Annotated in this window: 83 protein-coding genes and 4 tRNA genes (2 of these 87 running past the window's edge); 65 read left to right on the top strand and 22 right to left on the bottom strand. The window is 57.5% G+C overall.

Annotation, left to right across the window (positions count from 1 at the left end):
- The 5 genes from M0G74_RS02215 to M0G74_RS02195 all read left to right on the top strand — a co-directional run.
- Nucleotides 1-419: the 3' portion of a biopolymer transporter ExbD gene (locus M0G74_RS02215; RefSeq protein ID WP_248215294.1), read on the top strand. It extends 193 nt beyond the left edge of the window; only the last 419 of its 612 coding nucleotides appear in the window; the start codon falls outside the window, past its left edge; it ends in the stop codon at nt 417-419.
- Nucleotides 416-991 (top strand): biopolymer transporter ExbD, encoded by a 576-nt coding sequence (locus M0G74_RS02210; RefSeq protein WP_248213792.1) that lies wholly within the window; start codon nt 416-418, stop codon nt 989-991. Before M0G74_RS02215 ends, M0G74_RS02210 begins: the two co-directional genes overlap by 4 nt.
- A 9-nt stretch (nt 992-1000) precedes the next feature.
- Nucleotides 1001-2377 (top strand): AgmX/PglI C-terminal domain-containing protein, encoded by a 1377-nt coding sequence (locus M0G74_RS02205; protein WP_248213789.1) that lies wholly within the window; start codon nt 1001-1003, stop codon nt 2375-2377.
- A gap of 266 nt (nt 2378-2643) precedes the next feature.
- A complete protein-coding gene (locus tag M0G74_RS02200; protein WP_248213779.1) occupies nt 2644-16641 on the top strand; it encodes an isopeptide-forming domain-containing fimbrial protein in 13998 nt (4665 codons plus the stop codon).
- On the top strand, nt 16641-21869 hold the full coding sequence (locus M0G74_RS02195; protein WP_248213777.1) for an OmpA family protein: 5229 nt from the start codon (nt 16641-16643) through the stop codon (nt 21867-21869). Before M0G74_RS02200 ends, M0G74_RS02195 begins: the two co-directional genes overlap by 1 nt.
- Before the next feature lie 202 nt (nt 21870-22071).
- On the opposite strand, the gene M0G74_RS02190 is transcribed toward M0G74_RS02195, so the two are convergent.
- The 3 genes from M0G74_RS02190 to M0G74_RS02180 form a co-directional block, all read right to left on the bottom strand.
- On the bottom strand, nt 22072-23097 hold the full coding sequence (locus M0G74_RS02190) for a zinc-binding alcohol dehydrogenase family protein (RefSeq protein WP_248213775.1): 1026 nt from the start codon (nt 23095-23097) through the stop codon (nt 22072-22074).
- A 217-nt stretch (nt 23098-23314) separates the two neighbouring features.
- On the bottom strand, nt 23315-24514 hold the full coding sequence (locus M0G74_RS02185; RefSeq protein ID WP_248213773.1) for a PepSY-associated TM helix domain-containing protein: 1200 nt from the start codon (nt 24512-24514) through the stop codon (nt 23315-23317).
- 12 nt (nt 24515-24526) lie between these two features.
- On the bottom strand, nt 24527-26659 hold the full coding sequence (locus M0G74_RS02180) for a TonB-dependent receptor (RefSeq protein WP_248213771.1): 2133 nt from the start codon (nt 26657-26659) through the stop codon (nt 24527-24529).
- 485 nt (nt 26660-27144) lie between these two features.
- Between M0G74_RS02180 and M0G74_RS02175 the strand changes: the two genes are divergently transcribed.
- The 10 genes from M0G74_RS02175 to M0G74_RS02130 all read left to right on the top strand — a co-directional run bounded on the left by M0G74_RS02175 (nt 27145) and on the right by M0G74_RS02130 (nt 37792).
- A tRNA-Met gene (locus M0G74_RS02175) sits at nt 27145-27221 on the top strand.
- A gap of 58 nt (nt 27222-27279) precedes the next feature.
- Nucleotides 27280-27356 (top strand) — tRNA-Met (locus tag M0G74_RS02170).
- A 230-nt stretch (nt 27357-27586) separates the two neighbouring features.
- Entirely contained in the window at nt 27587-28060 is a 474-nt protein-coding gene (rimP, locus tag M0G74_RS02165) for a ribosome maturation factor RimP (RefSeq protein WP_160152668.1), read from the top strand.
- Nucleotides 28061-28232: 172 nt separating this feature from the next.
- Complete coding sequence (nusA, locus tag M0G74_RS02160; RefSeq protein WP_248213769.1) at nt 28233-29729, top strand: transcription termination factor NusA; 1497 nt, start codon at nt 28233-28235, stop codon at nt 29727-29729.
- Between the two features lie 145 nt (nt 29730-29874).
- Nucleotides 29875-32694: a translation initiation factor IF-2 gene (gene infB / locus M0G74_RS02155; protein WP_248213767.1), complete on the top strand. Its 2820-nt coding sequence runs from the start codon at nt 29875-29877 to the stop codon at nt 32692-32694.
- 87 nt (nt 32695-32781) lie between these two features.
- On the top strand, nt 32782-33189 hold the full coding sequence (gene rbfA, locus M0G74_RS02150) for a 30S ribosome-binding factor RbfA (protein ID WP_160152671.1): 408 nt from the start codon (nt 32782-32784) through the stop codon (nt 33187-33189).
- Nucleotides 33189-34139, top strand: a complete 951-nt coding sequence (gene truB / locus M0G74_RS02145; RefSeq protein ID WP_248213764.1) for a tRNA pseudouridine(55) synthase TruB — start codon at nt 33189-33191, stop codon at nt 34137-34139. The genes rbfA and truB overlap by 1 nt, the downstream gene beginning before the upstream one ends.
- A gap of 112 nt (nt 34140-34251) precedes the next feature.
- Complete coding sequence (gene rpsO / locus M0G74_RS02140; protein WP_160152673.1) at nt 34252-34521, top strand: 30S ribosomal protein S15; 270 nt, start codon at nt 34252-34254, stop codon at nt 34519-34521.
- Between the two features lie 212 nt (nt 34522-34733).
- On the top strand, nt 34734-36851 hold the full coding sequence (gene pnp, locus M0G74_RS02135; RefSeq protein WP_248213763.1) for a polyribonucleotide nucleotidyltransferase: 2118 nt from the start codon (nt 34734-34736) through the stop codon (nt 36849-36851).
- Nucleotides 36852-36967: 116 nt separating this feature from the next.
- Entirely contained in the window at nt 36968-37792 is an 825-nt protein-coding gene (locus M0G74_RS02130) for a sulfite exporter TauE/SafE family protein (RefSeq protein ID WP_248213757.1), read from the top strand.
- Nucleotides 37793-37863: 71 nt separating this feature from the next.
- Here M0G74_RS02130 and M0G74_RS02125 read toward each other — a convergent pair whose 3' ends face one another.
- Nucleotides 37864-39393 carry a peptide MFS transporter gene (locus M0G74_RS02125; RefSeq protein WP_160152676.1) on the bottom strand — a complete coding sequence of 510 codons (1530 nt, stop codon included), beginning with the start codon at nt 39391-39393 and terminating at the stop codon, nt 37864-37866.
- Between the two features lie 176 nt (nt 39394-39569).
- On the opposite strand from M0G74_RS02125, the gene M0G74_RS02120 reads away from it, so the two are divergent.
- On the top strand, nt 39570-40766 hold the full coding sequence (locus tag M0G74_RS02120; RefSeq protein ID WP_248213755.1) for a tetratricopeptide repeat protein: 1197 nt from the start codon (nt 39570-39572) through the stop codon (nt 40764-40766).
- A gap of 82 nt (nt 40767-40848) precedes the next feature.
- On the opposite strand, the gene M0G74_RS02115 is transcribed toward M0G74_RS02120, so the two are convergent.
- Entirely contained in the window at nt 40849-43548 is a 2700-nt protein-coding gene (locus tag M0G74_RS02115; RefSeq protein ID WP_248213753.1) for a TonB-dependent receptor, read from the bottom strand.
- Between the two features lie 288 nt (nt 43549-43836).
- On the opposite strand from M0G74_RS02115, the gene M0G74_RS02110 reads away from it, so the two are divergent.
- Nucleotides 43837-43989: a hypothetical protein gene (locus tag M0G74_RS02110; RefSeq protein WP_248213751.1), complete on the top strand. Its 153-nt coding sequence runs from the start codon at nt 43837-43839 to the stop codon at nt 43987-43989.
- Here M0G74_RS02110 and M0G74_RS02105 read toward each other — a convergent pair.
- The 7 genes from M0G74_RS02105 to M0G74_RS02075 form a co-directional block, all read right to left on the bottom strand.
- Nucleotides 43986-44570 carry a MarC family protein gene (locus M0G74_RS02105; RefSeq protein WP_160152680.1) on the bottom strand — a complete coding sequence of 195 codons (585 nt, stop codon included), beginning with the start codon at nt 44568-44570 and terminating at the stop codon, nt 43986-43988. The two genes, M0G74_RS02110 and M0G74_RS02105, sit on opposite strands and share 4 nt — an antisense overlap.
- 50 nt (nt 44571-44620) lie before the next feature.
- Nucleotides 44621-45550, bottom strand: coding sequence for a class I SAM-dependent methyltransferase (locus M0G74_RS02100; protein ID WP_248213749.1), 930 nt, complete (start codon nt 45548-45550; stop codon nt 44621-44623).
- 76 nt (nt 45551-45626) lie between these two features.
- A complete protein-coding gene (locus M0G74_RS02095; RefSeq protein WP_248213748.1) occupies nt 45627-48221 on the bottom strand; it encodes a TonB-dependent receptor in 2595 nt (864 codons plus the stop codon).
- 291 nt (nt 48222-48512) lie between these two features.
- A complete protein-coding gene (locus tag M0G74_RS02090; RefSeq protein ID WP_248213747.1) occupies nt 48513-51290 on the bottom strand; it encodes a TonB-dependent receptor in 2778 nt (925 codons plus the stop codon).
- Nucleotides 51291-51622: 332 nt separating this feature from the next.
- Nucleotides 51623-54430 (bottom strand): TonB-dependent receptor, encoded by a 2808-nt coding sequence (locus tag M0G74_RS02085; RefSeq protein ID WP_248213746.1) that lies wholly within the window; start codon nt 54428-54430, stop codon nt 51623-51625.
- Nucleotides 54431-54648: 218 nt separating this feature from the next.
- A complete protein-coding gene (locus M0G74_RS18325) occupies nt 54649-55731 on the bottom strand; it encodes a FecR family protein (protein ID WP_248213745.1) in 1083 nt (360 codons plus the stop codon).
- A 421-nt stretch (nt 55732-56152) separates the two neighbouring features.
- Complete coding sequence (locus M0G74_RS02075) at nt 56153-56683, bottom strand: RNA polymerase sigma factor (protein WP_248213742.1); 531 nt, start codon at nt 56681-56683, stop codon at nt 56153-56155.
- A gap of 394 nt (nt 56684-57077) precedes the next feature.
- Here M0G74_RS02075 and dnaX point away from each other — a divergent pair, with 394 nt between their 5' ends.
- The 10 genes from dnaX (at nt 57078) to M0G74_RS02025 (ending at nt 66419) form a co-directional block, all read left to right on the top strand.
- A complete protein-coding gene (dnaX, locus tag M0G74_RS02070; RefSeq protein ID WP_248213740.1) occupies nt 57078-59387 on the top strand; it encodes a DNA polymerase III subunit gamma/tau in 2310 nt (769 codons plus the stop codon).
- 80 nt (nt 59388-59467) lie between these two features.
- Nucleotides 59468-59815, top strand: a complete 348-nt coding sequence (locus tag M0G74_RS02065; RefSeq protein ID WP_248215291.1) for a YbaB/EbfC family nucleoid-associated protein — start codon at nt 59468-59470, stop codon at nt 59813-59815.
- Between the two features lie 107 nt (nt 59816-59922).
- Nucleotides 59923-60525, top strand: coding sequence for a recombination mediator RecR (gene recR / locus M0G74_RS02060; protein WP_248213738.1), 603 nt, complete (start codon nt 59923-59925; stop codon nt 60523-60525).
- 44 nt (nt 60526-60569) lie between these two features.
- Nucleotides 60570-61721 (top strand): ribonuclease D, encoded by a 1152-nt coding sequence (gene rnd, locus M0G74_RS02055; protein ID WP_248213736.1) that lies wholly within the window; start codon nt 60570-60572, stop codon nt 61719-61721.
- On the top strand, nt 61721-62035 hold the full coding sequence (locus M0G74_RS02050) for a YcgL domain-containing protein (protein WP_236250591.1): 315 nt from the start codon (nt 61721-61723) through the stop codon (nt 62033-62035). Before rnd ends, M0G74_RS02050 begins: the two co-directional genes overlap by 1 nt.
- 45 nt (nt 62036-62080) lie before the next feature.
- On the top strand, nt 62081-62533 hold the full coding sequence (locus M0G74_RS02045) for a YcgN family cysteine cluster protein (RefSeq protein ID WP_348983677.1): 453 nt from the start codon (nt 62081-62083) through the stop codon (nt 62531-62533).
- 126 nt (nt 62534-62659) lie between these two features.
- Nucleotides 62660-63025: a hypothetical protein gene (locus M0G74_RS02040; protein ID WP_248213735.1), complete on the top strand. Its 366-nt coding sequence runs from the start codon at nt 62660-62662 to the stop codon at nt 63023-63025.
- Between the two features lie 317 nt (nt 63026-63342).
- Nucleotides 63343-64023, top strand: a complete 681-nt coding sequence (locus M0G74_RS02035; RefSeq protein ID WP_160152690.1) for a YEATS-associated helix-containing protein — start codon at nt 63343-63345, stop codon at nt 64021-64023.
- A gap of 195 nt (nt 64024-64218) precedes the next feature.
- Nucleotides 64219-65064, top strand: a complete 846-nt coding sequence (locus tag M0G74_RS02030) for a MoxR family ATPase (RefSeq protein ID WP_160152691.1) — start codon at nt 64219-64221, stop codon at nt 65062-65064.
- A gap of 173 nt (nt 65065-65237) precedes the next feature.
- Nucleotides 65238-66419, top strand: a complete 1182-nt coding sequence (locus M0G74_RS02025) for a VWA domain-containing protein (protein WP_248213734.1) — start codon at nt 65238-65240, stop codon at nt 66417-66419.
- A gap of 132 nt (nt 66420-66551) precedes the next feature.
- Here M0G74_RS02025 and M0G74_RS02020 read toward each other — a convergent pair whose 3' ends face one another.
- Together M0G74_RS02020 and M0G74_RS02015 are read right to left on the bottom strand one after the other, a co-directional pair.
- Nucleotides 66552-68282, bottom strand: coding sequence for a proline--tRNA ligase (locus M0G74_RS02020; protein WP_248213732.1), 1731 nt, complete (start codon nt 68280-68282; stop codon nt 66552-66554).
- A gap of 122 nt (nt 68283-68404) precedes the next feature.
- Complete coding sequence (locus tag M0G74_RS02015; RefSeq protein WP_160152694.1) at nt 68405-68830, bottom strand: HU family DNA-binding protein; 426 nt, start codon at nt 68828-68830, stop codon at nt 68405-68407.
- 274 nt (nt 68831-69104) lie between these two features.
- Here M0G74_RS02015 and M0G74_RS02010 point away from each other — a divergent pair, with 274 nt between their 5' ends.
- The 18 genes from M0G74_RS02010 (at nt 69105) to nadA (ending at nt 83070) form a co-directional block, all read left to right on the top strand.
- Entirely contained in the window at nt 69105-69362 is a 258-nt protein-coding gene (locus M0G74_RS02010; protein WP_248213730.1) for a zinc ribbon domain-containing protein, read from the top strand.
- Between the two features lie 49 nt (nt 69363-69411).
- Nucleotides 69412-71190 carry an aspartate--tRNA ligase gene (gene aspS / locus M0G74_RS02005; RefSeq protein ID WP_248213729.1) on the top strand — a complete coding sequence of 593 codons (1779 nt, stop codon included), beginning with the start codon at nt 69412-69414 and terminating at the stop codon, nt 71188-71190.
- A gap of 100 nt (nt 71191-71290) precedes the next feature.
- Complete coding sequence (locus M0G74_RS02000; RefSeq protein WP_248213727.1) at nt 71291-72034, top strand: YebC/PmpR family DNA-binding transcriptional regulator; 744 nt, start codon at nt 71291-71293, stop codon at nt 72032-72034.
- A 169-nt stretch (nt 72035-72203) separates the two neighbouring features.
- Entirely contained in the window at nt 72204-72734 is a 531-nt protein-coding gene (gene ruvC, locus M0G74_RS01995) for a crossover junction endodeoxyribonuclease RuvC (RefSeq protein WP_160152698.1), read from the top strand.
- Nucleotides 72735-72787: 53 nt separating this feature from the next.
- A complete protein-coding gene (gene ruvA, locus M0G74_RS01990; protein ID WP_160152699.1) occupies nt 72788-73399 on the top strand; it encodes a Holliday junction branch migration protein RuvA in 612 nt (203 codons plus the stop codon).
- An 18-nt stretch (nt 73400-73417) separates the two neighbouring features.
- A complete protein-coding gene (gene ruvB, locus M0G74_RS01985) occupies nt 73418-74437 on the top strand; it encodes a Holliday junction branch migration DNA helicase RuvB (RefSeq protein WP_248213726.1) in 1020 nt (339 codons plus the stop codon).
- A 207-nt stretch (nt 74438-74644) separates the two neighbouring features.
- Nucleotides 74645-75052, top strand: coding sequence for a tol-pal system-associated acyl-CoA thioesterase (gene ybgC / locus M0G74_RS01980; protein ID WP_160152701.1), 408 nt, complete (start codon nt 74645-74647; stop codon nt 75050-75052).
- Between the two features lies 1 nt (nt 75053).
- Nucleotides 75054-75743 (top strand): protein TolQ, encoded by a 690-nt coding sequence (tolQ, locus tag M0G74_RS01975; RefSeq protein ID WP_248213719.1) that lies wholly within the window; start codon nt 75054-75056, stop codon nt 75741-75743.
- A 35-nt stretch (nt 75744-75778) separates the two neighbouring features.
- Nucleotides 75779-76210 carry a protein TolR gene (gene tolR, locus M0G74_RS01970; RefSeq protein WP_160152703.1) on the top strand — a complete coding sequence of 144 codons (432 nt, stop codon included), beginning with the start codon at nt 75779-75781 and terminating at the stop codon, nt 76208-76210.
- A 19-nt stretch (nt 76211-76229) separates the two neighbouring features.
- Nucleotides 76230-77006 carry a cell envelope integrity protein TolA gene (tolA, locus tag M0G74_RS01965; protein WP_160152704.1) on the top strand — a complete coding sequence of 259 codons (777 nt, stop codon included), beginning with the start codon at nt 76230-76232 and terminating at the stop codon, nt 77004-77006.
- Entirely contained in the window at nt 77006-78301 is a 1296-nt protein-coding gene (tolB, locus tag M0G74_RS01960) for a Tol-Pal system beta propeller repeat protein TolB (protein WP_248215287.1), read from the top strand. The genes tolA and tolB overlap by 1 nt, the downstream gene beginning before the upstream one ends.
- Before the next feature lie 138 nt (nt 78302-78439).
- Nucleotides 78440-78919: an OmpA family protein gene (locus M0G74_RS01955; protein ID WP_160152706.1), complete on the top strand. Its 480-nt coding sequence runs from the start codon at nt 78440-78442 to the stop codon at nt 78917-78919.
- Between the two features lie 57 nt (nt 78920-78976).
- Nucleotides 78977-79774 (top strand): YbgF trimerization domain-containing protein, encoded by a 798-nt coding sequence (locus tag M0G74_RS01950; protein ID WP_248213718.1) that lies wholly within the window; start codon nt 78977-78979, stop codon nt 79772-79774.
- A 160-nt stretch (nt 79775-79934) separates the two neighbouring features.
- Complete coding sequence (queE, locus tag M0G74_RS01945; protein ID WP_248213717.1) at nt 79935-80636, top strand: 7-carboxy-7-deazaguanine synthase QueE; 702 nt, start codon at nt 79935-79937, stop codon at nt 80634-80636.
- Between the two features lie 36 nt (nt 80637-80672).
- Nucleotides 80673-81347, top strand: a complete 675-nt coding sequence (queC, locus tag M0G74_RS01940; RefSeq protein WP_160152708.1) for a 7-cyano-7-deazaguanine synthase QueC — start codon at nt 80673-80675, stop codon at nt 81345-81347.
- A 143-nt stretch (nt 81348-81490) separates the two neighbouring features.
- A tRNA-Lys gene (locus M0G74_RS01935) sits at nt 81491-81566 on the top strand.
- Between the two features lie 127 nt (nt 81567-81693).
- Nucleotides 81694-81769 (top strand) — tRNA-Lys (locus tag M0G74_RS01930).
- Nucleotides 81770-81981: 212 nt separating this feature from the next.
- Nucleotides 81982-83070: a quinolinate synthase NadA gene (gene nadA / locus M0G74_RS01925; protein WP_248213716.1), complete on the top strand. Its 1089-nt coding sequence runs from the start codon at nt 81982-81984 to the stop codon at nt 83068-83070.
- A gap of 231 nt (nt 83071-83301) precedes the next feature.
- Here the strand turns inward: nadA and M0G74_RS01920 are convergent, their stop codons facing one another.
- Nucleotides 83302-84828 (bottom strand): M48 family metalloprotease, encoded by a 1527-nt coding sequence (locus M0G74_RS01920; RefSeq protein WP_248213714.1) that lies wholly within the window; start codon nt 84826-84828, stop codon nt 83302-83304.
- A 167-nt stretch (nt 84829-84995) separates the two neighbouring features.
- Here M0G74_RS01920 and M0G74_RS01915 point away from each other — a divergent pair, with 167 nt between their 5' ends.
- The 11 genes from M0G74_RS01915 to M0G74_RS01865 all read left to right on the top strand — a co-directional run bounded on the left by M0G74_RS01915 (nt 84996) and on the right by M0G74_RS01865 (nt 97680).
- On the top strand, nt 84996-85277 hold the full coding sequence (locus M0G74_RS01915) for a sulfurtransferase TusA family protein (protein WP_248213712.1): 282 nt from the start codon (nt 84996-84998) through the stop codon (nt 85275-85277).
- A gap of 73 nt (nt 85278-85350) precedes the next feature.
- Nucleotides 85351-86463 carry an AI-2E family transporter gene (locus tag M0G74_RS01910; protein ID WP_160152711.1) on the top strand — a complete coding sequence of 371 codons (1113 nt, stop codon included), beginning with the start codon at nt 85351-85353 and terminating at the stop codon, nt 86461-86463.
- 130 nt (nt 86464-86593) lie between these two features.
- Nucleotides 86594-87697: a phosphoribosylaminoimidazolesuccinocarboxamide synthase gene (locus M0G74_RS01905; RefSeq protein WP_248213710.1), complete on the top strand. Its 1104-nt coding sequence runs from the start codon at nt 86594-86596 to the stop codon at nt 87695-87697.
- 228 nt (nt 87698-87925) lie between these two features.
- Nucleotides 87926-90328 (top strand): marine proteobacterial sortase target protein, encoded by a 2403-nt coding sequence (locus M0G74_RS01900; protein WP_248213708.1) that lies wholly within the window; start codon nt 87926-87928, stop codon nt 90326-90328.
- Complete coding sequence (locus M0G74_RS01895; RefSeq protein WP_248213705.1) at nt 90325-90978, top strand: class GN sortase; 654 nt, start codon at nt 90325-90327, stop codon at nt 90976-90978. The genes M0G74_RS01900 and M0G74_RS01895 overlap by 4 nt, the downstream gene beginning before the upstream one ends.
- Before the next feature lie 641 nt (nt 90979-91619).
- Complete coding sequence (gene aceE / locus M0G74_RS01890; protein ID WP_248213703.1) at nt 91620-94289, top strand: pyruvate dehydrogenase (acetyl-transferring), homodimeric type; 2670 nt, start codon at nt 91620-91622, stop codon at nt 94287-94289.
- Between the two features lie 24 nt (nt 94290-94313).
- Nucleotides 94314-95948: a dihydrolipoyllysine-residue acetyltransferase gene (gene aceF / locus M0G74_RS01885; RefSeq protein ID WP_248213701.1), complete on the top strand. Its 1635-nt coding sequence runs from the start codon at nt 94314-94316 to the stop codon at nt 95946-95948.
- Nucleotides 95949-96226: 278 nt separating this feature from the next.
- A complete protein-coding gene (locus tag M0G74_RS01880) occupies nt 96227-96496 on the top strand; it encodes a hypothetical protein (protein ID WP_160152717.1) in 270 nt (89 codons plus the stop codon).
- A 47-nt stretch (nt 96497-96543) separates the two neighbouring features.
- On the top strand, nt 96544-96801 hold the full coding sequence (locus M0G74_RS01875) for a hypothetical protein (RefSeq protein ID WP_160152718.1): 258 nt from the start codon (nt 96544-96546) through the stop codon (nt 96799-96801).
- A 111-nt stretch (nt 96802-96912) separates the two neighbouring features.
- Nucleotides 96913-97299, top strand: a complete 387-nt coding sequence (locus M0G74_RS01870) for a hypothetical protein (protein ID WP_248213699.1) — start codon at nt 96913-96915, stop codon at nt 97297-97299.
- Between the two features lie 36 nt (nt 97300-97335).
- A complete protein-coding gene (locus tag M0G74_RS01865) occupies nt 97336-97680 on the top strand; it encodes a hypothetical protein (RefSeq protein ID WP_248213692.1) in 345 nt (114 codons plus the stop codon).
- Nucleotides 97681-97704: 24 nt separating this feature from the next.
- On the opposite strand, the gene M0G74_RS01860 is transcribed toward M0G74_RS01865, so the two are convergent.
- The 6 genes from M0G74_RS01860 to M0G74_RS01835 all read right to left on the bottom strand — a co-directional run bounded on the left by M0G74_RS01860 (nt 97705) and on the right by M0G74_RS01835 (nt 105108).
- A complete protein-coding gene (locus M0G74_RS01860) occupies nt 97705-99036 on the bottom strand; it encodes an ATP-binding protein (protein WP_248213691.1) in 1332 nt (443 codons plus the stop codon).
- Nucleotides 99036-100382 carry a sigma-54 dependent transcriptional regulator gene (locus M0G74_RS01855; protein WP_248213689.1) on the bottom strand — a complete coding sequence of 449 codons (1347 nt, stop codon included), beginning with the start codon at nt 100380-100382 and terminating at the stop codon, nt 99036-99038. Before M0G74_RS01855 ends, M0G74_RS01860 begins: the two co-directional genes overlap by 1 nt.
- A 73-nt stretch (nt 100383-100455) precedes the next feature.
- Nucleotides 100456-101667, bottom strand: a complete 1212-nt coding sequence (locus M0G74_RS01850) for an FtsX-like permease family protein (RefSeq protein WP_160152723.1) — start codon at nt 101665-101667, stop codon at nt 100456-100458.
- Nucleotides 101668-101694: 27 nt separating this feature from the next.
- The gene (locus M0G74_RS01845) at nt 101695-103008 is read right to left on the bottom strand and encodes an ABC transporter permease (protein WP_248213687.1); all 1314 of its coding nucleotides are present in this window, start codon (nt 103006-103008) and stop codon (nt 101695-101697) included.
- An 11-nt stretch (nt 103009-103019) separates the two neighbouring features.
- Nucleotides 103020-103721, bottom strand: a complete 702-nt coding sequence (locus M0G74_RS01840) for an ABC transporter ATP-binding protein (RefSeq protein WP_160152725.1) — start codon at nt 103719-103721, stop codon at nt 103020-103022.
- Nucleotides 103722-103827: 106 nt separating this feature from the next.
- A complete protein-coding gene (locus M0G74_RS01835; protein ID WP_248213685.1) occupies nt 103828-105108 on the bottom strand; it encodes an efflux RND transporter periplasmic adaptor subunit in 1281 nt (426 codons plus the stop codon).
- A 563-nt stretch (nt 105109-105671) separates the two neighbouring features.
- On the opposite strand from M0G74_RS01835, the gene M0G74_RS01830 reads away from it, so the two are divergent.
- Complete coding sequence (locus M0G74_RS01830) at nt 105672-107162, top strand: SulP family inorganic anion transporter (RefSeq protein ID WP_248215285.1); 1491 nt, start codon at nt 105672-105674, stop codon at nt 107160-107162.
- A 235-nt stretch (nt 107163-107397) separates the two neighbouring features.
- Nucleotides 107398-108255: a universal stress protein gene (locus M0G74_RS01825; RefSeq protein ID WP_160152728.1), complete on the top strand. Its 858-nt coding sequence runs from the start codon at nt 107398-107400 to the stop codon at nt 108253-108255.
- A gap of 83 nt (nt 108256-108338) precedes the next feature.
- On the opposite strand, the gene M0G74_RS01820 is transcribed toward M0G74_RS01825, so the two are convergent.
- Nucleotides 108339-108752 (bottom strand): hotdog domain-containing protein, encoded by a 414-nt coding sequence (locus tag M0G74_RS01820; protein ID WP_248213684.1) that lies wholly within the window; start codon nt 108750-108752, stop codon nt 108339-108341.
- A 401-nt stretch (nt 108753-109153) separates the two neighbouring features.
- Here M0G74_RS01820 and fabV point away from each other — a divergent pair, with 401 nt between their 5' ends.
- The 7 genes from fabV to bamC form a co-directional block, all read left to right on the top strand.
- Nucleotides 109154-110332 (top strand): enoyl-ACP reductase FabV, encoded by a 1179-nt coding sequence (fabV, locus tag M0G74_RS01815; protein ID WP_248213683.1) that lies wholly within the window; start codon nt 109154-109156, stop codon nt 110330-110332.
- 176 nt (nt 110333-110508) lie between these two features.
- A complete protein-coding gene (locus M0G74_RS01810) occupies nt 110509-111108 on the top strand; it encodes a hypothetical protein (RefSeq protein ID WP_248213681.1) in 600 nt (199 codons plus the stop codon).
- A 142-nt stretch (nt 111109-111250) separates the two neighbouring features.
- Complete coding sequence (locus M0G74_RS01805) at nt 111251-112294, top strand: NADP(H)-dependent aldo-keto reductase (protein ID WP_248213679.1); 1044 nt, start codon at nt 111251-111253, stop codon at nt 112292-112294.
- Nucleotides 112295-112465: 171 nt separating this feature from the next.
- Nucleotides 112466-112714: a DUF2789 domain-containing protein gene (locus tag M0G74_RS01800; protein WP_248213678.1), complete on the top strand. Its 249-nt coding sequence runs from the start codon at nt 112466-112468 to the stop codon at nt 112712-112714.
- A 262-nt stretch (nt 112715-112976) separates the two neighbouring features.
- Nucleotides 112977-113933 (top strand): LpxL/LpxP family Kdo(2)-lipid IV(A) lauroyl/palmitoleoyl acyltransferase, encoded by a 957-nt coding sequence (gene lpxL / locus M0G74_RS01795; protein WP_248213676.1) that lies wholly within the window; start codon nt 112977-112979, stop codon nt 113931-113933.
- Nucleotides 113934-114070: 137 nt separating this feature from the next.
- Nucleotides 114071-114946 carry a 4-hydroxy-tetrahydrodipicolinate synthase gene (gene dapA / locus M0G74_RS01790; RefSeq protein WP_160152734.1) on the top strand — a complete coding sequence of 292 codons (876 nt, stop codon included), beginning with the start codon at nt 114071-114073 and terminating at the stop codon, nt 114944-114946.
- A gap of 109 nt (nt 114947-115055) precedes the next feature.
- On the top strand, nt 115056-115343 hold the 5' portion of the coding sequence (gene bamC, locus M0G74_RS01785; RefSeq protein ID WP_248213674.1) for an outer membrane protein assembly factor BamC. The gene runs 891 nt beyond the window's last position; only the first 288 of its 1179 coding nucleotides appear in the window; its start codon is at nt 115056-115058; the stop codon falls past the right edge of the window.

Genomic DNA, 115343 nt, shown 5'->3' with positions numbered 1-115343 from the left:
TTGTTCGCAAAACTGCGCTGGAAATCAGCGATGGTGAGAAAGTCATCGCCCGTTTTCCCAATCTGAATCTGCAAGACGGCGCGGAATCGGGTGTTGAAGGGGCCGCGGAAGGCGAAGCCTCGGGTCAGGCGCCGGTCGATGAAAACGGTCTTCCGGTGATTGCGCCCACGGCCGAAGTGTACGACCTGGCGCAACTGCGGGAGCAGCTGTTGCGTATCAAGGAAACCTACCCGGATAAAACCGATTCCACACTGTTGATGGAGCCGGATGTGGCCTACGAGCATTTGGTGGGCGTTATGGATGCGGTGCGCAGTGCCCAGGTCATGCCGAAACTGGAAGAAGGTGCGCAGCCGGATCCCGATGCAACACCGGAAACCCTGGAACTCTTTCCCGATATTTCCCTGGGAGATGCGCCATGAAACGTGAAAGTAGACGCATGAAGCGCATGGCGCGCAGCCGCAAGCGCAAGACGCCGGGAATGAACCTGACCTCGCTGATGGATGTATTCACCATTCTGGTGTTCTTCCTGCTGACCAACAGTTCTAGCAATGAAGCGATTGAAGCGCCCAAAGTGATTACCCTGCCGGATTCGGTCGTGGAGTCCAAGCCGCGGGAGACCGTCACCCTCATGGTCACCCACGAAGAGGTGCTGATTGAAGCCAAGCCGGTAATGAAAACCGAAGACCTGTTCCTGAGTGAGGAACTGGTGATCGAGGCCATTCAACGGGCCATGATCGAAGAGGTTGGCAAGGCGGTAACCATGGCCGAGACCGAACTGGAAGAGGCCAAGCTGGCGCTTGCTGAGCGGGCTGCAGCCGGTGAAGACGTTTCTGCGGCACTCGAGGAGTTATTGGCTGAGCCGCCGGAAGTGAACATTCTGGCCGACCGCACCGTGCCCTTCAATGTGCTGAAAAAAGTCATGTCCAGCTGCACCAACGCCGGATACACGCGAATTTCCCTGGCGGTAATTCAAAAAGCATCTCAGAGTTAGTGAGCTTTTGTGAGTAATTTTGATCATCAAAAACAGGCACTGACGGCGAAGCAGGCATCTGTTCGTCAACAGCTGGCTGCGCTTGAAGCGGAGCGCATGCAGGTTGATGACAAGCTGGCTGCGCTGGAGCAGGATCAGGCAAAGCACCAGTTGCTGGACGAGATTTCTGACCGTCTCGGTAAGCTGGAAGACGCCGGTGCTGGCGATCTTTTCTGGGCGGAGCATTACAAACAGGATGCTTCCAAGGCACTGATTCACCGCCTGCAGAAAACCGTCAGTATCTATCACGCGAACCTGGATCTGTTACATGAGCGCCAGCGCAAGGTGCTGGACCAGATCGAAGATCGCCGCGATGACCTCTTCGATATCGATGCCGAGTTCCGCGAGATACGCCAACAGGAAGAAGACGTTCACTACGAGTACGAAGTTACCCGTGAGCTGGAGCAGTCTGCGTTCCGTTCGGCAATCATGCCCTGGAACAATAATGGCGAGGACGAACGTCGCTTCCGCCGCAGTTTGCTGGCGTGTTTGCTGATGGCCTGCTTCCTCGGGTTTGGTGTGCACCTGTGGCAACTGCCGGAGCCGGATGAAGACGAAGTGGTCGAAGTGCCCGAGCGTCTCGCCAAGCTGGTACTGGAGAAGAAAAAACCCAAGCCGAAGCCTGAGCCTGTGGTGAAGAAACCAGAGGAGAAAAAGAAAGAGCCTGAGAAGCCCAAGCAGCAGGTGGCCAAGGAAGAGCCCAAGCCCTCCAACCAGGAGAAAAAGCAGGTGCGCAAGAAGGTCGAGCGTGCGGGTGTGCTGGCATTCAAGGACAACTTCCAGGATCTTATCCAGGACGACCTCGACAAGCGCCTCGGCAAGCAGACTCAGCTGAGTACTGCGGGCAAGCAGGAAAGTCGTAGTCAGCGCTCACTGATCACCGCAGCCGCGAAATCCGGTTCGGACGGTATCAATACCGCCGCACTTAGCCGGAACGCCGGTGGTGTCGGTACCGCGCTGGATGGTGTCAGCTTCTCCCGGGTGTCCAGTGGTATTGGAACCGAAGGTGACTTCGCCGGCGAAGAGCGGCCGCTCAGCGAAGGCATGGGTCCGTCCCGTACCGATGAAGAGATCCAGATCGTGTTTGACCGTTATAAGGCGGCGCTCTACCGGATCTACAACCGCGAACTGCGCAACAATCCGGCACTGCAGGGCAAAATGGTACTGCGAATTACCATCCTGCCAGACGGTGCAGTATCCGTGGCGCAGGTGGAGAGCAGCGATATGGATTCGCCCGCGCTTAACAGCAAGATCGTGGCTCGGGTGAAGCGGTTCAACTTCGGCGAAAAAGCCGGGGTGCCAACCATTACCATCCTGTATCCGATCGACTTCTTGCCTGCGGCTTGATAGTTAGTACGTTTGTTCGCCAGACCGCCCGGAAAATTTTCCGGGCGGTCTTCCATCTCCCATGTTGTTCTTAAGAAATTACCTGAGATTTGCTTGAGAACTGTTTGGCAAACGTAGAAAAAGTTCCTTCCCGCGCACCGCAACTTTGAATTGCTTCACGGTGCCGACTACCCCCTTCCAATAAAGTTCCGCGACCGGGCTCTCCTCCGGTGCTGCCGCCTGTGCGGTGGTTGGCAACAATAAATTTTGACTGGCAGCGGAACGCGATGAAGTCTGAAGTAACTGGGCAAAAATCATTCAGAAATGCACTGGCAGCACTGATGTATTCGGTGCGGCTGTGGCTGTCAGTTGCGCTACTGGCTTCAGTTTCCGGGCAGGTGTTGGCGGCACCGACGGGTTATTGTGTTGCCAATCCCGATGCTCCGGCGCAACTGGTGGATGTGCGCACCGGTGCGAACGTCACCTACTGTGATCTCTGTGGCTATGGCTACATAGAAGTGCAAATCACCAACCCTTACCGCAGTGGCGACGATGATTTCGCCTATATCACGTCCAGTCTTCAGCAGGTTCAGGAACAACAGCGTTCGGGGATACGGTATCGCCGTCGCTCTGGTAATTACTACACCTACACCAGTAACGGCGATTACGGCTCCTTTAATCCGGACATGAACTTCAGCAGCAGCACCGATGAGGACGCCGGGCTGGTAGTGCGAATTCCTAATTCTTCTGGCCTTCGTCTGTATCAGGATCTGGATATAACCGCCGGTGGGACCACCATCGACAGCAATAATGCCAGCCAGGTTCAGCAAGCCCTTAATGCTGGCAACTGGGAAATCCGCATCGGTGGCCTTCCTAACTTGGCCGACGGTAACAACACCACCATGACGGTGCGTATTCCTGTACATCGCCCGCTGGTTTCAAATACGGATGGTCCCGAGCAGCTGAACGCTTTCGATAATGTTAATGTCACTGCTCAAATCAACTACGTTACTGCCGATGGTTGTACCTCTGGTGGCCCGGAAAAGCAGGCGCCTACCGATAGCGGTACTTGCGACACAACTTGGAGTGCGTGGACGGATTACGAGAATCCGCGCCCGCCATACCCACCGTACCCCGGCACGGCATTGGATTGCACCCCAAGTACTCCGACAGATGTCGATGATTTCAATCCGAGCTATGCCGAAACGAGCGCACTGGTTGTCAACAAACCGGTGCTTGAGATCGACAAGCAGGGCTGGAATTACGATGCCGGGCAGCGCGAGGGTACCCGCAGCGATACCGTTTACGGCCATAACGACGACGATATCGTCTGGCGTTTGAACCTCGCCAATAACGGTACCGCGCCGTTGCAGGATCTGCGTATTGATGACGTGCTATCCCGCGCGGATGTGATGAACGCGAATTATGTCTGCCCCACTGCGGCAGAGGCTGACACGGTTGCTGCCAACAATGGCGTTTTGCCGAGCACGGTGGATTGTGTCGCTACCGATGCACTGACTGGCTCGGTTCTCGCGGACTGGGATGTGCTGCCGCCGTTTGGCGATGGCATTGATATTCCTTCACCCTATGCAGCGACAGTGGAGGCGGAAACCTCCGGTTCGTCTAGCCGCACCATCGACATTGCTGAGGGTGGGGAAATCAATCTCTACCTGGTCGGTAAGCTGCAGCGCAATGCTTCCTGTAGCAGCGGTACTCCGCTGATTAACAGCCTGGAGGACGTACAGTTTGGCTGTGCGGTCCAGACGCCACCCGGCGGTATAATTCCGGGACTGGATGATACCGGCGAGTTGCGCACCTGGTATGGCCAGGGTTCCGTTGCTGGTGGTGCTACGGCGTTAGAAGTCGAGCGCACCCTCACCGGTATCGATGGCAGCGCGACTGTGGGTATGCGCGGCCTGATGACCATCACGCTCTCCAACCAGAGCGGCGGTACTGTCTGGTTCGATAACAGTATGGGTTATCACCTCCGCGATCAGCTGCCGGACGGCTATGTTCTGGACCCGAGTTTCGCGCCGCAGTTATTGCGTCCCGCGGGCAACAACGGATACACGGACGGTTCTATCTATGGTGATTATGCCGGTCAGGTCGATCAGCTTCAGTGGGTAAACCCGGAAGATGGCGTGGACTCAGTGGATACCACCAATTACACCAGCTACCTGGGTAACACCGCGCCGGAATTCAAGCTGTCCAGCTCCACGCAGTACACGGAAAATAACCCGGATGCGGCCTACAACAATGGTAAAACCTATCGCGACCTGATGCGCCACGGCGATGTGGTGGTAATCCGGTTTGCCATTATCCACAAGGATCCGACGCATTTTGACCGCGCCGCCGATCTGGATGTGGTTCCTGAGCAATCAGGCATTGACCTGTTCCAACGCCCGGAGCCCACCGACCCCGTCGCCTTGTCTACGAGCCTGCAGAACAACCTGAAGGTGGAGTTCAAGACGCTGTGTAATACCCAGGGTCCTCAGCAGTACGACCTGGCCGACAATGGTGTCAGTACCAGCCCGACCGATAACACCGGTGGTTCAGACATTATTTTTGACCCCGAAGACATCGATGTCGAAATTCTCGACCAGTCTTTCATTGTCACCAACGATCCCGACCAGACCACGCCACTGCGCGTAAAAGCAACCAACAATGGTGGTGTGGATGCCCGCGATGCCAGCATCTTCATCAGCTTTGGCCCGACGCTGGAAGTCATGGATGTAGACGAGCAGGACGGTAACTGGCAGTGCGATATCGCATCGGTGAGCGGCTCTCCGGTGCCGCAGCCTTCACCGTATAAGGCCTGGGTGGTGAACCCACCGGGCGATCCTGATCTGCTCCATTTGCCCCTGACGACTACCGGTACCGTCTACCGCTGTTACCCCAATCATGGCAATCCGCTGAACAGGGTGCTGGCGACTGGCGTAGGGAGTGCCGTTGAATTTCACTTCGAGGTTCGGAAGTCCACCGATCTGGCGCGCATTCTAGAAGACGATGTCACCTTCCGCGCAGATGCGATTGGTGAAATCTGGACGGTGGCCAGCCTTGACCTGGCCGCACCCACAGTAAACATGAGCAACACTGGAGGTACTACCAACAACCGTACTATCCAGAGCTATACGACTACCAATACGCCCACGGCGATCAACAATCATCAGCCGCTTTGGTTCCCGCAGCCAGGTAATGCCAGCCAAAACAACGCGCGTAGTGACGGTGAGGTAGACCGCGGCAACCTCTACTCCCTGGATGCGAACTGGTCCCGTGGTATCGGCTTCAACCTGTTGAAGGATCAGGTTGCGTGGAGTGTCACCGGGGGCGATCTCTCGGCGTTAGAAGGTTCAATACCGACGCTCGGCGAATGTAATGAAAGCAGTCCCGCAACACTGAATGCGGCTTTGCCCAGTAGCGCAATGTCGGATGGCTACCCCAACTTCGCGCGTAAACAGCGCGAACTGGTGCAGATCGGTGAGGAATGTACCAATCGCATTCAGACCGGCGGCTGGTTCGGTTTCAAGTCGCGGGGCTTCTCTTTTATCGGCGTGCGCGATATTCAGGTGCAGGACGAGGTCGAAGACGGCCTGGTTTATATTTCCAATACCGAGCCTCAAGTCGGCGTGCAGATCGCCGGCGCGACCTCAACACCGAATCAACCGTCTAAAAGCACTCTGGACGAGGGGCTGTTTGGTTGGCTCTTTACCGGTAACCAGGCGGGCAGTGACGGAAGCAACAACTACATTACCACCATCGATCAGTGGTTCCATGTCAATGCCACCACCCGGATTCAGAACAAAGCGCTCAATGCGCGCAGTGCACCGAATGTTCAGGCCGCCGATCGAAACAATGTATTGAACTCAAGCTTTGAGGCGGCTTACCACAATGAAAATACCGGTGAAGATGAGTACTTCGACTTTGGTAACAGCATTGTGGGCTACCCGTGGGAGCGTATTCGCCGTGTCGATGTGGTAGTGACCGAACCGGAAATTTCCCTGGCGAAAAATTACTGTGAAGCGGGCAACTTCAGCTCCGCTAGCGGAGACTGCTCCGGTGGCTGGCAGCAAAACCTGACGGGTGCGGACACCTCACGGGATTACATCGTGCGTCTGCGACTGGTGAATGCCAATGAAACCTCCGGCGAGCCTAACGCGCCGGCCTATGACCTTGTGGTTACCGACACAGTACCTGACCTGCTGGTGGTGGTTGATCCCGGCAGTGATGGCATCGACAACGATGGTGATGGCGCAGTCGATGAAGACAACGAACACCTGAGCCTGGTTGAAAACACGCCCAACGATGGTATGGATGCCACACTGGTATTTTCCCATTCGCACAGCGATACCGGTGCGCCGGTGGGTAGTTCAGCCAATAACGGCCTGCGCCGCCTGAATGGTGGCACCGGCAGCTCCGAAGATGGCCGCAGTGTAAATCTCTACTACAAGGTCAACCCGGATGAACGTATTGCGCCCAACCAGATGCTGCAAAGCGCTTACTCCATCGCGTATGACACTCTGGAAGGCGGTGATGCCAGTGATCGCAACGAGTTTGGCAACCAGACTGTCGAGCTGCGCGGGAATGGCGATATCGGCGGTGCCCGCGCCTATGATGCCGGCCCGGCGGATGCCTCCATTACCTTCATTACACCAGCGGTAGAACCGAAAGAAATTACCGCGCTGTCTGATACCACACTGGGTGAAATGGTCGGTGGATATCAGGCGGTAAAAATTGGTGAGGAAATCGAGTACACCCTTACCGGGCAGCTACCCTACCAGCAGCTGCGTGGACTGATTGTGAGCGATACGCTTCCGGCTGGTCTCAGCTGTGTCGATGCGCCATCGATCGACCTGAGCGCTCCCCCTTATGCGGCCGCTGGTTTCCGTCGCCCCGATCTGAGCCAGGTGCCAGTCATTACGCCCGTGTGCAGTGGCACCCAGGTGTCGTGGGATTTCGGTGATGTCACTCTGACCACACCGGGGTCAGAATCTCTCTTCAGTTTCCCGGTGCGTTTTATCGCGCGTGTGGATAACACGCCGGCCAACAACAATGGTGAAGGCAGCAGTGGCACGGTATTGGAAAACGGTACCGGTGACTCTACTTTCCTGCGCTACGCCGACGCGATGGGGAACGAGTCCAAACTCAGTTTCGGCAATGTATCGGTACGGGTCATCGAGCCCGAGCTGGCACTGGAGAAGAGCTGGACCGACCCACAGGATGCCGGCGACGATATTACCGTTACGCTTACCGCAACCAACAACGGATCTGCTCCGGCCTACAATCTGCGCATATTCGAAGACCTCGTCGATAGCGAGATGACGTTTATTGCCGGTAGTGTCAACGGAACTGATCCCCCCGCGGTGGATACCGATGCCTTCGGTGAGAACCAACCCGTATTTGTGTGGGCGCCGGAAAACCCGTTACTGCCCGGCGAAGCCCGCGAGTTCACCTTCCAGGTGCGTGTAGACGATAGTGCTCAGCCGCAGCAGCAGTTGCAGAATACGGCGCACGCCGCCTGGACTTCGCTGCCGACCCGCAGCACTGCATTGAATCCCATCGATCAGAACGACGGCTCTGCACGCACTGGCCAGATTGGTGTCAACGGTGCGGTCGACGGCATGCGTATTGGCGAATTGCCACTGGAAACTGGTGCTGACGCCGTCAACGATTACGAAATCAGCAGTAATCAGGTGACTGCGGATCTGGAGCGCGTGCTTCTGAACAAGCAGGATCTGTCTCCGGGTGTGCTACCGGAAATCGGTGCCCATAAACAATTCCAGATCACCATCGATCTGCCGGAGGGCACCACTCAGGAACTGCAACTTCGCGACTTGCTGGATAGCGGCAGCACCAGCTACGTATTGACTCGCGATGGCAATTATCAGGTGAGTTACACCTTTACCGGGATTGCCAGTATCAATGGCAATACTGCACTGGGCGAAGGTGCATTTCGTTCGCCTGCACCAGTTGATGGTGCCAGTGGCGAAATTCTGTGGGATATCGGTACCGTGCTCACCGAGACGGAAAGTGATTTACCGACCTCCGGTGCGATCAACCCGCAAATCGTGATCACCTACTATGCGCGGATCAATAACGATACCAATACCGGTACCGCCAGTGGCGAAGGAAACAGCCTGCAAAATGGCGCCGAGCTCCGTTACCAGCATGGCAGTACTCTTGCCACGGTGACCGAGACTGCCGATACCCCGGCAATCACGGTGACGGAATCAGAACTCAGTGCGGATAAAAGCGTAACCCAGATTACGCCGGGGCAGCTGACCCGTGGCTCGGTGCTGGAATACGTGGTGACACTCACCAATAACGGTAACGCCACCGCTTATGATCTGAATCTGGTGGATAGCCTGCCGGAAGAATTTCAGTGGGATGACAGTGTTGCGCCCACCGTTACTATTGGTGGCAGCCCGGTGGCCGGGTTTATCACGACGCCCGATACGACCATCGCAAATACTCTGGTTTGGGGGCGTGGCAATAGCGACGGCTCTCTCGATTTACCGGCAGGCCAACAGCTGCTGTTAACCTACCGGGTTACCGTGGCAGCCAATGGTGGCCCCTTTACCAATGAGGTCACTGCCGACTGGACTTCACTCCAGGATGACGTTGCAGCAAACAGTAATTACGAGCGTACCGGCGCAGATTGTCCGGCGGCGCCAAATGACTACTGTATTACCGCGACTGAGACAACGGATGCAGCGGCGGAAGACAATACCGCCCTGGTCAAAGCCTTCGAGTCCGATAGCTGGGTTCTGGATGGCAGTGATGCGACGGACGCGGAGCTTCGTGTTGGCGATACTGTGGATTATCGCCTGACCGTGACGCTCAACGAGAGCGTCACCGCAAATGTCACCATTGCCGATACCTTGCCAGTGGGTCTGGAGTTCGTTGACTTAGTGAGCGTCAATGGGCAAACCAGTGCACCTTTTGAAAACACCGGAGGCTTCACTCACGAACCGGTCACAACAAGTGTGGCCGGTGATGCCAATGCGGGGCAGGTGCTGACGCTGGCATTGGGTGATGTGGATGCCGTGGATGGAGATGATAGTAATAACGAATTCACCATCCTGTACCGCGCCCGAGTGGTGACCGACGTCCTGGCGCACCAGGACGTGCTTGGTCCATTGAATAACCAGGCGGAACTGAGCTTTGACGCTTTCGATGGCTCCACCGTAGCGCTGCCGCCGGTAACTTCTGCGATTGCGGTACATCAACCGCTACTGAGCTCGCTGGTGAAAACCGACACCCTGAGCGGACGCGCCGGTAGCGGTACTCAAGCCGATCCATACCTGGTGGTATTGGCGGCGGATACCATGCAGTTCCGTTTGCAATCCTGTAACCAGGGCGATGCGCCTGCCTACAATGTCCAGCTTAGCGATACCCTGGCTCCGCAATTAAACGAAGCGGCGTTGTCTGACGCCAGTGTGTTTACCGTCGCCATCGACGGTACCGCGACCAGCGAGTTTACCTACAGCGGGCAACCTGCAGCCGGTGGAAGCTTTACGCTGACGCTTAACGACGACGCGCCACTGTTACCCGATCAGTGCCTGACCGTGGATTACAGCATCGGCTTCAACGCGGATATCGGCACCAGTGAGCTTTTCCGCAATAGTGCCAGCGTTAGTTCCTACTGGTCTCTGCCGGGCACAAATGGCCAGCAGTATTCCGACGATACTGTTGCGTCTGTCTGGATGCAGAACCCCAGCAATGCGATGCCGCCGGAGAAGGTGCTTACCAGTGCAGCCTCCGCCACCATTGGCGAGGAAGTGCGTTACAGCATCACCATTCCCGAAGACAATATTGCCCGCACCGAGGTAATCCTTACCGATACCCTCGCGCCGCAATTCACTTTTGTCAGTGCCGCACTGAGCATCAATGGCGGCACTGCCAGTGACTTGCTTAATAGCGGTAGTGGTAGTGCCCTGAGTTTCGAACTGGGAACCCTGCAGGCTGGTGAAACCGCGCAGATAGAACTCTTATTGCGTGTGGCCAACAGCGCCGACAGTAATGCGGGCGACAGCGTGATCAATCAGGCTAGCTACAGCACCGGTGGTGTTACCTACACCAGCGCAGCGACCGATCCGCTGACGATTGTCGAACCGCAAATTGCTTTGGAAAAAGAGGTAATTGCTGCTCCTGCCGCTATTAACGCCGGCACGGTGCTCGATTACCGCCTGAGCATTACCGAAGCCGGAAGTGCCGATTCAGCGGCTGCCTATGAACTGGTCATTACCGACGTACTGGATGCGGGACTGGAATACGTTTCCGGCTCCGCGAGCATCGGCGACCCGGTTATCAGCGGCGACGCTGCCAGCGGTTTCACACTGGAGTGGAACCTCACCAGCGTCGCAGTCGGTGAGAGTCTGGCAGTGGATTATCAGGCCGTAGTGCAGGACGACGCCCGTCCCGGCCAGGTGCTGAACAATGTTGCGGAAGTGCGCTGGACGAGCTTGTCAGGTGACTCGGATTGGGAACGCGACGGCAGTGAAACACCGGCCTATAACGACTACCTTTCCAGCGCGACTGCGTCGGTCACCGTGTCTGACAATACCAGTCTGGCAAAAGCTCTTGTGTACGATACGTTTGATGGTACCGGCAGTATTCGGGTTGGTGATCGTGCCCGTTTTGCGGTTACCGCGACGATGCAAAAAGGTACCTACCCCAGTGTTGTCATCACCGACACCTTGCCAGTTGGTATGGTGTTTGAAGAAGTGGTCAGCGCCGACTTCTTCGGTAGTGATGAGACCTCGACCGTCGCAAGTGCAGTGAGTATGAATGGCGCGGAGTTGGTATTCACTCTCGGTGATGTGACCAATCCGGCGAGCGCAGCCGGCGATACCTTGCAGATCGTCTACGAGGTGCGCGTACAAAACGGCAGTGTGCTGGCGCAATTGCCGAGCCGTCAGTCTCTGGAAAATACCGTCGAGCTGGAGTACGCGCTGCCTTCCGGTCCGGCCAATGCCATCAATGCACGGGCTGGTGTCGACGCTATTCAACCGTTGCTTGCGATCAGTCGCCTGGATGTTTCCACCGCGATTGGCAACGACAGCGAGATTACCGTGGGCGAGCAGGCCACCTTTACGCTGGACATCACCAATGACGGCGAAGCGCCGGCGTACGACCTGCAAATCCAGGATGTCATTCCCGAGGGGATGCGCAACGGCGGTGGCGTGACCACGCAAAGTATCGAGCTCCTCGGGAGCGGCAGCCTGCCGGTGCGTATGCCGAGCTACGATGCTGCCACCGGCATCGCGCTCTGGGATCTCGATGACAGCGACGTCTACACCATTCCCGCCGGCGGAACGCTGCGCCTGGTGTACACCGTTATCGCGGACGACACCCTGGGTGCAGGCCTTTCACTGGGCAACGGCGTAACCCTGCCGGTTTACTATTCCTTCGACAACAATGTTGTTCCGGCCAATGGTGTGGCGGAAGAGCGTCAGGACTATCGCCTCGCAGAGGCGGCGAGTGCGGCTCTCACCAGCCCGCTTCCTGCTGCGCTGGACAAAAACATCACCCAGCCCGAAGCGGCCGTTGGCGAACAGTTTAGCTACCGGATCACCGTACCGGCGACGCCGGCGGATACCGCACTCTACGATGTTCGCATCTTCGATGATCTGTCAGCGTCTGCCGCGGATCTGCGATTTATTGCGGTGAATAAAATCAGTGGCGCGGATGGCTGGACGCCGGAAAACATCGGCGATGAAACGCAGATTGAAATTGTCGATTCAGTCGATGGAATTGATATTCCTGCTGGCGAGCAGATTGAAATCGAGCTGGTGGTGGAAGTCCTCGATACGGATGTCAACGTCGCAGGACTGACGTTCACCAATACCGCCAGTTACCGGTTCAGCACCTTTGACGGCGACCTCGAGCTGCTTGCGGACACTTCTCAGGAGATGACGCTGGTTGAACCCGAGCTCACGCTGGAAAAAGCGGGTCCGGAGACACTGCATGCCGGTATCGCGGGCGACTTCACTCTCAATATCAATAATGTGGGTGACAGTGCGGCCTGGGATATTTCGATTATCGATATCCTGCCGGATGTGGATCAGGGTGGAATGTGTGGGCGGCAACCGGAAGTGGTGTCGATACAGATCTTCGACACTGATACCGATACCCTGGTGAGTGCGCTGAGTGAAGAGTCGGACTATCAGTCCAGCTTCGCGGACTGTACTTTTACCCTGACAACCACCGGTGTGGCAGTTGAGCCGGGCCAGCGCCTGCTGGTCGAATACCAGGCTTGGCTGGATGAGGATACTGCGGGCGATCAGACCCTGGTAAATCTGGCGGCGGCTCAATGGTTCAGCCAGGGAGAGGATCGCGAGAATCGCCGGGCCTACGGGGCTGCGCCGACCGACGGTACACCGGAAGTCCTCGACCACGAAGATGCGCATGCACTGGTCACGCAAAGTGCCACCCTGCAAATGCTGAAAGAAGTGGTCAACGTCACTAGCGGACAGGAGCCGGGCAAAGAAGCGAACCCCGGCGATACACTGCGCTACACACTGACGGTGAAGAATGTGAGCGAAATTCCCCTGGCGGAATTCTCCATTGAGGACGAGCTGGGCGTGCTGAACACCCAGCAAGTTTTCGCTCCGGGTACATTGAGCATCATCGAACTGCCGGAGACTGCGGTCGACAACAGTGATGCTGTTGCTGGCGCTACCGGCAGTGGCTGGGTTCGTATCGGCGGACTCACTCTGGCGCCCCAAGGTGAAAGTGACGAAGAGCGTAGCGATAGCGTTACCGTGGTCTTCGAAGTGCAATTGGCTTCGGTCATCGACAGCGGCACGTCGGTGCTGAACCAGTCGAACGTTATCGCCTATGGCCAGACTCTGGCGGTCAGTGACGATCCGAATATCAATGGCACAAGTGATCCGGAGTCGCCTGGCGATGAAGACCCGACCCAGATCATCATCGAGTCAGCACCGGTACTGAAGGTAGAAAAAACCTCCGAAGATCTCACCGGCGAACCCGACAGCCTGATGCCCGGCGATACCCTGCGCTACACCATTCGCGTGGAAAACATCGGCAACGAAAACATGCTTGAGGCCAGCCTGCGCGACCAGGTGCCAGCCAATACCGTGTACGTTGCCGGTTCCACTACCCTGAACGGTACTGCGCTGGACGACATCGACGGCAGCACGCCGCTGGCACAGACACTGGTTATCCAGTCTCCCGGTGCGGAAGACGGTCAGCTGCTGGCGGACCCGGAAGCGGGTGGCACTCTCGCGGCATTGATTACGTTTGACGTCACCATCAATGACGTCAACGACGGCACCGTGATTTCCAACCAGGGCTTTGCCAATGGTGTAGGTGCAGGTGCTGGTGCAGGTGGTGAAAATACCCCGATTGATGAAAAGCCGTCCGACGATCCCACAACCGAAGTTGTCGACGACCCCACCATCAATATCGTGGGTAATGTGCCGCTGTTGCGGGTGCAGAAAACCGTCGAGCTGGCTGTGGATAACATGACCGCCGGTATCATCGATCCGGAAGATGTTCTGCGCTACACCATTACTGTACGCAACATGGGCGGTAAGGATGCGACCGAAGCGCGCCTGGTCGACCTGGTGCCGGAGCACACCACTTATGTAGCCGGCAGCACGACCCTGAACGGTATTGCGGTTGCGGATAATGGGGGTGAGTCACCGCTGGTTGCGGGCATTGCGATCAGCAGCGACGACCTGACTCCGCCGATGCCGACTGCGGACGAGGGGATAATTACCACCGCGCAGGCCGCGACCATCGTGTTCGACGTGATGGTGAATGTGGACACTGAGCGCGGCACCATCATCAGCAACCAGGGCAATGTGTACAGCCTGGAACTGCCGCTGACCCTTTCCGATGCCGATGGCAATAGCAGCAACGGCGCGCAGCCCACCGAAGTGGTGGTCGGTGATGCGCAGCAGCTGTCGATCACCAAGGAAGTGGCAGTAGTCGGTGGCGGTGCCGCCGAGTCTGGCGAGGTGCTGGAATACCTGGTGCGGGTCACCAATATCAGTGCCGTGCCCGCAAGCCTGGTCAGCATTTACGACGATCTGCTGGTGGCGGGTGAAGGTGTACTCACTTACGTGGAAGATTCCGCGCGCTTGAATGGTCAGCCCGACGGCGTCATGGTGGACGGCTCTCTAATCACCGTCGACTACAGCACCAACTACGGCGACCTCGAGCCGAGTGAATCCATCACGCTGCGCTTCCAGGCAAAACTGGGTGAAAACCTGGCCATCGGTTACTCCGTGGTCAACACCGCCCAGGTGAAATGGAATGACCCGGCGGTGTACAACGAGGCCACGGTGTCCATTGATATCGGTGGTACCCCGGGCATTGCCAATTTGAGCGGTTACCTCTGGCACGATGTGAACTTTGATGAAGTGACGGACAGTGAAGAGCGCCTGCTCACCAACTGGACGGTTAATCTTTACTTCAACAATGGACTGCTGGAAACCGTACAGAGCGACGACAACGGCTACTTTGTTTTCGACGGTCTGGTGCCGAATATGGAAGGTGCGGCTGCGGGCGGCGCGACTTACGAGTTGCGCTACCTGGCCCCGAATGCGGTGGAATCGACGGCATCTCTGGGTAACACCAGCTCCGATTACACCAACGGTCCACAGCAGATCCGCGATATCTATATCGGTTCCGGTGCCAACCCGCAGAACCTGAATCTGCCGATCACGCCGAATGGGGTGGTTTACGATTCGGTACTGCGTCAGCCGGTCTCTGGTGCTCGGGTGCGGATGCTCCGTGCCTCCAGCGGCCAGCCACTGCCGGACACCTGTTTCGAGGATCCCAAGCAACAGAACCAGGTCACCATGCCGGGCGGTTACTACAAGTTCGATGTGAACTTCAGCAATGCCTCCTGCACGGTAAATGCGGATTACCTGATCGAAATCGATGTGCCCAATGAAGACTATGTCTCCGGCCCATCGCAGATCATTCCGCCGCAGACCGGGATTGAAACCGGTAGCTTTGATGTGGCCGCCTGCCTCGGCAGCGCCGCAGACTTGATTCCCGGCACCCCGGATCACTGCGAAGTCCAGCTCTCTGACTTGCCGCCGCCCATCGACATGGAAGCGCGCAGCAGCGAGACGGATTACTACCTGCGGATAAATCTGGACGACAGCAACCAGCCGGGCAGCAGCCAGCTGTTCAACAACCACATTGCCCTGGATCCGCAACTGGAAGGCGCGCTCGCGCTGACCAAAACCGCGGCCATGTTGAATGTGACTCGCAGCCAGCTGGTGCCTTACACCATTACCTTCACCAACAGCCTGCCGGTACCGCTTACCGACCTGCAGCTGGTGGATTACTTCCCCGCAGGCTTCAAGTATGTGGCGGGCTCTGCCAGCCTGGATGGCATGTCGGTTGAGCCGGAAGTGAATGGCCTACAGCTGCAGTGGCCGCACTTGCGTGCCGAAAGCGAGCAGACCCACAGCATGAAGCTATTGCTGGTCGTGGGTTCTGGTGTGGGCGAAGGCAAATACGTCAACCGTGCGCGCATGTTCAATGAGCTTTCCGGACAGCAGACGTCCGGTGAAGCCACGGCCACGGTGCGCGTGGTGCCCGATCCCACCTTCGACTGTACCGATGTGGTGGGCAAGGTTTACGACGATAAGAACCTGAATGGTTATCAGGACAGTGGCGAGGGCGGTGTGCCCGGTGCCCGGGTGGTGACAGCCAACGGTTTGAAAGCGACCACCGATGCACACGGGCGCTTCCACATTACCTGTGCGGCGGTACCCAACCCGGATCGCGGTTCCAACTTTGTACTGAAACTGGATGACCGCAGCCTGCCCAGTGGCTATCGCCTGACCACGGAAAACCCGCGGGTACAGCGCGCTACTCGAGGCAAAATGCTGGAGTTCAATTTCGGCACCAGCCTGCACCGTGTCGTGCGTCTGGATCTGGCAGAGGCGGTGTTCGAGCCGGGTTCCACTGAATTGCGTCCGCAGTGGCACTCGCGCACGGAATTGCTGCTGGAAAAACTGCAGGATGCACCGTCTCTGCTGCGCCTCTCTTACCTGGCGGAAAACGAAGATCCGGCATTGGTAGACGCACGACTGGCAGCCATCAAGGCGCAGATTGCCGGGGACTGGGCCGCACTCGACTGCTGCTACCCGCTCAATATCGAAACCGAAATATTCTGGCGCCGCGGTGCGCCGCCCAGCCGTGGCGGTTTACTGGATGGCCTTAAACGCAGCGTCGATCGCGCACTGGGTACCGATACCGGTACCCAAAACCGCGACGATCAGGGAGGATTCAATTGATGTCCCGTCCTTCTAAAGAACGAATTTTAAAAATAAAAGCGGCGATGCAGCCGGCGCTCGCCTTTGCTTCCGTCCTGTCTGTTGCGATTTCAGTGGCCAGTTTTCCCGCGCTTGCCCAGGAGGGAACGCCTGAGCAGGAAACTGCTGTAGCGGATGGCGCTGTAGTAGATGATGCTGTCGCCGAGCGCAGCTGGTGGCAATTAATCCCTGGCCTGTCCCTGGGTAGTGAATCAGCGGCGGACTACAGCAACAAGCCGCTGGGCCACAATACGGAAACCACGTTGATTCCCGCCGCTGGCCAGCTGTGGGTGCAGGATGCGGAAGCCTTTATCGATCCAGAGCAGCCGGTGCTGGAAACCGATGCTCTGCCGCCGCTGGAATATCGCGAGGTGGACGATGAAATCGATCCTGAATTGATTGCACAGTTAAAAGAGAAACTCGCAGCACTGGAGAATGCCCACGAGCTGCAGCTGATTTTTACCGGACACACCGATAGTGACCCGCTAACCGAAGACGAGCTTTCGGATTATCCGGACAAGGTAGCCTTCACCCAAGCCCGCGCACGTCAGGTGGCGGAGTATTTCCAGACCGCACTGGAACTGCCGGAAGAAGCAGTATTGTTTGAAGGCCGTGGCGCCAGCGAACCCCTGACGGAAAACATCACCGCCAAGGGGCGGGAGATGAACCGTCGGGTGGATGTAAAGCTGCGCTATTTTGAATTGGACCAGGAAGCGCGTGATGCCCAGCGCCGCGCGCAGGCGCTGCAGCTCAATCGGGTAAAAGTCTGTCGTCAGGAAACGGTGTGTAAACTGCGTTACACCGCCGGCTCCGACCAGCGCGCACGACTGAAAAATCTGGTCTCTCCGCTGCGCCTGCAGCCGGGCCAGGTGGATTTACCAGCGGCCTTTGTGCGCCGTATCAGCGAGGTGCGTGCCACCCTGCTGGAAAAACCCAACCTCACGATTCATTTTGTCGGCCATACCGATGGCAAGCCGCTGCCGGAAGGTCCGGCGGAACTCTATGACGACCAGATGGCGCTGTCCCGTGCAGAAGCGCGTCGTGTCGCCCTGGCGGTCGCCGATCAGTTGAATCTGCCGGGCTATATGGTGACCAGCAGCGGTAAAGGCGCAACCCAGCCGATCGCGGCCAACGACACCGCCAAGGGACGCTCCCTGAACCGCCGTGTAGAGGTGGAGTTCTGGTACGACGACCTGTTGGAAACCGCCTCCGACGGTTTACAGGCGTGCCCTGAGTCGGCGGCAGCGGAAACCATCACCATCGCCCACGAATCCCCCACCGGGGATATCGCTCCGATCTTTATCAACAGCGGTGATCCGCAGATTTCTGCCGCCCAGCTGGCACAGATGCAGCGGATGATGGATGAAGTGGCGGGCAAACAGCGCGTGCGCCTGAGCTTTATCGGCTACAGCGATAACCAGCGTATGGAGCGTCGCGAAGCCATGGTGTATGGCGACGATGTTGGCTTGTCCTCTGCCCGTGCACAAAAGACCATGCAAGCAGTCCAGGCGCATCTGGGCCTAAGCGACGATCAGGTCGAGTTCGAAGGCCGCGGCTTTGTGGAGTCCCAAGACGTGGTGCAGACTGGCTTTATCCACATGGACGGTGCCCGTGTGGAAGTACAGGTCCTCTACGATGAGCTGGCGGTTCTTGCGGAAAAAGACCGTCTGGAAATCGAGCGCATCCAACAGGAAGCCAAGGCAAACAACCCCTATGCCCTGAACCTGATGCGTATTACCGTTGACGGTGCGCCCGAGTACGACCCCTACAAGAACTCTGCCGATCTACAGCGCTGTACCGACGTGGCGCTGGAGCAGGCAAATATCCAGTTCCGCTTTGACAACCAGGCGATGCAACCGCGTCTGAACGTCAGCGCGTTTCCGAGCACTATCCGCTACGCCGACGATCCTGAAACCGAGATTGCCGACAGCCGGGTCCAGTTCAAACGCTACACCAACTATCCGTCGTTCATTACCCGCGCGGAAGTGCGCATCTTTGAAGAGCAGCAGTCACTGCGTGACGCGCCGCTGGCGGTAGTGACCCTGGATCAGAATGGCGAAGGCAGCTGGAAAGCAGACTTTGACAGCTTCCAGGCGCCGCTGAAAAAACTGCAGTACGTACTGCGGGTTTACGACTGGAAGCAGCGCTTTGACGAAACCCGGCCGCAGACTCTGTGGCTTGTGGATAACTTCGAACCACAACTGCAACAGGCGACTACCGAGAAGGAGTTACTGGTCGGTTATGGTGAAAACCGCCTTGCGGAACAGAATATTCCGGTCAGTGGCAATGCGGTGCTGGTCAATGGTGACCAGATTCCAGCGGGACACAGCGTCTGGCTCGCTGGGCGCGAAGTACCGGTGAGTAACAACGGCGGATTTGTCGCCGAGGAAATTTTTGCCAAAGGGCTGCACACGGTGGAAGTGGCGGTTCTGGATAGTGAAGGCAACGGCGAGCTGTTCCTGCGAGACCTGGAGTTCAATCGCGACGACTGGTTTACCGTGGGTATGGCCGACGTCACCATTGCCCGGGACAAGACCAATGGCCCGGCGGCACTGGTCACCGGCGATGAAACCCACTATGACAATTCCGCGAGTTACGATGGCCGCCTGGCGTTCTATACCAGCGGTGGTTTTGGCGATGGCTGGCAGCTGTCTGCCAGTGCGGATACCGAAGAGGGGCCGGTCGACGAACTGTTTTCCAACTTCATGGAGAAAACGCCGGACGCGCTCTTCCGTCGCTTGGACAGCGACCTTTACTACCCGACCTTTGGTGACGACTCCACGGTTGTGGAAGATGCCCCCACTTCCGGCAAGTTTTATATCAAGCTGGAAAACTACGACGACTACGGCCTCTGGGGTAACTTCAACGCCTCTTATACCGACAATGAACTGGCGCATATCGACCGCGCGCTTTACGGGGCCAACTTCCATTTTGAAACCGACGATGTAACCGACTTTGGCGAAAAGCGCTTTCAGGTGGATGCGTTCAGCGCGGAGCCGGGCACCATCGCCGGGCGCGACGAATACCGCGGTACCGGTGGCTCCCTTTACTACCTGCGCCACCAGGACATCCTGACCGGCTCCGAACGGCTGCGGATCGAGGTGCGGGACAAAAACTCCGGGCTGGTATTGGGCGTGAAAAACCTGACGCCGGTGATCGATTACGACCTGGATTACATTCAGGGACGGGTACTGTTGAATCGCCCCTTGTCAGCCATCGCCAACGATAACCTGATCATCCAGGATGGCTCATACAACGGTAACCCCCAGTACCTGGTGGCCCGCTACGAATACACCCCGGGCTTTGACGACCTGGATACCCTGGCGGTGGGCGGTCGCGCGCACTACTGGGCTGGTGATCACGTCAAAATCGGGCTGAGTGCCAGCCAGCAGGATGAAGAGGACAATGAATCCTCCCTCAACGGTGTCGACCTGACACTACGTAAAACCGCCGGTACCTGGATGAAAATCGAAGTGGCCGAGAGCCAGGGCAACACCCTGGACACCCTGTCTTCTTTCGATGGCGGTTACAGCTTCAATCAGGGTGGATTTGACCAGAGCAGTTTCGATCCGGCGATGCCTTATGACCCGGATGCCAAGGCCGGCGCTAACAAGTTTGAAGCGGCGCTGCAAATGGGTGACTTCTTTGAAGGCGTCCGCGGTTCCATGTCCCTGTATGCACAGCAGCGGGATGCGGGCTTTTCCGCACCCGGCCAACTGGCCAACCAGGAGACCGAGCAGCATGGCGCGGCCATCCAGGTGCCCATCGGTGATCGGTTTGACGTGGGCGTGAAAGTGGACACCAAGGAGCAGGCTCAGGGGTTGCAGACTTCCTCGACCGATATGGAGCTGGGCTATCGACTCAGCGACAGCTGGCGACTGGCTGCGGCTGCGCGTACCGATTCCCGCGAGGACTATTCACCGGTGGTTCCTGTTACCCAAAAGCAGGGTGACCGCACCGATGTGGCGGTGGAAGCGAGTTACGACTCCGGCGCGGACTGGCGGGCCTTCGGCTTCGTGCAGCGCACGGCAGAATTGTCCGGGTCCCGCGAAGAAAACAACCGCGTTGGATTTGGTGGTGCTTACCGTGTCAGTGAACGCCTGACTCTGGACAGCGAACTCTCCGGTGGTGATACCGGGACTGCCGCGCGCCTGGGAACCGATTTCCTGGTCACCGACCGCACCAACCTCTATCTGAATTACACCCTGGACAACGAGCGTACTGACACCGGAGTGCGCGCGCGCAAAGGTAACCTGAACAGCGGTTTCCGCAGCCGTTACAGCGACAGTGTGAGTATTTACGGTGAGGAGCGTTACACCCACGGTGACGTCTCCACCGGCCTGACGCACGCACTCGGCGTGGATCTGGCACCGAGCGATGTCTGGAATTACGGAACGTCGCTTGAAGCGGGCACTTTGGAAGACCCTCGAACCGGTGCGGAAACCGAACGCCGTGCTGTGGGTGCGAGCATGGGCTTCAATGACGGTAGCCTGCGTTTATCCAGTGCGGTGGAATACCGTGTGGACAATATGCAGACCTTGTCCGATCCGGAGACGGTGCTGGAAAACGAGCGCCAGACCTGGCTGATGAAAAATACCCTGAGCTTCCAGATCAACCCCGACTGGCGTCTTGTCGGTAAATTGAATTACTCCGACAGCCAGAGTTCACAGGGTGAGTTTTATGATGGCAAGTTCACCGAGGGCGTTATGGGCTACGCCTACCGCCCGGTCTACAACGATCGCTGGAACACGCTGCTGAAGTACACCTACTTCTACAATGTGCCTACCACCGACCAGGTACTGGTAACCAACACCGCTACCGAGTTTGTACAGAAGAGCCACATCTTCTCGGTTGACACCAACTACGACATCAGCCGTCGCTGGACGCTCGGCGCCAAGTACGCCTATCGCCTGGGGCAGTTGAGTATGGAGCGGGAAGATCCGGAGTTCTTCGACAGTAGTGCAAGCCTGTACGTCGTGCGCGCCGACTGGCACTTCGTCAACAAATGGGACCTGCTGATCGAAGGCCGACTGCTCGACCTGCCGGATGCGGGCGACCGTAAAAGCGGTGCTTTGCTGGCGCTGTATCGCCAGATGGGGCGTCACTTCAAGGCGGGTATCGGCTACAACTTTACCGATTTCTCCGATGACCTCACCGACCTGGATTACGACAGCCAGGGTGTCTTCATCAATATGATTGGCAAATTCTAGGTATCACTGAAAACCCCACGAAGTACAGGGGTTCCATGCGAAGGCAAGGTGCTGGGGACGGGTTTTTGAAAGCGTGAGCGACAGGGACGTCGCTCACGCAGCGTACAGGGATGTATTAAAGGGGGGCGCCTAGCTCGGTTTCAAAAACCCGTCCCCAGTACCTTGCCGCCTCCGTGCCAGCTTCGAAGCGAATGCTGAGGGCCTATTCCCAGCCAGCCAGCACAATCTTGCCAATGGTCTTTCCGGTTTCGAGCTGGCGGTGGGCCAGGCGCAGGTTGGTGGCGTCGATGGGTTCGATGGTTTCGCCGACGGTGGTGACCAGCTCTTCGTTATCGATCAATTTCGCGATCCGGTTCAGGATTGCCCCCTGCTCACTCATATCCTCGGTCTGGAACATGGCGCGAGTGAACATGAATTCCCACACAAAAGTCGCGCTCTTGGCTTTCAGCAGCTCAACCGGCAAAGGCGCACTGTTCTCGACGATAGTGCAGATTTTCCCTTGGGGTTTGATGGCGTTGGCCATGGCCGGGAAGTGCTGGTCGGTATTGTTCAGGCACAGGATGTAATCCACTTCTGGGATACCGATATCCTTCAGTTCCTCATCCACCGGGTTGCGGTGGTTCACCACGTGCGACGCCCCCATCTGTTTCACCCAGATACTCGATTTTGTACGCGACGCGGTGGCAATCACCTTGAGCTTTGCGAGGGTGCGCGCCAATTGAATGGCGATAGAGCCAACGCCTCCGGCACCGCCGATGATCAAAATTGATTTGCCCGCATCGCTACCCGCCGGGGAGATGCCCAGGCGATCGAACAGCGCCTCCCAGGCGGTAAGACTGGTGAGGGGGAGGGCGGCTGCGGCGGCGTAGTCCTGGGTGCGCGGCAACTTTCCCACGATCCGTTCATCGATGAGCTGGAATTCGCTATTGCAACCGGGGCGGGTGATATCGCCGGCGTAGAACACCTGATCCCCTGGCTTGAACCCGGTGACCTCCGTTCCTACAGAAATCACCTCGCCCGCGGCATCCCAACCGAGGATCTTGGGGGTGGCTTCTGTGATCGCGTCCGCCTTGGGAGCGCGGACTTTAGTGTCTACGGGATTCACCGCGATGGCTTTTACCGCAACCAGCAAATCCCGCGGGCCGGGTTCAGGGAGGTCGATATTCAGATCTACGAGGGATTCTTCGTGGTCGATGGGCAGGTATTGGTGCAGGCCGACAGCTTTCACTTGGGTTTCCTTTCCGGTGCTGTGTATTTGCAATTGGCGCTCGGGGCGCGTATTTCCCGAGGGGCCAGTTTCCCTGAATTCAATTTTCGCGCCAGATTGCGCGGTGGCGGCAGCATACAACTTGGGCGCGGTGTCTCGGAATCGTTAGGAACTGCTCAGATTGTAGAGAAGGGAGGAGGGAGGGGGTGTGATCACGATCCGACGTTGTCGGTGAAAATCAGCTCTCGGCGGGAATTTTGGCGGCAGATACAACGACCTGGGCTTTTTCCTGTGCATTACCGGAAACTTTACGGCTGGCAGCGCGTTTCAACCTGCGCTTTTGCCACCAGAGGTAGAAACCTGTGCCAAACAGCATTGCCGGCGCGAATCCCGCCAGCAGCACCAGCCAGCGGCCTACAAGGCCGAGGGCATCGCCGTTATGCAGCGGAAACTGCCAGCGCAGGATTTTATTGCCCAGGGGAATCTCGGTGACATTCTGGGTCATCAGCAGCTCGCCGCTGTACTGATCGACACGGGCAATACTGGCACCGTAGTTGCTCCAGGCCTCGTCGGCGGCGCGGAAGGTGAGCCCGTAGCTGTCGCTGTTGTCCCGGGGCAGATAAATGCGTTTGAGTTCGCCATCGGGAAAAGCCGACGCGGCAATGGCGACGGCTTCATCCGGGCTGATCGGCGTTCCCGCGTCGGTACGCGATGGAGGGAGTGCCGGACGGGGGCCAACCTCGAACAGGCTGCCCACCACGGTTTCCACCTGGGAGGGAAACACCAGGGCCACACCGGAAAAACTGATCATCAGCAGCAGAGGCAGAAAGTAAATGCCGAACACCTTGTGCACATCGAAATAAAACCGGAAGCGGTTGCCGCTGCGGGAGATGGTGAATGCGCGTGCCCAGCGTTTGTTTCCGTTCTGTGTTCTCCGGCTTTTTTTCGGCCACCAGAGCACGATTCCGCTGATGCAGAACACCATCAGCAACAGTCCCATAAAGCCCACCACCGTTTTGCCGTTTTTACCGGCAAGCAGGGTGTAGTGGAGGCGGTAAAGCCAGGTCATGGTGTATTCGCGGGTGCCCCAACCGCGTACTGCCAGTACCTCGCCGTCGGTGGGGGAGACACTAACTTCGACGGGACCGGGCGCGCCTTCCGGTTTTGGAAATCGCACCACATGCGGGCTGCCGGCCTGGCGCTGGGTCATCAGGCGCGTGGGCGCGGGGTTGCCGGGAACCGCTGCCTGGGCGGAGGCAAGAATATCGGCGTAGCTGGCGGGTCGCTCACTGGGTTTGAAAGTGACGGTCTGCGGTGCCAGCTGTTCATCCAGCGCGTGATCGAACACCAGCAGGCTGCCGGTGAGTCCGATCACGGAAAGCAGCAGGCCCAGGGTCAGGCCGGCGTACTTGTGCAGGATAAAAAACGCTTTACGCATAATGGTGCTTGATCAGAACACCTTGGAGTAAGACAGGTTCACACTGCGTCCAAGACCTTTGAAGTTGCGGATGTCGTTGCCCGCGGTCTGGGAGTAGTAAGTGAAGTAGTCTTCATTGGTCAGGTTCTGTAAACCCAGTGCGAATTCACCGCCCAGTGCCTGCAGTTGCGCGCTGGCATCAATAATGGTGTAGCCGTCAAATTCTTTGGTGACTTCACCCGCGGCATTTTCGAAGTCCCGGTCCAGCAGCCAGTTGGCCTGCAGACGGGTGCTGAAGGTGTCACTCCAGCTGCGTGCCCAGCTCAGGTTGAAACGGTTGGGGGCGATATTGCGGCCGTCCAGGTCGGTGTCCACTTTGCCATCACCGTTGGAGTCATAGCGGCCTTTGGTGTAGGCATAGCGGGCTTCGAGGGTGTCGGTGTCGCTGGCGAACCACTGGCCGCGCAGCTCCAAACCATCGATGTCGGTTTTTTCCCGGCTTACGCTGTAGATGCCATCGCTGCCCAGTGCCAGACGCTGGCCGAAGTCCGAGTCAGAAGAATAGTAAGCCGCCTGCAGGCCGAATTGCCCGCTGGTGAAGTCCAGGCCCAGCTCCTGGTTCTCGGTCAGGATCGGCTGCATATCGAGGAAGCTTTCCACATCCTGGTCCGGCTGATTGATACCGCGCAGTACCCGGCCCACATCCGGCATGGAGAAGCCTTCGGAGTAATTGGCATAAATCCGCAGGCCATCGGTGATCACATAGGTTGCACCGATGTTGCCCAGGGTCTCGCTGAACTCCGGATTGCCGCCCTTGACGAACTGACCGCCGTTATAGGAATACAGGGTGGTGAAGTCGTCGACCTGCAGCTCGGAGATCTCGTGGCGCACACCGGCGGTGATGGTCATCTTCTCGATACCGCTGAACTCGGCCTGCGCGTAAGGCGCGATGTTCTTGTATTGGGTCGGCGGAACCCAGGCGCGACCGGTCAGGATCAGCTGCTGCCAGGTTTCGTCCTGCAGCAGGTCCACACCGTAGGCCAGGCTCACCGGCGCGCCGGCAATATCGTCCTTGATCAGGGTCAGTTTCAGACCGCGCTTTTCCGAGTTGTTCTGGGACTGGTCGAAGACCACTTCACCATACGCCGGGTCCTGGAATGTGCCGCTGGGAGTGCCGCCGTAAGTGCCGGCGAAATCCTGTGAGAACACCTGCGCGCGCAGTTTCTGGCCGAGGAAGTCTTCCTTGCTGTACTGCAGGTTGATCGTGGTGACTTCGTTGGAGGGAGATTTACCCGGTACGTCGGCCTCGATGGCTGTGGTCGGGATACCTTCGCTGATATCGCCATTCACGCTCAGCCAGTTATTGTTGCCTTCTACCAGGAAGTGGTTGACGGTCAACTGCACTCGCTGGTCATCCCAGCTGTAGCCGGTCTTGATGAACGCGTTGATGGTATCGCTGTCCATGGTGTCGCCCTGGGTATTGTCGAAGCCGACAATATCGCCGTTGGCGTCATAGCTGATACCGGTGTTGCGGTAGCTGACACTGGCCAGTACATCGACCGCGTCTACCTTGCCAGACAGGCTGTAGCTGCCGTTGTAACCCAGGGTGTCGCTCAGCTCGCTGGGCTGGAGCGAGGACTCCACGCGGAAGCTTTGCTGGAATTCATCACTGCTGGGGGTGCGGGTAATCAGGTTGATGATGCCGCCGGAGGCTCCCATGCCGTGGATGGCGTTGGCGCCGTGGATCACCTCCACGCGCTCCAGCATCAGCGGGTCAATAGTGTGACCGTCGCGTCCACCGTCTCGCAGGGGGTTGGACTGGGGCACACCGTCAATCAGGTACAGCGGCTTGCGGCCGCGCAGGCTCTCACCGGAACTGGTCATCTTCTGGCGGCTGGGCGAGAAGCTTGGGATCAGGTTGCCGAGGATGGTGGACAGGTCGCTGGTCGCGGCCATCTGCTGGTTCAGTTCTTCCTTGCCGATCAGGGTCACGGTATTCGGAATGGCACTCAGGGGCTTCTCGGTACGGCTGGCAGTAACGACGACTTCTTCATGGATACGCTGGCTATCGCTTTTGGCTTCCTGGGCGACGGCACCCGGGATGGCGTAGGCGGTGCTGCAGGCGGCAATCGCCAGAGCCAGGGAAGTCTTTTTCAGCTTGAACATGGGGGAAGCTCCTTGAATCGTCTTCGTCGTTTTTCTGCATTTACTGCTGGCAGAGAAGCCCGTTTGCCGGGCCTCTGGCGGCTTTAAATTCACACCGCAATTTGGGTGGCGATACTAAATAAAATGAGAATTAATATCAATTTCAATCGATGACCGAAAAGCAGGTGACTTCTTTTATATATCTGCGTGTACGGGTGTCTGAGCCGGGAGATTGGTGAACGGAGCTGCTGCACTCTTCAAATGGCGCAAATGGGCACCGCGAAGCGGCGTTGTTTCTTCTTATAATGTGGGATCTGAAGCAAAGGTGGGCTTTGCTGAGGGGGTTTAAGGGTTCCCGCCCCGGAAATAGCCGGTGTGAAAATTAATGCCACAAGCGGCTTGACTCGCCCGGGGCTCGCCCCTAGAATGCGCAGCCTCTGAGCGGTTGGGGCAACCCACCGCAAGAAATCGAAAGTCTTACCAGGTTCGGTTTCTAGGGTTGTTGGTGCGGGGTGGAGCAGCCTGGTAGCTCGTCGGGCTCATAACCCGAAGGTCGTAGGTTCAAATCCTGCCCCCGCTACCAAATTTCCACTTATACTTTGATGAAGTGAAAGTGGTTGTTAAAACCCCTTGGATGTTGTTGCGGGGTGGAGCAGCCTGGTAGCTCGTCGGGCTCATAACCCGAAGGTCGTAGGTTCAAATCCTGCCCCCGCTACCAAATTTTGCAAAAGTACTTCAGGGTGCTTTTGCGCAGTAAAAGCCCCTGTTAGGGGCTTTTTCGTATCTGCGGCAAACCGGTCTCCGGGGTTGCCATCCGAATGGGCCGGGAGTCGGCGCCGCGGTTTCTCATTCGGACCGTGGGCTAGCTCCGCTGCCCATTTTTTGTTTTTGTACTCTGCGTCGGCAGATCGCAATACAGCTGACACGCCCTCGAGGCAAAGTGGTGATATGGCAAGCAAGCGCGAACTTTTAGAAGAGCTTCTGGCTCCAGTGGTCGAATCACTGGATTGCGAACTGTGGGGGATTGATTACCAGACCCACGGTCGCAACGCCCTGCTGCGTATTTACATCGACGCAGAGCGCGGAATCGCCGTGGAAGACTGCGAGAAGGTCAGTCGCCAGGTCAGCGCAGTGCTGGATGTGGAAGATCCCATCACCAGTAAGTACACCCTGGAGGTGTCCTCCCCGGGGATGGATCGACCACTGTACAAGCTTGAGCAATACCAGCGCTTTATTGGCGCCCAGGTGGAACTCCGTTTGCGCATGCCGCTGGACGGCCAGCGCAAGTGGCGTGGCCTACTGGCTGGCGTTGAAGGCGATGAAGTTGTTTTGCGTATCGACAGCGAAAATGAGTATCTGCTGCCGATCGACAGTATTGAAAAGGCGAACATCATTCCGCAGTTTGAAAGCGGAAAAAAATAAGCGGTTCGCACTGGAATCAGCTTGGATATTGCGAGTTTGATTCCGGTAAATGTTTTAGATGTTTCTTTTGTTAAATAGTTAAGGGCAATGCAGACGTAATGAGTGATGCAGCCAGATAGGGCTTCACTTGAGCATTGGATTACAGCACGTAGCGTTTTGAAGAGGCAGCTGCATGAACAAAGAAATCTTGCTGGTAGCCGAAGCGGTTTCCAACGAGAAAGGCGTTGACCGGGATATTATTTTCCAGGCAATTGAGGCGGCCCTCGCAACGGCCACCAAGAAGCGCTACGACGAAGACTCCACCATTCAGGTGATCATTGATCGCCGTACCGGTGACTATGAAACTTTCCGCAGCTGGGAAGTGGTCGACGACGAGACGCTCGCCGAGCTGGGCACCCAGTTCACTCTGGAAGAAGCCCACGAAAAAGACACTGAGCTGAAAGCCGGTGATGTTTATCGCGAGCAGGTGGAAAACGTCGAGTTTGGTCGCATCGCTGCGCAGACTGCCAAGCAGGTGATCGTGCAGAAGGTGCGTGAAGCCGAGCGCGCCAAGATTGTCGACGAGTATCGCGATCGCGTTGGCGAACTGGTGAGCGGTACCGTCAAGAAAGTAACCCGCGACTTTATCGCTGTCGATCTGGGCAACAACGCCGAAGCGCGTCTGCCCCGCGACCAGCTGGTTGGTCGCGAAATTTTCCGCCTCGGTGACCGTGTGCGCGCCATCCTGCTGGAAATCCAGCCGGAAGCTCGCGGCCCGCAGCTGATGTTGAGCCGCTCCTGCCCGGAGATGCTGATCGAGCTGTTCCGTATTGAAGTGCCGGAAATCGCCGAGCAGGTGATTGAAATCCGCGGCGCTGCCCGCGATCCGGGCCTGCGCGCCAAGATTGCCGTAAACACCAACGATGGCCGTATCGATCCGGTGGGTGCTTGTGTGGGTATGCGTGGTGCTCGGGTTCAGGCGGTTTCCAACGAGCTGTCCGGTGAGCGTGTGGATATCGTGCTGTGGGACGACAATCCCGCCCAGTTCGTCATCAATGCCATGGCGCCAGCAGAAATCGAGTCCATCGTGGTGGACGAAGATGCCGGTTCTATGGATGTCGCGGTTGCGGAAGAGAATCTGGCCATGGCCATCGGCCGCAGCGGCCAGAACGTACGCCTGGCATCCGAGCTGACTGAATGGCAGATCAATGTGATGAGCATTGAAGACTGGCAGAACAAACAGGAAGCGGAATCCGGCAGCATCATGGAAACCTTCATGGAGCGTCTGGACATCGACGAAGACGTCGCCGGTGTGCTGGTCGATGAAGGCTTCACCACCCTCGAAGAAGTGGCCTATGTGCCCATCGAAGAGATGCTGGCCATCGACGGTTTCGATGAAGATATCGCCGAAGAACTGCGTGCGCGCGCCAAGGATGCACTGCTGACCCAGGCGCTGGCCTCGGAAGAGCAGCTGGATGCCTCTGAGCCGCAGGAAGATCTGCTGAATATGGAAGGTATGGATCGCCAGTTGGCGTTCCAGCTCGCCAGCCGTGGCGTTGCCTCCATGGAAGATCTGGCCGAGCAGGCCGTGGATGACCTGCTGGATATTGAAGGCATGGACGAGGAGCGCGCCGCTGCGCTGATCATGAAAGCTCGCGAACCCTGGTTCGCCGACGACAGTGATCAATAAGCTTAATGCCCCGTGCCGGGTGCAAGCCCGGCCCCGCGCGCTGCTGCAAAGCGCGCGCCCCGAATTGCCTGCCAAGCAGGCCAAGGGTGGAGCAGTACAATGAACTGATACTGCTCCGCTACTAAGAGACTTTTTAGGAGAGAGAATGGCCGAAGTAACAGTTAGCGAACTCGCCAAATCGGTTGGTGCCACCGAGGAGCGTCTGCTCAAGCAGATGCGGGAAGCGGGTTTGCCCCACACTTCAGCGGATGCGTCCGTATCTGCGGAAGAAAAGCAGGTCCTGCTCAACTTCCTGAAAAGTAGTCACGGGGAGCAGAGTGCTGCACCGAAGAAAATTACCCTCAAGCGCAAAACCACCACCACGCTGAAGACCGGCTCTGGCACCGGCCGCAAGACCGTGAATGTGGAAGTGCGTAAGAAGCGCACCTACGTTAAACGCGCCGACGAAGCTGAGCAGGCAGAGCCAGAACTGGATACCTCCGCACTGCAGAAGGCTGAGGAAGAGCTGGCCGCGGCAGAGCAGGCCGCGGCAGAGCGCGCCCGTCTAGAGAAAGAAGCGGCAGAAGCCGAAGCAAAAGCCAAGGCGGAAGAAGAAGCCAAGGCCAAGCAGGAGGCCGAAGCCAAAGCGAAGGCCGAGGCGGAAGCCAAAGCGGTCGAGCAAGCGGAAGCCAAGGCCGAAGCCGCTACTGAAAAAGCGGAAGAAAAGCCCGCACCGAAAGCTGCCCCTGAAGCCAAGCCCAAGCCCGCGCCAGCGCCGGTTCGCTCCACTTACGTGGACGATATCGAAGCCATGCGTATTGCTGCCATGGAGCGCCGCAAGAAAGAAGACGAGCGCGAAGCTGCCGAGCTGGAAGAGAAGAAGGCCCGCGTAGAAGCCGAACGCAATCGCCTTGAGCAGGAGCAGAAGGAGCGCGCTGAAAAAGCCAAGCAACAGAAGCCTGCCGCGTCTGCGGATGGCGATGCTGCCAAGCCCGCCCTGCGTCGTAAACATGAAGCGGTCACCGAAGACCGCGATGACGACGAACCTCGCAAGCGTCGCAGCCGCCGCGGCAAGTCTGGCCCGAAAAAGTCCAGCAAGACCTCTCTGTATGATGCGGCGCTGGAAGTTTTCGAGAGCGACGAAGATGAGAAACGCAGCACGCGCTCTCTGTCGCGCCCGACGCTGAAAGTCAAGAATACGCACGGCTTTAAACGGCCGACAGGAAAGCAAGTGTACGAAGTGCAACTGGGCGAAACCATCACCGTGGGTGATCTCGCCAAGCAGTTAAATATCAAGGCCGGTGAGCTGATCAAGCGCCTGATGAAGATGGGTGAAATGGTCACCATCAACCAGAGCCTGGATCGCGATACCGCAACCCTGCTGGTTGAAGAGCTGGGCCACACCGTGGTACTGCGCTCTGAAAACGAAATGGAAGAAAAGCTGGTTGCCCAGTCCCAGAGCGTGGAAGGTGAAGAAACCTCCCGTGCGCCGGTTGTGACCGTAATGGGTCACGTTGACCACGGTAAAACCTCGCTGCTGGATTACATTCGTAAAACCAAGGTGGCTTCCGGTGAGGCCGGTGGTATTACCCAGCATATCGGTGCCTACCGGGTGAAAACCAGCCAGGGCGAAATTGCCTTCCTGGATACCCCGGGACACGCCGCGTTTACCGCCATGCGTGCGCGCGGTGCCCAGGCTACCGACGTGGTTATTCTGGTCGTAGCTGCGGATGACGGCGTTATGCCGCAGACCGAAGAGGCCATTGCCCACTCCAAGGCCGCGGGTGTGCCGTTGGTTGTCGCCATCAACAAGTGCGACAAAGAAGCAGCGGATCCGGATCGTGTTAAGAACGAACTGGCAGCCAAAGACGTTATCCCGGAAGACTGGGGTGGCGACACTCAGTTCATCGAGGTGTCTGCGCACACTGGCCAGGGCATCGACGAGCTGCTGGAAGCGGTTTCCCTGCAGTCTGAAATGCTCGAACTGAAAGCGAAGATCGGCGTACCGGCCAGCGGTGTTGTGATCGAAGCGCGCCTGGAAAAAGGTCGCGGTGTTGTTGCTACTCTGTTGGTACAAAACGGCGAGCTGAAGCGTGGCGACATCGTGCTGGCGGGCCAGAGCTACGGTCGCGTACGCGCCATGACCAACGAGCTGGGTAAATCCGTAAAAGATGCAGGTCCGTCCACCCCGGTGGAACTGCTGGGCCTCGACTCTACCCCGAATGCGGGTGATGAGTTCCTGGTGGTCGCTGACGAGCGTAAAGCCCGTGAAGTGGCCGAGCAGCGCGCGACTAAAGAGCGCACCGAGCGTATGCAGCGCCAGCAGGCGGCCAAGCTGGAAAACATGTTTGCGAACATGGAAGCCGGCGAGAAGAAAGTACTGCCGATTGTGGTCAAGGCCGACGTGCGCGGTTCTCTCGAGGCGATCCTGTCTGCACTGGCGGATATCGGCAACGAAGAAGTTTCCGTCAATGTGGTTTCCAGCGGTGTCGGCGGTATTGCCGAAAACGACATCAACCTGGCCCTGACCTCCGGTGCCATCGTTATCGGCTTCAACACCCGTGCGGATGTTGCTGCACGCAAGCTGGCGGAAACCGAGAGCGTCGAGATCCGTTACTACAGCGTGATCTACAACCTGCTGGACGAAGTGAAGCAGGCCCTGTCTGGCATGCTGGATCCGGAAGTGCGCGAAGAAATCGTCGGTATCGCCGAAGTGCGCGACGTATTCCGTTCGCCCAAGTTCGGCGCTGTCGCCGGCTGTATGGTTACCGAGGGTACCGTGTACCGCAACAAGCCCATCCGTGTACTGCGTGACAACGTGGTGATTTACCAGGGCGAACTGGAATCCCTGCGTCGCTTCAAAGACGACGTACAGGACGTTCGTAACGGCATGGAGTGTGGTATCGGGGTGAAAGACTACAATGACGTCAAGCCTGGCGATCAGATCGAAGTCTTTGACATCGTTAAGGTAGCCCGCGAACTCTAATGTTCTCTTTCGCCTGAGGGCAGGTTTCTACGGAGCTTTCGTAGGAGCCTGCGCTCAGGCGAATTTGCCATTCTGAATAGGTAAAAAATGGCCAAAGAATTCCACCGCGCCGACCGCGTCGCCGATGCCATGCGCCGCGAGCTGGCCCGCCTGATTCAACACGAAGTGCGTGACCCCCGGGTTGGCATGGTCAATGTCAACGACGTTGAAGTCAGTCGCGACCTCACCACAGCCAAGGTGTTTGTTACCCTGGTTGGCGAAGACGATCGAAGCAAAATTGATATCTCCATGGAAGCGCTGAACAAGGCCGCCGGCTTCCTGCGCAGCCAGCTCGCCAAAGAGATTCAGATCCGTACCATTCCTCGTTTGCAGTTCCGCTACGATGAAACCTCTGTACGCGGCCAGCACCTCTCGGCGCTGATCGACAAGGCGGTCAAGTCTGACCAGCAGAAGTCTGACGACGACACAGACGATAGCAGCGAACAGAACGACTGATGGGCCGCAGACCAAAATGGGGACGGCAGATCGACGGCGTCTTGTTGCTGAACAAGCCTGCTGGAATTTCTGCCAACGATGCCCTGCAAAGAGCCAAACGCCTGTTCTTCGCCAACCGCGCGGGGCACACCGGCGCCCTGGACCCGCTGGCAACAGGTGTGTTGCCGGTGTGTTTTGGTGAGGCAACCAAGTTTTCCCAGTATCTGCTGGATGCGGACAAGCGCTACCGCAGCACCTTTTGCTTTGGCATGACCACTGAGACTGGCGATGCTGATGGAGATGTCGTTGCCACCAGCGATGCGTCCGGTCTCACCGAGCAGCAGGTGCGGGACGCCATGGGTGCTTTCCGCGGCACCATTAGCCAGGTCCCGTCCATGTACTCGGCCCTCAAGCACAACGGGCAGCCGTTGTACAAGCTGGCGCGCCAGGGTATCGAGGTGGAGCGGGCAGCCCGCGAGGTGGAAATCTATTCCTACGAGCTGGTGGACTTCACCCCGGGCTCCGATTCCCCGGATAAGCTGCCGCGTGCGGTAGTGGAAGTGCACTGCTCCAAGGGCACCTATGTGCGCAGTCTGGCGGAAGATCTGGGCAAGGCGCTGGGCGTCGGTGCTTTCGTGGAGAAGCTGCACCGTATTGCTGCCGGCCCCTACCATGAAGACGACTCGGTCACCCTGGATGAATTGACCGCGGAGCGGGGGGAGGATCGCGCAGAAGTGCTGGATCACCACCTGCTGCCGGCGGATTCTCCCGCCTCAGGACTGCCCAAAATGATCCTTGCGGACGACACGGGTTACTATCTGCGACAGGGGCAGCCGGTGATGGATCTACAGGTCTATCGCTTGGGCGATGAAGGTGATATGGTGCGCCTCTTCCTGGAAAGTGGTGAATTTCTAGGCGTTGGTGAGATTACTGATGACGGACGGGTCGCACCCCGTCGGTTGGTAAAATAACCTGTAGGAACCTGCTCGCAGGGGATTCCAGGTAATGCAATGACTAGCTAGTCTGTAAACATGCACGGGCCAGCCGAATCTTTAAAGCATGTTACGAACGAGGTAATTCGTTATGGCACTGTCTGCAATCGAAAAAGCAGCCATCCTGAAAGAGCACGGCCAAGCTGAAGGCGACACCGGTTCTCCGGAAGTCCAGGTAGCCCTGCTGACTGCCAACATCAACAAGCTTCAGGGTCACTTTGCTTCTCACAAGCAAGACCACCACTCCCGTCGTGGTCTGATCCGCATGGTAAACCAGCGTCGTAAGCTGCTGGACTACCTGAAGCGCAAGGATCTGAACCGTTACGCTCAGCTGATCGCCAAGCTCGGCCTGCGTCGCTAAGACCCTGGGAATGCCCGCCTTATGGCGGGCATTCTTCTTTTTAGAATTCGAATTTTCCGGGGCAGCTATATTTGCCACGGGAATGCCGGGCCAATCAATAAAGTGCGTCCGGTGCATTCGTCTGCCTCTTATTTGTTTTGTTGAAGGCAGGCGGACAACTGTAGGGGCTGTTGGAATGGGCCAGCAGCCGTAAGGAAACAGGAAAGAGTCTAGTGAATCCAGTAACCAAAACATTCCAGTACGGAAATCAGAAGGTCACCATCGAGACCGGCCGTATCGCACGTCAGGCAACCGGCGCAGCGCTGGTCACCATGGGTGAGACCGTTGTGCTGTGTACCGTAGTCGGCGCCAAAGAAGCCAAGCCAGATCAGGGCTTCTTCCCGCTGTCTGTGCACTATCAAGAGAAGGCCTATGCGGCCGGCAAGATTCCCGGTGGCTTCTTCAAGCGTGAAGGCCGCCCGTCAGAGAAAGAAACCCTGACTTCCCGCCTGATCGACCGCCCGATTCGCCCGCTATTCCCGAATGGCTTCATGAATGAAGTACAGGTGATGATCACCGTACTGTCCGCGGAAAAAGACGTGGATCCGGATATCGCCGGCATGATCGGTACCTCTGCGGCACTGTCCGTATCCGGTATCCCCTTCGGTGGCCCGATTGGCGCGGCGCGCGTGGGTTACACCGAAAAAGATGGCTACCTGCTGAACCCGGGCTACGCAGCCCTGAAAGAGTCCGAGCTGGACATGGTTGTAGCGGGCACCAAGGACGCGGTCCTGATGGTGGAATCCGAAGCTGCAGAGCTGCCGGAAGACATCATGCTGGGCGCGGTACTGTTTGCCCACCAGGAAATGCAGGCGGTTGTTAAAGTCTGTGAAGAGCTGAAAGCAGAAGCGGGCAAGCCCACCTGGGACTGGCAGCCGGAAGCGGTGAACGAAGAGCTGAAATCCGCTCTGGAAGCCCAGTTCGGCGAGAAAGTGGCCGAAGCTTACAAAATCACCGACAAGCAGCAGCGCACCACCCGCCTGGCGGAGCTGCGCAACGAAGCCGCTGAAGCCCTGGCCACCGAAGAAGTGGATGCCGGCGTGGTAAAAAGCTACTTCGGCAAGCTCGAGAAGAAAACCGTACGCGGTTCCGTGGTTCGCGGCGAGCCGCGCATCGACGGCCGCGACACCAAGACCGTGCGCCCGATCAACGTGGAAGTTGGCGTACTGCCGAAAGGCCACGGCTCCGCACTGTTCACCCGTGGTGAAACCCAGGCGCTGGTCGTTGCCACTCTGGGCGCTACCCGCGATGCGCAGATCATCGACGCCCTCGAAGGCGAGCGCAAAGACTACTTCATGCTGCACTACAACTTCCCTCCCTACTCTGTAGGTGAAGCGGGTCGTGTAGGCGCTACTGGTCGTCGTGAAATCGGCCACGGCCGTCTGGCGCGTCGCGGTATCGCAGCGGTACTGCCGAACCCGGAATCTTTCCCCTACACCCTGCGTGTGGTTTCCGAGATCACCGAATCCAACGGTTCCAGCTCCATGGCGTCCGTATGTGGTTCCAGCCTGGCACTGATGGATGCGGGTGTACCGCTGAAAGCACCGGTTGCCGGTATTGCCATGGGCCTGGTGAAGGAAGACGACGGCTTCGCGGTTCTGACCGATATCCTGGGTGATGAAGACCACCTGGGCGATATGGACTTCAAAGTAGCCGGTACCGCTTCTGGTGTAACCGCGCTGCAGATGGACATCAAGATCGAAGGTATCACCGAAGAGATCATGGAGACTGCCCTGGAGCAGGCTCTGCACGCGCGTCTGCACATCCTGGCAGAAATGAACAAGGTGATCGGTGAATCCCGTACCGTGGTGAATGAGAATGCACCGCGCTACGCGACCCTGAAGATCCATCCGGACAAGATCCGCGACGTGATAGGTAAAGGTGGTGCTACCATCCGCTCCATCACCGAAGAAACCGGTGCTTCCATCGACATCGAAGACGACGGCAGCATCAAGGTGTTTGGTGAAGACGGTGAGAGCCTGGAAGCGGCAGTTACCCGTATCGAGGAAATCACTGCGGAAGCCGAGATCGGCGCTATCTACGAAGGTAAGGTTGTACGTATCGTCGACTTCGGCGCATTCGTAAACTTCCTGCCGGGTAAAGACGGCCTGGTACACATCTCCCAGATCGCGGAAGAGCGTGTCAATGCGGTATCCGATTACCTGAGCGAAGGCCAGATGGTCAAAGTGAAGGTGCTGGACGTAGACCAGCGCGGCCGCATCAAGCTGTCCATCAAGGAAGCCAATGCGGACGCAGCGGCAGAAGCTGATGAGGCGACCGGCGAGGAGTAATCCCTCCGGGAATGACCTGCTTGCAGGGCATTGAGAAAACGGTGGCTATAGGCCACCGTTTTTTTTGCCTGTAAATTGGCGCTTCTAAAAGAACTAACCCAGAAAACGGAAAAATAATGGAAGTACTACTGATTTATCTGCTGGTGGGAATCGGTGCGGGCACCATCGCCGGTCTCTTTGGTGTTGGCGGCGGGCTGATCATAGTGCCGGCGCTGGTACTGGTGTTCACCGCCCAGGGTATAGCCCCGGAAATTCTCACCCATATGGCGGTCGGTACCTCCCTGGCCACGATTATTGTCACCTCCATCAGTTCGGTCAGGGCCCATCACGGCAAACGTGCGGTGGACTGGAATATTGTGGCTACCATGGCGCCGGGAATTCTGCTGGGCTCCTGGCTCGGCGGTATGACCGCGGACTGGCTCTCCGGCCCCTGGCTGCAATTACTGATCGGTGTGTTTGCGGTGGGCATCGGGATCAAGATGTGGCTGGATGGGTTGCGCAAGGCGCAGTTGCCGACCGATGGCAGCCGCCTGCCAGGAAAGGTAGGTCTATCAGCTGTCGGTGCCTTTATTGGCTGGGCGTCGGCAATCTTCGGCATAGGTGGGGGCTCACTAACCGTCCCCTTCCTGTCCCGCTGCCATGTGATCATGCAGCGCGCGGTGGCAACCTCTGCCGCTTGTGGACTGCCGATTGCGATTGCCGGGGCCTTGAGTTTTGCGGTACAGGGTTGGCACAACAGTCTGCTGCCGGAGTGGAGTAGCGGTTATATCTACTGGCCGGCGTTTTTCGGCATAGTCCTGACCAGTACGGTATTTGCCCGTCTGGGAGCGCACATCGCCCACAAGCTGTCGCCCCAGTTACTGAAGAACTGTTTTGCCGGCCTCTTGTTTGTCATCGGGGCCCGTTTTATCTGGCTCAACTATGGCGTTGTTTTCGGTTGAATCTTGCCGGAATTAAAAAGGCCGCTGTGGTTGTCCACAGCGGCCTTTTTTTATGGTTCGGAAGTTGAAGATCAGGCGGTAACCGCTTTTCCTTCTTTGGCTTCCTCTTCGCCGGATTCCTGCATGCCTTCCCAGCCTTTGGATTTCAGGCCGATCAGCGCGAGGATGATACCGATACCGATGCTGAACAGTGCGATCTGCAGGTACAGGTTCGGCAGCTCCTGGATATTCTCGGGGTCGAAGTTACCCGCCAGCAGGCCAGAGATAATGTTGCCGATGGAGTAAGTAAGTACAAACACACCCATCATCTGGCCGGCAAAGCGGCGCGGGGATAGCTTGCTCACCGCACTCAGGGCAACCGGGCTCAGGCACAGCTCACCAACCGTGTGCAGGAAGTAAGTGGTGATCAGCCAGTAAGGCGCTACCTTGAGGCCCTGCGCGGCGTACTGAGCCGCAAAGAACATCACGATAAAGCCGGACGCCATGATGATCAGGCCAATCGCGCATTTCACGCTGTAGGACGGGGTGATCATGCGCTTGCCCAGGTTGATCCACAGGGCAGCAAAGAACGGCGACAGCAGGATGATGAACAGCGCATTGGCACTCTGGAACCAGGACGCCGGCATTTCAAATGCGCCGACAAGGCGGTCGGTGTAGTCGCGGCCGAACAGGTTCAGGGAGGAGCCCGCCTGTTCGAAACCGGACCAGAAACAGGCCGAGGCCAGACACACCAGAAACAGTGCCCACATACGCTTCTTCTCGGCAGTGGTGAGGTTGCCGGCGAAGTAGATGAAGCCGTAATAGGCAAAGAATGTCAGGGAGAATACGACCGCAACATACTGGGCAATGACCACCGGGTTGATGGTGATCTGGCCAGTCAGAGCCAGGGCGGCGATCACCGCGGCAACGGTGATAGCGGCACCAATCAGCTGCCATGCGCGCTTGGCGCCGCGCTCAGACAGGGGGTTTTCTGGTTTGAGGCTGGCATCGCCCAGATTGGCAATGGTCAGGCGGTACTGGATCAGGCCGATCGCCATACCCACCGCTGCGGCGCCAAAGCCCCAGTGCCAGCCAATGCTTTCACCAAAGAAGCCGCAGACAAAGTAACCAATGAAGGATCCCAGGTTGATACCCATGTAGTAGATGGCATAACCACTGTCTCGGCGCACATCTTCGGGCGCGTAGAGGTGGCCAACCAGGGCACTGATGTTGGGTTTCAGCAGGCCGGTACCGGAAGCAACCAGCATCAGGCCGACAAAGAAAGTGCTGTCATTGGGAATGGCCAGGACGATATGGCCGAGCATGATGATGATGCCGCCGTACCAGACTGTCTTCTGGCCGCCGAGGAGGCGGTCAGCAATCCAGCCACCGGGGAGACCGAGGAAATAGACGGCACCGGTGTAGAGACCGTAAATCGCAGCGGCGGCTGCTACGGTAAAGCCGAGGCCTTCTTCCTGGAGACTGGCGGTCATGAACAGGACCAGCAGGGCCCGCATGCCGTAGTAACTCATGCGCTCCCACATTTCGGTAAAGAAGAGGGTAGAGAGCCCCTTGGGGTGGCCGAAAAAGCCGGCACTATTCTGATGCGTATTTGACGACATATCAGCGTTTCCAGTTGTTATAGCTTTAATAGTTAAATCGACTTGAGTGTAACAGTGGTCTCACAAACAGGCGAATGGTTACAGGTGAAACAGGAAATGAACCTGCAAAAAGGATTCCTTCGCGACAGGAATCGTGGAAAATCAGGGATTCAGAACACGAAATGGGGAAAATAACGATGAAAACCCCGGAAAAGCTTGAACCGGTAGCAGTAAATTGGTCATCCACAGGGTTGGCGGGATTAAAACGGACCCTGCTGGGATTGTTGCTGGCCGGTCTATTGGGTTGTGCCAGTGCGCCACCACAACCCGAGACCCAGATAGATTTCAGCTGGTTATTGAGCGGAGCGGCATTATTTGATGCGCCCATCGATACCGCCGCGCTACCGGAAGATGACATCCTCGGCCTTGCACCGGCCATGCGCCAGTATCTCGCCGATGTCGCACCGCAAGCCAGTCCGCAACAGCGTCTGGCAGCCCTGTTGCGAGGCTTTGAGCATCGCGAGTTCACCGTCGAGTACCAGCCCGATAAGACACTGACCGCCACCGAAACCTATCGTCAGCAACAGGGCAACTGTATGGCCTTTACCGTGATGATGGTGGCCATGGCGCGGGAGCTGGGCGCTGAGGCCTACTTCAACCAGGTGGAGGTACCGCCGGTGTGGGGGCATGAAGAATCCCAGACGTTTGTGGTCTACCGCCATATCAATATGGTTTCGGAAAGCCCCCGCGGTCGCCGGGTAGTGGACTTTAATTTGGCCGCTTACGACCCGGTCTATGACCAGCGCAAGCTGTCGGATACCGAGGCCTTTGCCCAGTACTACAGCAATCGCGGCCTGGAGTGGATGCAGCAGGGCGATATGCCGCAGGCCTTTCGATACCTGCGCAAGGCCCTGGCCCTGAGACCTGGTGATAGTGACTTGTGGGCCAATCTGGGGGCTTTTTACAGCCGCAATGAGCGGTTCGCCGCGGCGGAGCAGAGTTATTTACAGGCGCTACAACTGGAGAGTAGCCACACCATTGCCATGAGTAATCTGGAGCGCCTGTATCGAAAACAGCATAAAACCGCGCAAGCGGACTATTACGCGGAGCGGGCGCGCTACCATCGCGAGCGCAACCCTTATTACCTCTATTACCAGGCGCGCAATGCGTATGAACACGGAAATTTCAAGGACGCCAAACGGCAGTTAAAGCGCGCTATCTGGCAGTACGAGGGCGACCACCGTTTTTATTTCTTGTTGGGGCTCACCAGTTACCGCTTGGGAGAATTTGACGATTCCAAAACCTATTTTACGGAAGCGTTTTCGTTAGCGGATAGTCCCGGTACCAAACAGGCTTACAGCCGTAAATTGAATTACCTGAAAAGCCATCCATAAAACGTAAGCAACAAAAAAAGGGGATGCCACTGGCATCCCCTTTTTCGTGTTGACTGAAAATCAGCAACGCAAAGTCGATCACTTAGAACTGGTAAGAAGCACCAGCCCAGAAGTAACGGCCCTGGAAGTCGTAGAAGCTGTTCCAGTCGCTGCCAGAGGTAGTGTGCGGATCCTTGTCGGAAACGTTATCAATACCAGCGGACAGACGGGTAGACTCGTTTACGTCCCAACCTGCTTTCAGGTTCAGGTAAGTCATGGACTTAACTGGCAGGTAGGGGCTGTAACCGTCGTCGAAGTACTGCATGTCAGCACCCAGGTCCCAGTCGTCGCCGTACCAGGTTGCGCTGGCCAGGCCGCGCCACTTCACGTACAGACCACTGGTGGTACCAACGTACTCCAGGTTATTGGTTTCAGTACCGGACTGCTCGTTGTACTCGTTGTACTCCAGCAGGCGGGAAGCCTGGGCACGCAGGCCCAGACGGCCAGCGTCGAAGTGCAGGTTGTGTACGATATCGATATCAACACCACGGGTGTCGATCTGACCGATGTTCATCTTCGCACCTTCCAGCGCAACGATCTGATCGCCGGCACCGCGGGTAACGAACTGACATGCGCTTGCTTCACCCTTACGGAAGCAGTCATCCAGCATACGCTGCAGGTCCGGGGAGGTGATCGCGTCTTCGATGCTGATGTCGTAGTAGTCCAAGGTAATGGACAGGTCGTCTACGAAGCTCGGGGTCCATACTACGCCAGCGGTGAAGGTTTTCGCTTCTTCCGGAGTCAGCTCTTCGTTACCACCGATGTTGGTTGGAACCTGGTTACCGGCTTGGGTAAAGCCTGCACCAACCATGCCACAGTTTGCGCCCTGGCCGTCTTCGTTGGCAGCGCTGGTGTCACACGGGTCGATCAGGTACTCGTAGCTCTGTGCAGAACCGCTGTACAGCTCGTAGATGCCCGGTGCGCGGAAAGAGGTGGAGTAGCTGGTACGGAAACGCAGGTCTTCAACCGGTGCGTAAACGATGCCGACTTTACCAGTGCTCTCACCACCGAAGGTACTGAAGTCAGAGTAACGAACCGCAACGTCAGCAGTCAGTTCTTCTGCGAAGCGTGCACCCTGCAGGATCGGCAGGTTGAATTCCGCAAATACTTCGGTTACGTCGTACTCACCGCCGGTAGCGTCTTGCTGGTTACCGAAGGTTTCGCCACTCTGGGTTTCCGGAGACGGGTTGAATTCACCGGATTCTTCACGGTATTCAACACCAGCAGCAAAGCCCAGTGCGCCACCCTGGAACTGAATCGCTTCGATGTCGCCAGACAGAGATGCGCCAACGTTCAGCAGCTCGTAAGAGTTGTCTTCGTAATCGTCGTAGCGGAAGTAGTCCATGATTTCCGGGCTCATGCCACCGGCGAAATCGTAGTCCAGACCTGCCGCGCCGCTGAAGATCTCTTCCAACTTGGTTTTGTTGTATGAGTTCAGGATGACGTTTTCGCCTTCGTTTTTGCCGTAGCTTACGAAGGTGTCCCAGCTCCAGCCATTGGAGAAGTCACCATTCAGACCGGTCGCAACACGGTAGGTGTCAGTGGTCTGTTCGTAGTCACGAGTACCGCCAGATACCGGGCGAATACGGAAGTCAGAGAAACCGTCAACCCAGTCGGTGCCATGAGTGGCTTCCGGTGCGGTCGGCTTCAGGCCTTCCGGGCTGCCCTGGGATTCCCACTCAGACAGTGCGGCGTTGTAAGCGGCCAGTTCGATCTGGTAAGCGTTGTCGGCTTTTACCCAGGCGTCCTGCAGCTGAGACTTAACTGCTTCAGGCAGGTGAGTTTCAGGGTTCAGGGTGAAACCGTTACCAGCGTACAGCGGTTGTGCTGCCAGTTGCTGGTTGCTGGTTTTGGTGGTGTAGCTGGCTTCACCCCACAGCTCTACGCTGTCGGTGATGGAGTATTTACCGGATGCGGTCGCAGAGGTGCGTTCCATAGCGCCAGACAGCCACATGTGCTGGCCGATGTCGTAACCGGCGTAGCTGCCGAGGGTTACACCGTCGTCGCCAATGCTGAAGTTGCCGTAGTTGGTAAAGATATTACCGTTCGGGCCCATGGAGCTGGTCAGGCCGGCCCAGTTGCGGTCGTCGTAAGTAATTTCGTCGCGCTGCGCGTGGGTAATGTTGGCAACAAAGCTGCCGCGCTCGCCTTCGTTGCCGAAGGTGATGGACAGATCGCCATTCTCGCCGCCGCCTGCATCGGTGCCACCGGCACGTGCATTGATGCGAACGCCGTCGAAGGAATCCTTCATGACCACGTTGATTACGCCAGCAACGGCGTCGGAGCCGTATACCGCAGAAGCACCGTCGGTCAGTACTTCAATACGGTCGATCATGTCTACCGGGATATTGTTCATATCGACCGCAGAGCTTACGCCGGACGCAGAAGATACGAAGCGACGGCCGTTTACCAGTACCAGAGTACGAGCAGAGCCGAGGTTGCGCAGGTCAACAAAGGACAGGCCCATGCCGCCGTTGTTGTCATTCGAGTTGATACCGGTGGTACCCATGGACGGCAACTGGTTCAGCAGCTCGTCGATGGTGCCAACGCCGGAGCGCTGGATAGCCTGGGAATCAACAATAGTGATAGGGCCAGTAGTAGAGAGAGGATCACGTGCAATACGGGAACCGGTAACGATCACTTCTTCAACAGTCGGGCCAGGCACGGCTTCCTGAGCGGAAACACCGGCGGTAGCCAGGGTGCTGAATGCTGCGATAGCGATACTCAACTTGGTCTTGATCATAAATGCATCCTTTATGTATTTAGAGGCACTTTTATTGGGTGTTGTATTTTTAGTGCGGCGTGACTTTAAAGGATCAATTGGAAATGTGGAACTAACCTGACATTCATATATCTCAGATAAAAAATACTTTTTGTTCTGTTTTTAATCGGTGTGGTTGTTTGGTGAGCGTTAAGAAGTGTTGTTTTAGCGGTAAATTTAAAATTTTATTAAATTGTTGTTTGGTTTAATTAAAAATTAGGATGCACGTAACTAAAGTGAAAACTTTTGAAACTGTGCAAAAAATGAGAAATGATTGATTTGGGTTATTTTTTGATCGATTTTGCCAGGAAGGCGAAGGGATTAGAGTTTCGTATCGGGGAGGGGGGGATTGGCTTATTGGATACTCTGGAGGCCAAAGGGCCTCCAGATGAAAATAATGTTGAATATTTCAACAAGCCTTAATTCAGGCTTTGCTTCATTCCGTCCAGAAAGAGCTGTACTGCCAACATAACCAGCACCATACCCATCAGTCGCTCAACGGCAATCAGGCCGCGGTTGCCCAGAAGCCGTGCCAGCGGTGAAGACGACAGCAGGATCACCGCGGATACGCCCCAGGCTCCCAGTAGTGCGAGTGTCCAGTTCCACAATTGTTCCCCTTCGCTGTTGGTCATCAGCATCAGGATCGCCATGGTGGAAGGCCCGGCGACCAGCGGCACTGCCAGTGGAACAAAGAAGGGTTCGCCCTCAAGCCTCTCCCCCATAATCCCGCCTTCGATCGGGAATACCATGCGGATTGCGATCAGGAACAGAATGATGGCTCCGGCAATCCGTATTGCTTCCTGGGAAAGCCCCAGCCAGGCCAGCACAAAACGACCGGCATAGAGGAATACCAGCAATACAATCAGCGCAAAGATCAGCTCCCGCATGATCACGTAGAGCTGGCGCTTTGGCGGGACATTTTTGAGTGCTGCCAGAAACACCGGGATATTGCCCAGTGGGTCCATGACGAATAGCAGGGTGAGAAAGGCGGTTAGGGTGTCCATAGTAGCTACTCTAGATAGAATTTTCCGGCGCGAACTTACGCGGGATACCTCTATTTCGTCAATGAAATATAGACGCCAATCAGATTACCGTCTTGCGAGAAGTCTTCTGCTGTGCATGATTCGAATCCAATTTTTTTTGCCAGCTGCAGAATGTAGGTGACATCACTTTCGTCGAGGGCAGCATTCAGCATGTCTTTTTGTCTTGCTTGAGCAGCTATAAAGCTTCTTTCTCTGGCTTTGATCGACTCTTTTACTATTTCAGGAGGTGTTGTTTTCAGTTGTCGTAGCTGCTGGCTTAGGTCCGAAACGATTATCTGGGAAAGCTCTTGGTCGGGGTGTCGGGATCTTAGCTCATTGATCGAGTCATTCAACGCTCTGGCTGCTGTAGATTTTTTCTCCCCCTCCATCTGGAACTGTTGGGCGAATAATGCTGCGTGGTCGAAAACCTTCTGTTCTTCCAGGGCAGATTTGTAAACGCTCAGGTCCTGTTTTGTTGCAATGATTAACGCAGAACTAAGGCTGTGACATACAAAGTGGGATCCGCATCCAGGTTTCAAGACGCGGAACACTTCAGGTAACGATTGCGCCCAATTACTGTATTCAATGCCAAATTGTGAGGTGATTAAATCGAATTTGTTGTCTGGAAAACGCAAGCTTTCACAGGGGCTTTCTCCGGAAAACTGGATGTTTTTACGGGCCTCCTGGATTTCGGGGGAGGCAGTGATGTTGGGCGGAATTTTTGCGCTGTCGATGGCGTGGATGTTTACAGATTTGTTGCGTTTGTTGAGAACACTGTATGCGATACAGGGTAATGCCCCATTACCGGTTCCCAGATCCAGTAGATTGTTGCCGGAGCATAAGTTCGAGAAAAGCTGCTCCCACAGGGCTTTGAGCTTCCCCGTATAGTTGTGTTCTAGGGGTGCTCCGAAGGTGGTTATGAACCCTTGTTCCCAGAATTCATCCCAGTGTTTTTGAGCCATTTTAAATTCCATAAAAAAAGGGCCAACATTTGTTGGCCCTCAAACTCTTAAGAATACTTAAGAATGCATTAGTTTCTTAGAAGCTCATGGTGTACTCAGCGTAAACCATGCGGCCAGTGGCGTCGTACAGGTCGTAGTGGTCACGAGCGTACTTGCCATCTTTGTCCATTACTGGATCTTCGTTGGTCAGGTTGCGAGCACCAACTTTGATTGCACCGAAGGACTCAGTAGACAGGCTGTAAGCCAGGTTCAGAGTAGTCCAGGAATCCAGGTCTGTACCGCTCATCTCCAGGCTACCGGAATCGGTAACGCTGGTGAACTCGTCGTGGGACGCAATGTAGTCGACGGTCAGGTCAACAGAGTGCATGTCCATGCTCCAGCCCAGGGAGAACTGGCCACGCAGGTTCGGGTACAGGTTGAAAGTGGAGATGTCCTGTACCGGGCCCTGATAGTAGGCGTCGGTTTCGTAGGACAGCTGGTGGCTGACGAAACCGCCCAGGGAGATCAGGCCAAATGCGGTGTCGAAGTTGCCGTCGACCTTCACGTCCAAACCGGATACGTCCAGTACGCCGGCGTTGGTGGTCTGGGAGAAGAACTCACGCTGTGCGCCAGTACCGGTAGTGTAGATACCGCTAGCCGGGTCCAGGGTTACGCCGGAAGCCAGGGCATAAAAGATGCTCTGAGCCGTCGGCTGGATGATCACGTCTTCTACTTCCACGTTCCACAGAGTGGCGTCCAGGCTCCAGTTGTCGGCGAACTGCCAGTTACCGCCAAAGGACATGGAGGTTGAGGTTTCAGCTTCCAAGTCTTCGCTAGTGGAGTAGTAGGTATCCCACTGACGTGACAGACCAGTCATCGGGTCAGTAGCGTCTTCTGCAGAGAAGGCGGACGGACCGTACAGCTCATCCAGGGCGGGGGCGCGGAAGCCTACACCGGCACGGGCGCGCAGGGTCAGGGCGTCAGTCAGGCGGTAGCTGGCAGACAGGGACGGCGCTACGTTGGAACCGAAGTCACTGTAGTTGTCGTAACGAACAGCGGCATTGACTTCCATTCTGTCCATAACCGGGATGATCGCTTCAGCGAAGACTGCAGCTACATCTCGGTCACCGGCAGCGGAGTTGCCGGAGCTACCACCAACCAGGCCGGCTTCAGAGGCGTTGTCGTATTTGTTGGCGTACTCAACGGTGTAAGCCTCGGCACCGGACAGGACGATGGTTTCGCCTGCACCGAACCAGTCGCCAGCGTCAAACTGCAGGTGACCGTAGACCTTGGTCTGAGAGGTGTAGTTGTTCTGGGAAGTCAGGGCGCGCATCGCGGCCGCACCTTCAGGGGAGAACGGATCGAGGTCGTTGTTCAGCACGTAGTCCAGGCCTGGGTAGGACAGGTAGTAGGAGCCGAACTCCTTCACTTCGTAGCGACCTTTCTGGGCGTAGGTCTCATAGCTCATGCCATTCGGCAGGTCGCCACGGAAGCCCAAGGTGAAGTCGTACTGGGTGTCAGTTACGTTGTTGTCGCGCGGACCAATGTTGGTCCAGCGGTAGTAACCGGTGATCTCGTAATCTTCGGTGATAGAGCCGTCAGCCAGCAGAGCGTCTACGTCGAACGGAACGTCGGCGTAGTCAGCCGGCATATCAGTCCAGGCGGCAGCGGGCGGCGCATAGCGACCAAAAGAATCAACTTTGGAGAAGAGCGCATTGGCGAAGAACTCGACATTGTCGGAGATTTCGTAGTTAGCACTCAGGAAGGTGTTAATACGGCTCAGCTCGGCCTTGTTGGCGGAGATGTTGGCGTACGGGTAGGTACAAAGAGTGCCGTCCGGTTCACCAAAGGCCGCTGCACCGGTTTCCATAAAGGTGGAATCGTCAGCACAGCTGGTGGCAGCCTGAATGTTGTAGTAGTCGGTGTTCGGGTCATAGATTTCGATGGTCTTGCCGTAGTAGGAGTAGCCATCAGTATCCAGGTAGGCGTCCAGGCGGCCGTCGCCATTGTCACGGATCCACGCAGAGGTGTACTTGCGGTCGCCGTCGAAGATCGGGTCGCGGTGGTTGTACTCGGCAGAGAAGGTGATGTTGCCGCGATCGCTGGAAATACCGGTGATAAAGCTGAAGGACTCTTCAGCGCCATCGTCGTTAGAGCGTTCGCCGCGACGAGTAGTGAACTCGATGCCTTCAAAGTTTTCGCGCATCATCAGGTTGACTACGCCGGCAACAGCGTCGGAACCATAAACTGCGGAAGCGCCGTCAGCCAAGATGTCGATGCGCTCCACAGCGGCCATCGGGATCATGTTCAGGTTGATGGACGCAGCACCCAGGTTCGGGGAACCCGGCATACGGCGACCATTGATCATTACCAAGCTGCGCTGGGAGCCGAGGCCGCGCAGGTCAACGGTGGCGTTGGACTGGGCGGAGCTGCCAGAGCGTTCGTTGAAAGAACCCAGTGAGTTCAGCGGGGTGTTGCGCAGGGTGTCAGCGATCATCAGGTTGCCGAGGGCATCGATGTCGCCACGATCCATGCTCACTACTTGCGCAGCTTGGTCAAAGTTGGTGCGCTTGATACGTGAACCGGTTACTACTACCTCTTCCACCATCGCAGCATCTTCTTGTGCGAACGCAGGCAGGACAGGAATCATGATCGTAGCGGCTACCGCTACGGACAGGATGTTCTTTTTCATTGTAAATCCTCTCTTGATCGTTGGATTTATAGTGTGTTGCCAAGGATTGGCGTTTGCGGAAATGACTACCCCCAAGTGGTCACTTCCTTCCCAACGTGTACTTAACGGTTGGGGAATAAGTTCCCTCAATAAAAATATTAAAATTTTGAATTTGTCTTAATGTCGCGTAAGACAGCTTGCTGGCGGGGTAGGTTAATAAGGGGCGGGGTAGGTTAATAAGGGGCGGGGACGAGCATGCATGGAATAAAAAAGCCCCACCAGAATGGCGGGGCTTCGAGGAGGTAATGCGGATCAGAACTGCAGCGTCACACTGCCGTAGAAGAAGCGACCAACGGTGTCGTAGCTTCTCATCAGGGTGTTCATGTCATCGTTGTTGGTGACATAAGGGGGCTGCTGGTTCCACATATTGCGGATACCGCCGGTCAGGGTGATGTTCTCCCAACGGAAGTAGTTGAAGTTCACGTCCTGATACCAGGTGGCATCGATTTGGGTGGCCAGATCGGTGGGTGACGGATCGAAGTCATCCACTTCCCCGAGCATGCGCACGGTGGTGAAGGCGCTCCAGCAGTCGTACTCATAGCCCACGGTGCCGTAGAACTTCCACTCTGGGAATGCCACGATGGCGGTCGTTACCGGGTCAGCGCCATAGAAGCCGGCCAGGTCGATGGTCGGGTCATCGGCACTGCCGCGGTACTTCCACTCGTGCAAGTAGGTTGCCGAGAGGTTGACGCTCACTACGCCGGGGCCGGCATCAATGCTGTAGTCGAAGCCCAGGTCGACACCGGAGGTTTCGAAGGTGGCAACGTTCTGGCTGTTCAGCAGCTGACCGGCAATCGTCAGGTCAGAGGCCCGGCGGGTGGGCGCGCCGGCGGATGGGCTGGTACCCACGGCTGGTGCACCGGTGATCAGGTCACACAGGGGGGAACTGAAGTTGGCGCTTTCGTAACAGCCCTGAACGATGGTATTGGTGGTCAGGGTACCAATAGCATCATCGATGCTGATATTGAAGTAGTCGACGGTAAAGCCCATGTCATCGGTAAAGGTGGGGGTCCACACGATACCCAGGGTGTAGCTCTCGGACTTCTCAGCCTCCAGGTCCGGGTTGCCGCCAAACAGGCCGGTGGCCTGGGTTGAGGCAATGGTCGTGCCTGGGGCAATGCCGTCCGCCTGACAGTTGGCCTGTACGTTGGCACTGTCGGTTGAGCCGTATTCGTTACAGGGGTCGGCATAGGTTTCCGCAGAGACAGTCGCGGTCAGGAACAGGTCGTCCAGACCCGGAGCGCGGAAGCCTTCGGAGTAAGTGCCCCGGAAGCGCAGTTCATCGAGCGGTGCGTACTCCAGTACAACCCCGAAGGTGGTGTCATCGCCGATGGTGCTGTAATCCGAGTAACGGAAGGAGGCTTCAAAGGCCAGCACTTGCGCCCAGGGGCGGCCATCCAGAACCGGGACTCGCACCTCGCCGTAGAATTCGTCGACGCTATAGTTACCGCCCCAGGCATCGCCGTTTACAAAGTAAATCTGGCCAATTTCCGCCGCACCATCCGGAACAATTTCGGTACGTTCGGCGCGGTTCTCGTAGCCGACAGCCCAAGCCGGTGCTTCGCTGGCCAGGCTCCAGTCGCCGAAGTCGCCAACCAGGTTGGCCTGTACGCTGCGTAGGGAGGATCGCTCGATTGGCGAGTTAGTCACCAGGGCGTAGTCCTGCATTTCTTGTGTCAGGGTGCCGGAGGCGAAGGGGTTCCAGGCAGTTACCCCGGTTGCACCCACTGCAGCGGCACACTCAGGGTCGGCGGCACAGGCTACCGGGTCCAGCAGGTTTTCAAAGCGCACGGTATTGCCGCGGCCGCGGTCAATTTGTGAGTCGATCCAGCGCGAGTAGTTGTAGGACACATCCCAGGTCCACTCGTTACAGAATTCACCTTCCAGGCCGATGACGCCGCGCCAGGTGTTCAGATCCTGGGTAAATGCGCGACCACCGGTTTCTTCCAGACGGCGGCCGATTGTCACGGTTTCATCCAGAGGATTGTAGGGGTTGGTGACAGGCACTTCCGGTGCCCAGAATGTGCCTTCTGCGGCCATCAATTGATCGGAGCGGCGGTTGACGAATGAAAGCTCGCTGAAGCCACGGAAAGTGGTCACATCTTTCCAGTCGTACAGCTCATAGCTGCCGTACCCATAAATAGAGGCGACTTCTTGTGGCGTCGACAGGTAGCTGGCATCGGCAAAGTTGTAGGCATCCGTCGCGGCATTGAAATTCCGAACCACGCCGGTAACGGGGTCAACAATCAGCTGGTCTGAATTGGATTCAGGTGAGAAGCGTGCGGGGGTGGTTGTGGAACTACCACCACAAACTATCCTGCCGCCAATTTCCCGAAGCGGGCACTCCGAGAAGCGACGATCCCCTTGGCCAATCTCTTCGCGCTTGGTGTATTGCGCGTTCATCATTACGTGGCCTTTGTCGTTACCGGTACCAATGGTCATCGCCGCAAGGTATTCGTCGCCGTCCCCATGCGTAGAGGAGCCGTAGTCGAAGGTGAGCTCGGCACCCTCAAATCCTTTCTTGGTGATGATGTTGATAACCCCGGCGATGGCGTCGGAACCGTAAATGGTTGATGCACCGTCACGCAGAATTTCTACACGCTCGATGATGGACGTGGGAATGGTGTTCAGGTCGACGACACCGGTAGCGCCGCCTGAAGAGCTTAGGCGGCGGCCGTTCATTAGGATCAGGGTGCGGGAAGAGCCAAGACCGCGCAGAGAAGCGGTGGCCAGACCGGCGCTGCCGTTGTTCACTGACGAGCCCAGCTGACCACCTGTCATTGACGGAATATTTTGCAGGAAGTCTTCCAGGGTGGTTTGACCGGACTGCTCTAACTGAGCGGCGTCAAACACGCTGATGGGAGTGGCGCTATTGGCATCTGTCGCACGTTGGATGCGAGAACCGGTGACGACAATTTCCTCTACCTGTGCCTGAGTATCCTGGGCAAAAGATATGGAGGAAAAACTCGATGAAACCGCAGCTGCCGCGATTGCGCCCTTAATTGCCCGAGAAAGACGGGTTTTGTCCATGGTATACCTCTCCTGATACCGGTAATGTTCGCCGAATTTGGCCATGCCCTCCCTGACAACTGCTTACTTCTATCAACAAGAGGCTTGCTAACAACCCTAGAACAATTTTTCTCAGTTCAAGGTTATTCGTGAATGAAATTGCGCCTTTGGTTCAATTGTGCCAATTGCGACGTCAGGGGAGGGGAAAATGGCGAACAGTGTGTGCGCTGGTTGCTGCTCGGAGGTGGGTGTCGTGCGACAGTTGCGAATTGGTGGTGACCCGGGTCATGGGGGCGATGGAATCAGAATAGAGTGGAAACCGGAAAGGGGAAAACCGATTGGCACCGGCTGCTTCACATATTGAAACTGAAGGTGGTGTACCAGTAGCGGCCGGTAAGGTCGTAGGTGCGCGCATCAAAATTGTCATTGAACGCTGATGCGGCAAAAGGTGGGGCATTGTCGAATACGTTATCGATGCCAATGGCAAAGCGATAACCGCTGGGGATCGCGTAGGCGAGTTGCATGTCGTGGGTGGACCAGCTGTGGATAGTGCGCGTTACCGATTGATCATCCAGGGTAAAGTTTTCATTGAGGTCGCTGACATAGTGAAGGGTATAACCGCCCTCCCAGCGACCCCGCTGCCAGTAAATTCCCGTATTGGCTTTCCATTGCGGCAGTGAGCCCGCACCGCCACTGGCCGAGTCGGCAAAGGTACCGGCCAGGTCTTCGATGGGGCTGCCGGGGGCAAGCTGGTTCAGGTAGCTCGCCATGTAGCTGCTATTCATGGACCAGCGAATCAGGCCGAGCTCTCGCGACTGGTGCTGGTATCGCAAGGTACTGTCCAGGCCACGTACTTCCCGGGCGCCGATATTGAGACGGGTGGCGACGATGCGGGTGATGTCGCCACGACTATCCCGCAGCACACGATCACTGAACAGGCCGTTGTTCGCATTCTGGTTGATCAGATACTGCGGGCTGGTGTCGATGACGTCGTTCTGGCGAATTTCGAAGAAATCCAGGCTGGCCTGGAATCCGGTAAAGTCCCCCGGTGTCCACACGAATCCCAGTGAACGGTTGTCAGAAGTCTCCGGTTGCAGCTCCGGGTTGCCGCCGAATTCGGTCAAATACTGGATGCGGGCCTGGTCCGCGCGGCCATTGCAGCCGGGGAGCTGGTTGGCGTTACTGTTGGTGCAGGGGTCAAACAGGAATTCCTGGCTCTGGTACCCGGTCTGGTTCATGTCGACCAGTGTAGGCGCCTTGAAGCCGGTGGCATAACTGGCGCGAACGAGCATGGTCGGCCACGGGCGCCAGCGAAGTGCCATTTTGGGGTTGGCGGTATTGCCGAAGTCGCTGTAATCGGAATAGCGCACGGCGCCATCCAGCCACAAGCTGTCGGCGCGCAGCGGTAGCGAAATTTCTGCAAAAGCTTCACCGATCAGTCGTTTACCTTCGGCGGCGCCAGAGGCGATACCCCCGATCAGAGAAGAGCCGTTGGCATCTGTTGAGGTGAAATCGATTGCCTCCCGACGCACCTCGACCCCGGCCGCTGCGAGAATGTCGCCGGCAGCATTCTTGCTCAGGGGGCCATTGGCAATATAGGTGAGGGAGTTCATGCGGCTGGTGCCATCCACGTGGTTTGTTCCGCGGATGTAATCCAATTGTGCCTGATCAATGCTGCCGGTACTGCCCAGCAGGTTGACCGGCACACAGCCTGAATCGAGCGAGCAGATATCAGGGCCCTTGAGTGCCGAGGAAAGTCGGTTGGGGTCCATCAGGTTATTGAGGGATTCCTGGGCGTGGGTGTAATGCGCGGCGGCAGTCAGTTCCCATTGCCAGGCATCGACGACGCCCTTTAGCCCCGTATTCACACGCCAGGTATCGGTGCCGTTGTTTTGTACCCTCGGCCCCAGTTCCAGCACCCGCTTGCGCACATCGGTAATCTCCTCCCCAAATGGATTGTGGATTTGATCGGCAGCGATCGTCAGGTCGCCATTGTCAAAGCGGGTAAAGACCGGTGTCGGCGCCATGGTGGATTCGGAGCGGGTGCGAACCGCCATGATTTCCGTAAAGGCTTCCACTTCTTCGCTGAGCAGGTGGTTGCCAGCCAGATAGAAGGACTGTCGCTCCGAGGGCACCAGGGCCGAGGTGTACTCACGGAAGTTGTACAGGTCGTCCAGGGTCCAGGGGCGCACCCCATCTTCGGTGTTGGTGACCACCTCATCGGCGAGGGCGATATAACCCTGCGGGGATGCGGATGAGCGCAGGTCGGTGCCACCGCGGCTGCGGTTGTCGGCGGAAGCTGACAGATCGCGGTCACGGCTGAGAATTTCCCCCTGGCGGTAATGCGCCAGGCTGAACATCAGGTGGCTGTCTTCGTCGCCGCCGCCCCAGGTGATGCTATAAGAGTCGGTTTGCTGATCGTTGCGGCTCGATTGTCCGTGATAGGTATTGACCGAGAGACCATCAAAGTCCCGGCGCAGAATGATATTGACCACTCCGGCGATGGCATCGGAGCCGTACACTGCAGAGGCGCCATCTTTCAGTATTTCAATCCGGTCCACCGCAGACAGCGGGATGGTGTTGAGGTCGGCGGCTTCACCGCCAAAGCCATTGTTGACGATGCGCCGGCCGTTGATCAGTACCAGCGTGTTGCTCGCGGGAAGCCCCCGCAGGGTCACCGTCGCCGTGCCGTTACCGCCGTTGGTTACCGATGTACTGGTGGAGTTGCCGGATACCGCTGGTAAATACTTCAGCAATTCCGAAATTGTCTGGGCGCCGGTAATTTCGAGTTCTGGCTGGGCCAGTACATCAATAGGTGCGTAGCTGTCCATTTTCAGGTGGCGCAGGTGGCTACCGGTCAGGCTTTGCCCGGTGACAATGATTTCTTCAGCGGGTAGCGGGGGTGCGGAGGTAGTACTTTCCGCGGGTTCAGCTTTTCTCTCCACGATGGCGACCGCATTGGTGCCAGTGTGGGTAAACGTCAGCGGGGTTTTGTCGAGCAGCTGTTGCAGGGCCGGGGCAATGCTGCCGTCCGGAGTATCCAGCTGTCGTTCGGGAATAATTATGGACGCGGCGTTGTCGGCCTGGACCACCAGGGACACACGGCATTGGCGTCCGAGACTGATCAGAGCTTGGGAGAGGCTGCCGGCGGAAAGTTGCACGCCAGATTCCGGGCAGGCGGCCGCAGTACCCTCTGAGAGGGCCAGCAATCCAGACAGTGACAGTGGAGCCCAGCGCCGGAAATTCAAATCAGCTCATCCCACCCGCGCCTGCAGCGCGATCAGCGACTCAAGGCGGCGGCTTTTACTTGTTAGTGTTGGTGGGTGCCAGTCAGCTTTTGGCTAAAAAAAGAACGATCACCCAAGGCGGGATTTATATCTCAGTTGGGCTTGGGTGACAAGAGAGTCAGGTTGGGGTCGCTGTGATCCTGGTCCAAATCCAGCGCTGCGGCGATGGCCGCGAGGGTGTTTTCCGGGTCGGTCAGCTCAAAGGTGCCGGACAGTGTGCGGTCACTGACACCGGGGGCCGCGGCCACCGGCACTTTGAGGTAGCGGTTGAGTTCTTCCAGTGCTTCGCTCAGCGGGGTTTCCTCAAACACCAGCTGGCCCTGAGTCCAGTCCAGCGCTTCTTCCGGGGAGGTGCGGGCCACATCGGACAGGCCGCTATTAGAAACGCTGACCTTTTGGTTGCGGGTGAGTTTCACGGATTCTGGCTGCAGACCGCTGGCGGTTTGCGATTCGCTGACAGCGACAACGCCGCCGGTCACAGAAACGCGGGTATTCTCCGGGTTGCGTTCTACATTGAACTGGGTGCCCAGCACGCGGATATTGGCGCTACCCGCTGCCACAGTGAAGGGGCGGGAGGTCTGGCGGGCGACATCAAAGTAGGCTTCACCGCGGAGTAACTGGGTACGGCGCTCTTCCCGGCTGAAGTTAACGATCAGCTCGGAATTGGTATTCAGTTGTACTTTGGAGCCATCGGCGAGATCAATGGTGCGGGTTTCACCAATAGCCGTGGTATACATTTGCTGCTGAACCGGTGCTTGCTGCAGCCACTGGTTGCCAATCCACAGGGCAACACCCAGGCAGGCCGCAACGGCGCTTCCGCCCATCAGCCACTGGGGCAGGTTCCAGCCGGTATCAATTTGGGTATCAGTGTTTTCATTCTTGGCCGGGCGTTTGGCGCTTGGCTGGCCATCCCGCGCTTGCGCGCGATGCTGGGCGCTGGGAACACTCTCGGGGTAAAGGTCGTCGAGAGGCAGGTGGGCGAGAACACCAAGGTCGCCCCAGAGCTCCGCCATTTCATCAAATGCCTGGCGGTTGGCTGGGGAATCGGACATCCATTGGGCAAAAGTGCGGCGGTCAGCATTGCTGAGCGCATCGGAACGCAGGCGCGCGATCCAGGCACACGCCTGGTCAAGCCTGTCTTCCGTTGGTTCTTCTTGTACTTCCTGAGGGTTCACCGCACTAATACCTTGTTTTCCAATAACCTGTCGATCTGCCTGCCAGAGTTGTCTTTCGAGCGGTTTATTCCAGTCGGCACCATTGGTACTCTCTGCAGTATCGGCACATTCTATGCTTTTTGATACTGAATGCACTAATCTGGTGCTGGGTTGGGGCGCTCAAAACAACACGTCCGGTCGTCCTGTGCAATAATTGCGATAAATCGACGCAAAATTTAGCACATATTTCTCGCGGAGTCCGTCATTTCTTAATTGGATACCGCCACTCATATACAAGACGAGCGATTGCCCCGCTACCTCAATAAATAATCATTTTTTTTGTTGCAGGGCGGTGCGCTCTGTAGGGCTGGCGCACCAAGGTGGCGCAGGGGGCGGTGCGCGCGGGATTTACCTCCGGTATGAGTTGCTATGAATCAGAAACTCAGGAAAGGTTCCCGGCTTTTTGGCGGCAGGCTTTGAGGGCCTGCAGTATGTATTTCTCGACGCTGCTGACGGAAATGTTCATTTCCTGGGCAATCTCGGAATAGGAGAGGCCCCGGCTTCTGTGCAGGAGAAAAGCCTGGCGGCATTTCAGGGGGAGGCTGTCCATGGCCTGGTGGATGGCCTGGAGTTGTTGTCGGGCAGCCAGTACCCGCTCGGGGGACTGATGGTCGGCATGGTCGTCGTCCATCGTGGTTGCACCCTCAGCGGGCAGCTGTTGATTGATGTACTCAATGTGCAGCTTGCCCCGGCGCAGTTGGTCCACCGCCAGATTGTTGGCAATTTGAAACAGGTAGGCGCGGGGGTTCTCCAGGTCCTTCTCGTCGCTGAGCTTTTGCAGGCGTAAGTAGGCGTGCTGGGCGATATCTTCGGCGTCTTCGGTGCTGCGCACGATGCGGGTGACAAAGCGCACCAGTGCCTGGCCGTGATCGGCAAACAGCTTCTCCAGAAGTGTCTTCCGGGCTCTATTCATTAGTTAGCGGGGTCCCGTACAGCGCTCTTTGTGGTTGTTCTTAGCGTTTGTTGTAGTTGTTTTGCGTTGTTTTGCATTGCTTTTATTCGAGCTCGGCAAGTTATAACACAGGCGGATAGCAATCGACGAGTGGTCGTTTTGGCACGATAAAGTGACTCATCGGCCCAAATCCTCATTTTTTTGGCGGCTAAGTCCACGTCGACCGTGAGATTGGCGGGTGTCTATTCCTGTGCGGTGATGCCGGTATAATGGCCGGCTTCTCGGTGTTCAATGTCGACAATATCGAGCCCACTGTCGGAAAATACTGGTGTGACCAAATGTTACGTTCCAGTTCTGCTGGCAGTGCAGGCCCCTTACGTATTAATCAGGGCACCTCCCAGGGTGCGGAGAGCGAATGAGTTATCAAGTACTGGCGCGCAAGTGGCGGCCGCGGTTGTTCCGGGAGATGGTTGGGCAGGAGCATGTGCTTCAGGCGCTGATCAATGCCCTGGACAACAATCGCCTGCACCATGCCTATCTGTTTGCCGGTACCCGCGGGGTGGGCAAGACCACCATTGCACGGATTCTCGCCAAGTGCCTGAACTGTGAGACGGGCGTCAGCTCTGAGCCCTGTGGCCAGTGTTCGGTTTGTAGTGAGATCGCCGACGGGCGCTTTGTTGACCTGATTGAAGTGGATGCGGCTTCCCGTACCAAAGTGGAAGATACCCGCGAGCTGCTGGAGAATGTCCAGTATGCGCCGACAAGGGGCCGCTACAAGGTGTACCTCATCGACGAGGTGCACATGCTCTCCAACAGTTCCTTCAACGCCCTGTTGAAGACCCTGGAAGAGCCGCCGCCCCACGTTAAATTCCTGCTGGCCACCACCGATCCGCAAAAGTTGCCGGTGACGGTGTTGTCCCGCTGCCTGCAGTTCAACCTCAAGAATATGAGCCCGGAGCGGGTGGTTGAGCACCTGCGTTTTGTACTGGAAAAAGAGCTGGTGCCCTTTGAAGAGGCTGCCCTCTGGCATCTGGGGCGCGCTGCTGACGGCAGTATGCGCGATGCCATGAGTCTTACCGATCAGGCCATTGCCTTCGGTGGCGGCAAGATCAGTGAAGCGGAAGTGCGGGCCATGCTCGGCACGCTCGACAGTACTCTGGTGTGGAAGTTGGTACAGGCGCTGGCGGATGAAAATCCATCTGCGCTGTTTGCGGCGGTGGATGAACTTTCCCAGCAGGCGCCGGATTACAGTGCGGCGCTGGCTGAACTTGCCGCCATATTGCACCGCATCGCGATTGCCCAGGTGTTGCCGCAAGCGGTTGATAACGCATTGGGGGATGCCGAATTGCTGACGCAGCATGCCGCCGCCATTCCCGGTGAGAATATCCAGCTGTTTTATCAGATGGCACTGCTGGCGCGCCGCGACCTGCCGCTGGCTCCGGAGCCCCGGGGAGGCTTCGAGATGGCCCTGTTGCGCATGCTCGCCTTCAAGCCCCAGGGGGTTGCAAATATTCCAACCGCCAGCCTGGCGGGGCAGGGGGCAGCTCAGGTGTCTCAGGCCTCTCCACAGGTGCCGGCTGCGGCTACAAATCCGGTAGCGGCTCAGGTGCCACAGCAGCCCGAGGCTAGTTCACCAGTGGCTGTTCCACAGCATTCTGAGCCTCAGGTCGCGGACACCGCGGCTGCAGAGTCCGCTCCTCCGGTCGATGATGCGCCGCCCTGGTCCGATGATCCGCAGCCAGCGGCTCCCACTGCCCCTCAGGTATCACCATCAGAGCCGGGCCCAGAGGGCACCCGGTGGGAACAGCCTGGCGCGCAAAACGGAGAACAAAGCGGAGCGCAATTCGAGGAGCACGGCGGAAAAAAGCCGGAACCTGAATCGGCGCCGCACAGTGTTGCGGCGGAAGCGCCTGCCTGTGAGTCGCCAGTTGTAGCGGCACCTATGCAGGCACCTGTGCAGGCAAATGAGCCGGCAAGTGTTGAGCCCGCGGAGTTAACCTCGGGGTTAATCAATTCGGGGTCAATGAATCCGGCGTTCGTAAATAGTGCCCCTCCTGCAGCAGCGATGGAGCCGCACTTCCCTGAGCCTGACACTTCCATGGCTCCGTCGACCGTTGTGCCTGAACCCGCACCACAACAGCCAGTACCACAACAGCCGGCACCACAACACCAGCAGGCCGCGGAGCCTGACGCACGCGCTGCATTGCGTGAACAGTTGCGCCAGCAGGTGGCACAAGTGGAGTCGGCGCCGATACCACCGGTTAGCGCACCCGTGGCCAGTCCGAAGGTCGTCGCCGCGCCCCAGCCCGAGCAGGCTGTGCCTGCAGCCCGGCTGGATGCCCTGTCGCCTGGCAGCTGGCCTGCCATGTATCCGCAAGTCGGTGTGACCGGTATCCTTCACTCCATTGCTTCGCACCTGGAGTTACTGGGGCGACAGGACAATATACTGTCATTTACGCTGGATCAGTCTTTCAGCAGCCTCTACGACGAGGGGCACCAGCGCCGGCTCGCCGATGTGCTGGGTGACTTTTTCGGTCAGCCACTGTCGGTGCAGATCCAGATAGGTGAAGTGCACGGCGGCACTCCTGCACGCCTGATCGCCGCTACTCGTGAAGCACAGTTGTTGTCTGCCCGGGATGCCCTCAACGCAGACCCGCTGGTGCAAGACTTGCAGTCCGAATTGGGCGCGCAGTTAGTTCCGGACTCTGTTGAGTATCTCGGTTGAATGCGGGCGCTCTGCGATTGCCGCCAGCTCTCTATGTATTTGAAATATCTGAATGAATTGATTGAACGGTGATACCGATGATGAAAGGTTTGGGCGATTTGATGCAGCAGGCCCAGAAGATGCAGGCCGACATGCAAGAGCGCATGGAAAAGATGCAGAAGGAATTAACCGATCTGCGCCTGACCGGCGAATCTGGAGCCGGTATGGTCAAGGTCACCATGAACGGCCGCCACGATGTGACGGACGTGAATATTGACCAGAGCCTTCTGGGTGAAGACAAAGAAATGCTTGAGGATCTGTTGGCGGCGGCGGTGAATGACGCGGTGCGACGGGTAGAAGATGCCTCGCAAAAATTGCAGAAAGAGCAAATGGGCGGTATGGCTGCGGGTATGAACTTACCTGAAGGCTTCAAATTTCCCTTCGGGTAAATCAGCCTGTATTGACGGCGGCCTGTGAAAAGCAGGCGCTGTCGCAACGATTCCGGGGCTCTGTATGGAGCCCTTTGTTTTATCCAAACAGGTACCGAACAACGACCATGTTCAGCCCCCTGATAGAAGACCTGATTCGCGCACTGCGCTGCCTGCCTGGCGTCGGCCCCAAATCCGCCCAGCGCATGGCCATGTACCTGCTGGAAAAAGACCGCGATGCCGCCGGCTTACTGGCCAGCTCTCTGGCCCAGGCGGTGGAAAAAGTCGGCCGCTGCACCCGCTGCCGTACGCTCACGGAACTGACCGTGTGCACCCTGTGCGCGAACAGTCGCCGGGATCACACCATGCTGTGTGTGGTGGAGACTCCGGCCGACGTCCTGGCGATTGAGCAGGCAGGTAATTATCACGGCCTTTACTTTGTCCTTCACGGCCACCTGTCACCTATTGATGGAGTGGGCCCTGCGGATCTGGGACTGGATCTATTGGGTGAGCGCTTGAGTGAGAAAGAGGACGGTGGCATTCGCGAGTTGATCGTTGCCACCAACCCCACAGTGGAGGGAGAGGCGACGGCGCAGTTTATTGCTGAGCGCGCCCGGGCCAAAGGTGTTGCTGTTAGTCGCATCGCCCACGGCGTGCCCATTGGTGGGGAACTGGAATATATCGACGGCGGCACACTGGCCCATGCCTTTAACAGTCGTACCACGCTGTGACCTTGACGTAGCCTGAGTATGAAAAATCAAAATCTGGACGATTGATGTCTGAGCAATTCAAAAGCACCGGGAGTAAAAGCCTGGTGGATACCACACCAATTTGGGTCGATAGTGGCGAAGAGCTGGCAGCGCTTTGCGCGCGCTGGCGCACCCAGAGCGCCGTCGCGCTGGATACAGAGTTCATGCGCAGCCGTACTTTTTACCCGCTGCCGGCACTGGTGCAGGTGGGAGATGGTAAACACTGTTACCTGATCGATAACCTCGCCATTGAGGATCTCGCTCCACTGCGCGAACTACTGCTGGATACCCGCGTGGTCAAAATCATGCACTCCTGTAGCGAGGACCTGGAAACCCTGGATCGCCTGCTGGGCGCCATTCCCGATCCCATATTTGATACCCAGGTAGCCGCAGCCGTTACCGGGATGGGGGCAGGGCTTGGTTATGCCGCAACCGTCAGCCAGCTACTACAGGTCGAGCTGCCGAAAAGTGAAACCCGCTCGGACTGGCTGCAGCGCCCCCTGAGCGAAGCACAGAAAAATTATGCCGCCCTGGATGTCGCCTGGCTGCCACTGGTGTATGGCATTTTATTGAAGACATTGCGTGAGCAGGGGCGACTGGACTGGGTGCAGGAAGACTGCACCGCTGCCGTCCAGGCGGCACGCGAACCTGAACCGCCCGAGCTCTATTATCGCAAGGTCAAAGGCGCTTGGCGTTTGCGGTCGAAGCAGCTCGCTGTATTGCAGGATCTCTGTACCTGGCGAGAGCAGGAGGCGCGCGCACAAGACATTCCCCGCAATCACCTGTTGAAAGAAAATGTCTGCTTTGGTCTCGCGCAGGCGATGCCCAAATATCTCGCCACCCTGGCACAGCCGGGACTGGAGGGCAAAACCCTGCGCAAGTATGGCGAGACCCTGCTGCAGATTATTGCAACAGCCGCGGAGCGGCAGGATATGCCTGCGCCCCTGCCTGAGCCTCTCAATCGGGAGCAGGGTGAAGTGCTCAAGTTGCTGCGCGCGAAAGTGACTCAGCTGGCGGAAGAGGCCGGAGTGCCCTCGGAAATTCTGGTGCGTAAAAAAGAGCTGGAAACTCTGGTTCAGGCGCAAGCGCCTGAGCTCGAAGGGCGCCTCCTGGGCTGGCGCAAAACAGTGGTTGGTGAACCATTGCTGGCAGAACTGAACAACCTGAGAAATTCTTGATGACCGATTCAGCGAACTCTTCAGTGAAAACCCTGTGTGATATTTACCGCAGTCCGCGCGAAGCGGAAATGTACCTGTACGTCGATAAGGCCCAGGGTATGGCGCGGGTTCCAGAAAAATTACAGTCGCTGTTCGGCAAGCCGGTACATGTCACCACGCTTCTGCTAACACCGAAGCGCAAGCTTGCGCGCGCAGATGTGGAAAAGGTCATGAACGCCCTGCGAGATCAAGGCTACTATCTGCAGATGCCCCCGGTCGTTGACGACGAAATGCGGGCAATTGCTGCGCAGAATAGTAAATTGCCCCGTGGGTGATATTCGTTAAATCGAAAGTGGTAATGCATTCGTGGTAAGTCAATCGTGGTAAGCCAGAGGCCATTCTGGCAGCGCAAATCACTTTCGGAAATGACACCGGAGGAGTGGGAGTCCCTGTGCGACGGTTGTGGCCGTTGTTGCCTGCATCGGCTGGAAGATGAAGATACGGGGGAGGTTCACACCACGCGTGTTTCCTGCAAGTTACTGGATACACACACTTGCCAGTGCAGTGACTACCCACGGCGCAAGCAGTTGGTGCCAGACTGTATTCAGCTGACACTGGAAGATGCCGCCAATTTTACCTGGTTGCCCGCTACTTGCGCTTATCGCACCCTGGCGGAGGGGCGGCCGCTGGCCAGCTGGCACCCGCTGGTATCCGGTGATCCCGATTCTGTGCACAAAGCGGGGATATCCGTACAGGACCAGGTGATCAGTGAATCCCAGGTGCATCCCGATGACTTTCAGGAGCATGTTGTCATCTGGGTAGGAGATGACTGAGGGACTGACTGAGGGACTGACTGAGGGAATAACTGAAAGGGTGACTGACCGGCAGCCTAGCGTCGGCAGTACGCGGGATTGAAAAACGTTTTAACTATTCATGTGAAACACTAAAGCGAAAATACAATGGCTGAAGAATTTAAAATTGCCTGGGCGGTTTACGCCGGTGGGGTACTGGTTCTGCTGGTGGCGGGCTGGTGGTTTATGCGGAACTGGGGGTGGTCCTGGGTGCGCAATCTGTTATTACTGGAAGCGGCAACTCTGTTACTGGTTCCCGCCCGCGGGAGCATGGAGGATGGTCCCCTGACACCACTGTTGCCGCTGTTTGTTTATCAGACCATTTTTGAGGAAGAGGGCGCGTCGCCGGAAGTGGCTGCCAGCCTGGTCTTTGCCGGGGGTGGTGCCTTCGCAGTGATGTTGATTGTCGGGATCATTACCCTGATGGTGCGGCGCCGTAAAGATCGCCCTATGACGGAGAGTGACCAGTACTGAGTTTCTGTCTCCAATCACCGGGCGTTACGCCTGAGAATTATGCGCCTGCCTACTATTGAGGTAACTGAGGTAGAGGGAGGCGCCAATCCCATTGTTCAATCCTATCCCGCTGCGGCCGATTTTCCCGGTTACTGCTATATCTAATAGAGCCCGCAACAAACCCTCGCTATCTTGAGGCAATGGCTGCATGGCGCCGAATGGCACACTAAAGCGCCAGGACGCACAACTCGCGATTTACATAACCGACAAAACACAAGAAGTGCCAGCAGTGGCGTTAACTGCGCGCTATTAGCCGTGCGCTGAATGAAGGGACAGGGATGCTCGACCACCTGCTAATTCTGACCGCTGTCATGCTGGTCTCCGGTATTCTCGGTGGCCTGGTCAACTACTACCAGATGCTGTTCACCGAGGAAGATCCTGCTGGCCTTGCCCGCTGCCTGATCATGGGGTTGTGTGGCGCCTTGATGGTGCCAATTTTCCTCAAGTTCACCCAGAGTGACCTGCTGATTGAAATTCAGGGGGACCCGTCCCGTCTGCTGATCTTTACCGGTTACTGCCTTCTTGCAGCGATTGCTTCTCGTATGTTCGTCTTCAATGCGGCCCGCCGTCAGTTGCGGGATGCCAGTATTGCGCGAGCGCGGGTCGAGAACCTGGAGCAGGAGATTCGTGCGATGCAGCTGGAAATGATGCCGCTGCTGGAGCACGAGATTGAGGGTGACCCGGATCAGGGACCGACGCTGGACTTTAACCAGATCCGCAAGCTGGACGACAACGCGTTGCATGTGTTGAGCCTGCTCAATACCGGGGACTGTGTTTTTCGCTCCCTGGCTGGAATGGCCCACGAGGGTAATATGGAATCCAATTCCATTGCCCGCGCGCTCAACAGCCTGTTGGTGCTGGAGATGGTGGGCAAGATCCACAGCCACCTGGGCATCCGCTGGTACATTACCGATAAGGGGCGTCAGGTAGTGCGTCGCCGCCGCACCCAGGTGGCTTGATCGGGTCTCTGCACCGCTCTTCTTTTCGGGGCTTCTTCGTTTTTCCTTGCAGTTTATGACTGCATTTATTTATTTGGTCGCATTCAGTTGGGGTGCGGCCGCTGCCGTCATTCAATCTGACAGATTCCGCCTTTGGCCGTTTTCGCGGCATCCTTTACCATGGGTGTTTTTCGATCGATAACATTCGGAGCAGCCATGAAATTCACCGGAACCGACAGTTATGTCGCCACCGACGATCTGCAGATGGCGGTGGATGCGGCGGTTACCCTGCAGCGTCCGCTGCTGATCAAGGGGGAGCCCGGTACCGGGAAAACCCTGTTGGCAGAAGAGGTGGCCAGCAGTCTCGGCCTGAAGCTGATTCAGTGGCACATCAAGTCCACGACCAAGGCGCAACAGGGCCTGTATGAGTACGATGCGGTGTCCCGCCTGCGCGATTCGCAGCTGGGGGTGGACCGGGTGCACGATATTGGTAATTACATCAAGAAGGGCAAGCTCTGGGAGGCGTTTGACGCGGATGAGCGGGTGGTGCTGCTGATTGATGAGATCGATAAGGCGGATATCGAGTTTCCCAATGATTTGCTGGTGGAAATCGATCGTATGCAGTTTTTTGTGTACGAGACGGGCGAGACGATCACGGCCAAGCATCGTCCCATCGTGATCATTACTTCGAACAATGAAAAAGAGCTGCCGGATGCATTTTTGCGTCGCTGCTTTTTCCATTACATCAGTTTCCCGGATCGGGCGACGATGCAGAAGATCGTGGATGTGCATTATCCGGGGATCAAGCAGCAGTTGGTGGCGGAGGCGATGGATGTGTTTTTCCAGATCCGCGAGGTGCCGGGGCTGAAGAAAAAGCCTTCGACTTCCGAGCTGATTGATTGGTTGAAGCTGTTGCTGGCGGATGATATTCCCGAGGAGGTACTGAAAAATCGCGATGCGACTTCGGCGATCCCGCCTTTGTACGGCGCGTTACTTAAAAATGAGCAGGACGTGCATATGTTAGAGCGTCTTGCATTTATGGCGCGCCGAGAGAACCGGTAACAGTATCAGCTAGTGTGGTGGCGGTAGTGCTGGCGGGTGAAGGTTTGCGAAACACGCCGTGAACCCATCCATGGGGGCTCTTCTGCGAGGTCCCTCTCGCAGAAGGTTTCGCAAACCTTCACCCGCCACCACTACCTTCGCCCTGAAATTCTCATCTTTATCGAGCACAGCTTATGCTCATCGGATTTTTCCTGAACCTTCGCCGCCATAGCCTTCCAGTTTCCATTACCGAGCTGCTCTCGTTGCTGGAAGCCCTGCAGCAGCGTCTTGTCTATGCCAACCTGGACGAATTTTATTTCCTGGCTCGTACTTGCCTGATCAAGGACGAAAAGCACTTCGATAAATTCGATCGCGCTTTCGCTGCCTACTTTAAAGAACTGGAAACCCTCGACGATATTCTGGAACAGATGATTCCGGAGGATTGGTTGCGGGCGGAGTTTATGAAGCAGCTCAGTGAGGAGGAGAAGGCGAAGATTGAATCCATGGGCGGCCTGGAAAAGCTGCTGGAGGAATTCAAGAAGCGTTTGGAGGAACAGAAGGAGCGGCACAGTGGGGGTAACAAGTGGATAGGTACCGGTGGTACCAGTCCATTTGGCAACAGTGGCTATCACCCGGGTGGTATTCGTGTGGGTGGCAAGAGCCGTAACAAGTCGGCTTCCAAGGTGTGGGAGAAGCGCCAGTTTCGCAATCTCGATGACAGTATCAGCCTGGGCACTCGCAATATTCAGGTGGCACTGCGCAAGCTCCGAAAGTTCGCCCGCACTGGTGCGGCGGAAGAGTTGGACCTCAACGACACTATCCGTTCCACTGCCCGCAATGCCGGATTGCTGGATATCAAGATGGTGCCGGAGCGGCACAATGCGGTGAAGGTGCTGATTTTTTTCGATGTGGGCGGTTCCATGGATCCCTATGTCAAACAATGCGAAGAACTGTTTTCAGCCTGCCGCAGTGAGTTCAAGCACCTGGAATATTTCTATTTCCACAATTTCATATATGAGCATGTGTGGAAGGACAATCACCGCCGCTATAGTGAGTCGACGCCGCTGGTGGAAGTGCTGCGTACTTACGGCAAGGATTATAAGGTCATTTTCGTCGGTGATGCGTCCATGGCGCCTTACGAAATTACCAGCCGCTTTGGCAGTGTCGAGCATATGAACGAAGAGCCCGGTGCTGCCTGGATGGAGCGGGTGACGAATGTCTACGATAAACTGATCTGGCTCAATCCTACTGCAGAGGAATACTGGCAATACACCGCAAGCATTGGTATGGCCCGGAAACTGGTGGATGGGCATATGTACCCGATGACCATCGAGGGGCTGGACAGGGCGATTGCGTATCTGGTGAAGGGGCGCTAGGTCGGGGCAGTTAATTCAGGCTGCCGAGGTGAGAGGGGGAAAGTGATCCGATCGCTAAAATGGGTGGTTGCAGGGTAGGCGCATCATGCGGATCTACCCTGCTGCTTACTTATACGTGCTGGTTACACTTTGTTAGTGGGCGATTTTTTCCAGCAGGATATCCACGATCTGATCGGCGGAGAATTCCTGGTTCTCACTGTCGCGGCGACCCTTGTACTCGATATTGCCTTTCTCGAGGCCGCGGTCGCCCACCACGATACGGTGTGGAATACCAATCAGCTCCGTGTCTGCGAGCATGCCGCCCAGGCGCGCCTTGGGCTCGTCCATCAGCAGCACGTCGATACCTTTGGCGGTCAGGGCGTCGTAGATGTGCTCGCATTTCTGCTGCACGGCTTCGCTCTTCTGCATGTTGATGGGCACTATGGCCAGCTGGAAGGGAGCAATAGCTTCCGGCCAGATGATACCGGCGTCGTCGTGGTTCTGCTCGATGGCCGCCGCTACCACGCGGGAAACCCCGATACCGTAGCAGCCCATGGTCATAACCTGTTCCTTGCCGTTCTCATCCAGTACCGATGCATTCATCGCTTCACTGTACTTGGTGCCCAACTGGAAGATATGGCCGACTTCGATGCCGCGTTTGATCTCCAGGGTGCCCTGGCCATCCGGGCTGGCATCGCCGGGGACTACGTTACGCAGGTCTTCCACACGCTTCAGCGCTACATCGCGCTCCCAGTTTACGCCGGTCAGGTGGTAATCGTCTTTGTTGGCGCCGCAGACGAAGTCCGCCAGGTGCGCCGCGGCGCGATCCACCAGCACCTCGATTTCCAGGCCGACGGGGCCAAGAGAGCCGATGCCACAACCCAGCTCGGCGGCGATACGCGCTTCCGGGGCAAATTGCAGCGGGCTGGCAATACCCGGCAGTTTTTCCGCTTTCAGTTCGTTCAGGTCGTGGTCGCCGCGCAGTACCAGTGCAACCAGCGGGGCGGTTTCGCCTTCCTCTTCCACTTCACCCAGTACAATCAGGGTTTTCACGGAAGTGTTGGCAGCAATACCAAAGGCTTCTTCCAGTGCCGCGATGGTTTTCTGCCCTGGGGTGTGCAGTTCTTCCATCGCTTTGCTTGCTGCAGGACGCTCACCGGTGGGAGCTACCGCTTCCGCCAGTTCCACGTTTGCGGCGTAGCGGCTCTCGCTGGAAAACGCGATATCGTCCTCACCGCTTTGGGCGAGCACGTGGAATTCGTGAGAGTGGGAGCCGCCGATAGAACCGGTGTCTGCCAGTACCGGGCGGTAATCCAGGCCGATACGATCGAAGATGCGGCAGTAGGCACCGTGCATCACATCGTAGGTTTCCTGCAGGGAGTCTGCGCCCAGGTGGAAGGAGTAAGCATCCTTCATGGTGAACTCGCGCGCGCGCATCACGCCGAAGCGCGGGCGAATCTCATCGCGGAATTTGGTCTGAATCTGGTAGAAGTTGGCCGGCAGCTGTTTGTAGCTGTTTACTTCAGTGCGAATCAGATCTGTGATCACTTCCTCGTGGGTGGGGCCCAGGCAGAACGGATTGTCGTGGCGATCCTGGATACGCAGCAGTTCCGGGCCGTATTGCTGCCAGCGACCAGACTCTTCCCACAGCTCCGCCGGCTGCACCACCGGCATCAGCACCTCTAATGCGCCAGCGCGGTTCATTTCTTCGCGCACAATCGACTCGACCTTGCGCAGTACCCGCAGGCCGGTGGGCAGCCAGGTGTAGAGGCCGGATGCCAGGCGGCGAATCATGCCGGCACGCAGCATCAGCTGGTGGCTAATGACCACTGCGTCATTGGGAGTTTCTTTCTGGGTGGCGATCAGATAGCGGGATGCGCGCATAGGGCTTTCTTTTTCTGTCTGTGAATTGAGGTAATAAACAAGAGGGCGGCCATTCTACGCCGGACGCCCACAAACAGAAAACCCCGCAAAAGCGGGGTTTTCGTGGCTGAAAGCGGCGAGACTCAGGACTCGGCCATTTCCTTCAGCTTCTTCAGCGGGCGAATTTTTACCTGGATGCTCGCAGGCTTGGCCTTGAACATGGTCTCTTCGCCAGTGAAGGGGTTGATGCCCTTGCGTGCTTTTTTGGCCGGCTTCTTCACGGTAGTGATCTTCAGCAGGCCCGGCAGAGCGAATTCGCCCACAGCGCGCTTCTTCACGTGGCCTTCGATCACGTCGGTCAGCTCGTCCAGAACAGACTGTACCTGCTTGCGGGACAGCTCGGTTTTCTCGGCGATCTGGTTCAGGATCTGGGTTTTGGTGTACTTGTCTTTGATCGCAGTCACTTTCTTGGCCGGAGCGGCCTTGGCTGCTGCTTTCTTGGCTGGAGCCTTCTTGGCTGCAGTTTTCTTGGCGGGTGCTTTCTTAGCTGCGGCTTTCTTTGCGGCCATCGTTAGCTTCCTTCTATATATAAGTGTTTTTCCAGTGAAAGTGTGTAGTACTCGGTACTGAGCTGAAGTATATCCAGTTTTTCTCGGGGCGCACGGGGTAAAAACGGAAAAAAAGTGCTTTTTTTTAGGGTTTTGGTCGAAATGCGACACCCAAATACCCCCGTCTGCGGCCTATTTGAGCACCGGGTGCCCACAAAAACAGCGTTCTTCTTCCCTCGCGGGTGCTCATGTATAATCTGCGCCCCTTTATATTCAGTGAGATCCGGGTACCGAGATGCCTATCTACGAATACCAGTGCAAGGCCTGTGGCCACCAGATGGAAGCCCTGCAGCGTATGAGCGATGCTCCGCTGACAGACTGCCCCGCCTGTGACAAAGCGGAACTGAGCAAAAAGATCAGTGCAGCCGGATTCCGCCTCAAGGGCGGCGGCTGGTACGAAACCGATTTCAAGACCGGCAGCAAGAAAAACCTCGCCGGTGATGCTGCCAAGCCTGCCAGCAAGTCTGGCGGCTCCGAATCCAAAGCCAGCTGAGTAGCTGGATACACGACTACTGCGTTTACAACTAAGGGAATAAGACTCCATGCGCACCGACTACTGTGGCGCCCTGCGATCCGCCGATATTGACCGCGAAGTAACCCTGTGTGGCTGGGTAGACCGCCGCCGCGATCACGGTGGAGTCATCTTCATCGATCTGCGCGACCGTGATGGTATCGCCCAGGTGGTCTTTGACCCGGACGCAGCAGAGCACTTTGCCCTGGCTGACAGAGTTCGCAGCGAGTATGTGCTGAAGGTCACCGGTCGCGTGCGTGCACGTGCCCCGGAAGCGGTAAACCCGAATATGGCCACCGGTGAAATTGAGGTTTACGGCCTGCAGCTGGAGATCCTGAACGGCGCCGAGACGCCCCCCTTCCAGCTGGACGAGCACACCGCTGTGGGCGAAGACGTGCGCCTGAAGTACCGCTACCTGGACCTGCGCCGTAACGAGATGCAGCGCAACCTGCGTTTCCGCTCCCAGATTACCAATGCCATCCGCAACTATCTGGACGGCGAGGGCTTTCTCGATATTGAAACCCCGATCCTGACCCGCGCCACCCCGGAAGGTGCCCGTGACTATCTGGTGCCGAGCCGTACCCACGCGGGCAAGTTCTTCGCGCTGCCGCAATCCCCGCAGTTGTTCAAGCAGCTGTTGATGGTGTCCGGCTTTGATCGTTACTACCAGATTGCCAAGTGCTTCCGCGACGAAGACCTGCGCGCAGACCGCCAGCCGGAATTCACCCAGATCGACATCGAGACTGCCTTCCTCGATGAAAACGCCATCATGTCCATCACCGAGAACATGATTCGCAAGCTGTTCAAAGAGCTGAAAGGTGTGGACCTGGGCGAGTTCCCGCGCATGCCGTTCAGTGAAGCGATCGCCAAGTTCGGCTCCGACAAACCGGACCTGCGTATCCCGCTGGAGCTGGTGGACATCAAGGATCTGATGACCGAAGTGGAGTTCAAGGTGTTCTCCGGCCCGGCCAACGACCCCAAAGGCCGCGTGACCGCGCTGAAAGTGCCTGGCGGCAACGACAAGCTGACCCGCAAGCAGATCGACGACTACACCAAGTACGTTTCCATCTACGGCGCCAAAGGACTCGCTTATATCAAGGTGAACGACCGGGCGGATCTGGAGAATGGCCTGCAGTCTCCGATCGTCAAATTCCTGCCGAACGAAGTGCGCGGGGCGATTTTGGATCGCTTGCACGCCGAAAACGGCGACCTGATTTTCTTCGGCGCGGACTCCGCTAAAGTAGTAACTGAAGCCCTGGGCGCGCTGCGCTGCAAGCTGGGTGAAGACCTCAACCTGTACGTGTCCGAGTGGGCGCCGCTGTGGGTGGTGGACTTCCCGATGTTCGAAGAGAACGATGATGGCAGCGTTACCGCGCTGCACCACCCGTTCACGGCACCTTCCTGTTCCGCAGAAGAACTGGAGAAGAGCCCGCTGGAAGCGCTGTCGCGCGCCTACGATATGGTGCTGAACGGTACCGAACTGGGTGGCGGTTCCATCCGTATCCACAATCAGGAAATGCAGCAGACGGTATTCCGCGCCCTCGGCATTGACGCTGATGAGCAGCGCGAAAAGTTCGGCTTCCTGCTGGATGCGTTGAAGTACGGTGCGCCGCCCCATGGTGGCCTGGCCTTCGGCCTCGACCGACTGGTAATGTTGATGACCGGCAGCGACTCCATTCGCGATGTCATCGCCTTCCCGAAAACCCAGAGCGCGGCCTGTGTCATGACCGATGCCCCGGGAGCGGTGGACGCCAAGCAGCTGCGCGAACTGAGTATTCGCCTGCGCCAGAAGGAAGAGCAGGTAGGTTAATAGATAGGGCTAAGCTTTCGGTTGTACCACTCCGGCGCTGGCCGGGGTGGTTCGAAACGCCAGTTAGCCATACTAATGGAGAATCACCGGAGAGATATCGATGGCGGGACACAGTAAATGGGCCAATATCAAGCACCGCAAAGCGGCGCAGGATGCCAAACGGGGTAAGGTTTTCACCAAGATCATTCGCGAGTTGACCGTCGCGGCCAAGGGCGGCGCTAACCCCGATGACAATCCCACACTGCGCACTACCATCGACAAGGCGCTGGGCGCGAACATGAAGCGCGACACCATCGATAAAGCCATTGCCCGCGGGGCGGGCAATGCGGATGGTGATAACTACGAAGCGGTAACCTATGAAGGTTACGGTGTCGGCGGTGTTGCGGTTCTGGTTGAGTGTCTGACCGACAACCGCAACCGCACGGTAGCCGATGTGCGTCACGCGTTTACCAAGCGCGGTGGCAACCTGGGTACCGACGGTTCCGTGGCTTACCTGTTCTCCCGCAAAGGCCAGATGTATTACGAGCCGGGTGCCAGTGAAGATGCGCTGATGGAAGCCGCGCTGGAAGCGGGCGCCGAGGACATTGAGACCAACGACGACGGCAGCATCGAGGTTACCACCGAGTTTACCGATTACATGTCGGTAAAAGATGCGCTGACCACTGCCGGTTTCAAGCCGGACAATGCCGACATTGCGATGATTCCCTCCACCACGATTCCACTGGACAAAGAAGGTGCTGAAAAGGTGCTGGCGCTGGTGGATATGCTGGAAGACCTGGACGATGTGCAGAATGTATATACCAACGCGGATATCCCGGAAGAGGTGATGGCCGAGCTCGCTTGATCTCGCCGTGCTGTCATTGCTCTCTCGCTTCGAATGCCCCGCCCGTCGGGGCATTTTTGTATCTGTCGGTATTCAAAGGGCGCGCGGCAGTGATACCGGCCTTGACGCCCCGGCAGCAGCTTGGGACACTTCCCGCATTAATTGTATAAATGTACAGGGGTTGAAGGCCGTGACTCGAATTCTGGGGATCGATCCCGGCTCACGCAAGACCGGTTATGGTCTGATCGATGTAGATCGATCCCAGGCCCGTTATGTGGCCAGCGGTGTCATCCGACTGCCCGACGGCCCCTTGCCGGAGCGTCTCAAGCTCATTTTTGACGCGGTCAGCCAGATTGCCCAGCAGTACCAGCCACAGCAGATGGCCATCGAGAATGTCTTCATGTCCAAGAGCGCAGGCTCCGCACTCAAGCTGGGGCAGGCGAGGGGGGCTGCCATAGTCGCCGCCACCCACGCAGACCTGTCGGTAGCGGAGTACGAGGCGCGCAAGGTCAAGCAGGCGGTGGTGGGTAACGGCGGGGCCGACAAACTGCAGGTGCAGCACATGGTCAAGACCTTGTTGAAGCTGCCGGCTTCTCCCCAGGAGGATGCGGCGGATGCCCTCGCGGTGGCACTTTGCCACATGCATACCATGCAGACCCTGATTCAGTCCTCAACGGGGAGCCGGGCGCGTTTCCGTCGCGGGCGCCTGAGTGTGATTTAGTGGCCTGGGTTGTAGAGCTTTGGCCCTGAGAAATAATTGAAACTGGAAGCAAAATGATAGGAAGACTCAGCGGCATTCTGGCCGCCGTGCAGCCCCCTCAGTTACTGGTCGATGTCCAGGGGGTGGGCTACGAAGTGCTGGCTCCCATGACCACCATTTTCGAGTTGCCCCAGTTGGGCGGCAGCGTGCAGCTGCACACGCACCTGGCGGTATCGGAAACATCGCAACAACTGTTTGGTTTTATTCGTGAATCCGACCGTCAGTTGTTTCGCACCTTGATCAAGGTCAATGGCGTCGGCCCCAAGATGGCTCTGGCGATCCTGTCCGGGCTCGATGGTGCGGCGCTGGCTCGCTGCGTGGCAGATGACAATGTGGGCGCGCTGGTAAAAGTGCCTGGGGTCGGCAAGAAAACCGCTGAGCGCCTGATCATTGAGTTGCGCGGCAAGCTTGCGCCGCAAACCGGCGATCTCGGCGATATTCCGTTGATGGCCGCCAATGCTGAGCCGAAGGTGGATCACGCTGGCGAGGCAGAGAGCGCCCTGGCCGCGCTGGGGTATAAGCCCACCGACGCCAGCAAGATGGTCGCCCGTGCCGCGAAAGATGCACCGGACGCCGACAGCGCCACCCTGATTCGCCTTGCTCTCAAGAGCATGGCGCCCGCCTAACCGAATTGAGATGACCCTGTGATCGAAGCTGACCGCCTGATTGCTGCTGAACCGATTGGCCCAAGTGGGCAAGAGGAGCAGTACGACCGCGCTGTGCGCCCTAAGACACTGTCTGACTATGTCGGGCAGCCGGTGGTGCGCGAGCAGATGGAAATCTTTATTCAGGCGGCCAAACTGCGCAAAGAGGCGCTGGACCACACATTGGTGTTCGGCCCGCCTGGTCTCGGCAAAACCACCCTGGCCAATATCATCGCTGCGGAAATGGGCGTGGCGATCAAGACCACCTCGGGACCTGTGCTGGAAAAGGCCGGCGACCTTGCCGCGATCATGACCAACCTCGAACCCGGTGATGTGCTGTTTATTGATGAGATTCATCGCCTCAGTCCCCACGTCGAGGAGGTGCTGTACCCGGCGATGGAGGATTACCAGCTCGATATCATGATTGGTGAAGGGCCCGCGGCGCGCTCGATCAAGCTGGATCTGCCGCCCTTTACCCTTGTCGGTGCGACCACTCGCGCGGGCCTACTGACATCGCCGTTGCGGGATCGCTTCGGAATCGTCCAGCGCCTCGAGTTTTACAATGTCGAAGATCTCACCAGTATCGTGGCCCGTTCGGCCCGCCTGATGGGGGTGGAAATGGACGAGGGTGGTGCGCATGAGGTTGCGCGCCGTGCACGCGGTACGCCGCGTATTGCCAACCGTTTACTGCGCCGGGTGCGTGACTACGCCGAGGTAAAACGCGATGGCCACGTGTGTGCCGAGACTGCGGACCTGGCACTGAACATGCTGAATGTCGATGCCAGCGGGTTTGACCAGCTCGACCGCCGTGTACTGCTGACCATGATTGAGAAATTTGATGGTGGCCCTGTGGGGGTGGACAGCCTTGCGGCGGCGGTGAGTGAAGAGCGGGACACCATTGAAGATGTCCTCGAACCTTATCTCATTCAGCAGGGATACCTGGCCCGCACCCCGCGAGGCCGGGTGGTGACGGCGCTGGCCTACGAGCATTTTGGTATCCCGAAGCCTGACCGCACCTGACGAACCAGACCACATCCTGTAGCATGTCCCTTTCACGTCGCTGTATGGCTTCCGCGCTAGTGTTGGCCGGTAGCCCCAAAGAGCTAATAAAGAGCCAATGGTGTCGCAGCGGCGGCCTCGGTTTTACAAGTAAAAGCCGAGAGCAATAGCCGAAAACAAGAAAATAAATCGCGTTTCAGTGGCAGTCGGCCAAGTTAAGGACGGTGCGTGTCAGAGCCTTTCAATATTCCCATTCGCGTCTATATCGAAGATACCGACGCTGGCGGAATCGTCTATTACGTCAATTATTTAAAGTATATGGAGCGGGCGCGCACAGAATTGGTCCGCTCCCTCGGCTATGATAAGCCAGCGATGCCACAGCAGGGTTTGTTGCTGGTAGTGCATTCAGCGGAGGTTCAGTATCGGCGGTCTGCAATACTGGACGATCAATTGCGGGCCAGTGCCGCCATAGGCAAGCTGGGTCGCGCCGCAGTCACGTTTGAGCAAAAAATCTGGCGCGGTAATGAAATTATTTGTGAGGGTGTGGTCAAAGTGGCCTGCGTGGATGACGCCAGCCGCAAACCCTGCGCTTTACCTGAAACCATCTATCAAGCTTTGAAGGCAGTGAGTCGATAACATGAATGCCGGTGAACAACTTTCTCTGTGGGGACTGATTTCCAGTGCCAGCCTGTTGGTGCAGCTGGTCATGCTGCTGCTTCTGCTGGCCTCGGTGATCTCCTGGGTAATGATTATTCAGCGCGGTACCTACCTGGCGCGCGCCAAGCGCTCAATGGTCAACTTTGAACGCAAATTCTGGTCTGGCGCCGATGTCAACCAGTTGTTCCGCGACGGTAATGCGGCGGCAGAGAAGGGCAAGATCGACGGTGTCGAGTCCCTGTTTCGCGCCGGTTTTACCGAGTTCACCCGCCTGCGCCAGCAGGGCAAAAGCAGCCCCGCGGCCGTTATGGAAGGCACCGAGCGCGCCATGCGCGTGGCCATGTCCCGAGAGCAGGAAAAGGTGGAAATGAACCTGCCGTTCCTGGCGACCGTCGGTTCTGTCAGCCCTTATATCGGCCTCTTCGGCACTGTGTGGGGCATCATGAATTCCTTCCGTGGTCTCGCCACGATGCATCAGGCCACCATTGCCACCGTGGCGCCGGGTATTTCCGAGGCACTGGTTGCGACAGCCATGGGCCTGTTTGCTGCGATCCCCGCGGTGATGGCGTACAACCGTTATTCCGCCAAGGCTGAGTGGCTGCTATCCAGCTATGAGACTTTTGCGGAAGAGTTTTCCTCCATCCTGCACCGCAAGGTGCACGCCAGCTAAGGCGTCATCACCGAAGCTGTGCAAAGAGTCGAACCATGAGCAATTTCCGCAAAGCCCCCAAGCGCAAGCTGGTCTCCGAGATCAACGTCGTGCCTTACATCGATGTGATGCTGGTGCTGCTGATCGTTTTTATGGTGACCGCGCCGCTGCTGATGCAGGGGGTAAAAGTAGACCTGCCAGACGCCCCTTCCGCGCCCATCGAGGACACCGATGATGAGCCGCTGATTGTGTCGGTCAAGGCAGATGGTACCTACTACCTGAATCTCGGCGATGATGAAAAGGTCGCCAAACCGCTGAAAGACATCAAAGACACGGTATCCAAGGTGCTGCGGCAGAAGCCGAAAACCCCGGTGCTGGTCTGGGGTGATACGGATGCAAAATACGGCCTGATCGTTGGCGCCATGACCCACCTGCAGCAGGCAGGGGCACCCAGTGTCGGTCTGGTTACCGAGCCGCCGTCAGAGTGACCCGGGGTAAGAGGCAAGTATGAACGGCTCTTACGGTCCGGCTATCGTTATAAGTGTTGCCCTGCACGCGCTTTTGATCGCGGTGCTGACGTTTGGCTGGGAGGCTGAGCACAAGCGCGAGCTCAAGCCGATGCCAAAATTTGTGCAGGCCAAGCTGGTGCAGCTGGAATCCAAGTCGGACAAACCCAAGGCGCCGCCGAAGGTGGATCTGCGCGAGAAGCGCCGCCAACAGGAGCTGGAGCGCCAGCGCCAGGCCGCTGAGGATAAAAAGCGCAAGGCCGCTGCAGAGCGCAAGAAGCAAGAAGAGGCGGACAAGAAGCGCAAGGCTGAAGCCGCCAAGAAAAAGCGCGAGGCCGAAGAGAAGGCGCGCAAGGAAAAAGAGCGCAAAGAGCAGGAGCGTAAGGAAAAACTGGCTCAGGAACGCAAAAGTGCCTTTGAGGAGGCGCTGGAAGACGAGGAGGAGCTGCGGGAGGCCAGTGACGATTCCGCGGCCGTGATGTCGGTGGCGCAGGCAATCCAGCAGCGTATTGAAGCGGTTTGGAGCCGTCCTCCCAGTGCCCGCAACGGCATGGTGGTGGAAGTGCAGATCAACTTTGTTCCGACCGGGCGGGTAGTGGCGTCCACCATTACCAAGGGCAGCGGTAACCCCGCTGTGGATAGATCCGTGTTAACTGCGGTCAAGAAGGTAGAAGTATTTCCTGAAGTGGCCGATGTGGCCCGTGAAGAACCGTCGCTCTTCGAGCGGCAGATACGAACCACCAAACTGATATTCAGAGTCGAAGGCCTGCGCCAATGATGAAAAAAACCGTCTCTCTACTATTTGCTTCCCTGGTGAGCTGCCTGCTGGCAGTGTCGGCCCAGGCACAATTGGTAGTGGAAATTGTCGATGGGAACCAGGATCCCACACCCATCGCCGTCGTTCCTTTTGATTGGTCTGGCAGCGGCGTGCTGTCGGAAGATGTGTCCGCTATCGTTTCGGCGGATCTGCGCCGCAGTGGTCTCTTCGCGCCGGTGCCCCGGGATGACATGCTGTCTTTCCCGAAAACTCCGGAAGAGGTGAGCTTCCGCGACTGGCGTGTGCTGGGTACCGAGTACGTGGTGACCGGTCGCATGCAACCGCAAGCGGGTGGCTACCTGCTGAGCTTTGACTTGGTCAACATCTTCGGCCAGAGCAAAATGTTCACCAAGCAGGTAACCGGTGGCCCGCAGCAGCTGCGGGATATCGCCCACCGCGCGGCGGATGAAATCTATGAAGCCATCACCGGTATTCGCGGTGCCTTCGGTACCCAGATGGTCTATGTGCAGGAAACCTCACGGGGCGGTAAGCCGAGCTACGCGCTGATGCTGTCGGATATCGACGGCGCCCGAGCGCGCCAGGTGCGCCGCTTCAGTGCACCGGTGATGTCCCCAAGCTGGTCCCCCAATGGACAGGAAGTGGCATACGTATCCTTTGAGACCGGACGCCCGGCGATCTTCCGGGAGAATATTCGGTCCGGTGCACGCCAGCAGCTGACCAATTTCAAGGGCCTGAACAGCTCCCCGACCTGGTCCCCGGACGGTTCCAAGCTGGCCATGGTGCTGTCGAAAGATGGCAATCCTGAGATCTATGTCCTTGACCTGCCTACCGGCAAATTCACCCGTATGACCCGCCACTTCTCGATCGATACTGAGCCCAACTGGATGCCTGACGGTAAATCGTTGGTTTTCACTTCGGATAGGGGAGGTAAGCCACAAATTTACCAATTGACTCTTGCCACGGGTCAAGTAGACCGCTTAACCTTCGACGGCGACTACAACGCGCGTCCGCGGGTTTCCCCCGATGGCAAAACGCTGGTAATGGTGCATCGTAGCAGGGGGGTATTTACCATCGCTACGATGGATATCGTTTCCGGTAGAATGCGTGTTCTTACGGAGACGCGCCTGGACGAATCCCCAAGCATTGCGCCCAATGGCGCGATGCTGATGTACGCCACCAAGCGGGGGAGCAAGGGTATTCTAGCTGCGGTGTCGCTGGATGCCGGGGTGAAATACAGCCTGCCTTCGCAGCAGGGAGATGTCCGCGAGCCGGCGTGGTCGCCTTACTTTGATTGATGCAGTACTGGCCGTATTCCTTATGAGTTTGCGGCAGGTGTGAGATCAAGCAAATAAGAAGAAGTCGAACCAAGGTAAAATCTTGGGTTTGAATGATGTCTTACAGGATTTTTCGATAACACTAAAGCGGAGTTGTTTATGTTCAAATCAGTAAAAACCGGCTTGGGCCTGGCTTGCGTACTGGCAGTAATGGCTGGTTGTTCCAGCACCGATACCGACGATAGCGCTAACGCTAATCAGTTCGACCAAACCCCTCCTCCGGTAGTTGAAGAGACTCCGGCGCAGGAAGTAGCCGTTCCTTTGGATAACGTCGTGTACTTCGACTTCGACCAGAGCCTGCTGAAGCCTTCTAACCGTGAGCTGCTGATCAAGCACGCTGACCGTATGCGCGCTTCTACCGGCACTGTACGTCTGGAAGGTCACGCTGACGAACTGGGTACTCGTGAATACAACCTGGCTCTGGGTGAGCGTCGCGCCAACGCGGTTCGCGACTTCCTGGTGCTGCAAGGTGTAAACGCTGCCAACCTGGAAGTGATCAGCTACGGTGAAGAGCGCCCGGCTCAGAACGGCTCCAGCGAGAGCGCCCGTGCTATGAACCGTCGCGTGGTTATCAACTAATCTAGAAGCATGCAATCGACATTTCTGATTAGAAGTATCGCGGTAACCGCAGCCTTTATGGCTGCGGTTTCGCCCGTATTCGCGCAAGCTCCGATTGTGGACCTGTCTGATGGCAGCTCGGTCAATCGAGGCTCTGCAACCCCTCCACCCCCGAGCTATCCTCAGCTCGCCAGTCGCACCGACACCTCTGCCAGTCGCTTGCAGGCAAATCCGCAAGCGGAAGCCTATTACCAAATGCAGGTATTGCAGCAGGAAGTGCAGGAATTGCGGGGTGCAGTGGAAGAGTTAAAACATGAGGTCAAGCGGTTGCGCCAGCAGCGCACCGAGGACTACATGGACCTGGATCGGCGTATCGCGCGCATTTCCGGTGAGGCGCCGTCTTCCGGTGCTCCCGATGGCGAGGCGTCAAATGGTGCTAACGGCAGCGCTTCCGATCCGGTGGCAAACACCGGCGGCACAGCTCCGGGAGGCCAGAAAAGCACCCAGGATGAGCAAAACCGCTACAGCGACAGTATCGGCCTGGCCCGCAAAGGTGATTACAGTGCCGCCAGCAAAGGCCTGAAAAGCCTGCTGGATGACTTCCCCAATGGACAGTACGCCCCCAATGCCAATTACTGGTTGGGCGAGATTGCCCTGGTGCAGGGACAGGTAGAAGAGGCACGCACCTGGTTTGTTGCGCTGCTGGATGGCTACCCCAACTCCAGTAAAGTCTGGGATGGTCGCTACAAGCTCGGCACCGTTTATCACCAGTTGGGTGACAACGCCAAGGCAAAAGAGTTGTTGGAGCAGGTGGCAGCGAGTGATGCACGTGCTTCCCGCCTGGCGAAGGAATACCTGAAGGAAAACCTTCCGTAACACGCTGCTCCGCCTGCTCTTCTGGTGCAGGAGAGGGGCGGTGCTGGTTTTGTGATCAAAAAAACTCTATGATCCCGCGCCCGGGTGGTTGTTGCCACCCGGGCGTTTTTATATGTGCCACTCCTGCGGGTGGCGCGGGTAGCGAGATTTACGGCGAACCATGTCCGAGACCGAACTCAACATCAAGGCAGTCGATCTGACCTCGAGCGACCTGACCAAAGAGTCGCTTCGCATCAGTGAACTGTTTTATTCGCTGCAGGGGGAAGCCCGCGACTCGGGCTTGCCGACTGTTTTTGTGCGCCTGACCGGCTGTCCGTTGCGCTGTACTTACTGCGATTCCGAATACGCCTTCTATGGCGGCGAGCGTATGACGCTGGCTGAAATTTTGCAGAAAGTACAGAGTTACCCGGCCCGCCATGTGTGTGTCACAGGTGGTGAGCCTCTGGCGCAGCCGAATTGTATTCCTCTGTTAAAGGCCCTGTGTGATGCGGGGTATCAGGTCTCCCTGGAAACCAGTGGCGCCATGCCAGTGGATGCGGTAGACGAGCGGGTGTCGCGAGTTGTCGATTTGAAAACACCTGCCTCCGGTGAGCAGGGGCGCAACCGCATGGAGAATATCCCGCTGCTGACCGCCCACGACCAGGTAAAGTTTGTGATCTGCGATCGAGGCGACTACGACTGGGCCAGGTTTACCCTGGACCAGTACCGCCTGGCTGAGCGGGTGGGGGAAGTGCTTTTTTCCCCAAGCTACGAACAGCTGGCACCGCGCCAGCTCGCCGAGTGGATACTGGAAGACGGCCTGCCCGTGCGCATGCAAATGCAAATGCACAAATTACTGTGGGGAGATATTCCCGGCGTCTGACGCTGCAATAGCGAACAAGTGAATTCGGATTGGATTATGAGTGACAAGAAAGCAGTCGTATTGCTCTCCGGCGGTTTGGATTCCGCCACGGTATTGGCGATGGCCCGTGCGGAAGGCTACCAGTGCTACGCCCTGGGGTTCGATTACGGGCAGCGTCACAGCGCCGAGCTGATGGCGGCGCAGCGGGTCGCAGCAGACCTGGAGGCGCTTGAGCACAAGGTGGTGAAGCTTGACCTTCGGGTCATTGGAGGCTCGGCGCTGACCGATGACACCATTGATGTGCCGGAAGAGGAAACCAGCGGAATCCCGGTAACCTACGTGCCCGCGCGCAACACGGTTTTCCTGTCTATTGCCCTGGGCTGGGCGGAAGTGCTCGGTGCACAGGATATTTTTGTGGGTGTGAACGCCGTTGACTACTCTGGTTACCCGGATTGTCGGCCAGAGTACATTGATGCCTTCGAGAAAATGGCCAACCTGGCCACTCGCGCCGGGGTAGAAGGCAACAAACTGACGATTCACGCGCCGCTGATGAAGATGAGCAAGGCAGATATCGTCAAGCGGGGCACCGCGCTTGGGGTGGACTACAGTCTGACCGTCAGCTGTTACCAGGCGGAAACCAGCGGTGCGGCTTGTGGTCGCTGTGACAGCTGCCGTCTGCGCGCAGCCGGGTTCGCCGAGGCGGGGCTCGAAGACCCCACGGTTTACGCCTGAATTCCAGCGGATTTTGCGGTTATCCCGGTGGAGGAAAGCCGCTTGTAAGCCCTTAAATTTGTTAGAAATTTTTTTGTAACCAGGTCTTGTGTTTTCGGATTAGATCCGTAAGATACGCAGCTCCTCACATCGAGGGGAATTAAGGGTCGTTAGCTCAGTTGGTAGAGCAGTTGGCTTTTAACCAATTGGTCGCTGGTTCGAATCCAGCACGACCCACCATCTTTCCTCCCGATATCGGCCTTCCGGCGCTTCCAATCCGCCGAGCCGATATACTAGAAAACTCGCCGCAAGTCGGGTTATACAATGAGTTTTCATTTGCAGCCTGCTGGCTTGCAGATGTTTTTAAGGGTCGTTAGCTCAGTTGGTAGAGCAGTTGGCTTTTAACCAATTGGTCGCTGGTTCGAATCCAGCACGACCCACCATTTCCTTAAAACTCAACTCAAAAGCACTTCCTGAAAAATATCCCTCCAAAACCTTTCCCTCTGAAAATGCTTTTAGCCTATCAGTCCGATGTCGTGGCGATTTTCCGGATCGTTTCGGTCCTGTCGCGACCTTAAACTTGTTCGGGCTGAAGGTCAGCGAAATTCTCACAGACCGGTATAATGCCGGCTTTTCCCGGCAGTATCAGAGACCCATGACAGACAGCAGCGAAAAAATTGCCAGCAGTGCAACCACCGATAATGCGTCCAATCCAATTGACGCCAGGGATTTTGTACAGGATCACCTGGCGCATCCGGGTGTGCACCAGTACAGCGAAGACGAGCTGAATCTCTGGCGCGAGCGCATCAAGCGCCTGCTGAAAGAGCAGAATGCGGTTCTGGTTGCGCACTACTATACCGACCCGCTTATCCAGCAGTTGGCGGAAGAGACCGGTGGTTGTGTTTCCGACTCGCTGGAAATGGCCCGCTTCGGCGCCCAGCACCAGGCCGATACCTTGATCGTGGCCGGTGTGAAATTCATGGGGGAAACCGCCAAAATTCTCACGCCGCACAAGCGGGTGTTGATGCCGACCCTGGAGGCGACCTGCTCCCTGGATCTCGGCTGTCCCATTGACGAGTTTTCCGTATTCTGCGATCAGCACCCGGACCGCACTGTCGTGGTTTATGCCAATACCTCCGCTGCCGTCAAAGCCCGCGCGGATTGGGTGGTGACCTCCAGTATTGCGTTGGATGTGGTGGATTACCTGGATGAGCAGGGCGAAAAAATCCTGTGGGCACCGGATAAGCATCTGGGCAGTTATGTACAGAAACAGACCGGCGCAGACGTACTGTTGTGGGATGGCGCCTGCATTGTGCACGAGGAGTTCAAGGCGAAAGGGGTAGCGGATCTGAAGGCGCTCTACCCGGAGGCGCTGGTGCTGGTGCACCCTGAATCCCCTGCTGCGGTGGTCGAGTTGGCCGATGTGGTGGGCTCTACTTCGCAGATCATCAATGCTGCGAAAACCCGCCCCAACAAGCAGTTTATCGTGGCAACAGACCAAGGCATTTTCTACAAAATGCAGCAGCAGTGCCCGGACAAAGAGCTGATCATTGCCCCTACCGCGGGTTCAGGGGCAACCTGTCGCAGCTGTGCCAATTGCCCCTGGATGGCGATGAACTCCCTGGAGAATCTGTGCGGGGTACTGGAGCGCGGTGACAATGAAATCCTTGTGGACCCCGAATTGGGCAAGCGGGCCATGATGCCATTGCAGCGGATGCTGGATTTCCGCAAGCCATTGGACTGACTAAGTTCAATTCAGTAGAACCATACTTGGCTACTGAAGTCCGAAGCGCATGCTTTTGAATTGAAGGTAAAGTGGCGGGAATCCGTTTTCGAAAGCGTCGGCGACATGGACGTCGCCGACGCAGCGTACAGGGATGTATTGAAGGGGGGCGCCTAGCCCGGTTTCGAAAACGGATGCCCGGTGCTTTACTGCCACCGCTCCAGCTTTAAAACCATATCAAGCTAAGAAGGATTAAAGCTCCTTCGCCTTCTCCTGCATCTTGATCACATCTTTCATGCGCTGTTCCAGAATCGCGTGGGTCTGGTAGTCGTTCTGTGCCAGGCGCACACCGTGACGCAGGTGTTGCAGGGCCTTGTCGAAAACACCGTTCAAAATGTAGTACTCGGCGCGGGCTTCGTGCACGCCGACGATGTCACCGGCGAGGCCGTGGGTCTCCGCCAGCAAGTACCAGACTGCCGGGTCTTTGCGGCGCACGCGGCTGTGTTTCTTCAGGATCCGCTCTGCCGCCAGATAATTGCCGGCTTTAAAATGCGCGTTGGCCAGCCCCATGATCAGGGCGTGGTTTTTCGGGTTTTTATCCACCGCCTGCTGCAGGCGTTTGGTGGCGCTGGTGTAATCGTGGCGCGAGAGATCGACATCGGCGCGCGCCAGCACGAAGGCGTCTTTGTCCGGCTCCCTGTCCAGTAGTGGTTGTAGCGTCTCCAGCGCAGTATCTGGTTTGCCTGCCGCGGTCTGGGCCAGTGCCAGGCCGTAGCGAGCCGCATCTTCATTGTCGTTAACGCCGCGCAGCTCCGCCTGGAAGCGCTTTACTGCCTGCTGCGGGGTGGCTTCGGCGTTGACCCGGATGCGGGCGCGCATCAGGTGGTATTCGCGGCTGTCGCGCAGGGGGATCTTCTCCATGCGATTCGCGCGCAGCTTGGCGTCGGCGATCCGTTTTTCGGTAACCGGGTGAGTGAGCAGAAACTCCGGCGGGCGACGGTAGTAGCGGGTGGCTTTCAGCATCTGTTCGAACATTTCGCCGGCAGCCTGGGGGTCCATACCGGCCTTGGCCAGGGTCTCAATGCCAACGCGGTCGGCTTCCTGCTCGTTCTGGCGGGAGAAGCGCAGCTGGTTGTCGAGGGCGGCCGCCTGAGTGGCCGTCATGGCGGCGATGCCGGCGTCGCCGCCGGCGGTGGCGGCAAGCACCAGGGCGCCGAGCATGCCGGCCAGGGTGGGCAGGGTGCTGTTGCGCTGGGCTTCCAGCGAGCGGGCGTAGTGGCGCTGGCTAAGGTGCGCGAGTTCGTGCGCCAGTACCGAGGAAAACTGGTCTTCATTTTCGGCAAACAGGAACAAACCCGTGTGCACGCCCACCACGCCACCGGGTACCGCAAAGGCGTTCATGGTGTCGTTTTTGACCACCACCACATCCAGTTGCTTGTCTTCCAGGGGGCTGTATTCGGCAAGGGACTTGAGGGAGTTCTCTACATATTGCTGCAGCAGCGCATCGCTGGAGGTGCGCACCTGGCTGCGGAACATGCGCAGCCACATTTCGCCCAGTTCATTTTCCCTTGCCCGGGACACCAGGCCGCTGCTGGTGTCGCCAAGCTGCGGAAGCTGGATATGGTGGTCGTCTTGTGCGGTTGCTATCAGGGGGCTGGCGCCCAGCAGGAGGCCGGCGCCAATACCTGTCGCGGCATTGCACAGCCGCTGCCAGTAGCGCTTCAGGGGGCCGCCACTCGCCTGCGTGGGTTGCCTGAACTTGGAAGGGATCTCGGTCATATTGTTTACTGCGCCTGCCGGGTTTGCCTACGGCTAACACTATACGTAACCCTGTGAAACTGTCGAGGTTTTGATCAGCTCCAGGGCAAAAGGTTCTACTTCAATGACCCATAGACCGGGGGGCGCCGTTATAATTCGCGGCATTAACGGTTCTTTACCGCACTTTTATGACCAAATCAGATAGTTCGGCCACCGCCACCCGGGAATACCCGTGGGACTCCGCATACAGGGTAGATGCCCGTGGCCTTCCCTGCCCGCAGCCTTTACTGGCCATGCGCCGGGGGATAAAGCAGCTGGCCGTGGGGCAGCTACTGCACCTGTTGGCCACCGACCCAGCCTCCCAGCGGGATATCCGCAGTTTTTGTAGGTTGAGTGGTGTACCTTTGCTGCGGGCCGAGCAGCGTGGCAGTGAATTCCACTACTGGCTCCAGTGTGTGTCCGGCGAATAATCGACGCTTATTGAGCCCGTTTGGCGGGTTTTGAGACCATAAAAAGACGAGAGTCTGTGAGAGATCTGTATTTATGCTTGCGATTGTAAGGGGTTGGATAAATCGCTATTTCAGCCAGGAAGAGGTGGTACTACTGGTTTTGCTGCTGTTGGCAGCGATGGTGGTGCTGGCGACTCTGGGAGGGGTACTGGCTCCGGTGCTGGCCGCGCTGGTCATCGCCTTTTTGATGCAGGGTATGGTGCAGCGACTCCAATCCTGGAAGGTACCGCACTGGCTGTCCGTGACCATCGCCTGCGTGGTGCTGGTTGGCACCATTGTTGGCCTTCTTTTTGTGGTGCTGCCGATAATCTGGCGCCAGACGGGACGGCTGTTTGATGAATTGCCGAATATGATCAATCAGGGCCACGAGCTGCTGTTGTTACTGCCTGAGCAGTACCCTCGGCTGGTGACCGCGCAGCAGATAGATGAAATCTTCACCACACTGGGCAGTGAACTGGGTACCCTGGGGCAAACCGTGTTTGCCTTCTCCCTGGCCAACCTGCCGATCTTTGCGGCGGTACTTATCTATGTGGTGATTGTTCCCATCCTGGTGTTCTTTTTCCTCAAGGACTCCGGCAAGTTGTTGAACTGGTGCGCCTCCTTCCTGCCACAGCAGCGCCCGATGCTGCGCCAGATCTGGCACGAGATGAATGACCAGGTGGCCAATTATGTGCGCGGTAAGGTGATCGAGATCGCCATTGTGGCGGTGGTGAGCTATGTCGCCTTCCTGTTACTGGGCGTCAATTACGCACTGTTGCTGGCCGTAGCTGTGGGGCTGTCGGTGCTGATTCCTTATATCGGTGCGGCGGTGGTAACCATCCCGGTGGCAGCCATTGGCCTGTTCCAGTGGGGCTGGAGCAGCGAGTTTTTCTGGTTGATGTTCGCCTACGGCATTATCCAGCTGCTCGACGGCAATGTACTGGTGCCTATCCTGTTCTCCGAGGCCGTCAACCTGCACCCGGTAGCAATTATTCTGGCGGTGCTGGTATTCGGCGGTATCTGGGGCTTCTGGGGGGTGTTTTTCGCGATCCCGCTGGCTACGCTTGCCAAGGCGATCATGAACGCCTGGCCCACGGCAGATCACCAGGCCGCGTGGCAGGAGCGTGAGCTGCTGGCCGCTGCCGAAAAAGCCGAAGAAACCAATTGATTCTCCTGGCTTCGGCGGGAGTGGCATTCTCCCGTCTGGGGCACTAATATCCCGCGCTTTATTCTGGTCGCGCCGCCGCCCTGGCGCGGGGCCGCAAAACTAGCTATTGAAACAGCCACAGGAAAGACCCATGAGCCTTGCTGACAAAGTACTGGCAGTGAATAACGATTTGCCGATCCGCACCGACAAGCCTGTGCACAGCGGCAAAGTCCGCTCGGTATACTGGCTCACCGAGGCAGACAGCCGGCGCCTGATCGAAGAAAAGGGTTACCCGGTGGCTGCCGACGCGCCGCTGGCGGTAATGGTCATCTCCGACCGCATCTCCGCCTTCGACTGTATCTGGACCGGTGAAGGTGGTATGCGCGGTGTTCCGGGTAAGGGCGCGGCACTGAACGCCATTGCCAATCACTGGTTTGGCTTGTTCAAGGAGCAGGGGTTGGCAGACAGCCACATCCTGGATATCCCGCATCCCGCGGTGTGGATCGTGCAGAAGGCCCGCCCTGTCAAAATTGAAGCCATCGCCCGCCAGTACATCACCGGTTCCATGTGGCGCTCTTACAGCAAGGGCGAACGCGAATTTTGTGGCATCCAGTTGCCAGATGGCCTGCAGAAAGACCAGAAGCTTCCCGAGTTACTGATTACCCCATCCACCAAGGGTATTCTCACCGGTATTCCCGGTGTGCCGGAGGCGGACGATGTGAATATCACCCGCAAGAATATCGAAGACAATTTCGCTGCGTTCGGATTCAGCAGTGAGGGTGATATCGCCCAATACGAGAAGCTACTGAAAGAGGGCTTCGACGTGATTTCTTCGGCGTTGGCTGAACTGGACCAGGTGTTTGTGGATACCAAGTTCGAGTTCGGCTACGTGACCGATGCCGATGGCAAAGAAAAGCTGATTTACATGGATGAGGTGGGCACCCCGGATTCTTCCCGCATCTGGGAGGGCGAGCAGTACCGCAATGGCAAAGTGGTGGAAAATTCCAAAGAAGGCTTCCGCCAGGCATTGCTGAACTACTTCCCCGACCCGGACATCCTGCTGAACAAGGACCGCATGGACGAGCGCGAGGCCCTGGCCCGCGACAACGAGCTGCCGGAATCCATGCTGATGGATGTTTCTGCCACTTACGTTGGTATTGCCGAGAAAATCATTGGCGGAGAGTTGGCGATTTCCGACAATCCCAAGGCAGAAATCATTCAGGTTTTGCGGGATGGTTACGGTCTGATTGACTGAGTCGAATTTCTGATTGTTTACTTTGAGACCGGCCTCTGTGCCGGTTTCTTGCTTTTGGGGGGGCGCTGATTTGCCGCCACTAAAGTGGCTGCGAAGACCCAGCAAAAAAGAAAAGAACGCCAAGCCACATTTCGCCACAATTGATCCCGACCTTGCCCGCTTTATACCCCTCCGTCGCCCACTTGCCCCTGTTTAATGCCTTCATTGATGAAAACTCTGGAGGCACCAGTGAATCGTTCCTTTTTTCATACACCGCGTATTCACCGCGACTTGTTGATTCTTCCAACCAGCGAATATTACCGCCGCCGCTACCGCAAAAATCGGACAGGTAGCTGGCTTCTGTTATTGGTGACCGCAGCTGCTGTACTAGTTGCAGCCATGGGCGCCAAAGCGCAGGATCCGGGGGTGATTGATGACGTTGAAACCGGTCGCGCATTTAACAGTGTCAGCATGAACGAATCCGGCAGTGGTGATCTGCTATTTCAGACCACTGAACCGGGCCGCTATGTTCCCGCGATTCATCTCGGCACAGAAGTTGAGGTCAAGGTACGTGGCCTGGTTGCGGAAGTGACACTACAGCAACGATTCGCCAATACCTCGAAACACTGGCAGGAGGCGGTGTACGTGCTGCCGCTGCCGGAGAATGCGGCGGTCAATGGAATGGATATTGTTATTGGTGAGCGGCGCATTGTCGGTGAGGTGCGTGAGCGCCACCAGGCGCAACAGATCTACAAAAAGGCGCGGGAGGAGGGTAAGCGTGCAGCACTGCTGGAGCAGCAACGGCCAAATCTGTTTACCAGTCGTGTAGCCAATATCGCACCGGAAGAAGAGGTGGCCGTGGAAGTGCGTTACCTGCAGACCTTGCGGTTTGACCGCGGCCAGTTCAGCCTGCATTTTCCCAGTACCCTGACGCCACGCTACATGCCGGGTGAGCCGGTGTCTGCCGAGAAGAATGTGCATTTTAATGCGCACGGTTGGTCACTGCCTACGAATCAGGTGCCGGATGCGGACTTGATTTCTCCGGTGATGCAGCCGATGACTGAACTGGCGGAGCAGGGCAGTCACCAGATGAAAATCCGTATCGACCTCGGGATGGGGTTGCCACTTGCGGATATTTACAGTCCCTATCACGAAATCGATTTTCGCAGCGAAAGTGATCATCGCTATAGCATTCAGCTGAAGCAGGGCAGTGCGTCCATGGATCGGGATTTTGCTCTTTTCTGGCGGCCGCAGGGTTCCGCGATGCCGGCGGCGGCCATGTTTGCGGAGCAGTCGGCGAAAGATTCCCGTCAGTATCTGCAATTGCTGCTGTTGCCTCCTCAGGAAAATACCAACACACGCAAGTTACCGCGGGAAGTGGTGTACGTGGTGGATACTTCCGGCTCCATGGGCGGCAATTCAATTCGCCAGGCGAAAGAAAGCCTGCTGTTGGCGTTGTCGCGTTTGGGCGCAGCGGATCGGTTCAACGTGATCGAATTTAACAGCCATACCCAAGCGCTGTACCCAAGGCCGCTTTCCGCGACCCCGGAAAATATCCAGCGTGCAAGAGATTGGGTGGAATCACTTCACGCCCGCGGCGGCACTGAAATGGCGCCGGCGTTGAAACAAGCTCTCTCCCAGCAGCTCAGCGATGAGGTCGGCGAGCTGGTGCGTCAGGTGATTTTTATTACCGACGGAGCCGTGGGCAATGAGAGTGCCCTGTTCGAATTGATTCGCCAGCGCCTGGGCGAGGTGCGTTTGTTTACCGTGGGTATCGGCTCGGCGCCCAACCGTTTCTTTATGACCAAAGCGGCGCAATATGGGCGGGGCAGTTTTGTACAGATTGGCGATTTGAACGAAGTGCAAACCAAAATGGGTGCCTTGTTTGAAAAGCTGGAAAGCCCACTGGTAACCGATCTGCAGGTCCAGTGGCCCCAGGGCGTAAAAGTGGAAGCTTATCCTCAGCGCCTGCCGGATCTGTACCGCGGTGAGCCGGTGCAACTGGTGGCGCAGTTTGAGGGGGGAATACCTGACAGCAACAGCGCGGGTGAAGTCAAAATCAGCGGCCGTCTCGCTGGCAAGCGTTTCACTCACAGCCTGGCGCTATCACAATTGGCGGTGGACAGCGCCGGCAAGGGTATCGGCAGTCTGTGGGCAAGGGCCAAGATCGCATCGCTGCGCGATCAACAGCGCGAGCGAGGCAGACTGGCTGGGCCGGAAAGTGAGGATCCGCTGCGTCAGCAGATAGTACAGCTGGCACTGGATTATCAACTCACCAGCCCCTACACCAGCTTTGTTGCGGTGGAACAGCTGCCGGTACGCCCAGCGAGTGAATCTCTCAAGTCGAGCCCGGTGCCGAATGCGGTCGCCCGTGGACAAGTGCAGCAGCCGTTTACCTATCCCGCTACTGCCAATGGCATTTATGGACAGTGGCTACTGGCGGCACTTCTTTTCTCGCTCGGCGGCTTGCTGCGTCGGCTGCAAAAGCCGCGGCAAGAAGTTCAGGCGGTGAGAACCCCGGGTGTTTACGGTGTCCTGCGCCGGTGGCGCAGCGCGCTTGAACGCAGTGTTCGCCGCTGGTTGCGCAGTGTGTTGCCGGATGTGCGTCGAACCGACGCTCGCGCGCAGCGATTGGCAGGGAGCGGGCTATGACTCTCTCTGGTAAGGGCACGCGCTGGCTGTCCAGGCTGTTGATCTGCACGGGGCTCTGGCAGTTGGGTAGTGGCAGCTGGCTGTGGCTCAAGGCGGAGCTGGCGCAGTACCTCATCAGCGATTCCTGGCAGCGCCAAATTGCCAGTGGCGAAATACACAAGCCCTGGCCCTGGGCGGATACCTGGCCAGTGGCCCGGTTGCAACTGGGTGATGAAAAGCCATTGGTGGTACTTGAAGGAGCCAGCGGACAAGCGCTGGCTTTTGGGCCCGGGATGGTTCAAACAGACATCCCGTCACCAGATGGCGGTGCAGCAGCGCCGATCACCGTCATTGCCGCACACCGGGACACCCATTTTCGAGGGCTGGAGCGATTGCATCCGGGGTCCCCGGTTCAGCTGCAGGGGCCCGATGGCCGCTGGCAGAGATATGCGGTGCGTGAGGCGCGGGTGGTTGATAGCCGCAGCGGAGTGTTGCCGAGCTTTTCGCATTCGGGGAATGCCGCCGGCGTGATGCTGGTGACCTGCTACCCTTTTGACGCGGTGGATGCCGGTGGCCCCCTGAGATACCTGGTATACGCAGAACATGTGGATCGGCCAGCAGTGGTTGAATCGATGATTGAATCGGGGGCTGAATCGGTAGTTGAGCTATAGCTTATTGGCAGGCTGCCCCCAAGTTGCAGGGGGCTTTTGCATTCTGGTCCAGGTGCTGCGGGCGGACCGGGTGGTTGGCGCTGGAAGCGACTATCCGTCGAAAACCTGGCGACTTGGTACGAGCGTGACCAAAAAGTGATTTCTGGACTCTATTTTGTAACCGAATTTCGCGAATTTACGGCAAAACTATCCGCTGAACAGGGTTTGGGAAAACTATTTGTTTTGGAATTTGGTTTTATTTGTTACTAATCGTCCTATCTGGTAAATCGTTTGTAGTAATACTACAATCGCCTCCGCTTGCTTACACCGGTCCGTTAATTGAGGACAGTGGCACCGATTGAGGTGCTGAATCCGGTCCAAATATTGATTGGCTGACCCCGTAAGCACTTTCGAATTCAATGCCGAATTCATGTCGAGCCGGTCTCAACAACCGGCGGTATTCAGGTCGCACAGTCCCTCTGATTTCACCCAGTGCTGAAACGCTGTTTGGTGAACGCTGCTTTTCCGCCACTTCAGGCGGTGAATTGGCGATTACGGTATCTATTTGTGAGTAGCCTCCGGGGTTTGAGGTACTGTTGCGCAGCAAAAATTCTGACCATAAAAAACCGACTCGACGTCGTATATTCGCCGAGGAGCATTTGATGCACGAAGAAACCGACATTCAGGAAACGCAGGAATGGCTGGACGCGCTGCAGGCGGTAATCCGCCACAGCGGCAAGGAACGCGCCGCGTTCCTGATCAAGCAGCTGTCTGACCGCGCCACCAACACTGGCGTTCAGTTGCCGGCGGCCATCACCACCCCTTATCGCAATACCATTCCGCAGGACGCGGAAAAGCGTATGCCCGGCGATCTGTTCATGGAGCGTCGAATCCGCTCCCTGATCCGCTGGAACGCGCTGGCCATGGTGGTGCGCGCCAACTCCAACAGTGACAGCCTCGGCGGCCACATCGCGAGTTTCTCTTCTGCAGCGACCCTGTACGATGTTGCCTTCAACTATTTCTTCCGTGGCAACGAAGGTGAAGAGCGCGGCGACCTGATTTTCTTCCAGGGCCACAGTGCACCGGGGATCTATGCTCGTTCCTATCTGGAAGGCCGCTTCGACGAAGAGCAGCTGGACAACTTCCGCCGCGAAGTGAACGGCAATGGCCTGTCCTCCTACCCGCACCCCTGGCTGATGCCGGAATACTGGCAATTCCCCACCGTATCCATGGGTCTGGGCCCGATCCAGGCGATTTACCAGGCGCACATCATGCGTTACCTGTCTGCCCGTGGCCTGTCGCCGCGCGGCGATCGCAAGGTATGGGCATTCCTGGGCGACGGCGAGTGTGACGAGCCGGAATCCCTCGGCGCCATCGCCCTGGCGGGCCGCGAGAAGCTGGAAAACCTGGTATTCGTGGTCAACTGTAACCTGCAGCGTCTGGACGGCCCGGTACGTGGTAACGGCAAGATCGTGCAGGAGCTGGAAGGCGTATTCCGCGGTGCCGGCTGGAACGTGATCAAGGTCCTGTGGGGCCGTTTATGGGATCCGCTGTTCGAAAAAGACGAAAAAGGTCTGCTGCAGAAAGTCATGGACGAAACTGTCGATGGCGAGATGCAGAACTTCAAGGCCAATGGCGGCGCCTACACCCGCGAGCATTTCTTCGGCAAATACCCGGAGCTGGCGGAGATGGTCAAGGACTTCTCCGACGACGAGATCATGAAGCTCAACCGCGGTGGCCACGACCCGTACAAAGTGTACGCGGCCTACGCCGAAGCCATGGCGAGCAAGGGCAAGCCCACCGTGATCCTGGCACAGACCGTAAAAGGCTACGGCCTGGGTGCTGCCGGTGAAGCGGCGATGGACACCCACAACGTCAAGAAGATGGACACAGAAGCGCTGAAGCGTTTCCGCGACCGCTTCGCGATTCCGATTACCGACAAGGAAATCGAAGAAGTCCCTTACTACCGTCCGGCGCCAGACAGCCCGGAAATGAAGTACATGGCCGAGCGCCGCAAGGCACTGGGTGGCCCGGTACCTTCTCGCACCACCGAAGTGGCCAAGCTGGAAATCCCGGAACTGGACGCCTTCAGCGCCCTGACCAAAGGCTCCGGCGACCGCGAAATTTCCACCACCATGGCGTTCGTACGCGCGCTGTCCGTGCTGGTGAAAGACAAGAAAATGGGCCAGAACGTCGCGCCGATCGTGCCGGACGAAGCCCGTACCTTTGGTATGGAAGGCCTGTTCCGTCAGCTGGGTATCTACTCTTCCCAAGGCCAGAAATACACCCCGGTCGACCACGGCCAGATCATGTATTACAAGGAAGACAAGAAAGGCCAGGTGCTGGAAGAGGGCATCAACGAAGCCGGCGCCATGTCTGCGTGGATGGCTCTGGCGACTGCCTACAGCAACCACGGCGTGCCGATGGTGCCTTTCTATATCTATTACTCCATGTTCGGTTTCCAGCGCATTGGCGACCTGGCGTGGGCGGCGGGCGACATGCAGGCGCGCGGCTTCCTGATCGGTGCCACCGCTGGCCGTACCACCCTGAACGGTGAAGGTCTGCAGCACCAGGACGGTCACAGCCTGGTACTGTCCGGCACTATCCCGAACTGTAAGAGCTACGACCCGGCCTTCGGCTACGACCTGGCGGTAATCATTCGCCAGGGCCTCAAGGAGATGTACGAAGAGCAGCAGAACCTCTTCTACTACGTCACCGTCGAGAACGAAAACTTCCTGCAGCCGGAAATGCCGCAGGGTGTGGAAGAAGGCATTATCCGCGGTATCTACAAGCTGGACACCAATTCCCGCAAGCCCGCCAAAGGCAAAGCGGCGAAGAAGCACGTACAGCTGGTGGGCGCTGGCTCCATCCTGCGCGAAGTGATGGCCGCAGCCGATATCCTCGCGGATCAGTTCGGTGTGACCTCCGACGTGTGGAACCTGACCTCCGCCACCGAAGCTTCCCGCGAAGCCCAGGACGTGGCGCGCTGGAATATGCTGCACCCCACCGAGGCACCGCGTAAGGCCTGGGTGAGCGAGCAGTTCGAAGGTAACGAGACCCCGGTGGTGATTTCCACCGACTACATCCGTGCCTACGTGGAGCCGCTGCGCGAGTTTATCGACGGCGACATGATCACCCTCGGCACCGACGGCTTCGGCCGCTCCGACAGCCGTGAGCAGCTGCGTCGCTTCTTCGAAGTGAACCGCAACTACGTGGTGATTGCCGCGCTGACTGGCCTGGCGAAGCAGGGTGTGATCGAAGCCAGCGAGGTGGCGGATGCCATCAAGGCGCTGAACATTGACCCGGAAAAAGTAAATCCGCGTCTGGTCTAACCCCGCGATAAGGAAACTAGAGATATGGCAAAACAAGTCATTAAAGTGCCTGATCTCGGCGGTGCCGATCAGGTCGATGTAATTGAAATCTCCGTTGCCGTGGGTGACACGGTAGCGGAAGAGGATGCGCTGATCGTGGTGGAGGGCGACAAGGCCTCCATGGACGTGCCCGCACCTTTCGCCGGCAAGATCCTGAGCATTTCCGTGAAGGAAGGTGACAAGGTCTCCGAAGGCGACGTCATCGGTGAAATGGAAACCGAAGCAGCAGGTGAAGCGGCGGAAGAACCCGCCCCGGCGCCGGCCGAAGAGCCTGCTCCGGCCCCGGTTGCTGCAGAAGCTCCGGCGCCAGTGGCAGCTGCCGGTGAAGAGAAAGAAGAGGAACTCAAGGTTCCGGATCTCGGCGGCGCCGACTCCGTGGACGTGATTGAGATTTCTGTCTCTGCCGGTGATTCCGTGGAAGAGGGCGATGCCCTGATCGTGGTGGAAGGTGACAAGGCGTCCATGGATGTGCCGTCTTCCGCTTCCGGTACCATCGTTTCCATCTCGGTGAAGGAAGGTGACAAGGTTTCCACCGGTGATGTCATCGGTGTGATCAAGACCGTCTCTGGTGGTGGCGCTGCGCTAGCACCCGCGGCAGCCGCACCTGCTCCGGCCGCTGCGCCGGCTCCTGCGCCTGCGGCGTCACAAGAACCGCCGGCCGCACCGCAAAAAGACCCGCACGTAGAACGCGACCACACCCCATCCGCCGAGGTTTACGCCGGCCCCGCCGTGCGCAAACTGGCCCGCGAGCTGGGCGTGACCCTGAACAAGGTCAAGCCTACCGGCCCGCGCAACCGCGTTACCAAAGACGACCTCAACGCCTACATCAAAGAGCAGGTGAAGAAGGCCGAGAGCGGTGCCGCCGGTGGTGTTGGTGGCAGCATTGGCATTGCGCCGATGCCGGAGATCGACTTCAGCCAGTTCGGCCCGGTGACTACCGAGCCCATGAGCAAGATCCACAAGCTCACCGCGGCGAATATGTCCCGTAACTGGCTGAACGTACCGCACGTTACCCAGTTCGACGACGCGGATATCACCGAGCTGGAAGACTTCCGCAAGTCCATGAAAGCCGAAGCCGAAAAGCGCGGCGTGAAGCTCACCCCGGTGCCTTTCCTGCTGAAGGCGGCCGCGGCTGCCCTGCGCGAAGTACCGAGCTTCAACGTATCCCTGCACAACGATGGCGAGCACATCGTCAAGAAGGACTACGTGCATATCGGCATGGCGGTAGATACCCCGAAAGGCCTGATGGTCCCGGTTATCCGCGATGTGGACAAGAAAGGCCTGTACGAGCTGGCAGAAGAAGCGACCGCCATGGCGATCGCCGCCCGTGACGGCAAGCTGAAGCCCCGCGATATGCAGGGTGCCTGCTTCACCATCTCCAGCCTCGGCGCTATTGGTGGTACCGGCTTTACCCCGATCGTCAATGCGCCGGAAGTGGGTATCCTCGGTGTTTCCAAACTGGCGATTCGCCCGGAGTGGAACGGTAAGGAGTTCGTACCCCGTCAGATGCTGCCGCTGGCACTGTCTTACGATCACCGCGCAGTAAACGGTGGTGATGCGGGACGCTTCCTGACTTATCTGGCCGGTGTGCTCGGAGACGTGCGCAAGCTGCTGCTGTAATTTCAGTTGCGTAAGTGTTAGAAAAAGCGCCGGTGGGTTTCCCCCGGCGTTTTTTTTTGCGCTTGTGGTTTTTTCTCTGGCACTTGCTGGCGGCAGATAATTGCTGCCGTTGAATCTCACGCTTTTAATTCTGGTTAAAAGTTGTACAGCGACGTCGTACACTTCTTACCCGCTAAACTGAAAGTACCGACACCTGTTCCGGAAGAAGGACTTCTCCGGGGTGTGGCGGTTGCGAAGTGAAGTGGCGAAGGAAAGGTCAAGTTGCGAGGTAGTCAGCGATGAGCCGCACAGGGATTGCAGTGGTGGCATTGGGCGCCACACTCTGCTTACAGGGTTGTATCTTCGTGCCGTATGGAAACGAAAACAGTTACGATCCATTTTTCTTTAATCCGGATGACAAGAGCCAGAGCGCGGACTTTGTGGAGGTGGGTAATTACCTGCCCAATGCTGCGGCACCGCCTGCGGCCAGCCGCCAGTGCTCAACCGATGTGGATAACGCCAGAGTCGGTTCGGCCTGTTGGTTTTTTCCGGTAATGCGGGTCTATTGATTCCGTAACGTTCTAGATGCAACCGGTTGCTTTGTTAAGGAGGCCCTATGCGCAAACGAGTGACACTTCTCTCCCTGTTGGCGGCAGCAACACTACTTTCTGCCTGCGGTACCAGCAGTGTGCGCGATCAGGTGGTCTACCCTAACAGTGCGCCCATTCCCCGCCAGCCGGTGGCGGAGCAGAAAACCAATTACGATGGCTGTCCCGGTGATGCCGAAGAGCTGGCCCCTGGGTCTATCTGCCCGGCTACCGCCCAGTGCTATGAAATTTCCGGCGGTCGTCGTTGCATTGTTTATGAAAAGTAAACCGGCCGCTTGTTCGAGCCGCGTTTTGGCTGGCAGTAGTTGAATATCCGTTTTGGGGCAGGGAGCGCCCTTATAGACGGTCACAGGACTGAATGTCACAGGGGAAGTGTTATGAAACTGCGTCAGCTTGTCTTGCTGGCTACCATTCTGGTGACCGCTTGTGCCGGTCGTGTTGAAAATGCCGCGAGCCTGGATGGTTTCTGGTGCGACCTTACCGGTACGCCGGCAACCTATTACCAGCCACCGCTGCCCGCCAACCTCACACCCGCCTATCCACGCGATTGTTTTGCCGGAGATATGCAGGTGCCGACCGCCAACACCTGTCTGGTAGATGATGCGGTGTGTTATCAGCTGGATACCGGCGCCTGGTGTACCGCTGGCCGCACACCGCAGTGCCCGGCCGGCTCCTCACCCATGGCAATGGAGGCACCCTGCCCGGAAGGTGGCAGGTGCTGGATGTACAGCGAAGGGCTTCGCTGCCACACGGTTGGCGTCTAGGAATGGCTGTGGCCAGGCAGTGACCATCCAGCGGGTATGATCTGGATTAAAGGCGTCCTGGTGGCCATTGATCAATTGGGCAATGCCATCGCTGGTGGCAATCCCGACGCCACTATCTCCGCCCGCACTGGTTATTTCGCGCGGGTCAAGGAAACGCCATTCCGCCCCTGGTGGCAGCTGATGGAGCGGATCATCGATTTCACCTTTCATCCCATCGACGGCCCCGATCACTGCTTCAATGCCTATCTCGCGGATAAGGATGAGGAGCATCGCGAGGGCAGTGACCTGGCGCGCGGTATCCTCGGGATATTGATTATGCTGGTTTGTATCCCGTTGTCCCTGCTGACACGTCTCTACGCGGTTTTCTTTCCCCGGCCTTAGCTTTGATAACCAACCCCCGGGTAATCAGGCACTCTCCGGCCACGGCAGCCACAGACTGACTTGAAGACCGCCTTCATTGCGATTGTGTAGGCGAATTTGTCCGCCGTGGGCATCGGCGATTTCCCGACAGAGTGCCAAGCCTAACCCTACGCCCTGCGGCTTGGTCGAGTAAAACGGCAGCAGAGCCTGTTGCAGCACCTTGTCGCTCATACCGGCGCCGCGGTCTTCCACGGTAAGCAGCTGCCCGTGGACATCGCTCTCAATACGCAGGGTGATGGCTTCCGCCGGACTGCCAGATTCCGCGGCATTTTTTAACAGATTCAGAAGTGCCTGTTCGATCTGCGCCGAATCGAAATAGCCGGGTCTTGCGGGTAGGCTTCCGGTCAGTGTGAAGGGGTGGAGTGGTTGCACGCGGGCCACCAGTTTTGCCCAGGGCACTTCTTCACAGCTGGGCGCAGGCAATTTGGCAAAGCGCGCATACCCCTGGGTAAATGCAGTGAGATGCCGGCAGCGCTCGGCAATAACGTCGAATACGCCGGCGAGTTGCTGAGAGTTAATTTTTTCGGACAGCAGTTTGCCGCTGTGCGCCATGGAGGAAATGGGGGCGAGGGAGTTGTTCAGCTCGTGGCTGATCAGGCGAATCACTTTCTTCCACACCTGTACCTCGGCCCGGGTGAGCTCCCGTGTCATTTCCCGCAGCAAAATCAGGCGATGTTGTTGTGAGTTGAGTACGAAGGTGCTGTTGCTGATATGCAGCGTATGACTGCTGTCGCCATCGAGGTAACTGGTGAGGCCATCCTGTTTGTTTTTGATTGCCTGCGCCAGCTCCGGCGGGCATACGGGAAGAATCTGCTCGAGTAAATGTCCTTGCAGAGGCTTTCCCTGATGCAGCAGGTGGCGGGCGCTGGTGTTGGCATAAATGATGTGCTGGCTCTGGTCGATCAGTAACAGTGCCAGTGGTGAACTCTGGATGACCGTATCCAGCAAAAGCTCCCGCTGGTGAATGTGCGCGCGCTCGCGCCGCAATATTTCTCCCACTTCGTTGTACAGCTCCGCCAGCTGTCCCAACTCGTCTTTGCGATCCAGTGCCAGGGAAATGGAAAAATCGCCATCGCGAAAATTCAGCAGCCCGCCTTCCAGGCTGTGCAGTGCGCGGTTGAGGTTGCGGGTAATGGGGCGCAACAGAATAAAGGTCAGTGTCAGCGCCAGTAGCAGGCCTGCGCTCCATGCCAGTAACGGCTGGGCGCCAAGTTTCAATAGAGCAATAGGAATACCGCTACCGAACGCCACCGAAAGTAATACGGTGGCGAACAGCTTTCCCTCGATGGAGATTTTCGAACGCGTACCTCGGGACATCAGTAGGGAATTCCATATTTATCCAGCCGGCGATACAGAGCCTGCCGACTTAACCCCAGTTCACGTGCGGCCTGGGCGATGATGCCGTTGCAGTTGGCGAGGGTCTGTTCCAGCAGTTCGCGGCTGGGTTCGAAACTGTGCTCCGGTACCTTGAGCTGGGTGTCTTCCGGCAGCGCCAGGGTCGCCTCATCGATGGTGTCGCCCTTGGTCAGTACCGCAGCGCGTTGCATCACATTTTGCAGTTCGCGCACGTTACCGGGCCAACTGTAGCGCATCAGGCATTGCTGTGCCTGCGGGCCCAATTGTTTTCCGGTGCGGGCGAGGAAACCACGGGCCAGAGGCAGAATATCTTCCGGGCGCTCACTCAACGGCGGCAGTTTCAGTTCGATCACATTCAGTCGGTAGAACAGGTCCTGGCGGAAACTGCCGTCGCTGATCATTTGCTGCAGGTTGCTGTTGGTGGCACTGATCACGCGCACCCGCACCTTGCGGGTCTGGCTGCTGCCGAGGCGCTGGAATTCTCCGGTCTGCAGTACCCGCAGTAGTTTTACCTGGCCGCTGGCGGAGAGCTCACCGATTTCATCGAGAAACAGGGTACCGCCATCGGCGGCCTCGAACCGCCCCTGGCGAACCTTGTTGCCTGAGCCGGTGTAGGCACCGGCCTCAGCGCCAAACAGCTCTGCTTCCATCAACTCTTCCGGCAGGGCGCCGACGTTGACCTTGATGTAAGGGCCGTGCTTTACGCTTGAATTGGCCTGCACAATATCCGCAATTTTTTCTTTGCCCGCGCCGTTGGGGCCTGTGATCAGTACCGGTACGTCGGAGTGGGCCACCTGGGTGGCCATTTCCAGCAGCTTTTGCACGCTGTTACTGCGGTAGACAATATCCTGCAGATCAAATTGCTGCTGCAACTGTTCGCGCGCCTGCTGTTCGCGGCTCTGTGTTTGCCGCTGTTGCTGTTGCAGCTCGCGCAGCTCCATCAGGTTCTTGATGGTGGCGACCAGTTTGTTGTCGTCCCAGGGCTTGCCCACATAGTCGGCGGCGCCGGCTTTGACCAGCTCCACCGCCATCTCCAGCTGCGTCCAGGCGGTGAGCAATATCACCGGGATATCCGGTTGCAGCTCACGCAGGGCGAAAAACAGCGCGTGGCCTTCTTCACCGGAGGTGGTATCCGCAGTGAAGTTCATGTCCTGGATGACGAGGCTGATGTCCGGGTTTTCCCGCAGTAGTTGCAGGCCCGCCTGGGGCGTGATGGCGGAGAGCGTCTGAATATCGTGGAGGGATAACAACAGGGACAGGGCAGAGATGATGCTGGTGTTGTCATCTATGACAAGAACTTTATCCATAATTTTGATCTTGGCTGCACGAGAGAAACGGGCGAGAGCGCCCGTTTCGGTGGAGGAGCAAGTGTACCTTGCTTTAAACGCTGCGTGTGGCGGTTGCCGGAGAGATATTCGCCGCGCGCAGTGCCGGTACCAGGGCTGCCGCCAGACTCACGACCAGCAATGTCACGGCGCAAAACACGGTAATACTCAGTGGCAGCGCGGGCTGTTCAAATTCCCGGACCAGAAAGCCGTTGAAAATCTGCGCCGCAGCGGTACCCAGGGCGATGCCCGTTGCCGCGATCATCAGGTTTTCCAGCAGGAAGTAGCGGCAGATGGCGGTACGGGTGGCGCCCAGTGCACGGCGTACACCGATCTGCTTCTGGCGCTGGGTAATCCAGAATACCGTGAGACCGATGATGCCGAGGGCAACGATAAAGGTCAGCAGGATGACGACGCCGCTCAGTACCTTAACCATCGTATTGTCCCCGGCGTAGTACTGGGCCTTTTCCTCTTCGATGGTATAGGAGTTGATCACTCGGTTGCCATCGCGCTCCGCCAGCTTCTCCTCGACCAGTTTCTGTACTGCGTCGCGCTGCCCGGGTTCGGCGCGCACGATGTAGTAGAACCAGCGGTCGGTAATGGCCGGGTAAAAGGCACCGCGACCGGCAAGTGCGGAATTGGGCCAGGGGCCCAGATTGCGCTCCACGATACCGACAATCTTGATCGGATGGTCGTCACCGCCGTTGAAAAACGCTTTGCCCAGCACATTGCCATCGCTCTCGGGAAACAGGTCATCGGCAAATTTCTGGGTCACCACTGCGATGGTCGGGCGATCGTTGCTGCTGGGGCTGATTTTCATCACCTCTTCAGGGTAAAACCCGCGGCCGGCGATCAACTTCATTCCCAGCGCATCGATGAAGTGTTCATCGGTGGTGTAGTAGTTGGCGCTCATCCCACCGGTTTCCTGGTTGGGTTCGGTATAGAAGCCACTGGCAGATCCGCTGCCGGACAGGGGGACATGGTTGCTGATGGTGGCACTGGCCACACCCGGCAGGGAGCGGATCATATCCAGGTCCTGGCGGAAGGCATCGTACATGTCGTAGTCCTTTGGAATCGCCATGAAATGAAAAGTGGTAATTTCATTTTCAGCGATACCGGTGGGACGGGACATGCGCTCGGTACGCTCGTTCATGACCACCAGCGCATTGCTGACGATGGCGAGTGTGAGCCCCAGCTGCAGTGCAATCAGCAGTGCAGAGACTTTGTGGCGCCACAGCGCCGATAAAATGGGTCGCAGTTCCAACATGGTTATTTCCTTTCTGCTTGCACTGGCTTACTGGGTTTTCAGGTAAATGGACGGATTGGTACGGCTGATGCGCCATGCCGGGTAGAAGCCGGCCAGCAGGCTGGACACGACCGCGAGGCCAATGGCTGCCAGCATCATGGTCCAGTCCATGGAGGCAACGCGATCCATGTAACCCATCTGCAGTTGTCGAATCAGTGCCAGGCCGGCAAGGGTGAGCAGAATGCCCGCCAGTCCACCGAGCAGCCCGACACAGGCACTTTCCACCAGGTGCTGACTGAATACCGCGTTGCGACTGGCACCGAGCGCGCGACGCACACCGGCCTCCGGCGCCTTGCGCAGGAACTTGGCCAGCAGCAATGCAACCGCGTTTACCAGGCACACCAGCAGGAAGGCTAGCGACAGCCAATTGAGCATGCGGTCATCGCCGTCCACGACCTCGTTCAGCAGCAGCCACTCGGAAGGCTTGCTGAGACCGAATTTCAGCGGGCGGGGGAAGCGTCCCTGTTCTTTCTGCTCGCGGATATAGCCGGTGAGAAAATCCCGATAGGCTTCGACCTGCTGCGGCGTGTCCAGCTGTACCCAGTACTGGAGCCACACCATGTCGCTGTTCAGGCGGTCTTCGTAGCTGTTGACCTGTTCCGATTTCCAGCCATTGGTGTTGCCCCAGGGGTAAATTTCAAAGGTGCGGTGCAGGCCGAAGGGCAGGAATGCTTCCGCGGATTTGTTGAAGTGGCCGTTGTTCAGGTCATGCACTTTCGGGCTGGGCTGCCAGTGATCGGTTACGCCGACTACCGTGAAGGGCACGCCGTTGAAGTTGACGGTGCGGCCAACACTGTTTTCACCGCCGAACAGTTTTTCGTTGCTTTCCTTCGAGAGCACCAGCTGATAAATCGGGCTCTGGTCCGCCTCTTTTGACCAGGTGCCGCCGTAAAGGAAGGGCACATCAAACAAGGCGAAGAAATCGCGGCTGGTGACACGGGAGTCGGCAGTAAACGGGCGTATATCGGAGTTCTCCAGGGAAATAGGGCCGCCCCAGCGGTGCATGGCAACCTGGTTTACCGGAATCTCCGAGCGCAGCAGTTTGACCGCATCCTGGTAGGTCAGCTGCCAGGGCATTTCGCTGGGGTTGTCCGCTGCTTCGTGGGGATCCCAGGCGTCCAGCTGCACGGCATAGAGCACGTCGTCTTTCGCCGCGAGTGCGTTGCGCGACATCATATAGTTGAGGGTCAGGGTGGTCATGGCCGCACCGACGCCCACGGCGATGGCGGCGACCATCAGCGCACTCAGCACCGGTGTGCGGCGCAGGCTGCGCAGCGCCAGGGAAACGTAGTATCCAAACATGCTGGGTCTCCTCAGGCGATCGCGGCTTGTTCTTGCGGTGTGGCCTGGCGCAGGTCGGAAACCTGGCCGTCCACGATCTGGATATTGCGGTGCGCACGGCGGGCAAGATCCGGGTCGTGGGTCACCATAACGATGGTAGTGCCCCATTCGTTGACGAATTCCAGCAGTTCCATGACCTGCCTGGCCATCAGCGAGTCCAGGTTACCCGTGGGTTCGTCCGCGAGCAGGAAACGGGGCTCACCGGCCAGTGCGCGGGCGATAGCGACACGCTGCTGCTGACCGCCGGAAAGTTGTGCCGGCAGGTGCTTGGCGCGCGCCGCGAGGCCAACCTGTTCCAGGGATTTTTCAATGCGGCGACGGCGTTCCTTGGCATTGAAGCCGCGGTAGCGCAAGGGCACATCAATGTTGTCGAACAGGTTCAGGTCGGGGATCAGGTTGAAACCCTGGAAGATGAAACCGATTTTTTCGTTGCGCAGGTGTGAGCGGTCGCGGTCGGACAGGTTACCCACTTCCTGGCCGTCCAACAGGTACTCGCCGCCGGTGGGGGTTTCCAGCAGTCCGGCGATATTCAAGAAGGTCGTTTTGCCGGAGCCGCTGGGGCCGGTAACAGAAACAAATTCGCCTTCCTTGACCTCCAGGCTGAAATCCCTGAGTGCGTGGGTCTCAATGGTGTCGGTGCGATAACTCTTACGGATATTGTGCATTTTCAGCATGTTGATTTCCTTGTCTGTGAGTATGAATGTCGTTATTTAAAAATTGTTTAATGGAAGTCGTTAAATAAAAATCTTTGGGCGGCGCTGCTGCCGACCGGTGTAAGTTCTATTCCCGCAGTGCAACGATTTGCGCGTTTTCCAGCGCTTCCGCAGAGGACGTAATAATCTGGTCGCCTTCCTGCAAGCCGGAAACAATCTCTACCTGATTCAGCCCCAGTGCGCCGATGGTGATCGGTACTTTCACTGCCTGTTGCTGGTCGTTCAGCTTCCACGCAAAGCGACCACCGGTCTGATCGAGGAAAGCACCGCGTTTCACCAGCACCACGTTGTTGCGATTCTCGAGCAATATCCGCGCGGTCAGACGCAGGTTCTGGCGAAGTTTCCCGGGTTGTTTTTGGGTGAAGCGGACACGGGCAACCACCTGTCCTTCGATCACTTCCGGAGCAATCGCGGTAATTTCACCCGGCAGTTTCTTGCCGCCCATATTGATTTCCACCGCCATGGCAAGACCCAGGTCGTCGGCGTAGTTTTCCGGTACCGCGGCTTCAAGCTCAAAACTGGTGAGATCCACCACCGTGAGCAGTGGCGCGTTAGCGGCCACCGCAGCGCGCTGGGTAGCAGACAGGCTGCCGATGGTGCCGTCGACCGGGGAAACGATTTGCAACTCGTTGACCTTGCGCTGCAGCTCTTCCATCTGCAGTTTTTGCTGGGATACCTGTAGCTCCAGGGTCTGGGTTTCAAATGCCAGCGACTCGTTCTCCAACGCAGCGTTTTGCACCGCCTGCGCGTGTTCCAGCTCTGCGCGCGCCAGGTCATCGCTGGCCTTTTCAAAATCCAGCTGGGAGATGATCTGCTTCTCCATGGACATCTCGGCACGCTTCAGTTCGCGACGGGCGGCGGTGAGATCGACCTTGGCAAGGTCCGCCTTCTGGGTGTTCTCAAGGCGCTGGCGTTTGGCCTGGATTTTCTGGCGCGCCAGCTCGACGCTTAGCTTGCTATACAGAGCGCTCTCCTGGGCCAGCTGGTTCTGCAGCTGTGGGCTCTCTACCTCAGCCAGCAATTGTCCCTGTGCAACGGCATCGCCGGCCTTCACCGCAAACTTCACAATCCCCTGGGCCGGGCTGAACAGGGTAGGACTGTTGGCCGCCACCACCTTGCCCTGCACCACCAGATCCCGCACCAGATCCCCTCGCTCCACCGCCGCGATATTGATCCGCGCCAGCGACACACTCGCATCCACCGCATTGGTGCTCTGCCAGCTCATCAGCCCCCAAACCACAAATGCCGCCCCGCCAATGGCCTGCCCCGCGCGCTTCAGCAGGTGCGGATTCTTCCACGGGGTCTGCGGTTTGAGTTGGACGTCCTGCCCGGAGGTATCTCTGATCATGTTGTTCCCAAGTTCTTGAAATCTGTTCTTCTGTCACTGTGACGCGAGCGATTCGCTGCCCGGATGCAAAGTGAAATTTCTGGATGCAGCGGGCTTATCGCAATTGCCGTGCCAATGCGGTTTTTGAGTCTAAGTTGTTGATATATATAAAAAATAAATTTTTACAGAATATTCGGTGTCTGGGGGAGGTGTCCGCAAAATGTGTCCGGACAGACTGTGTCCGTGGGGGCGGACAGGAGTGGGAAAGTGCGACACGAGATCCGAGCAAGATATGACGGAGCCTGATGCAAAGGCGGCGATACCGGGTGTAGTTTGGTGAGACCGTCTGCGGCCAGGACGGCCGCAGCCGAGCCCCCATGGATGGGTTTACGGCGTGTCTCACCAAACTACACCCGGTAGCGTCGCCGCCACGGAGCCAGATCCGTGCCCTAAACCACTTGTGCCTGTTCTTTAGCCAGAACCCCCGAGATGCTAGAATCCGCGCCCGCATTTACGGCTAAAAAAGCCGGGATCGAAAAAGACCCCCCAAACAGGCTCCCCTGATTATGCAGTTCTCCAACACCCTGTTGTCGTCCACCAGAAACGACTGGTTCGGCAACATCCGCCGCGACGTCCTCGCCGGCCTCGTCGTCGCCCTGGCCCTCATCCCCGAGGCCATTGCCTTCTCCATCATTGCCGGCGTCGACCCCCGGGTAGGCCTATACGCCTCCTTCTGTATCGCCGTCGTCATCGCCTTCGTCGGCGGCCGTCCCGGCATGATCTCCGCCGCCACCGGCGCCATGGCCCTGTTGATGGTCACGCTGGTCAAAGAGCACGGCCTGCAATACCTGCTCGCGGCCACACTACTAACCGGGGTACTGCAGATCATCGCCGGCTATCTCAAGCTCGGCAGCCTGATGAGCTTCGTCTCCAGGGCCGTGGTCACGGGGTTCGTCAATGCGCTGGCGATCCTCATTTTTATGGCCCAGTTGCCGGAACTGATTGACGTTACCTGGCATGTCTATGCCATGACCGCAGCGGGCCTCGGCATCATTTACCTGTTTCCGTACGTGCCGGTGGTGGGCAAGATCCTGCCGTCGCCACTGGTGTGTATCCTGACGTTGACCGCCGTTGCTGTCGCGCTGGGGCTGGATATCCGTACCGTGGGCGATATGGGCGACCTCCCGGATACCCTGCCAGTATTCCTGTGGCCGGAAGTGCCGCTCAATTTCGAGACCCTGAAAATCATCTTCCCATACTCCGCTGGCCTGGCCGTCGTTGGCCTGCTGGAATCGCTGATGACCGCCACCATCGTGGACGATCTCACGGACACCAACAGCGACAAGAACCGCGAGTGTAAGGGCCAGGGCATCGCGAATATTGCGGCCGGTACCCTCGGTGGTATGGCGGGCTGCGCGATGATTGGCCAGTCGGTTATCAACGTGAAATCCGGTGGTCGCGGTCGCCTGTCCACCCTGGTGGCTGGTGTTGGCCTACTGACCCTGGTGGTGTTCCTGAGTGATTACGTGGCGGTAATCCCGATGGCGGCGCTGGTGGCGGTGATGATCATGGTGTCTATCGGTACTTTTGATTGGGGGTCTATTCGCAATCTGAAGAAGCTGCCGCTGTCGACGAATCTGGTGATGCTGGCCACGGTGATTGTGGTAGTGTTTACCCATAACCTGGCGTTCGGGGTATTTGTGGGGGTGTTGTTGGCGTCGCTGTTCTTTGCCAACAAGGTGAGCCACTTTATGTACGTGAGCTCGGAGCTGGATGAGGAGAACAATAGCCGGACTTATAAGGTGGCAGGGCAGGTGTTCTTCAATTCGGCGGACAAGTTTGTTGCGTCCTTTGATTTTAAAGAGGCGTTGGACAAGGTGGTCATCGACCTGAGTCGGGCGCACTTCTGGGATGTGTCTGCGGTTTACTCTCTGGACAAGGCGGTGGTGAAGTTCCGTCGCGAGGGGGCTGAGGTTGAAGTGATTGGCCTGAACGAGGCCAGCTCTACCATCGTTGACCGCTTTGGGGTGCACGATAAGCCTGAGGAAATTGAGAAGGTGCTGGGGGGGCACTGAGCCCGGAGCTTCGTATTGGGAGCTCTGTTTGGGCCCCGGTGGTGCCGAAACACTGGGTGGAAGTTTTTGAAATCGCACAAGTACATCCCTGTATGCTCCGTCGGCGACATCCATGTCGCCGACGGTTTCAAAAACTTCCACCCAGCATTTCGGCTTCTCCCCTATCTCTATACTTCGTAAGTAGCGTGCGTCACGTGGTTTATTCAGTTGGATAGCGATAGAGAGAAAATAATAAATGACCGAACAGAAAGATCCCTTTGTACTCTCCTGTATCGACGGCTCCCGCTACAGCGGTGCTGTCTGTGATTACGCCGCCTGGATTGCAAACCGCACCGGTGCCCCTCTCAAACTTCTCCACAATATCGAACGCGTTTCCACCCCGGCCGTTGCCGATCTGACCGGTAGCATTGGCCTGGGTAGCCAGGAAGAATTGCTGGAGGAATTGACGGCGCTGGAGCAGAAGCGTTCCAAGCTGCAACTGGAGCAGGGGCGCTTGATGTTGGAAGACGCGCGGGCGCGGGCGTTGGCTGGTGGTGTGGAGCGGGTGGTGACCTGTCAGCGGCATGGAGCAGTGACTGAGTCGCTGGTGGAGCTGGAGGACCATATCCGGGTTCTGGTACTGGGTATTCGCGGCGAGGAACACGAGGATTCGGATCGGGGGTTGGGGGCGCACCTGGAGACGGTGGTGCGTTCGCTGCACAAGCCGATTCTGGTGGTGAATCGCGAGTTCAAGGCGCCGCGCTCGATCATGCTGGCCTACGACGGTAGTGAAGCGGCGCGCAAGGCACTGGACATGGTGGCAACCAGCGCGGTGTTCAAAGAGGTGGAGTGTCACCTGGTGTACGTTGGTGACGGCGCGGATTCTGTTCTGGCGGAGGGCGCAGAGGCACTGAGCCATGGAGGGATTTCCGTGATCAGTGCCAACTTGCAGGGCAAGACGGTAGAGGCGCTCATCGCCTACCAGCAGAAGCACGACATTGACCTGACGGTAATGGGTGCCTTCAGCCATAGCAAACTGCGGGACCTGCTGCTGGGGAGCATCACTGCGAAAATGCTGCAGGGAACCAAGCAACCGCTGCTACTGCTGCGCTGACACACCTTTTGCTGCGAATACAAAAAAGCCTGTGACGGGAGACCGACACAGGCTTTTTTTATTGTTTACGTGAATCTCTGGTATCAGCTGGCGAGCCTGCTGGCCTCGGAAGTGGAATTTGCCGCTTCTGCTACCGTCACTCCGGCCTTCTTGTGCGGCGTCGGCTTGCCCTCGGCGTCCAGCGCCACAAACACGATCCGCTCCACCCGCACGATCAGCTCCCGGGTCTGTTTGTTGCGCATTTCGCAGTGCACCGTCAGCGAAGTACGCCCGATATCGGTGACCTCGAAGCCGAATTCCACGATATCCCCGCAAACCGCCGAACTGACAAAATCAATTTCCGACATCAGCTTGGTCACAATATTTGCGGTGCCCATCTGGCACCCCGCGAAAATGGCTGCCTCCTCATCTATCCACGCCAGTGCCTGGCCGCCGAACAGACGTTGGGCTGGGTTCAGGTCGCCGGGTTTTACGAAATGACGTGAGTAGTACTTCATGAGTGATTACCTCGCTGGTTTCCCCTTAATCGGGTTCAAGTTTCACCGCTTTCCGTAGCGGCCCCATAAGAGGAATTGCATTAAGCGTGCCAAAGGTTCGTGAATGTTTTGATACGAAGTTGCGGGCGAGATGAGAAGGAAAGGCCTGCATTCGTGCCGACCGTCTTCGCCGGACTAGTCATCTTTGCACGTTAATTGAGCGGTCTGCACCGAGCGGGGGCGAAAGTGCTCTCTGCAATTTGGCTAATCTGGCCGCAAGGAAGGATATTCTGGCCGCTAAAATCCCGTATCGTGATATGTCTCTATGGGAGTTGTCCCCAAACGCCATTAGAATGTGCCGCTTTGGTGGCCGGTCAGTCGGCCATCTGGATTGAAGAATCACCCAACGGAGAGAGCCCGGCATGATCATCCAGCCGAAAGTTCGCGGATTCATCTGCACCAACGCCCACCCGCAGGGCTGCGCCGCCAACGTGCGCGAACAGATCGAATACATCAAATCCCAGCCCGCCATTGAAGACGGCCCCAAAAACGTGCTCGTCGTCGGCGCCTCCACCGGCTACGGCCTCGCCTCCCGCATCACCGCTGCCTTCGGCTGTGGCGCCAACACTCTCGGCGTATTCTTCGAGAAACCGCCGACCGACAAGCGCACTGCCTCCGCCGGTTACTACAACTCCGCTGCGTTTGAAGAAGAAGCCCACAAAGCCGGCCTCTACGCCAAAAGCATCAACGGCGACGCCTTCTCCAACGAAATCAAAGCCCAGGCCATCGACCTGATCAAACAGGATCTCGGCAAGATCGACCTGGTTATCTACAGCCTCGCCTCTCCGCGTCGTACCGACCCGGAAACCGGCGAACTGTACAGCTCCGTTTTGAAGCCCATCGGCAAGTCCTACACCGCCAAAAACCTCAACACCGACAAACTGGAAATCTCCGACATCAGTGTTGACCCGGCGAACGAAGAAGAAATCGCTGCTACCGTCAAGGTCATGGGCGGCGAAGACTGGGAACTGTGGATGAAAGCGCTGGGCGATGCCGGCGTACTGGCGGACGACTGCAAAACCGTCGCCTACACCTACATCGGTGAAAAGCTCACCTGGCCGATCTACGGCCACGCCACTATCGGCAAGGCCAAAGAAGACCTGGACCGCGCCGCCAAGGCCATCAGCGATAGCGGTAGCGCCAGCGCCAACGTCGCGGTACTGAAAGCCCTGGTTACCCAGTCCAGCTCCGCCATCCCGGTGATGCCGCTGTACATCTCCCTCGTCTACAAAGTGATGAAGGAAGAGGGTACCCACGAAGGTTGTATCGAGCAGCTGTACCGCCTCTACACCGAAGGCTTGTACACCGACAGCCCGCGCTTGGACGACACCAATCGTTTCCGTATGGACGACAAGGAACTGCGTGCGGAAACCCAGGCCAAGATCGAAAAGCTGTGGCCGGAAGTGACGGAAGCAAACCTGTTCGAACTGACCGACTACAAAGGTTATGCCGACGACTTCCTCAAACTGTTTGGCTTTGGTGTAAAAGGCGTCGATTACGAGGCCGACACCAGCCCGCTGGTGGAAGCGGACTTCAAGTAAGTTCATTTCCCCGCGCGAAACAAAAAACGCCATCCTTCCCGATGGCGTTTTTTTATGCCTGCAACAAATGCGAACCTGTGCGAACGAGTATTACTTGTCAGTGATCTGGCGAAATCCAGGCAGTGTAAGTACAGCAGCTATACTGGCGAAATCGCCTTCCGTTAACCTCCGTGCCGATGAATATTTTTACGTATGTAATCAACTTCGTCCTGCTACTTGTCGCCCTGGCCATCACCCTGATGCTCGGCGATCTGGTGCGCGCCTTTCGCGAGCGGCAGTTAATTTCTTTGCATTGGTTGGTCCCCGTATGGGTGCTACTGATCATCGCGTGGCAGTTTCAATTGCTGTGGGGAGCGTTTGAACTGCACAAACTGCAGAAAGACTGGACGGCGCTGGAGTTTGGTCTGCTGATCGGATTGACCCTGATTTTGTGCGTTGCCTGTCGATTGATTGTGCCGGGGCGCGCCGTACAGGAGAGCCTGGGGGTGCAGTCGCACGATTCCGCCGAAAGCGCATTTGAACGTTTTCGATTCAACGGAAAATGGGCTATTGCTTGCCTGGCGATCTATTTTTTCTGCGCCTACCTGATCAATATTTTCCTGTTCGATTTGGGAATTTATAACCCGAACAATGTGGAAGACCTCGCACTGGCCGTGCTACTGGTATTGCTGATCTGCTCGAAGAAACCATCGTACTGGATTCTGGGGACGGCACTTTTTGCCCTTGCCTCGGTGGTCGGTATCGTGGTTTTGAGCCCCGCCCATTACGCCAACTGATGTCGTCTCTTTGGTAGTTCCGCGCTGTCCGTTTGTACCCTCCGCACTTCTGTCGGCATAATGCGGCATCTTTTCTCAAATTTTTTCGGCCTTGCTTTCCTTCGCGGTGAGTAGGTTGTACGTGCAGTAAACGGGAGTCGCAATGGAATATCGCCAGCTGGGTAAAACGGATATTCAGGTCAGTAAAATTTGCCTGGGTACCATGACCTACGGGGAGCAGAACTCGGAAGCGGAAGCCTTTGAACAGTTGGATTACGCCACCGCTAACGGCGTGAATTTTATCGACTGCGCGGAAATGTATCCGGTACCTCCCAAACCGGAAACCGCCGGGCGTACCGAGGAGTACATCGGTAACTGGATGGCCGCGCGCGGCAATCGCAATCAGTTGATTCTCGCCACCAAGGTGACCGGTCGCAGCAGTGCCAACTCTGGAGTCGGCCATATTCGCGGTGGTCCCCGCCTCAGTCGGGCGCAGATTATCGCTGCCTGTGACAGCTCGCTGGCCCGCCTTAAAACCGACTATATCGACCTGTACCAGGTGCACTGGCCAGAGCGCCAGGCCAATTTCTTTGGCCAGCTGGGTTATGTGCACGGCGATGACGATGGTATCGACATCAGCGAAACCCTGGGGGCGCTGGAAGAGCTGGTTGCGCAGGGCAAGGTGCGTCACATCGGTCTTTCCAACGAAACGCCTTGGGGCATGCACCGTTATCTGCGGCTCGCTGCCCACGGTAATAAACCGCGTATCGCCAGCATCCAGAACCCCTACAGCCTGCTGAACCGAACCTTTGAAGTGGGCTGCGCGGAAATGGCGATTCGTGAGCAGTGCGGTCTCCTGGCCTATTCACCGCTGGCGTTTGGCACTCTGAGTGGCAAATACCTCAATGGCGCAAAACCGGCGGGCGCGCGCTTGACCCTGTTTGAGCGCTTTCAGCGTTATACCGGTGAGCGCGCCGTTTCCGCCACAGAGCAGTATGTGGACCTGGCACGGGAGTGGGGGCTGGACCCGGCACAGGTGGCGTTGGCTTTTGTCACCCAGCAACCCTTCGTTACCGCCAATATCATCGGCGCTACAACCATGGAGCAGCTGGTGTCGAATATTGCCAGCAGTGCGCTGGTGTTGAGTGCCGAGCAGCTGGCGGCCATCGAGGCGATTCACCGGCAGAATCCCAACCCGGCTCCCTGACGTGGTTCCTCTCCGGTTGTTTTTGGTCAGCTACTGGTTTCCTGGGACTCGTCTCCTGGGGCTCGTCGCCTGGCGCGGAAATATTGCGCCGGCGAACCTATACTCCTAGGAAGTGTTTCGCGCCGGTTGTTGCAAGGTCCAGACAGCGCATGCAGCGCCGGCATCCTTAGCATGCGAGGAGAATTTCTGATGGAAACCGGTCACCACACCCTCAACGATCTGTTTGCCCAGCTGGGCCTGGGCTCTGACGACAATGCTGTGGAGGACTTTCTCAGCCGCCATCACCTGGCGGGGGAGGAGCAGCTGGCAAGGGCTGAATTCTGGAGCGAGAGCCAGCGCAAGTTTCTGCATGATGCGATCACCGAAGATTCGGACTGGTGCGAAGTGGTCGACGAGCTGGATGCGCTGTTGCGCCACTGAGCAGTCTGGCCAGCCGAATCCTGGCTGCGACTGAAAAGTCATGCCCGGGCCGGTGCGCTAACTGCGAAGTCCGTCGCCTGCGTACCGCTGCAGCGTGAGTATCCCCTGGGGCGCCCCATGGCTATAATGCGCCGTTTTCTTCCGGGCGCTCCCCCTTGAATGGCAAGCTGGACTTAAGAGTTTGACTCGTAGGTTGGACTTGAAGACTGGGGCATGAGAGTGGCCCGGCATTCAATTCCCGACAGCTGCTGTACGCCACTTTATGGAAAAACCGCATTTTCGCGCCGCCCTGTTGCACCCGCGCTACTGGCTCACCTGGTTCTTATTCGGACTCTGGTTTCTCGTCGCACAGCTGCCTTATCGCTGGCAGATGTCCCTCGGGCGCGCCCTGGGCCGGTTGATGCTGCGTTTTGCCACTAGCCGCCGCATTATCGCCGAGCGCAACCTGGCGCTCTGCTTCCCGGAGCTCTCCGGTATTAAGCGTGAGCAGTTGCTGCGTCGCAATTTTGCCTCCAACGGTATCGCACTGATGGAAACCGGCATGGCCTGGTTTCGCTCCAGTCGCTGGCTGCGCAAGCGCTTCACCATCGAGGGGCTGGAATACCTGCAGCAACCCCAGAGCCGGGGGCAGGGCGTGGTCATGATGGCGATGCACTTCACCACCCTGGAAATTGGCGCCGCCTTTATGAGCATGAGCCATCCGGTGGATGGGATGTATCGCCCGCATAAAAACCCCGTGTACGACTATATGCAGCGCAAGGGCCGCGAGCGCCACGGGGAAAGCTCCAATGTATTGCAGCGCAAAGATGTGCGCGGCATGTTGCGGGCGCTGCAGAAGGGGCGCGCCGTGTGGTATGCGCCCGATCAGGATTACGGCATCAAGCAGGGTGTATTTGCGCCGCTGTTTGGCATTCCCGCCGCAACAGTGACCGGGACTTCCCGCTTTGCCCGGGTGGGGCGGGCACAGGTGGTGCCCTATACGGTAACTCGCCTGGAGGAGAAGGGGATTTACCAGGTGAAGGTATTCCCGCCGATTGAGGAAATCCCGTCGGGGGACGAACTGAAAGACGCGGTGCTGGTCAATCAGTTTGTGGAAGCGCGCATGCGTGAGAATCCGTCCCAGTACATGTGGGTACACCGCCGCTTCAAGACTCGCCCGGAGGGTGAGGAAAGCTTTTATCCCAAGCAGAAAAAACGGCGCAAAAAGCGCAAAAAATAACCATTTGTGGGTCAGGACCCTGATCGCCGGGCGGATACGCTTTTTGCGCTGGCATCGAACTGGCACGCTCAGTAACATACCGCATTCAATTTTTGGCGGTACAGGCCGGCCTTGGGCCGGTTGGAGAAGGAGTTGCAATGATTTCCGGCAGTATGGTGGCACTGGCCACACCCATGTACGCAGATGGTAGCCTCGACTGGGACAAGCTGCACGAGCTGGTAGAGTGGCATATCGAGCAGGGCACGCGCGCTCTGGTGGCGGTAGGCACTACCGGTGAATCCGCCACCCTGGACGTGCACGAGCACTTGGAGGTCATCCGCCGGGTGGTGGATCAGGTGGCCGGGCGTATCCCGGTGATTGCCGGTACCGGCGCCAACTCTACCACCGAGGCCATCGAACTGACCGCCACCGCCGCCAAATGTGGCGCCGATGCCTGCCTGCTGGTCACACCCTACTACAACAAGCCCACCCAGGAAGGCCTCTACCAGCACTACAAAGCAGTAGCCAAGGCCGTCGACATTCCCCAGATCCTCTACAATGTGCCCGGGCGCACCGCCGTGGATATGCTGCCGGAAACCGTGCAGCGCCTGACATCCGTGAGCAATATCGTCGGGATCAAGGAAGCCACAGGGGACCTGGAGCGCGCGCGCCAGATCATCGAGATGGTGCCGGAAGACTTCGCGGTTTATTCCGGTGATGACGCCACCGCGGTGGAACTGATGCTGCTGGGTGGCCACGGTAATATCAGCGTGACTGCCAATGTGGCCCCCGCGGCAGTGGCGCAAATGTGTGAAGCCGCGCTGGTTGGCGACGGCGAAACTGCCCGCGCCATCAATCAGCGTATCGATATATTGCACAAAACGCTGTTTGTGGAGTCCAACCCGATACCCGTGAAATGGGCACTGAAGGAAATGGGGCGTATTGAGGGTGGTATTCGCCTGCCTCTCACCACATTGTCCGCAGAACACCACGGTGTTGTGCGTGATGCGCTGCGCAAAGCCGGCGTACTCTGACGGGTAACACTCGCAGGCGGTAGGACGGCTCTACGGAGCACATCGGGTGTCAACACCGTTGCCGCACTGGAATTTTTGCGATCAGGACTGATTCGACAAGGTACGAATAATGACAAAATTTACCGCCGGAGCCCTGCTGTGCGCTGCGGTTACCACCCTGGGTGGCTGTGGCATCTTTGGCAAGGACGGTTATTTCCGCGACCGCGGTGACGACTACCAGCTGGCCGATACACTGCCACCGCTGCAGATGCCGGAAGGTATCAGCAGCAAAAACCAGGAAGAACTGTACGAAATCCCCCATATCAATAACAACGATGTGGAGCGCGGTGAATTTGTGGTGCCGCGCCCGCAGGCGCTGTCCGTCAATGTTGGCCTGGACAGGGTTAAGATCCAGAAG

It is taken from the genome of Microbulbifer sp. CAU 1566 (genome assembly GCF_023156515.1).
GTDB lineage: Bacteria > Pseudomonadota > Gammaproteobacteria > Pseudomonadales > Cellvibrionaceae > Microbulbifer.
This window is presented reverse-complemented; position numbering and strand designations above follow the sequence as displayed.

Excerpts from the sequence above, each read along its gene's own strand:
- M0G74_RS02210 (WP_248213792.1), top strand. The coding sequence starts at position 416 with ATGAAACGTGAAAGTAGACGCATGAAGCGCATGGCGCGCAGCCGCAAG.
- M0G74_RS02200 (WP_248213779.1), top strand. The coding sequence starts at position 2,644 with ATGAAGTCTGAAGTAACTGGGCAAAAATCATTCAGAAATGCACTGGCA.
- M0G74_RS02195 (WP_248213777.1), top strand. The coding sequence starts at position 16,641 with ATGTCCCGTCCTTCTAAAGAACGAATTTTAAAAATAAAAGCGGCGATG.
- M0G74_RS02185 (WP_248213773.1), bottom strand. The coding sequence starts at position 24,514 with ATGCGTAAAGCGTTTTTTATCCTGCACAAGTACGCCGGCCTGACCCTG.
- M0G74_RS02180 (WP_248213771.1), bottom strand. The coding sequence starts at position 26,659 with ATGTTCAAGCTGAAAAAGACTTCCCTGGCTCTGGCGATTGCCGCCTGC.
- rimP (WP_160152668.1), top strand. The coding sequence starts at position 27,587 with ATGGCAAGCAAGCGCGAACTTTTAGAAGAGCTTCTGGCTCCAGTGGTC.
- nusA (WP_248213769.1), top strand. The coding sequence starts at position 28,233 with ATGAACAAAGAAATCTTGCTGGTAGCCGAAGCGGTTTCCAACGAGAAA.
- infB (WP_248213767.1), top strand. The coding sequence starts at position 29,875 with ATGGCCGAAGTAACAGTTAGCGAACTCGCCAAATCGGTTGGTGCCACC.
- rbfA (WP_160152671.1), top strand. The coding sequence starts at position 32,782 with ATGGCCAAAGAATTCCACCGCGCCGACCGCGTCGCCGATGCCATGCGC.
- truB (WP_248213764.1), top strand. The coding sequence starts at position 33,189 with ATGGGCCGCAGACCAAAATGGGGACGGCAGATCGACGGCGTCTTGTTG.
- rpsO (WP_160152673.1), top strand. The coding sequence starts at position 34,252 with ATGGCACTGTCTGCAATCGAAAAAGCAGCCATCCTGAAAGAGCACGGC.
- M0G74_RS02130 (WP_248213757.1), top strand. The coding sequence starts at position 36,968 with ATGGAAGTACTACTGATTTATCTGCTGGTGGGAATCGGTGCGGGCACC.
- M0G74_RS02125 (WP_160152676.1), bottom strand. The coding sequence starts at position 39,393 with ATGTCGTCAAATACGCATCAGAATAGTGCCGGCTTTTTCGGCCACCCC.
- M0G74_RS02120 (WP_248213755.1), top strand. The coding sequence starts at position 39,570 with ATGAAAACCCCGGAAAAGCTTGAACCGGTAGCAGTAAATTGGTCATCC.
- M0G74_RS02115 (WP_248213753.1), bottom strand. The coding sequence starts at position 43,548 with ATGATCAAGACCAAGTTGAGTATCGCTATCGCAGCATTCAGCACCCTG.
- M0G74_RS02110 (WP_248213751.1), top strand. The coding sequence starts at position 43,837 with ATGATTGATTTGGGTTATTTTTTGATCGATTTTGCCAGGAAGGCGAAG.
- M0G74_RS02105 (WP_160152680.1), bottom strand. The coding sequence starts at position 44,570 with ATGGACACCCTAACCGCCTTTCTCACCCTGCTATTCGTCATGGACCCA.
- M0G74_RS02100 (WP_248213749.1), bottom strand. The coding sequence starts at position 45,550 with ATGGCTCAAAAACACTGGGATGAATTCTGGGAACAAGGGTTCATAACC.
- M0G74_RS02095 (WP_248213748.1), bottom strand. The coding sequence starts at position 48,221 with ATGAAAAAGAACATCCTGTCCGTAGCGGTAGCCGCTACGATCATGATT.
- M0G74_RS02090 (WP_248213747.1), bottom strand. The coding sequence starts at position 51,290 with ATGGACAAAACCCGTCTTTCTCGGGCAATTAAGGGCGCAATCGCGGCA.
- M0G74_RS02075 (WP_248213742.1), bottom strand. The coding sequence starts at position 56,683 with ATGAATAGAGCCCGGAAGACACTTCTGGAGAAGCTGTTTGCCGATCAC.
- dnaX (WP_248213740.1), top strand. The coding sequence starts at position 57,078 with ATGAGTTATCAAGTACTGGCGCGCAAGTGGCGGCCGCGGTTGTTCCGG.
- M0G74_RS02065 (WP_248215291.1), top strand. The coding sequence starts at position 59,468 with ATGAAAGGTTTGGGCGATTTGATGCAGCAGGCCCAGAAGATGCAGGCC.
- recR (WP_248213738.1), top strand. The coding sequence starts at position 59,923 with ATGTTCAGCCCCCTGATAGAAGACCTGATTCGCGCACTGCGCTGCCTG.
- rnd (WP_248213736.1), top strand. The coding sequence starts at position 60,570 with ATGTCTGAGCAATTCAAAAGCACCGGGAGTAAAAGCCTGGTGGATACC.
- M0G74_RS02050 (WP_236250591.1), top strand. The coding sequence starts at position 61,721 with ATGACCGATTCAGCGAACTCTTCAGTGAAAACCCTGTGTGATATTTAC.
- M0G74_RS02040 (WP_248213735.1), top strand. The coding sequence starts at position 62,660 with ATGGCTGAAGAATTTAAAATTGCCTGGGCGGTTTACGCCGGTGGGGTA.
- M0G74_RS02035 (WP_160152690.1), top strand. The coding sequence starts at position 63,343 with ATGCTCGACCACCTGCTAATTCTGACCGCTGTCATGCTGGTCTCCGGT.
- M0G74_RS02030 (WP_160152691.1), top strand. The coding sequence starts at position 64,219 with ATGAAATTCACCGGAACCGACAGTTATGTCGCCACCGACGATCTGCAG.
- M0G74_RS02025 (WP_248213734.1), top strand. The coding sequence starts at position 65,238 with ATGCTCATCGGATTTTTCCTGAACCTTCGCCGCCATAGCCTTCCAGTT.
- M0G74_RS02020 (WP_248213732.1), bottom strand. The coding sequence starts at position 68,282 with ATGCGCGCATCCCGCTATCTGATCGCCACCCAGAAAGAAACTCCCAAT.
- M0G74_RS02015 (WP_160152694.1), bottom strand. The coding sequence starts at position 68,830 with ATGGCCGCAAAGAAAGCCGCAGCTAAGAAAGCACCCGCCAAGAAAACT.
- M0G74_RS02010 (WP_248213730.1), top strand. The coding sequence starts at position 69,105 with ATGCCTATCTACGAATACCAGTGCAAGGCCTGTGGCCACCAGATGGAA.
- aspS (WP_248213729.1), top strand. The coding sequence starts at position 69,412 with ATGCGCACCGACTACTGTGGCGCCCTGCGATCCGCCGATATTGACCGC.
- M0G74_RS02000 (WP_248213727.1), top strand. The coding sequence starts at position 71,291 with ATGGCGGGACACAGTAAATGGGCCAATATCAAGCACCGCAAAGCGGCG.
- ruvA (WP_160152699.1), top strand. The coding sequence starts at position 72,788 with ATGATAGGAAGACTCAGCGGCATTCTGGCCGCCGTGCAGCCCCCTCAG.
- tolQ (WP_248213719.1), top strand. The coding sequence starts at position 75,054 with ATGAATGCCGGTGAACAACTTTCTCTGTGGGGACTGATTTCCAGTGCC.
- tolR (WP_160152703.1), top strand. The coding sequence starts at position 75,779 with ATGAGCAATTTCCGCAAAGCCCCCAAGCGCAAGCTGGTCTCCGAGATC.
- tolA (WP_160152704.1), top strand. The coding sequence starts at position 76,230 with ATGAACGGCTCTTACGGTCCGGCTATCGTTATAAGTGTTGCCCTGCAC.
- tolB (WP_248215287.1), top strand. The coding sequence starts at position 77,006 with ATGAAAAAAACCGTCTCTCTACTATTTGCTTCCCTGGTGAGCTGCCTG.
- M0G74_RS01955 (WP_160152706.1), top strand. The coding sequence starts at position 78,440 with ATGTTCAAATCAGTAAAAACCGGCTTGGGCCTGGCTTGCGTACTGGCA.
- M0G74_RS01950 (WP_248213718.1), top strand. The coding sequence starts at position 78,977 with ATGGCTGCGGTTTCGCCCGTATTCGCGCAAGCTCCGATTGTGGACCTG.
- queE (WP_248213717.1), top strand. The coding sequence starts at position 79,935 with ATGTCCGAGACCGAACTCAACATCAAGGCAGTCGATCTGACCTCGAGC.
- queC (WP_160152708.1), top strand. The coding sequence starts at position 80,673 with ATGAGTGACAAGAAAGCAGTCGTATTGCTCTCCGGCGGTTTGGATTCC.
- nadA (WP_248213716.1), top strand. The coding sequence starts at position 81,982 with ATGACAGACAGCAGCGAAAAAATTGCCAGCAGTGCAACCACCGATAAT.
- M0G74_RS01920 (WP_248213714.1), bottom strand. The coding sequence starts at position 84,828 with ATGACCGAGATCCCTTCCAAGTTCAGGCAACCCACGCAGGCGAGTGGC.
- M0G74_RS01915 (WP_248213712.1), top strand. The coding sequence starts at position 84,996 with ATGACCAAATCAGATAGTTCGGCCACCGCCACCCGGGAATACCCGTGG.
- M0G74_RS01910 (WP_160152711.1), top strand. The coding sequence starts at position 85,351 with ATGCTTGCGATTGTAAGGGGTTGGATAAATCGCTATTTCAGCCAGGAA.
- M0G74_RS01905 (WP_248213710.1), top strand. The coding sequence starts at position 86,594 with ATGAGCCTTGCTGACAAAGTACTGGCAGTGAATAACGATTTGCCGATC.
- M0G74_RS01895 (WP_248213705.1), top strand. The coding sequence starts at position 90,325 with ATGACTCTCTCTGGTAAGGGCACGCGCTGGCTGTCCAGGCTGTTGATC.
- aceE (WP_248213703.1), top strand. The coding sequence starts at position 91,620 with ATGCACGAAGAAACCGACATTCAGGAAACGCAGGAATGGCTGGACGCG.
- aceF (WP_248213701.1), top strand. The coding sequence starts at position 94,314 with ATGGCAAAACAAGTCATTAAAGTGCCTGATCTCGGCGGTGCCGATCAG.
- M0G74_RS01880 (WP_160152717.1), top strand. The coding sequence starts at position 96,227 with ATGAGCCGCACAGGGATTGCAGTGGTGGCATTGGGCGCCACACTCTGC.
- M0G74_RS01875 (WP_160152718.1), top strand. The coding sequence starts at position 96,544 with ATGCGCAAACGAGTGACACTTCTCTCCCTGTTGGCGGCAGCAACACTA.
- M0G74_RS01870 (WP_248213699.1), top strand. The coding sequence starts at position 96,913 with ATGAAACTGCGTCAGCTTGTCTTGCTGGCTACCATTCTGGTGACCGCT.
- M0G74_RS01865 (WP_248213692.1), top strand. The coding sequence starts at position 97,336 with ATGATCTGGATTAAAGGCGTCCTGGTGGCCATTGATCAATTGGGCAAT.
- M0G74_RS01860 (WP_248213691.1), bottom strand. The coding sequence starts at position 99,036 with ATGTCCCGAGGTACGCGTTCGAAAATCTCCATCGAGGGAAAGCTGTTC.
- M0G74_RS01855 (WP_248213689.1), bottom strand. The coding sequence starts at position 100,382 with ATGGATAAAGTTCTTGTCATAGATGACAACACCAGCATCATCTCTGCC.
- M0G74_RS01850 (WP_160152723.1), bottom strand. The coding sequence starts at position 101,667 with ATGTTGGAACTGCGACCCATTTTATCGGCGCTGTGGCGCCACAAAGTC.
- M0G74_RS01845 (WP_248213687.1), bottom strand. The coding sequence starts at position 103,008 with ATGTTTGGATACTACGTTTCCCTGGCGCTGCGCAGCCTGCGCCGCACA.
- M0G74_RS01840 (WP_160152725.1), bottom strand. The coding sequence starts at position 103,721 with ATGCTGAAAATGCACAATATCCGTAAGAGTTATCGCACCGACACCATT.
- M0G74_RS01835 (WP_248213685.1), bottom strand. The coding sequence starts at position 105,108 with ATGATCAGAGATACCTCCGGGCAGGACGTCCAACTCAAACCGCAGACC.
- M0G74_RS01825 (WP_160152728.1), top strand. The coding sequence starts at position 107,398 with ATGACCGAACAGAAAGATCCCTTTGTACTCTCCTGTATCGACGGCTCC.
- M0G74_RS01820 (WP_248213684.1), bottom strand. The coding sequence starts at position 108,752 with ATGAAGTACTACTCACGTCATTTCGTAAAACCCGGCGACCTGAACCCA.
- fabV (WP_248213683.1), top strand. The coding sequence starts at position 109,154 with ATGATCATCCAGCCGAAAGTTCGCGGATTCATCTGCACCAACGCCCAC.
- M0G74_RS01810 (WP_248213681.1), top strand. The coding sequence starts at position 110,509 with ATGAATATTTTTACGTATGTAATCAACTTCGTCCTGCTACTTGTCGCC.
- M0G74_RS01805 (WP_248213679.1), top strand. The coding sequence starts at position 111,251 with ATGGAATATCGCCAGCTGGGTAAAACGGATATTCAGGTCAGTAAAATT.
- M0G74_RS01800 (WP_248213678.1), top strand. The coding sequence starts at position 112,466 with ATGCGAGGAGAATTTCTGATGGAAACCGGTCACCACACCCTCAACGAT.
- lpxL (WP_248213676.1), top strand. The coding sequence starts at position 112,977 with ATGGAAAAACCGCATTTTCGCGCCGCCCTGTTGCACCCGCGCTACTGG.
- dapA (WP_160152734.1), top strand. The coding sequence starts at position 114,071 with ATGATTTCCGGCAGTATGGTGGCACTGGCCACACCCATGTACGCAGAT.